Consider the following 113,215-nt stretch of genomic DNA (forward strand, 5'->3'; position numbering starts at 1 on the left):
CCATTTCGTCCGAATGCGGGTGGTACATGAAGGTGCCCGATTTCACGAGATCGAACTCGTAGACGAAGGTCTTGCCAACCGGGATATGTGGCTGCGACAGGCCGCCGACGCCGTCCATGCCCGACGGCAGGATCATGCCGTGCCAGTGGATCGTCGTATGTTCCGGCAGCTTGTTGGTGACGAAAATGCGTACCCGGTCGCCTTCGACGGCCTCGATGGTCGGGCCGGGTGACTGGCCGTTATAACCCCAGAGGCGGGCGGTCATGCCCTCCGCCATCTCGCGCTCCACCGGCTCGGCGACAAGGTGGAATTCCTTGACGCCGTTGTTCATCCGGAAGGGCAGGGTCCAGCCGTTGAGGGTGACGACCGGATTGTAATCGGGCCCGGTGGTGGGCTTGATCGGGGCTTGAGTCGCCGCCGTTTCCATCATGGCCGCTTCCGGCAGGCTGCTATTCGATGTCTTTGCCCAGGCCGCCGTAGAGACCATCGCGGCGCCGACGCCCAGAAAGTTTCTTCTATTGAACATGGTCGTTTCCTTTCTCAATGTCCGCCACCGCTGCCGCTAGCGGCGGCAACTTCGGTCTCTGTGCCTGCCGCACCTGCGCCGCCGCCGTAAATGGCAGGGGCAAGGCCGGCTTCCGCGAGCCAGAAGTCGCGTTTGGCATTGATGGCCAGCAGGTTCGAATTGACCTTTTCCCGGCTGTCGGCGAGCAGTTCGAAGGTGTTGGTGAGCATGCCGTTATAGGTGAGCAGCGACTCCTCCTCGATCTTCGTGCGCAGCGGCACCACGCTGTTGCGATAGTGCCGGGCGATGTCGTAGTTCGAGCGATAGGCCTGATAGGCCGAGCGGGCCTCCGAGCGGACATTGACCGCCTTTTCCGCCAGCAGGTTTGCCGCACGCATATAGGCGAGTTCGGATTCCCGCATTCTTGCCCGACCGGAATCGAAGATCGGAATGACGAATTCCAGTTCGGCATTGCCCGTTGTCTGTTTGTGTTTTTCGCCGTCTTCAAGTTCGCGTTCGGTCTCGAAGCCGGAACGAAGCTCGAGATCGGTCACGTATCGGGTGGCTTCGGTGAGCTTGAACGACCGGGCGGTGGATTCCAGATCGAGCTTCGCCATCTGCAAGTCCACGCGGTTTTGCAGCGTCTCGGCCTCGATCATGTCGCGTTTGGCGAGATCCTTCGGAAGCTGCGGCAGGCGATTGGGGATGCTGTATTCGATGTCCCCTCCCCACAGTCCCATCAGCCTTGTCAGTTCCTCCTTCGCAAGGCGGGCCTCAAGCCGCGCCTTGGCGATCTGGCCCGTCAGCTCGGCATAAAAGACCTGTTCGCGGGCCTGGCCTTCCTTGTTCAGCGAACCCGCCTCTCCAAGTTTTGCGGCAAGTTCCGAGGCGGCATCCGCCGCAGTCTGCGCCTGAGCCAGCTGGCCGACATTTTCCCATGCGGCGACAGCCGTGATCCAGGCGCGACGGGTATCCGCCGCCAGTTGCAACGTCTTCAGCGCGGCTGCGAGCTGCGCCTTGCGGAAGCCGGTATCGGCAATCTCGACATTCTGTCTGAGGGTGGCCAGCGCCAGAATATTGGTGACGATCACGCCCTCGATCGCCTTGTAGGCCCTGAGACCCGGCGTGCCGATCCCCGTCAGCCCGATACCGACTCTCGGATTGACCAGCATGGTCGATTGCCAGGCGGTTGCAGCCGATTCTCCCAGATCGGCATAGGCCGCCTGAAGGCCCTTGTTGTTGAGCAGCGCGACCTGAACCGCCGTCTCGACATCGATGGTTTTCGCTGACATCAGCGATTTGACGCGGGTTGCGGTTGCCTGCGCCTCGGCCCGGTTCTGTATCCAGACCGTCTGCTTTCCGGTCGCTTCGGATGTTCTGGCCGAGATGGTGGTGAAGCCAGCGTTCTTCGACGTGTAGTCGGCAGCGGTGACGCAGCCGCCGAGAATGACCGGGAAGGAAAGGACGGCCGCGAGTTTGAATGCGCTTATCGTCATGATGCGTCTCCTTTCGGAGCCTGCGCATCGTTCTGGTTACGCCAGGGCTTCGGGTCCACCGGGGCGCGGTGCGTATAACCTGCGACCGGTGTCTGATAGCGCAGAGGGGCGACGCCGAGCGACGGGTTTGCCGCGTCTTCATACGAGGCGGCCTCGTTCATCGAGGATGTGGCTGTGCAGCCGCCCAGCAAAAGGGGCGCTGCAACCACGATGTAGATAGGGTTCATGGTAATTTCCGAACAGGAGATGCAACGGCGCGACGGCGCTAAAGCCGCTCACGCACGATCATTGCCCGAGAGGCGGGCCTTGCCTGTTCAGATATTCGGTGGACGGTGAAGCAACGGGGTCTGGCCCACGGTCTTGCTGTCGTCGAAGAAAGAACGGATGGAAGTGACGACTGGTCCGCCAAGGGCGTCATGCGAAATCAGCACCGCCATGCCGAGACAAAAATCGTTGCAGCATTCCTGTTTGACAGGCTTTTTAACGCCGCTCTCGTGTTCTGCCGCATCCATGTTGTGGTGATCACCGGATGTCATGGCCGAGCCGCCATGGTCCGTCATCGAACCGTGATCCATCGTCATGGCGGACTGGGTGTGCTGCATTTCCGCAGCGTTGGGACCATGCATTGCGGCATTGACAGTGGAAACGCTGTAGCCTGCCAGTGACAATATCATCACCAGTCTAAACAACAGTGCCATCAATTTCGATGTTCGCAACATCCCACTCATGCGCTGTAGAAGAGCCGCAGTCCCGACATTTGTCAATGGATATCGCTCATAACCATCAACCGAGCCCGATAACCCGGTCCGGCGGCTCATTTTTTCATTGCGCAAAATCGAAGATGAATGAGCGGATAGGGCCGTCCCTGCCCGTCAAGGTCGGAGCGTCCCGTCGGCTCGAAGCCGAGCCGGCGATAAAAGCCGAGGGCCTGCGCGTTCTGTTCGTTGACGTCGGTGGTCAACGCTGGATGTAAGGCGAGCGCCGCCTGCACGAGGGCCGTCCCGATCCCTTTGCCATGCTGGTCCGGATCGATGAAAAGCGCTTCCATATGCCCTTCATGTAGCAACATGAAACCAAGGGGCCGATCCGACCCCTCCACAGCGAGCGTCATAGGTGCCTGCGGAAGAAATGCTGCAACTTCATCCCCGATAGCGGTTCGATCCGCCGGAAGCAGAAAATCATGGGTGGCGTCGACAGCCTTGCTCCAGATTTCAAGGATGCGGGTCGTGTCGCGGCTGGTGGAGGGGCGAAGCTTAATCATGTTTCACCCTTAGCAATTGCCGGCTTTTTGCGCCATGGGGGCGATTCCGATCTTTTCTGCGGGGTGTTTTTCTCCTCCGCTTAATCGCCCTTCAAAATCCTGCGATCTGGTCCCGCCTATTCTCTTCGATCCGACACCCGGCAATTTTCCGAAAAAAGCTCTTGCAAAAGGTGCGTTAAAAAAAATAGATAAAAAGAAGTTCTATCTATTTATTCTAACCGGAGGCTGCCAAATGGATCAGATTGTCACGAAAATAGAGTCAAATCCGGCGAAATCTCCTATAGTCGAAACGGATTCATCGCTGGAGGAAGCGAAAATTATCTATAATTTGCCGTTTAACGATCTGTTGTTTCGCGCCCAGCAGGTGCATCGTCGCCATTTCGATGCCAACGCCATCCAGATGAGCCGCCTCCTATCCATCAAGACCGGCGGCTGCCCGGAGGATTGCGGTTATTGCAGCCAATCCGCCCGTAATCCGACCGGTCTGAAGGCGTCCAAGCTGATGGAGGTTGAGCGGGTGCTGGCCGAAGCGCGCAAGGCGAAGAAAGGCGGCGCGACGCGTTATTGCATGGGAGCGGCATGGCGCAATCCCAAGGAGCGCGACATGGAGGCGGTGGTGGCCATGGTCGAAGGCGTTAAGGCGCTCGGCATGGAGACCTGCATGACGCTCGGCATGCTGACGCCGGAACAGTCCGAACGGCTGGCCGATGCCGGGCTCGATTATTATAATCATAACGTCGATACGTCGGAGCGGTTTTATTCGCAGATCATCACCACCCGCACCTTCGAGGATCGGCTGGAAACGCTCGCCAATGTTCGTGATGCCGGCATGAAAGTCTGTGCCGGCGGCATTCTCGGCATGGGAGAAACGGTCGATGACAGGATTTCGATGCTGGTAACGCTCGCCAATCTGCCGGTTCCGCCGGAAAGTGTGCCGATCAACATGCTGATCCCGATCCCCGGCTCGAAGCTCGCCAAGGCCGATCCGGTCGACCCAATCGATTTCGTCCGCACCATTGCCCTCGCGCGTATCCTGATGCCGCGCTCGCATGTGCGCCTTTCCGCCGGACGCACGGAAATGAGCGACGAGACGCAGGCACTCTGTTTTCTGGCCGGGGCGAATTCCATCTTCGTCGGCGAGACGCTGCTGACGGCGGATAATCCGGGCGAGGATCATGATACGGCGCTGTTCCGGCGGCTTGGCCTGAAGCCGATGGAGCTGCAAACGGTGGAAGCGGGAGAGACCCGGTGAATTCGTCGGCGCTCTCCCCCTATGAGGCGAAGCTTGCCGGTCTGAACCGAAAATCGCGGCTGCGGGCGCTCGTGGCCCGGCAGGGTGTCGACTTCACCTCCAACGACTATCTCGGGCTTGCCGATGCGCCCCGACTGAAGGCGGCGATTGCCGATGCGATCGAAAGAGGTGTGCCTGTCGGTGCCGGCGGTTCGCGGCTGCTGCGTGGCAATCATCCCGAACATGAGGCGCTTGAAGCGGAGGCGGCGGCATTTTTCGGGGCGGAAAAGACGATCTATTTCGGCAGCGGATTTGCAGCCAATGTCGCGCTTTTTTCTGCACTGCCGTTGCGAGACGACCTCGTCCTTCACGATGCGCTGATCCATGCCAGCGTCCATGACGGCATTGCCGCCGGCAAGGCGAAGGCGGTGGCCGTGCCACATAATCAGGTCGAGGCATTCGAACGGGAAATAAACCGCTGGCGGCAGGCGGGCGGCAAAGGTCGCCCGTGGATCGCGGTGGAGAGCCTCTATTCCATGGATGGAGACCGGGCGCCGGTTGCAGCCCTTGCCGATCTCGCCGGACGACACGGCGGCTTCCTCGTCGTTGACGAGGCGCATGCCACTGGCGTGTTTGGAGAGGGTGGGCGTGGCTTTGCTGCGGAACTGGAAGGCCGGGGCAATTTGGTGGCACTGCACACCTGTGGCAAGGCGCTCGGCCTCTGCGGCGCGCTTCTAAGCCTGCCTGCGGTTCTTGCCGACTATCTCACCAACCGCGCTCGCGGCTTCATCTATTCGACCGCGCCGTCCCCGTTGATGGCGGCAGCTGTGCGGGAGGCCTTGCAGATGATCGCCGATGAACCCTGGCGACGCACGCGGCTGGAAGAACTGATAAACTTCGCCGGCGAACAATTGCGTTCTCGCCTTGGAGTGATGCCCAGCGGCTCACAGATATTGCCTGTCATGATCGGCGACAATGCCCGTGCGCTAAGGATTGCCGCGCGTATGCGGGACGGCGGTTTCGACGTGCGCGCGATCCGCCCGCCGACGGTGCCGGAAGGCACGGCGCGCCTGCGCATATCCCTCACGCTCAATGTGGATGAAAGCCAGATCTCCGACATGATCGGGCTGCTCGCCCTCGCTATGGAGGAGGAGAAATGAATCCGCGTTTCGTCGTCTCCGGCACCGATACGGGCATTGGCAAGACGGTTTTTTCCGCAGCACTCACCCACGCTTTGCAGGCTTATTACTGGAAGCCCGTGCAATCCGGGCTGGAGGAAGAGACCGACAGCGAGGCGGTGGAGCGGCTGGGCCGCGTGCCGCGCGCGCGCATCCTGCCGGAAGCCTATCGCCTGAAAATGCCGGCATCACCGCACCTTTCGGCCCGCCTTGAAAATGTGACGATCGAGCCTGAGTTTCTGCTTCCGCCGGAAACGGACGGGCCGCTGGTGATCGAAGGGGCAGGCGGGCTGCTGGTGCCGCTGACCGACACATTGCTGTTTGCCGATATCTTCGCCCGCTGGCAGATTCCGTTGATCCTGTGCGCCAGAACTTCGCTCGGCACCATCAACCACACGCTGCTGTCGCTGGAGGCGCTGCGGCAGCGAACCATTCCGGTGCAGGGCGTGGTTTTCATAGGAGATGAGAACCAGGAAAATCAGCGCGTCATTACTGGTATTGGTGGGGTTCGTTCGCTTGGCCGGTTGCCCAACCTGCCGGAGATGACCGCCAAGGCGCTCCACCATGCATTCGCTCACCAATTCGATCTCGCTGATTTTCTGGAGGTGTCGGCATGAACCGTTCGCCCATCTGGCATCCCTTCACCCAGCACGGGCTGGAGCCGCCGATGAAACGCATCGTCTCTGCGGAGGGCGCCTTTTTGGTGGACGAGGATGGCGAGCGGCTGTTCGATGCCATTTCATCCTGGTGGGTCATCACCCACGGTCACCGTCACCCGGCAATCATGGCGGCCATTCGCGCCGCGACCGAGACCTTCGACCAGATCATCTTCGCCGAATTTTCCCACGAACCGGCCGAGACGCTGGCCAAAGGGCTGATCGAACTCGCGCCCGCCGGGCTGAGCCACGTATTTTATTCCGACAGCGGCTCGACCTCGGTGGAAGTGGCGCTGAAAATGGCGCTTGGCTATTTTCACAATCGCGGTGAAAAGCGCGACCGCATCGTGGTCATGGAGCATGGCTACCATGGCGATACGATCGGCACCATGTCTACCGGTGAACGTGGTGTGTTTAATGCCGCTTACGAACCCCTGCTTTTCGGCGTCGACCGGCTTGCTTTTCCAGAACATAGCCGCGAGCAGCAGACGCTGGACATGTTCGAGAGTTTCTGCCGTTCTGGCCGGGTCGCTGCCCTGCTGATCGAGCCGTTGATACTCGGCGCCGGCGGCATGAAGGTTTACGGCGCAGATGTTCTGGCCGGGCTGAAACAGATCGCCGAGCGCCACGATTGCCTGCTGATCGCCGATGAGGTGATGACGGGCTGGGGCCGGACGGGAACCATGTTCGCTTGTGAACAGGCGGGGATTTCGCCGGATATTCTATGCACCTCCAAGGGACTGACCGGTGGTTCGCTGCCGCTGGCGGCAACGCTGTGCAGCGGCGGCATCTTCGAAGCGCATTTTTCAACCGATCGCCGCAAGACCTTTTTCCATTCGAGTTCCTACACCGCCAATCCGATCGCCTGTGCGGCCGCCGTCGCCAATCTGCAGGTCTGGCGGGACGAACCTGTGATGCAGCGCATCGGGCATTTGCAAGACGCGCTGAATACGAACCTGGGGCGGTTTGACGGTGACAGACGTTTCGCCAACATCCGCCAATTGGGAACCATCGCGGCGCTTGATCTCGTGGTGCCCTCCGGTGGTTATCTCGCCGAGGCGGGGCCGCGCATGCGGCAACTGTTCCGTGAGCGCGGGTTCGTCATCCGCCCGCTCGGCAACGTGCTTTATCTGATGCCGCCCTATTGTGCGACGGCGCAAGATTTGGCGCGCGCCTTCGACGCTATCGATGAAGTGGCCTCGATCGTGACCGAAGCCGCTCCGGCAAAATCGCGCGCGGGCGGGATCCCAAACCATCCTCGAAAGGCCTGACAATACAATGCAGACACGTTCTTCCCGCATGGCCGGTTTCGGGCATGCAGTTCCTGCGCGATGCGTCGGCAATGCCGAGATAGAGATGCGTCTTGGGTTGGAGGCTGGCTGGATCGAACGACGGACCGGTATCCGCACACGTTATTGGGCTGAAGAAGGCGAGACCTTGAGCGGTCTGGCGGAAAGAGCCGGCCGCATGGCGCTGGAAGATGCGAAAATCAACTCCGACGATATTGCGCTGACATTGCTGGCAACCTCGACACCGGACCATCTTCTGCCGCCTTCCGGCCCGTTATTGGCTCACAGGCTGGGCCTGACGCGATCGGGCGCGATCGATCTCGCCGGGGCCTGCTCCGGTTTTCTTTATGCGCTTACCCTTGCAGACGGCTTTGTCCGCACCCAGGGCCGTGCCGTGTTGGTTGTCGCCGCAAATATTCTGAGCCGCCGTATCAATCCTGCGGAAAGGGCAAGTGCGGTTTTGTTCGCCGATGCTGCCGGTGCCGTTGTGCTCGCGCCATGTCAGAATGCGCAGCGTGGCCTGCTGTCGGCCGATCTCGTTTCCGATGGCAGCGGTTATGACCTGATCCAGATTGCGGCGGGCGGCAGTAGTCAGCCTTTTTCCGCTGATACGCCTGCCGAAGATACCCTGATGACGATGCGGGACGGACGCGAAGTTTTCTCCCGCGCCGTGGCCATGATGACGCAGACTTCGGAGCGGGTACTGCAACAGGCCGGAATTAAAGCGGCCAATATCGACCGTTTCGTGCCGCATCAGGCCAATGCCCGCATGTTCGACGCCGTCTGCGGCAATCTCGGCATCGACCGGCAAAAGACGCTGCGCACGGTGGAGACCTTCGGCAACTCGTCTGCCGCGACCATTCCGCTTTCGCTTTCCGTTGCCAATGCCGAACGGCGCTTCGCTGAGGGGGAGACGCTGCTACTGACCGCCGCGGGGGCCGGCCTGACCGGCGGCGCTGTTGTTTATCGGGAATAGGCCGGCTTGCAAGAACGGCAGGCCTCACTTCGTGAGCAGGCCTGCACTCATCAACAATTCAGTTTACCACTGACCGCTTGCGGGGTAGCCGACAATTTCCCAGCCGTTATATTCGTACCAGGAGTAGCGCTCGTGGAAAAAGCGCGTGTCATTGTGGTCGTACCGCTTTTTGTCATAGTCTCGAAACGAACCGGGAGACTGCGATTGAACCTCGATGAAAAAGACCAGCATGCCACACAGCCAAAACGACCGATTTGGCCATGGCTGCTGCTGGCGGCTCTCACGCTCCTGGCCATTTACGCCTATTCAGAAGTGACATCGATGATCGATGACACCGTCAGGCTCTGGAACGACCTCGTACAACTATTCTGGTGGATCATCCCGGACCAGCCGCCGTGATGCGCAAACGAAGCACCCGAGAGAAAGCATTGCGCGGCGGACTGGTGAGCGACGGAATGTGAAATGCCGGATATCTCGGCATTCGGTTCCGCATAACCACTTGATTTAATGTGAGAAGAGATTGGCTGGGGAACCTGGACTCGAACCAAGATTAACGGAGTCAGAGTCCGTCGTTCTACCATTGAACTATTCCCCAAAGGCCTTGAGCGCATGGCTGCGTTCGCTTTGGTGGGTCGTCATATAGATGATTTATCTTTGGGCGCAAGTCGAAAAAACAGAAAAATGCGTTTTCGCCGTTCTTTTGTCTCTGGTCGCTTTGGCTAAAGTCTGGCGCGGGTCGATCGGGGTGTGGATAGGAGCAGGCTGGTCTCGCTGCCGGTGATGCCGGGCACAAGGCGGATGCGGCGCAGAACGGCGTCGAAATCGCTGAGTGTCGCGGCGTTGAGTTCCACGATCAGGTCCCAGCGGCCGTTGGTGGTGTGGATTTCGGATATTTCCGGGAAACCGCCGAGCGTGCGGATGACCCGGTCCGTCACATGGCCTTCAATCTCGATCATCATGATGCCGCGGATCGCCGCTTCCACCGCATCGGCACGCAGGATGACGGTGTAACCGATGATGGTGCCATCGTTTTCCATTTTTTCGATATGCGACCGCACCGTCGCACGCGAGGTTTCCGTCTCGATCGCCAGATCGGAAATGCTGCGTCTGCCGTTATGCCGCAAAAGGGTCACGAGCCGTTCGTCGAGAATATCCATTGATAGCCATTCTGATAAATAGATTTGATCAAGTCGATAGCCTATTTCGATAATATTGCCAATATTTTATGTTCATTCCGCCATGTCTCTGTGATCTAGTGAGGCTATTCGGTTGGGAAAAGCGAGGGATGGAATGGATATCAGGTTGATCGGCGCGCCGCTGCAAATCGGCGCCGGGCAATTGGGGTGTGAAATGGGGCCGAGTGCGTATCGCATTGCCGGTCTCGCGCGCGCTCTGGAAGATCTGGGCCATAGGGTGGTCGATATCGGCAATGTGACGCCGGCGCCGCTCAGGGAATTCTGCCATCCCAATCCGGCGGTGCACCACTTGGCCGAGACTGTGGCCTGGACCGAGGCGCTGACGGAGGCCGCCTATCGCGAAAGTGCCGCCGCCGTGCCGATCTTTCTCGGCGGCGACCACGCGATTTCGGCCGGAACCGTCGCCGGCATGGCGCGCCGGGTGGCGGAGAGCGGCCGGCCGTTTTTCGTGCTCTGGCTCGATGCCCATACCGATTATCATACGCTGGAGACGACGCGCAGCGGCAATCTGCATGGCACGCCGGTCGCCTATTTCAGCGGCCGCGACGGATTTGCGGGTTATTTCCCGCCTTTGTCCCATGCGGTTCCTGAAGAAAATATCGGCATGATCGGTATCCGCAGCGTCGATCCGGCCGAGAGGGCCGCACTGGAAGACAGCGGCATCACCGTTCACGATATGCGCTCGATAGACGAACACGGCGTCGCGGTTCTGCTGCGCGCATTCCTGGCGCGGGTTCAGGCGGTAAACGGCCTGTTGCATGTCAGTCTCGATGTCGATTTCCTTGAACCGTCGATTGCGCCTGCGGTCGGCACTACGGTTCCGGGCGGTGCGACGTTCCGTGAGGCGCATCTGGTGATGGAAATGCTGCATGATAGCGAGCTGGTGTGCAGCCTCGATCTGGTGGAACTGAACCCGTTTCTCGACGAGCGCGGCAGGACGGCGACCCTGATGGTCGATCTCGCCGCCAGCCTGATGGGTAAGCGGGTTATGGACCGCCCAACGCGGGCCGGCTGAAAGGAATGATCCGATGACGGTAATACCGAACCTCAATATCGTACCTTTCGTCAGCGTCGATCACATGATGAAACTTGTGCTCCGGGTGGGGATCGATACGTTTCTGCGCGAGCTTGCCGACGTGGTGGAGGAGGATTTCCGCCGCTGGGAAAGCTTCGACAAGACCCCGCGCATTGCGTCGCATTCGAAGGAGGGTGTCATCGAGCTGATGCCGACCAGCGATGGGACGCTTTATGGCTTCAAATATGTCAACGGGCATCCGAAAAACATGAAGGAGGGCCGCCAGACGGTAACGGCATTCGGTGTGCTTTCCGATGTCGGCAACGGTTATCCGCTGCTTCTGACCGAGATGACGATCCTGACGGCGCTACGCACGGCGGCCACCTCGGCCGTTGCGGCAAAACATCTCGCCCGGAAAAATTCCCGCTCGATGGCCATCATCGGCAATGGCGCACAGAGCGAATTTCAGGCACGGGCCTTCAAGGCTATTCTCGGCATCGACACGGTGCGGCTTTTCGACATAGACCGATCCGCCAGCGAAAAATGCGCCCGCAATCTTGCCGGGCAGGGTTTTACCATCGAGATTTGCGACAGCGCGCAAGGGGCGGTGGAAGGTGTGGATATCGTCACCACCGTCACGGCCGACAAGCAATATGCGACGATACTGACCGACAACATGGTCGGTCCCGGCATTCACATCAACGCCGTCGGTGGCGATTGCCCCGGCAAGACGGAATTGCACCGGGACATTCTGTTGCGGTCGGATATCTTCGTCGAATATCCGCCGCAGACGCGCATCGAAGGCGAAATCCAGCAACTACCCGGGGACTACCCCGTTGTAGAGCTTTGGCAGGTTATTGTTGGTGAAAAGCAGGGGCGGGTAAACGACAGGCAGATCACGCTGTTCGACAGTGTTGGTTTCGCGACCGAGGATTTTTCGGCGTTGCGTTATGTGCGCTCGAAACTGGCCGCCACCGGGCTTTACACGGAGCTGGATCTGCTGGCCGATCCGGATGAGCCGCGCGACCTGTTCGGGATGCTGCTGCGCTGCGAGGCGGCTCTCCTCTGAGAGAGCGTTCAACGGGCTTGAAGGATGGGCCTAGTCAGCCTTTCGGCGTTCCTTCCGCGCGACCACATGTTCGCGCCAGATGGTGAAGAGGCCGGCGGCAATCACGATTGCTGCGCCCAGAACCATATTGGATGTTACGATCTCGCCATAGACGGTGACGCCGATGATGGAGACGAGCACGAGTTGGTAATAGGAAAACGGCTGTACGGAGGCCGCATCCGCCAGTTCGAACGCCTTGATCAGGCAATAATGGCCGCTCATGCCGGTAATGCACAGCGCCAGCATCCAGCCCCAATCCTGGGGAGCGAGGCTCACCCAATAAAATGGACCAACCAGCGTCAGCGCGGCCGCACCGGCGACGCCGGTATAAAAGAAGCTCGTCATCGCTGAATCGCTTTTGCTGCCGAGGCGGGTCAGGACGCTGTAAAGTGCCAGCATGAAAGCGGCGACGAAAGTGATCATCAGGGTGTTGTCGAAACCCTCACCGTCCGGCTTCAGAATGACGAGAACGCCGATGAAACCGACGAAAATGGCGCACCAGCGTCGCCAGCCCACATGTTCGCCAAGCAAGGGTACGGAAAGTGCTGCAACGATCAGCGGTGCGGAGGCGAGGATGGAATGGCTGTGCGCCAGCCCGACAACGGCGAAGGAGAAGATCGAAAAAACGATCTGTACGGCAAGAAGGACGCCACGGCCGATTTGCAGCCAGGGACGGTTGGCCATGACGGCGCCCCGGATGCCGCCCGAAGATTTTGCGGCCATCAGCAAAACGAAGACGGCGAAGGCCCAGTACCGAAGCATGGCGACGAAGACGGGCGGATAGGCGCTGCCCAGATGTTTCGATATGCCATCCTGCGCCGCAAAGATCGTGAAGGCGACAAAGGCATAAAGATAACCGGTCTTGGGTGATGGCATAAATAAACCGCTGTCCGGCTGTTGGCGACAAAAGAGGATTCGGCGCGAATAAGGTGGATAGCAACCATATGTTACAGCCGCATCTTGTCAGACAACCTTATTTTCCGAATAGCTGCCATGCAAGTGCGAAGGTCACCTCTCCCCGGTGAGGCTTGAGAGTGACGTTGATGCGGGCGAAAGGTTTCGGAAATACCTGTTTTCCTGTCCGCCATGCGTTAGCGCGGGGCGGACAGGATGTCCGGTTACGGACTGATTTCTGTAACGTCAGCCGATCGTCACCGCTGACTTCGAGGCCACGGATTTGAGCGCGGCGTCGGCCAGTTTCAATGCGATCAGCCCATCCTTGATAGAGGGCGCCGGTGCGACATTGTTTTCGATGCAATCGATGAAAGCCGCAATTTCTGCCGCATAGGCCGCCGTGTAACGCGTCATGAAGAAATCATGCAGCGGCGGGCGGGTGTAGCCTTCCGCATTGGCGATTTCGATGGAGACCGGCCGCTGGTTTTCGGCCGCTGCCGAACCGAGCGAACCGTGCACTTCGATACGCTGGTCGTAACCATAGGTCGCGCGCCGCGAATTCGAAATGATCGCCTGCCTGCCGCTTTTCGTCGTGAGAATGATGCTGGCACTGTCGAAATCGCCGAGAGTGCCGATCTCCGGATTGACGAGAACGGAACCGGTGGCGAACACGCTGTCCACTTCCTCGCCGAGCAGGAAACGCGCCATATCGAAATCATGAATAGTCATGTCGCGGAAAATACCGCCGGAAACCTTGATATATTCGGCCGGCGGCGGGCCGGGATCGCGGCTGGTGATGGTTACCATTTCCACCTTGCCGATGCGGCCGTCCTCGATTGCCTTGTGCACGGCCTGGAAATGCGGATCGAAACGTCGGTTGAAACCGAGCATCACCTTTGCGCCGGTTTCCTCGACCACCTTGGCGCAGGCTTCCGCCCGGGTCACATCCAGATCGACGGGCTTTTCGCAGAAGATGGCCTTGCCGGCACGGGCGAAACGTTCGATCAGGTCGGCATGGGTGTTGGTCGGCGTGCAGATGATGACGGCGTCGATCGTCTTGTCGGCCAGAACCTCGTCGATCGTGCTGACCTTGCACTGTGCTTCGCGGGCGATTGCTTCCGCAGCACCGGCCGCGGCGTCCACAACGGCCACCAGCTTCGCACGGCTGTCGGTGGTGATCGCCTTGGCGTGGACCTTGCCGATCCGTCCAGCGCCGAGCAGTGCCAATTTCGTAACCATCTTTCCTCCGGTTTCTCACACCCGTCTTTCACTCCCGGAAAGACAGAATATGAACGCAAACAATGTTTCGATATGGAATATATGTTCTATTTTGCTAGATCGACATCGGAGGTGTGTCAAGCGTTTTGACGATGGTCGGGACGGCCGAAATCATTCCCTCGGGAAGACCATGCAGCACGGTTGGCCGCTGCGTAGAAAAAGCGTCGGGGCAGGGTGCCAAGTCTTTGCGGGTGATCAGTCGATGGAAGGCGTCTCGGCCGAATGTTGGGGAAGTGCATAAACCTCGACCGGGGTTTCGAGGCCGCGCAGCAGCCATGGACCCAGATTTTCCAGTCTGTCCTCGTATCCGGCCATACGGACGAATTCTTCGGAAAACAGCACGCTGCGGCCGGTCTCCTTGGTCAGCGTTTCAAGCCGTGACGCAATGTTCACGGCAGGGCCGATGACGGTGAAATCGAGGCGGGTTTTTGAGCCGATATTGCCGTACATGACATCGCCGACATGGACGCCAATACCATAACCCAGAGGGTCATGGCCTTTCTGGCGATTGATTTCATTGAGGGCAACGAGGCTTTTTTGCGCGCTGGCAATGGCTTTCAGCAGGTTTTCACAGGCCTGCGGATCGCTGAGCGGGAAAATCGCCAGCAGCCCGTCGCCCATGAATTTCAGGATTTCGCCGCCGAACTCCTCGATCGGGTCGCACATGGCGTCGAAATAACCGTTCAGAAGCTCGATGACGTCATCGCGTGGCCAGAGGTCGGAAATATGGGTGAAATTGCGCAGGTCGCAGATCAGGATCGCCGCACCCACCGTTATGCCGCTGCCGCGCGTCGTTGCACCATTGAGGATTTTTTCGCCCGCATGCGGACCCACATAGGTTTCAAGCAGGGTGCGCGTCATACGGTTTTTCAGGCGTATCTCGCTGACCAGCGCCAGGGCCGGCAGCAGATTTTTCAGGGTGAGGACTTCCGCTTCTGAAAAGCCACCTGGCCGGTCGCTGGAAAAAGTGGCGACATGGCGTTTGCCGAACGTGTGTTCGATCGGCCATGCGAAATAATCCGTCAGCCCTTCGGCGCGCAGTTCCTCATAGATCGTATAACCTGGCTGGTCGATGTCGTCGCCGTTCAGCCGGTGGCGGATCTCGGTGGCGCCCTGGTGGATGTCGCTGATGGGGCTGTTCAGATATTCGGGTGTGTTCTCCGATCCATAGCCATAGGTGGCGATCTCGGCGGACGACATGCCGGCTTTCCACAATATCCGCGCGCCAAGCCATTGCGGATGGCGAATGCGGAAGGCGAGCACGCCCCGCGCGACGGAAATTCCGCTCTCCCGCAGCCTGGCGCAAAGCTCCACGAATATCTCATCGATAAAACGCTCGTCCTTCGTGCCGGTGACGAGCCAGTCGAGAATTTCCGTTTTCTCTGCCGGCCACAATTCATCCAATGCTGAAGAAACCGGTTCTTCGGTGTCGAGAGTGAGTGTCATGGCAGGATTCCGGAGGTTGTTGCTGCTCTCGCGAAAACGGGCCACATGCCGAACATGACCCGTGCGGACATCATGTGGTGCCGGAGAATGGAAATGTTAAGAGAGCGGTGCGGAAAATGTTCCGGAGGGTGTGGCGGCGTTCAGCCAGTACGCGCGCCGCCCGGATGTTGCCGTGAACATCGTCCCGGCGGCGCTGAGATTTGGCTCGGATCGTTCCGAACGATCAGATAACGGTTTCGACAGGAATATGCAGGGCGGCGGCAACGCGCCTGATGCGCGACGGATCGCTGTCCGTGCCGTCTTCCAGGGCGCGTATTTCGCTGGCCGTCAGGCCGCAGGTAATGGCGAGCTGTTCGACCGAATATCCGGCGAGATTGCGTGCCGTCAAAACCTTTCGGGCGAAAGGAGCATCTGTTTCGTGATCAGAATCGGGTTGTGAGACTGAAATTGTCATTTTTGCATCTCCCTCATGGTGGACACTTTAATGCGGGTGGCAAAAAAAGTTGCCAGAGCCGAATGCGGCCGCGTTGCCGGAGAAAAAATCGTTGCTGCAACGCAGCGGGAACATAGCTGCTTCACCCACCTACGCAATAGTTAAATTTTGTTAAGTTTCGTGATCGCGGCATTTTTCAGTCGTGAAAGGGGTCAAAAAAGTACGATTTTTCGAGGTTTTAGTGGAATATGGTAGAGCGATTTGCGCTAAAGCATGCCCCAGGCGCGGAAACGGCCACGGCCGGTGACCTCCCGCAATTCCAGCTGATTGGCAAGCCCGATCGCGCCTTGCGGCGTGGTGCCGAGTTCCTTGACGATCATCGCTGCCGAGACCACCGGCCGGGTAACCACCAGTTCCACCAGTTCGGGCAGACGCGAGGAAGAGCGCCGTCCGGCCAGTTTGCGCAGCATGCGCTCTCTGGCGTGGGTCAGCCTGTCATGTTCCTTCATGCTGGCGAGTGCCGCTTCGTAAAAACTGTCCAGAAGCGCCAGGAGGCGCTGCGTCTTGTTTCTGGCGTGTCGGCGCTCGCGTGGAACCGCGCGAAGACCGGCGCTAAGCGCCGGCAGGTGATCGGGAGCGACAGCCCCGTCGCGCAGAAAGGCGGCGGCCAGAAGCCTGCCGAGCCAGGGGCTGCGTTGCAGAACCTCAATCATGTTCCAGGCATCCAGCAGGATTGCGGTTCGCAGGATCGTCGGCAGTTCTTCCGTGCGGCCATGGACCTGCCGCCATTCTTTCAGCCTTTCCTCCTCATCCCAGTCGGGATCGTTGACCATCGGATGGCCTTCGTCCCGATATGTTATCGGCCGCAGCGTGGTGCCGGCGGTGATCGCCTCCAGGGTGGCGGAGCTTCGCGCCAGAAGCGCGTCCAGTTCGGAAAAGGCTCCATCCAGCGGGGTCTCCCTTTCTGTGTCCGCTTCCCCGTCGTGGGAATGCTCCACAGTTTCCTTGCTGAATGCCGTCTCGTCGGCCGCTATTGCCGTCCTGCCCCGCAGGCGCATAAGCCCGGGCGCCGTGAAGGCCCAGCCCGGTGCATTGGAAAAAATCAGCCGTCTCGAACGGAGAATCCGGTGCGCCGCCGTCATTTCATGGGTGGGCGCCCGCACATCCATGTGGGCGTCATGCAGGACGAGATCTTCCATATGGACGAGTTCGCCATCGACCCACATGGATGAAATCGCATCGGTAAAATCCTGCCTCCCGATGAAACCGTGCTTCATCGGCGACCGGTCTATCCGCTCGTCCAGCCGCGCCAGCGCTTCCCCCGCACGGGCGGCGGGAATGAGCAGCTTTTCGATCTGGACGTCGGATATATCGTAAATCATTGATATTTTTTAGTTCGAGCATGGGTGGGTTACAAGACGGATTGTAACGGTCCGGCGCGGAAGATCGGGAACCAGGGTGTTCATCATCATGCTGCGATGCGGTGTAAACTTGCGCATTGCAATATGACGGGTATATACCCCCTCTGAGAGCGACAAATTATCACACCTTCCGTTCGCCCTTCCATCTCCAGACGAAGATGAATTGGAGTTTACCCGTGAATATTATGGCAAATGGTCCTGCCACGGCACCGGATCAGAAAACCCGTTTGAAATCCATTATCGGCGGATCGGCGGGCAACCTCGTCGAATGGTACGACTGGTACGTCTATTCGGCGTTTACCCTTTATTTCGCACCGGTGTTTTTCCCCTCCGGAAACCAGACAGCCGAGTTGCTGAGCGCGGCGGCCGTGTTCGCCGTCGGATTTCTGATGCGGCCCATCGGGGCGTGGTTCATGGGAACCTATGCCGACCGCAAGGGCCGCAAGGCCGGCCTGACATTGTCCGTCACGCTGATGTGCCTCGGCTCGCTGATGATCGCCGTCACGCCCGGCCACGAGACGATCGGCATCGCCGCGCCGGCCATTCTGGTTTTCGCCCGCCTTTTGCAGGGCATCAGTGTCGGCGGCGAATATGGCGCCAGCGCGACCTATCTCAGCGAAATGGCTGGAAAGAGCCGCCGTGGCTTTTTCTCCAGCTTCCAGTATGTGACGCTGATTTCCGGCCAGCTTCTGGCGCTGGCGGTGTTGCTCGTTCTGCAGCGCGTCCTGTCGCCGGAACAGCTCGGTTCCTGGGGCTGGCGTATCCCCTTCTTCATCGGCGGCATTCTTGCGATTGCGGTGTTTTACATTCGCCGTGGCCTTGCCGAGACGCAGTCCTTCGAAAACGCCAAGGCAGGCGGGGCGGACAAGCCGAAATCCAGCGGATGGGCGCTGTTCAAGCACTATCCGAGGGAAGCGCTGATGGTCATGGCGCTGACTTCAGGCGGCACGCTCGCCTTTTACGCCTATACGACCTATCTGCAGAAGTTCCTCGTCAATACCTCCGGCTTCAGCAAGGAAAGTGCGACCGAAATCACCACGGCAGCACTCTTCGTCTTCATGCTGTGCCAGCCGATCGCCGGTGCGCTATCGGACAAGGTGGGTCGTAAGCCGCTGATGGTTGGCTTCGGCATTCTCGGAACGCTGTTCACCTATCTCATCTTCACCACGCTGGCGACGACGACCGACCCGATCAAGGCATTCGCTCTCGTTCTGGTCGGCCTGTTGATCGTCACGGGTTACACCTCCATCAATGCGGTGGTGAAGGCGGAAATGTTCCCCGCCCATATCCGGGCGCTCGGCGTCGCTCTGCCCTATGCGTTGGCGAACACCATTTTCGGTGGAACGGCTGAATTCGTTGCCTTGAAGTTCAAGCAGATCGGCCACGAAAACTGGTTCTTCTGGTATGTGACTATCATGATCGCGCTGTCGCTGGTGGTCTATGTGAAGATGCGCGATACGCGCGATCACAGCCATATCCACGAGGATTAAGCGGCCGCGATCTATACCGATGAAAGCCCCGTCCTCTGGCGGGGCTTTTCGTTTTCAACGCTTTCAGGCGGCGTCGATCGGAAGGACGATGCGGGCCTCGAGACCATCTTGTCTGCCGGGGGCGGGAGAGGAAAGCACAAGCTCGCCGCCAATCTGTTCCATCAGGCTTTTGACGATGGCGAGGCCAAGCCCGGTGCCATCCGCCTTGGACGGGCCTCTGACAAAACGTGTCGTCAGTTTGGGAAGTAGCGCCTTGTCGATTGCCACGCCGGAATTGACGACACGGATCGTGCCGTTCTCTTCGGCCAGTATCTGCACCGGGCTTTCCGCCGGGCTGTGGATCAGCGCGTTTTCAAGAAGATTGCGGACGATGATGCCGAAGGCATCCGTGCCCATCTTGCAGTGCAGCCCGCCTTCGCAGCGATTGGTGAAGCGGAGACGGGACGTGCCGATTGCCGTTCTGCTCATGTCGTCGATGACGAGTTCGAGAACGGGGATCAGGTCGTTTACCGTATCGGTTACCCCGATCCGTGCTTCGGCACGCGACATCTGAAGCAGTTTTTCGGCAAGATGGCCGAGATGCAGCAGGGATTTTTCGATATTTTCCACACGCGGTGCGAATTCGGGCGGAATATCGGCATGCAGCCGCTGGGCCTGCGCCAGCGCGCCGGCAATCGGCGTGCGCAATTCATGGGCGCTGTTGGCGGTAAACTCCCGCTCCGCCTCGATTGTCGATCTCAGCCGTCTGAGCAGCAGATTGACCGAGCGGGCGATGGGATGGAGTTCGGCCGGAAACGGCAGGGTTTCCAGCGGGGCGAGATTGCCGCCATCCTTCTTTCCGATTTCGTCGCGCAAGGTCTGGATCGGTTGGAGGGTTTTTCGCACCACGACGATGACGGCGAAGATGCTGGCGGGGATGAGAATGAGAACGGGGAGCAAAAGTGCCGTGCCCGCTTCTTCGATCGCCTCACGCCGGTTGGCGAAGGCGTCTGCGACCTGAAGGAAATAATTTCCGTCCGGTGTGGCGACCGTAAAGATGCGCTGTGTCGCCGTTTCGGAAAAGCCGGGATCGAGCGAGACCTCGAAAGGCTCGGTCGAACTGTCGTGCGAATGCAACACGACCTGTCCTTCCCGGTCGCGAACCTGATAGGTCAGATATTCCGCCGCATGTGCCGACTGGTTGAGTTTCTGCGAGGCGGGACCTGTGTTGTTTTCCCTGAGATCGTCTACCAGCAGCGGCAGCAGCCTTTCAGCGGTTTCCTCAACGCCGGCGTCGAAAATCTCGGCGAACTCGTCCTGCATCACCATGACGCCAAGCCCGCAGGCGATGAGCCAGGATATGGCGACAACGCTGGTCAGCGCCGTGACCAGCTTGCGGGTCATGCTTGTCGGTCTGGCCATGTCTGCCTACCTGCCATTCTGCCTATCTGATGGTGTAGCCGACGCCGCGCACGGTCTCGACGCGGTCATGGCCGATTTTCTTGCGCAGCCGGCTGATATAGACCTCGACCGTATTGCTTTCTATTTCAGCGCCGAATTCGTAAAGCGTATCGTGCAATTGCGATTTCGAGACGACGGCACCGGGATGCTCGACCAGTTTTTCAAGCACGGCCCATTCTCTGGCGCTGAGCGTCTGCGCCGTTCCGTCAACGATGATATTGCGCGCCACCTGGTTGATTTCCAGGCCCGGCAGGCGGATGACGGGAGCGGAGCGACCCTCGTAACGCCGCGAGACGGCCAGCATGCGCGCCGAAAGTTCGTTGAGATCGAATGGTTTGACCAGATAGTCGTCGGCGCCCGCATTCAGCCCGGCAATCCGGTCGGAGACCTGATCGTGCGCAGTCAGAATGATGACGGGTGTCGAGTCATCCCGGTTGCGCAGGGCTTGTAAAAGGGTGATACCCTCGCCATCCGGCAACCGCATGTCGAGCAGGATCAGGCCGTAAGCCATGGTCAGTGTCGCTGCCGTGGCGTCGTCCAGCGTCTTGAACCAGTCCACAGCGTGGCCGACCGCGGCGACATGGTCCCGCAGCGCCTCTCCCAGCACCTGATCGTCTTCAACAAGCAGAACCCGCAAGACAGCTCCTCTATCGCATCGTCCTGCGTATCGCTTTCGCGGGATAAGCGTCAAGCACTGTCTGTTCAGCTATTCTGGCGCTGGGTGCAGCCACCGAACACGTCCAGCGAGGCGTCGTAGACGGAAGTGGAGACGTTCATCATTCCAAGGATGCTGTGGAAATAATTATCGTGGGAGCGTCCGCCCTGCGCGGCGCTTTTCGTGAGGCAGGCGCGGTCCAACCCCATGGATTTGGCGAAATCGTCGTCGAACCAGACGAGGAACGGTACATGGGTCTGCTGGTCGGGCGCGAGCAGGTAGGGCGCACCATGCAGGTAGACGCCGTTTTCACCAAGCGATTCGCCATGGTCCGAGGCGTAGATCATGCCCGTTGCCAGCTTGTCCGAGCGCGCCTTCAGCTTGTCGATCACCGTAGACAGGAAATGATCGGTGTAGAGAAGCGTGTTGTCGTAGGAGTTGACGATCTCGGCATCTGTGCAATTGCCAAGTTCGGCGGTCCGGCAGTCAGGGGTGAATTTCCGGAACTCGTCGGTGTAGCGAAGATAATAGGTCGGTCCGTGGCTGCCCATCTGGTGCAGCACGATGACACTGTCTTTCTTGACATTGTCGAGCCAGGCGTCGAGCTTGTCGAAGAAGATGTCGTCGCGGCATTCTCCACCGGTGCAGAAGCGGGCGTCATTGGTGGAAGGCAGGTCGAAATAGGGAATGCGGTCGGCAACGTTCTTGCTGCCGGTATTGTTGTCCAGCCATGTCGCGCCGATACCCGCATGGACGAGAACATCCATGACGTTCTCGTTGGCGAGCGCCTTGTTGTGGCTGTACTGCGAACGCGGGAATTTCGAGAACATGCAGGGAATGGAAATCGCCGTCGCGGTGCCGCAGCTGGTCGTGCTCGGGAAATAGATCACGTCGCGCTTGGCCAGTTCAGGATTGGTGTCGCGCCCATAGCCGTTGAGGGAAAAGTTCGCAGCGCGGGCGGTTTCTCCGGCCACGATGACGGTGATGCGCGGCTTGTGGACGTCGCCCAGCGCAGCAAGAACCTTTGCATCCTTACCGATCGGGCTAACCTGTATGGCGACTTCCTTTTCGGCCTGCGTCAAATAGTGAACGGCGGATAAGATCGGCGACAATGGATTGACGCTTTTGACGATGTCCTTGTGCTGCCGGATAGCGGTGGTGAATGTCTTGGAATTCGTAAAGCTGATGATGCCGACGATGGTGAGGCAGATCAGGATGCTGATCGTGTTCCACAGCAGCTTTTCGAGGATCGGCCGATGCCTGACGCGAACGGTGATGATGACGAGCGAGGGCACCAGCCCGTAGATAACCAGATGCCACAAGAGGCCGGGGGTCATCAGATTGCCCGCTTCCGCCGGCGTCGTCTCTACGGCGTTGCGGATCATGTCGCTGTCGATGACGATGCCGTAGCGGTCGATGAACCAGGAGGCCGCTGCCGCAGCGAATATCAGGAAGATCAGAAACGGCTTGATGAGGTATTTGGCGGAAAAAATCGTGATAAAGGCACCGAAGAGCGCCACCATGGCAACATAAAGCGCGACGATGGCGACCGGATAGGCGGAAAAATAGGTATGGACCTTCGACCAGAATGTCTGGTTGGTGAAAAACAGCAGATAGATCGCCGTCAGCAGGCTGAGAGGCACGCTGCCGATTTCCGGCCGATATGTTTCGTTTCCTGTCGCTTTCGCAGTAAAAAGTGCCACTGTCGGTTCCACCAGATCCGTATGTGCCGGCGGTAGCAGGAAACGTTCCGAAACGTGTGTATTCAGGCTGCCGCGAGGCCGATCAATGGCAAATGCGTCGTTTACCTGACATCAACCTGAAAGCTTGTCATGAAAGTGTCACACTATGCCGTACCGCATGGCGGGAAGATGAACGTCAGTCCGGGACTGGCTGTATCGCCACCTATCATCCAAACGGATGGCGGCGGTTTTTTCGCTCCCGTTGCATCCCTTCTCGTCTAAAACTTGACTGACAAAGAATATATTTCTAGTTGCTCCACTTTCGGATGCTATTACGGTTATGGACCACCGGTGATATGCCGCATCAAGTAAAGCAGCAGGGGCATGAAGCGCAGGGATCGATTGATGTGCCCCGTTTGGCGGCGGCGGGAATTTCTGGGGCTGCTCGCCACTTCGATTGTTGCTGCACCGGCGCGAGCGGCGGTGACGCCGCGTATTGCCGCGATCGACTGGGCCATGCTGGAAACATCCGCGGCGCTCGGCGTCATGCCTGTTGCCGCAACCGAGCTTATCCAGTTCAGGAAAGGTGCCGTCGAGCCTGATATCCCTGAAACCGTCGCCGATCTTGGTCTGAGGGGCGCGCCGAATTTCGAGCTTCTGCAATTGACACGGCCCGACCTCATTCTCATTTCGCCTTTCTACACGCGTTACACCGGCCGGCTCGAAACAATAGCGCCGGTGTTTTCGCTGCCTTTCTACGTGCCGGGGGAGCCGCCGTTTGAAAAGGCTCTTGCCGCTGTCGCCGCTCTTGGCGAAAAGCTTGGCAGGACCGAGGAGGCGCGAAAGGTTCTGGATGCGGCGAACCATGCGCTGCAAGCCATGCGGACGCGCCTTGAAGCCTTTGCAGAAAGGCCGACCTATATCATCAACATTGGCGACGCCCGGCATTTCCGCGCTTTCGGTGAAGACAGCATGTTCGGTGATGTTCTCGGCCGGCTGGGCCTGAGCAACGCCTGGATCGACCATTCGCAATTCACCTTCGCAGCCCCGGTTCCGCTCGAAAACCTCGGCCGTTCGCCCGATGCGCGCATCGTCATCGTCTCCGATATTCCGGTGGAGGCTCGTGAAAGCCTGCGCAACAGCGCCATCTGGCGCACGCTTCCGGCCGTACGAGAAAATCGCGTGGTCACGGTCGGTAATATCAGCCCCTATGGCGGCATCACCGCAGCCATGCGTTTCGCGCGGCTTCTGACCGAGGCTCTGACAACGCGGGGGGAAGCATTGTGACGGCGCGGCCTCTCCAGTTTGTTTTCGGGCTCGTCTTTCTTCTGGCCTGCGGGCTTTCCCTGCATGCTGGGCTGATGCGACTGCCTCTCGGCGCGTGGCCGGGCCTGCCGTTCGATGCCGCGACCATGTCGATCGATCAGGTCATTTTCGCATTCAGCCTGATGCCGCGTGTGGCTGTCGCCATTCTGGCGGGCGCGATGCTGGGATTGTCGGGTGCGCTTTTCCAGCAATTGCTGCGCAATCCGATTGCCGATCCCTCCACGCTCGGCATCTCCGCCGGTGCCCAGCTGGCAATCGTCATCGCGACACTGTTCTTTCCCTCGGTACTGGATGGCAATCGCGCATTGGTCGCTCTGGCAGGCGGCGCCGCAGCGGCTGGCGTCGTGTTCCTTCTCGGCTGGCGGCGGTCCTTCGAACCGGTGACCATGGTGGTATCAGGGCTTTTGGTCGGTATCACTGCCGCCTCCGTTTCCGCCGCGCTGACGCTTGCGCAGGGCGAATATCTGATGTCGCTCATCGTCTGGAATGGCGGCTCGCTCAGCCAGCAGGACTGGTCGAACGCTTTTCTGCTTGCCACCCAACTTCTCGCGGGTCTCGTTCTGACCGGGTTGCTGATAAGACCACTCACGGTTCTCGGCCTTGGTGATTCCGGTGCGCGTTCGCTTGGCGTATCGCTGTTTTCTATCAGGCTGGCGGTTGCTGCCGTCGCGGTCATGCTCGCCGCCTTCGTTGCCGCAGCGGTCGGTCTCGTCAGCTTTATCGGCCTTGCCGCACCGGCACTTACCCGGGCACTCGGCGTGCGGCGGGCATCCTCCGTGCTGTTCGTTTCGCCGCTTATGGGAGGTCTGCTGCTCTGGTTCTGCGACGGTCTCGTGCAGCTTCTGGCGGCGACGACAGCCGAAGTTTTTCCAACGGGTGCGGTAACGGCCCTGATCGGCGGACCGCTGCTTCTGTGGCTGCTTCCGAAAATCCGACCGACCGATGTGCATCGCACCGAAGGTGTGGACCTTGCGACAAGACGCCGGCTTGCGGCCCTGCTGCCTGTGCTTGTCATCATGGCCGGACTAGTTTTTGCCGCACTCGCCATCGGCAAGGGACCGGAGGGCTGGACGGTGCTGAAAGCTGGCGACCTGCAGAGCCTTTTGCCCTTCCGTTGGCCGCGGCTGATGGCAGCTTGCGCTGCCGGCGGTCTTTTGGCGACGGCCGGTGCGCTACTACAGCGGCTCACCGGCAATCCCATGGCAAGCCCGGAAGTAATCGGCGTCAGCGGCGGCGCGGGCCTCGGTTTTGCCGCCGCCATCACGCTTTTTCCGGCCGCAGGCCTGTTCGAGCTGTTTTGCGGCGCCGGCATCGGCTCGGCGGCCGTGATGATCCTCGTTCTGTTCTTTTCGGTGCGCCGGCATCTGGCGCCGGAAAAAATATTGCTCGCGGGCATCGCCATCAGTTCGCTCTGCTCGGCGGTGCTTTCGGCGCTGCTTGCCATCGGTGACCAGCGGGCCTGGCAAATTCTTTCTTGGCTCAGCGGTTCGGGTTCAACCGCAAGGCCCGCTTCGGCGATCTTTCTTGCGGTGCTCTCCGTTGTGCTCTTGGCTGCCGCTTTGTCGGTGACGCGCTGGCTGACGATCCTGCCGCTCGGCCGGGATGTGCCGCTCTCCCTCGGCCTGCCGCTCGGCGCGGCGCGCATCGCTGTCATTGCGGTGGCCGGCATTGCCACTGGTGCCGCCTCGCTGCTGGTCGGTCCGTTGAGTTTCGTCGGGCTGATGGCGCCGCATATTGCGCTTCGCGCCGGTTTCACCACGCCGCGTGACCATCTGTACGCTTCGTTTCTGTTCGGTGCGGTGCTGATGGCGCTTTCCGATCTCGGGGCGCGAACCGTGACATTTCCCTATGAACTGCCGCTCGGACTTTTCGCGGCTCTTGCCGGTGCGCCTTATCTGATCTGGCTTGCAGGCAGGCGATAATGATTTATTTGAACGATTTACGGAGATGAGAACCATGGGTGAGGCCGCACTTGCCGTCGATTACGACGATATTCCGCTTTTTTCTCTGGACGGCGTAACGATGGAAGTGCCGGGCAGGACGTTGCTGCATCCGCTGACGGCAAGTTTTGCAACCGGCAAGACCATCGGCCTGATCGGACATAACGGTTCGGGAAAATCGACGCTGCTCAAGATTCTCGCGCGCATCCAGGAGCCGACGACGGGCAGGGTCTCGTTCGAGGGAAAGGCACTCGGGAGCTGGAGCAATCGTGAATTCGCGCGGAAGCTCGCGTATCTGCCGCAATATACGCCGGCGGCCTCCGGCATGTTGGCCAAGGAACTGGTGGCGCTTGGCCGTTACCCCTGGCACGGCGCGCTTGGCCAGTTCACCAAGGCGGATCAGGAGAAGGTGGATGAGGCGATCGAGCTGACCGATACCGTGGCCTTCCGGGACCGGCTGGTGGACACGCTTTCCGGCGGCGAGCGCCAACGCGTGTGGTTGGCCATGCTGGTTGCCCAGAACGCCGAAAGCCTGCTGCTGGACGAACCCATATCGGCGCTCGACATGGCGCACCAGCTCGAGGTGCTTTCGCTGGTGCAGAGACTGTCGCGCGAAAAGGGTCTCGGCGTCATCGTCGTACTGCACGATGTCAACATGGCGGCACGCTTCTGCGATGAGATCGTCGCACTTCATTCCGGCCACCTGATCGCAAGGGGAACACCGCAGGAGATCATGACGCCGGAAACGCTGGAGCGGATTTATGGCGTTCGCATGGATGTCATCACCCATGCCGCCACCGGCTTTCCCGTCGCCCTGCCGCTTTGATGTTGCCGTAAAACAACGCTTGGAAGTGCTCGTCTTCGACGGCAATTTCTCAAGCGTTTCCCGCCCTAACAATGTCTTAATGGCATCCTACCGCCAGTAGACATTGTTAACTGTTTTGCTTTCCTTGCATCCAATTCAGTTGTTTTGGATCGATTTTGGGGAACAAACGTTAACAGTGCGGAATTCAATATCCGGAGAGGGCAAGAAGGGCTGCTGCGGGTAGGAATGAAACAGGAGAAAATAAGATGAAAAAGGCTGTTGCCGTAACTTTTGCCGCATTGACGATGGGCCTCGGCGGTACCGTGTCCGCACTCGCTGCCGACCTTGCGAGATATGAACCGGCTCCCCAGGAGCAGGACGACCGCAACGGCGTCAAGATCGGCTATCTGAGCTGCGATATCGGCGGCGGTGTCGGTTACGTTATCGGCTCGGCCAAGGAACTGGACTGCACGTTCCAGTCCACCCTCGGCGCGCGCCGCACCGACCATTACACCGGCGCGATCCGCAAGATGGGCGTTGATCTTGGTTTCACCACGCAGGGCCGTCTGGTCTGGGCCGTTTTTGCCCCGACAGCGGGTTACCATCGCGGTTCGCTCGGCGGCCTTTATCAGGGCGCAACGGCTGAAGTGACTGTCGGTCTCGGCGTCGGCACCAACGTCCTCGTTGGTGGCACCTCCGGTTCCATCCAGCTTCAGACGGTCAGCGTGACGGGTCAGGTCGGCCTCAACCTTGCCGCCACCGGCACCTCCGTGACGCTCACGGCCATGAACTGATCGGTGAAGCGCCCGGAGCATAGCTCAGGGCATTCTGTCGCATGTCAAAAAACGCCCTCTTCGTTGTCAGACGAAGAGGGCGTTGTAGTATGCGGATCATGACGACCGCCACATTCAGAATCCTCCCGGCTTTACTGGCTTTTTTCCTCTGTCTCGCCGTCACGGCCTTTGCCGAAGGTGATTCGGCTCACGGCGAGAAGGTTTTCAGCCGGTGTTCAACCTGCCACAGCATCGATGCGCCGCGCACCCGCATGGGGCCACATCTGATGGGCGTGGTCGGCAGGCCGATGGCTGGAGTGGCCGATTACGGCCATTATTCGCAGGCGCTTAGGGATGCCGGTGCGGCTGGCCGGGTGTGGACCGAGGAGGAACTGCAAAAGTTCATCGCCAGTCCGAAGAAAGCGATCCCCGGAACCTCGATGCGCTTTTTCGGGCTGTGGAGCGAAACGGATATTACGGATCTGATCGCCTATCTGAAAACGCATCCTCTGCCGCAGTAACTCTTAAAGCGGCGCTTCCGAAACGATCTCTTCCGCCTCTTCCACCGTCATTGCCATAACCTTCGCGCCGATCTCGAAACCGAAACCGTTGCGGGCGAAGGCGGAAAATTCCTTCGACTTGCGTTTTTCATCAAGCTCGACACGGCGAAAGGGGCCGAAGGCGCGCTTGCGTGCGAAGATGACGGCCGCCACCAGATCGTTGGTTTCCTCAAGCGCGACTGCGGCCGTTTCCCGATCGATGCCCTTGATCTGAAGTTTTTGCGCCAGCCCGCGTTTCGACTTGCCGCTGCGTTGGCCGCTTCGCACGGCGATTTCCGCGTAGGCCGTGTCATCAAGGGCCTTGATGCCATAAGCGAAGGTCACGGCGAACTCGCCGAGCGCCTTTGCCTGTGCCGGGCTGATTGCCTCGAATTTTTCCCGCGCCTTGCGCGTGACTGCGTCACGCAGCTGCTTTTCCGTCATCATGCGCTGTTCCAGCCGGTAGAGAGCGGAATTGCGCGCCCAGGACAGCATCCGGCTGGTGGGTTCGCCGGCCTGCGTTTCACCATCCAGGGCCATGTCGTCGGTCAGGAAGGGGCTGGAATCATCGTTCATCCCGCTTTTATAGCGCAGCGAAGCCGTCTTGCCAGTTCCTGTCCGCCTCATGTCCTCCGGTTTTTCAGCGCCTCACGGTGTCTGCGCACCGGTTGCGGCGACGTAGACCGAATAGAGTGATCTCGTCGCGGTGATGAACAGGCGGTTCTTTTTCGGGCCGCCGAAGGTGAGGTTTGCGACCGTCTGCGGCACCTTGATCTTGCCGAGCAGCGTACCGTCAGGCGAAAAGCAGTGAACGCCGTCGCCGGCGCTGGTCCAGAGATTGCCCGCCGTATCCAGACGGAAGCCGTCCGGCAAACCATTGTCGAGATTGCAGAATTCCCGGCCGTTCGTGAGCTTCACGCCGTCCACGACGTCGAAGACGCGGATATGGCGCGGGCGGGATACATCATGGCTGTAGGAGCTGTCGGCAACATAGAGCCTGGTTTCATCAGGCGAAAAAGCAAGGCCGTTTGGCTGCAGGAAGTCATCGATGGCGATCTTGATCTCACCGGTTACAGGATCGAGCCGGTAGACGTTGCGCGTCTTCTGCTCGGGTTCCGCCTTGTACCCTTCGTAGTCGGAAAGAATGCCGTAGGTGGGGTCGGTGAACCAGACGCTGCCGTCGGATTTCACCACCACGTCATTGGGCGAGTTCAGCCGCTTGCCGTCGTAACTGTCGGCAAGAACCGTGATCGAGCCGTCGACCTCGGTGCGGGTGACGCGGCGGCCGCCATGTTCGCAGGAAACCAGCCGTCCCTGCCGGTCGCGGGTATTGCCGTTGGTGAAGTTGGAGGGCTGGCGGAACACCGAAATCCCGCCATCCGGCACCCAGCGCAGCATGCGCTCATTGGGAATATCGCTGAACAGAAGGCAGTTCAGATCGGAAAACCATACCGGGCCTTCGGCCCAGCGGCAGCCGGAATAAAGCTCTTCCAGTTCCGCATTACCGACGATCAGAAGACGGAAGCGATCATCGTGAATTTCGAAAGGGGATGTCTTGTCTGTGGTCATGAGCGTGGTCCGCTTGAGGGCTTGTCGTTCGGGGTTCAGCGCGTGGCCTTGGGGCCGCTTGCCAGAAGAATGACGGAAATGATGATGAGGCCGGTGAGGATGAGGCGGATGCCCGCGCCGAAACCATAGGTATTCAGCATCGAGACCACCAGGAACATGAAGAGCGAGGCGCCCCAGATGCCGGGCACGTTGGAATCACCGCCCGCCACCGCCGTACCGCCGATCACAACAACGGCGATGGACATCAGCAGATATTCCGACCCCATGTTGAGCGCCGCGCCGCCGGAGAAGCTGGCGAGCAGATAACCGGCGATGGCCGCCAGCACCGCGCAAAGCACATAGGTGATGAAACGTGTTCCATCCACCGGAATACCGGTCATGCGGGCAGCGAAGGTGCTCTGGCCGATGGCGGAAATCCAGCGTCCGTAAAAGGTGCGGTCAAGCAGCAACCAGGCGATGACCGAGAGCAGCAGTGCGACGAGCGCCACGTTCGGTATGCCTAGAGAGCTGGAGGTGGCGAAAGTGGCCAATGTTTCCGGCGGCTTGATGCGCAGGCCGCGGTTGGACCAGATGGCGATGGATTGCACGATGAAGCTCATGGACAGCGTCGCGATGATCGGAGGGATGCGCAGGAGCTTGATCAGCGTGTAGTTGCCGATACCGATGGCGATGCCGATCAGGATGGCGATCAGCAGTCCGGGCAGGATGAGGCCGTCGGACACATCCATGAATTTCAAGGCCAGCGTGCCGGAAAGCGTCATCGTTGCGGGAACGCAGAGGTCGATATTACCCGGTCCGAGTGTGATGACGAACATCTGGCCGATGCCGACGATTACGGAGAAGGCCGCGAAGGTCAGCGCCGCGTGCGACAGGCCGAAGGAGCTTGCGCCGCCGGTGAACATGACGGTGACGATCCAGACGGCAGCCGTTGCGGCAAAAGACCAGATCCATGGTTTTTTAGAGAAGGACGAAAGCCCGTTCATTGGTTTTTCTCCCGCTTTTCGAGACGGTTGAGCAGGAGGCGCAGGGCGAGCACGATGATGAGGATCGCGCCCTGTGCGCCGATCTGCCAGTCCGGCGAAATGCGCATGAATGACAGGAACGAGCCGGCAAGGGTCAGCGTCAGTGCGCCGATGACGGCACCGATGGGCGAAACCCGGCCGCCGACGAATTCACCGCCGCCTAAAATGACACCTGCAATCGACAGCAACGTGTAGCGAAGCGCGATATTGGCATCAGCCGATGTCGTCAGCCCGACAAGTGCGATGCCAGACAGCACGGCGAAGAAACCGGCCAGCGCGAAGGTGGCGGCGCGTATGCCGACAACTGACCAGCCGGAGCGTTCGACCGAGCGGAAGTTGCCGCCGACGCCGCGCATCAGCACACCCAAGGACGAGCGCATGACGATATAGTGGGCGACGGCTGCAATCAGGATGCTGGCGATGATGGCGATCGGCACGAGCGGAGGCTTTGCCGTCATCAGCGCCCGGATGAAGGCCGGTGCCTGGCCTCCGGGTGAGGGCAGGATGAGGACGGCAAGGCCGCCCCAGACGAAACTCATGCCAAGTGTGACGACGATGGAAGGCAGGGCGCGGATGTGGATGATCGCGCCAAGCACCGCATAAACCCCAATCGCACCGGCGAAGATCGCGATACCAAGCAATGGCGTCGTTTGCAGGAAGGTGGCGGAGACGCAGGCGCAGAAACTGACGAAGGTGCCCATCGACAGATCGAGATCATTAACGGACATGATCAGCATCTGCGCAATGGTGGCAAGCGCAATCGGCACCGCCAGATTGAACAGCAGGTTGAGGCCATTATAGCTCATGGCGCGCGGCTGCATGTAGAAAACAGCGGCGAGCAGGAAGGCGAGCGAGGCGGCAGGAATGATGAGGCGAAGGGCGCTGGCGGAGAGTTTCATGCGTGGTCTTCTCCGGAAAAGGAGGCGGCCAGCACGTTCTGCTCGGTGATTTCCTCACCCACCAGTTCCGCCTGAATGGCGCCTTCGCGGAACACATAAACCCGGTCGCACAGGCGGATTTCGTCCATCTCGGTGGAGTACCAGATGAAGGTGCGGCCGTGGGAGGCTTCGGTTCTCAAGATGTCGTAGACCTCCTGTTTGGTGCCGATATCGACGCCGCGCATCGGGTCATCCATCAGCACCGTGCTGGCCGTGGTGGCGAGCGCGCGGGCGAAAAGCACCTTCTGCTGGTTGCCGCCCGAGAGCGAAAGAATCTTGTTGCCCATATCGGGCGTGCGGATTTCGATGCGCTTTTTCCACTGTGCGCCAAGCTCGGCTTCCTTGCCCCTGTCCACCATGCCTGCGGATGAAATATCCCGCAGCGAGGCGATGGAAAGGTTCTTGAGGATGCTCCACAGCTGAAAGGTGCCGTTCAGACTGCGGTCGCCCGCCACGAAGGCGATATCCGTCTTGCGTGCGGGTAGCCAGCTGCTGTTGCGGGCAAGATAGAGATCGAGGAGGGCTTCGGTCTGGCCGTGGCCGCCGAGACCGGCAAGGCCGATGATCTCGCCGCGAAACGCTTCGAAGGGAAGGCCTTTGCCTCTGCGCGCAGGCATGGAAAGCACCTTCTCTCCCGCCTTGCGGTTTTCGCCTTTCTGCCTGTCCTGTTCCTTGACGACGCTGCCCATGGCTTCCACTAGCGTGCGCGTCGTGAACTCTCCCGCCGTCCGGTCGGCGACCACACGGCCGTCCTTCATGACGACGATGCGGGTGGATGTCGAAAGAATTTCGCCGAGAATATGGGAGATCAGCAGAACGGAGCCGCCTGTACGCACGAAACGGCTGACATAATCCATCAATTGCTCGGCAAGACCGGCATCGAGCGAGGAGGTCGGCTCATCGAGGATGACCAATCTCGGCGCGTCCGGTGTCCGACAGAAATTGATGGCGATTTCCACCATCTGCCGCTCGGCGATGGAAAGTTCGGCGATCGTCAGTTCGCAATCGATGCCGTGGCCGGGGAAAATCTCGTCCAGCGTCTGCCGGATCATGGTGAGCGCGCGGCCGCGCCAGTTCCGCCCGCTGATTGCGGCATGCATGATGCGGACGTTTTCGCTGATCGTCAGGTTCGGGCAGAGCGACAGTTCCTGAAACACGCAGCGTACGCCGCCGGCACGCGCCGCAGCGATGCCGTGGCGGTTCTGGTTGCCGCGATAGGAAATGGACCCCTCATGCGGTGTCAGTCCGCCATTGATGACGTTGACGATTGTGGATTTTCCCGCGCCATTGTGGCCCACGAGCCCGAGACACTCCCCCGCGCGGATGACGAGATCGGCCCCATCAAGCGCTTTCACCGCGCCGAAAACGACCTTCACGCCGCGCGCGGTGACGACTTCTTCCGCCTCGATGATGTCATTCATGAACAATACGCCAGTGATCTGAAAATAGGATAATATCGATGGCTATCGCGGCGCCCATTCCGGGAGCGCCGCAATATTCAGGCTCTAAGTCGCTCCGGCCTATTTGGCCGATGCGATGGCCTTCTGAGCGTCTTCCTGCGAATATTCCACATTCGCGACGCCGCCCTTCTGGGTGTTCTTGAGATTTTCCTCAAGATTGCCCTGGTCGATGCGCAGGAAGGGAACGGTCAGATCCTTCTTCACATCCTTGCCGTCGAGGATTTGCTGCGCCACCCAGAAAGCGAGCGTGGAGACGCCGGGGGCGATGGAAACCGACATGGTCTCGTAGCCGCTCGCATCCTTTTGCTGTTTCCACCATTGCAGTTCGTCTTCGCGGTTGCCCATGACGATGGTGGGTGTCGGACGCTTGGCGGCAGCGAAAGCCTGTGCGGCGCCATAGCCGTCGCCGCCCTGTGTCACCACGGCAGCGACTTCGGGAAGGCTTGGCAGAATGCCGGCGACGGCACGCTGCGCAACGTCCTGCGCCCAGTCGCCGTTGACCGAACCGACGATCTTGAACTGCGGGTTTTTGGCGACACCGGCGGCGATGCCGGCATGGATTTCGTCATCGACCGAAACGCCTGCAAGGCCACGGATTTCGAGCAGATTGCCGCCCTTCGGCATGGCCTTCGCCAGATAGTCGATCTGGCTTGCACCCATGGCCTTGAAGTCAACCGCAATGCGCCATGCACAGGGTTCCGTCACGATACCATCGAAGGACACGACAATGATACCGGCGTCACAGGCTTCCTTCACCGCGCCGTTGAGGGCGGTGGGCGAAGCGGCGTTGATGACGATGGCATCGTAACCCTGGAGAATAAGGTTCTGGATTTGCGCCGCCTGTTCGGTCGCCTGGTTTTCGGCGGTGGTGAAGGCGTCGGCGCTGGCAACCTGCTTGTCGGCGACCGCCTGCTTGGTGATCTTGTCCCAGCTCGTCAGCATTGCCTGACGCCAGGAATTGCCCGCGTAATTGTTCGAAAGCGCGATTTTTTTAGCCGACGTGTCGGCGTGAGCTGTGATCGGCAAAGCTGCGCATGCGGCAGCGACCGATGCCAGAAGCATCTTTCTAAAAGCCATTGATTTTCCTCCCTGGTGGCTTGCCCTTTTTGAGCTCGGAACCCGCTTTCCCGCAAATCTCCTCGGCGGCAGGCGGAATTCCTTTGCACTGGAGCTCCTTTCCCCAGTAGAAGCGAGAATGACCAAGAAGATTTGGCTTGTACAGGCGGATCACGGCAATCTTACTGCGGGTTTCCGCAGAAAGGATGCGGGAACCCGCAGGACGAAACGGCACCGCCGGGCGCAGAATGGCTGACACGGCGGACTGATACTTCTGGTTTGCTCCGCACAAGTCGACAAGGCAGACGCTTGGGAGGGTGTCCGCACATGCTGGATACGCCGAAAAGCGCTCTTTTCCACCACTATATGGGCATTTCGCGGCTGCTTGCGGGGCAGCTCGAATTCAACGCCATCATTCAGGCGGTGGCGACCGAGATCACCCATATCATTCCGCACGTCCACCTCGATGTCTGCATCAAGCAGCTGGATGACAAATTTCACATCGCCTATGAAAGCGGTCTGGCAAGCGCCTGGAGCAGACAGCCGCCGGCGCTTCTGACCGGCAGCCCGATCCGTTCCGTGCTCTCCGGCGAGGTTGAGTATCTCCTAAGCGGCGATGCCTGTGCCGATCCGCGCTTTCATTTCGAAGGGGCATTTTCCAGCCCCATCATCGAACTGGACCTGCATAGCCGCCTGCATGTGCCAATGAAGGTGCATGGCGACATTATCGGTGCCCTGAGTTGCTCCTCGCACCAGTCGAATGCTTACACGATGGAGGATGTCGGCAATGCCCGCGCGGTTGCGGATTTGCTGGCACCTTATTTCTACGCCATTCGCGCTGCCGAACAGGCCAAGAGGTCGGCCATTGAAGAGGCGCGCGCCAATGCCCGTGAAGAGGGCTTGCGGCTGGGCGCCCTGCAATTGACCGAGGCACTGGAGGCCGAGCGGCAGCGGATCGGCATGGATCTGCACGACCAGACGCTGGCGGATCTGACGCGGCTTGCGCGGCGTATCGAGCGCATGAGCCATGCCTCCGATATGTCGGGTGAGATGCTGGAGCCGGTAGTGCGCAGCCTGCAGCATTGCATGCAGGATCTGCGCGAGATCATCGAGGAGGCAAAACCCTCCATCCTGCAATTGTTCGGTGTCGTGCAGGCGATCGAAACCTATGTGGACCGTTCCGTGCGCGATAGCGGCTCTGCGATCGACTGGTCGGTAACAGACGAGACGGACGGATTGGTCGAAACGCTCGACAAGACGGTGGCGATATCGCTGTTCCGCATCGTACAGGAGGCCGTTAACAACGCCATTCGCCATGCCCAGCCTGAAACCATCGCCGTGACGCTTGCCGCGATCGATGGCGGCTTGCGGGTGACGGTCAGCGACGACGGCAGCGGCGGCGGGGAAAGCGGCGCTTCCGGCGGCCTCGGCATTGGTAATATGAAGACGCGGGCGCGGCTGATTTCGGCCAGATTTGATATTGGCGGCAATGGCAAAGGTGCTGGTACCCGCATCACCGTGACGTTGCCGGAAAGCGCCTTCGACCGGCGGGAGGAGTCATGACATGGATGTGCTGATCGTCGAGGACGATGCGCTGCATCGCGCCTATCTGAACGAGGCGGTGAGAGCCGCCCTGCCGGAATGCGACAACGTGCTGGAGGCGGCAAACGGCAGGACCGGCGAGAAACTCGCGCGGGAAAACCGGGCCGCGCATATCGTCATGGATTTACAGATGAATGAGCGCAACGGCATCGAGGCGGCGCGCACCATCTGGAAGGAGCGGCCGGACACCCGCATCCTGTTCTGGTCCAACTATTCCGACGAGGCCTATGTGCGTGGCGTCTCCCGCATCGTTCCTGAAGGGGCCGCCTATGGTTACGTGCTGAAATCGGCATCCGATGATCGGTTGCGGCTGGCGCTACGCAGCATCTTCATCGAGGCGCAATGCGTGATCGATCGGGAAGTGCGCGGATTGCAGGAAAAGAGCCTCGGCAAGGCGCATGGCTTTACCGATTCCGAATATGAAATCCTGATCGATGTGGCGCTCGGCCTGACTGACAAGGCGATTGCGCGCCGTCGCAACCTGTCGCTGCGCAGCGTGCAGAACCGCCTGCAAAGCCTCTATGAGAAGCTGAACGTGCACCAGACGGCCGGCGATGACGAGGCCGAAGGGCGGTATAATCTGAGAACCCGCGCCGTCACGGTGGCTTTCCTGCGTAAACTTTTGAACTACAGCGCATTGGAAAAGGCAGAGCGGGAGCTTGGCGAGTGGGCGGCAAGCCGCTGATCGTCAGGGCAGGAAGGCAAGCAGCCGTCTTTCATCCGCCCTGAGGCCGGAGACGGGCTTTGCGCCGACCTTCAAGATACGGTCGAGCTTTTTCCGCGCCTTCTCCTCCGTCGCTATGTCGAGAACGGCAGGATGGACATAGCTCTTGCGGCAGATGGCGGGCGTGTTGGAAAGCTCCGTCGCTGCTGATTGGCACATGCCTTTTATGCTGGGTTTTTCGCCGGACGCCAAGCGCTCCATCGCGTGGCAGAAGGCCGCCAGCGTTCCGCCCCAGGTGCGGAAGGTCTTGGCGGAAATGCCGTCACCGCCGATGCGGGAAAGATAGGCGTTGAGATCGCTTGAATCGACGGAATGCACCCGGTTTTCGCTATCCTGCCAGACGAACAGCTCCTTGCCGGGCAGATCGGCGATTTCTTCCAGGATTTTCTGAAGGCGAGGGTGACGCAGCTTGCGCTTCACCTTCTGCCCGCCCTTTGCGGCAAACCGCAACTCGATGGTTTCGCCGAAAGAGACATGCCGTTTGAGCAAGGTCGTCGCGCCATAGGTGCCATTGGTTTCGAGATAGGAACGGTTGCCGACGCGCAGATAGGCGGCGTCGAGCAGCAGCGTCAGGGCGGCAAGCGTCACCTCCTGCCCATGATCCTGCTTTTCGATATCGGCGATGGCGCGGCGGCGGATGGCTGGCAGCGCCTTGCCGAAGCTTTTGAGCTGGAAGAACTTGGTTTCGCCCCGCAGCGCGTGCCAGTCCGGATGATAACGATATTGCTTTCGCCCGCGCGCATCGAAGCCGGTGGCCTGCAAATGCCCCGATGGGTCGATGCAGATCCATACGTCCTTATAGGCTGGTGGTATGCCGAGCGATTTGACGCGCTTCAGTTCGAGACTATCGGACAGAAGCTCGCCATTCGGCAGCCGATAGCAGAAACCACGTCCGCGCTTTTCGCGGGCTATTCCGGGTTCCTGATCGCTAACATAGGTAAGTCCGATTTTTGCGAGAAGGCGGGCAGGCGGTTGTGGCATCGTTTTTTCCGGCAGGTTTCATGCTGCGGCAAACGAAAAACAGGCCGCCTTCGTTCCGGCGGCCCGTCTCTCCAGTCGTCCTTGTTCCTAGCCAGCCTTGGCGATCCGCAGAATTTGCGATTCCCCACCGCCGCGCTCTTCGGTCACGGCATAAAGTGCGCCATCCGGCCCGACCTTCACGTCGCGGATACGCGCCTCAAGCGGCAGCCGGCTTTCGGTCGCGACCTTGTCGCCATCGAGATGCAGGATGACGAGGCCCTGGCTCACCAGGCCGCCAACGATAAAGGCGCCCTTCCATTCGGGAATCTGGTCGCCGTCATAATAGGCCATACCGGAGGGGCCGATGACGGGGTCCCAGTAGTAGACCGGCTGTTCCATGCCTTCCTTCGCGGTGACACCTTCACCGACGGCACGGCCGCTATATTCAATGCCGTAGGTAATGACTGGCCAGCCGTAGTTCAGGCCGGCTTTCGGCAAGTTCAGCTCATCGCCGCCCTTCGGCCCGTGTTCCACGGTCCAGAGCCTTCCCTGACCATCGAGCGCCGCCGCCTGCAAGTTGCGGTGGCCGTAGCTCCAGATTTCGGGAAGGGCGTTCTGCTGGCTGGCGAAAGGATTGCCTTCGAAGGCTTTTCCTTGCGCATCAATGCGGAAGACCTTGCCGAGACCGCTGGACAAATCCTGCGCCTGCACGCGCGGCGTCGCATCCGAACGTTCGCCAACGGTGACGTAAAGCTCGTTGTTCGGCCCGAAGACCAGACGGGAACCGAAATGTTTATCGCCGTCATAGGTCGGCGTCTGGCGGAAAATCACCGAAACATTTTCAAGTTTGGCCGTCCCGCCTTCCTCGGTCAGTTTGGCCGAGGCCACCGAGGTGCCGTTGCCGCCATCGCGCGGTTCGGAAAAGGAGAAGAAGATAGTGCGTGATGTTTCGAAATCGGGCGCAAGCGCTATGTCGAGAAGACCGCCCTGGCCGGCGGATGCGACTTCCGGCACACCTGCGATCGCGGGGCCGGCCTTGCCATCGGCGACGATGTGCATGGCGCCTTCCTTGGCCGCAACGATCATGCGGTCGTCTGGCAGGAATTCCATAGACCATAGATGCGGCAGGCCCTCGGCGATGACTGTCTTTTCAATGTTTGGCTGTGTGGCGGCCTGCGGCGCGCGGGTCTGCCCCTCGGAGGCCGGTTTCTGATCCGGTGCATTGGCTCGTTTCGTCTCCGCAGTTGCGGCGGTCTGTGCCTGAGCCGCACCGGCAAGCGGTATTGCAATCAGGGCGAGTAACATCGTCGAGCTCAGAAATAGGTTGTTGCGGAACATGAGTCTCCCTTCCTTCGTCTGCATCAGCAGAAACAATTTGGGGAGGATTTCGTTTCGTTCGATAGTTTCAAGAAAACTTGATGAGGCCGTGTACGGCGGGATGCTCTTTTTCATCCACGCGAATTCACAAGGAACCGCCGGCCCACCATCACGTTTCCCCCAAATGTTACGTGGTTACACGGAGGGTACCATGCAGATCATCGACAACAAGAGCATAGACGGGAACAGAACCAAGCCGATCCTGAGCGTTGCGGAATTCTGCCACCGTTACCGATTGGACAAGGCCGAGGAGGCCCGGCTCAGAAAACTGTTCGGCGAATTCGCATCGAAGCACGAACTTCTGATGAACGCGCAGCGCAAGCCGAGCTTCCGCTGATTATTCCTCGGGATCGGAAGATTTTCCGAAGATCATGAAGACGTCGTAACGGGTGTTCTTGCCCGTTATCTGGTGGGATGGTTTGCGGATGCCGGGCATCGGGTCGGCGCGCAGCGGCCATTTCAGAACCACCCGTTTCGTCGCATTTTCAAGCGCAGCCTCCATCAGTTCGATCTGGTCCGGATCGGAGCCGACAAGCTCGCGCAGCACCCGCATCTCCTTCTTCACCAACGCCGTATTGTGGCGCGGCGGATGCATGGGGTCGACGATCACCACTTCGGGAGAAAGCTCTTTCAGCAGATGCCGTGAATCGCCCTGCAGCAGCGTCATGCGTGAGGCGGCCTCGGCATACGCTCCGCCCGCCTCCAATGCGCGGCGAATACCGTCCGCGAGATGAGCGTGCATGCCCGGCGAACGTTCGATCAGCGTCACATCGGCCCCTAAGGAGGCGAGCAGGAAGGCATCCCGCCCAAGCCCTGCCGTAGCATCCACGATTTTTGGCGTGCGGCCTTTTGTGAAGCCAGCGGCTTTCGGCAGAGCCTGTCCGCGACCTTCGCCGGAGCGGAAACGGTGACCGACCGCACCGCCCACAAAATCCACTACGAAGCTTTCGTCTTGTTCTTTCATCGCAGGCCTCAGAACGGGCAGGGCACGGTATAGGTGACGTCGCGGCCATCCGGGTGGCGAAAACCAACCTCTTCTGCATGCAACATCAGGCGCGGCGCGGCGGCAAGCGCCTCGCCTTCGGCATAAAATTCATCACCGAGGATCGGATGGCCAAGAGCCTTCATGTGCACCCGCAATTGATGGGTGCGGCCGGTAAGGGGGGTAAGTGCCAGCCGCGTTGCGGGAAGCGGCAATCTTTCCAGTACCCGCCACAGGCTTTGCGCCGGCTTGCCGTATTCGTGGTCCACCCGGTGGCGGGGCTTGTTTTCGGGATCGATCGCCAGCGGCAGATCGACCTCGCCCTCTTCACCCTCGACCTCTCCCCAGACGACGGCGACATAGGATTTGCGCGTCTGACGGTTTTCGAACTGGGCGGCGACCGCCGCATGCGCCTTGCGGTTCATCGACATCAGCACGATACCAGACGTATCCTTGTCCAGCCGGTTGATCATCAACGCTTTTGGAAAGCGTTTCTGCACCCGCGTCAAAAGGCTGTCGGAGAGTGCGGGATCGCGCCCCGGCACCGACAGAAGCCCGCTGGGCTTGTCCAGCACCAGCAGATCGTCATCCCGGTGCACGATGGTTAGCCAGGGGTCGAGCGGCGGATTATAGACGGGGTCCGAAAGCATAGATGACATTGTGCTTCCTTAGCACAAATCAGGCATGGGGCCAGATGCGTGCCCCCGCAATATTATTTAGTCGGGAATATGAAGATTGACGCGCCCGCTGGTCAGGTCGCTGATGAGCCGCGACAGGCGCTCCGCCTCTTCAGCCGGAACGGAAAGCAGCATATCCGCGCCGGTGCCGGTGAAGTCCTCCCTATCCACCCGCAGGTTTTGTGTGGCGGACAGGCGCGATTTCACCAGTGCCAGATCGGAAAACGGGCAGCTCAGCGTCGCGCTGACATAGGCGATGACGGGGGAGGTTTCGCCGAGCCGAAGGCAGGCTGCCGCTGTGCCGCCATAGGCACGGATGAGGCCGCCGCTGCCGAGCAGAATGCCGCCGAACCAGCGGATGACGAGAACCGCGACATTGTCCAGCGCCTGACCGTCGATGGCCTGAAGGATCGGTTTTCCCGCCGTGCCGGAAGGTTCGCCGTCATCGCTGAAACGATAGACCTGACCTGTGCGCCATGCCCAGCAATTGTGGTTCGCATCAAGGTCAGAATGCGCCGCAAGGAAGCTTTTCGCATCCTCCTCGCCTGTCACAGGTGCTGCAAAGGCGATGAAGCGGCTTTTCTTGATATCCTGCGAAAAGGTGACGGGGCGGTCGAGCGTGAACATGCGCGTTTCAATATCGCATATATTCGCGCGCGGAAATCGGTATAAGGCCACGATGGCGAAGATGGCGATGGAGAGGGTGTTGGACAAGGCAAGGCAGGTCGCGATTGTCGGCGGCGGGCCGGCGGGCCTGATGGCGGCGGAAATGCTATCGGCGGCAGGCCATGCCGTGACGGTGTTCGAGGCGATGCCGACTGTCGCGCGCAAATTGCTGATGGCTGGCAAATCCGGTCTCAACATCACCCATGCCGAAGATTACGGAAATTTCCTCCACCGTTTTGGCGATGCGGAGCCAAAGCTGCGTGCAGCCCTTGATGGTTTTACGCCCGGCATGCTGCGCGACTGGGCGCATGGGCTGGGGCAGGAGACCTTCGTCGGCACATCGGGCCGGGTGTTTCCGACCGTCATGAAAGCCTCGCCGCTGTTGCGGGCATGGCTTGCCCGGCTGGAGGCGCAGGGCGTTACCATCAGGACGCGGCATCGCTGGATGGGTTTTTCCGGCGGCCGACTGGTTTTCGTAGCGCCGGAGGGCGAGGTTGCCGTCGAGGCCGATGCCGTTCTCCTCGCGCTCGGCGGCGCAAGCTGGCCGCGTCTGGGTTCCGATGCCGCATGGGTGCCCGCACTTGCGGCTGAAGGTGTGGTGCTTAATCCCTTCAAACCTGCCAATTGCGGTTTCGACGTCGACTGGAGCGATGTCTTCCGGCAGCGTTTTGCGGGTAAGGCCCTGAAATCCGTCATCGCCATTTCCCCGGACGGAGCCTTTCAGGGCGAGTTCGTAATAACGAAACACGGCATAGAGGGCAGCATCGTTTACGCCCATTCCGCCGCACTGCGCGACCGGCTGGATGAGACGGGCAAGGCCTCGCTTGCCATCGATCTGGCGCCGGGACGCGCCGTGGAGCGCTTGAGCCGAGATCTGGCAAAGCTTGGCCGCAAGGAGAGTTTGGCAAACCGCATGCGCAAGGCCGCCGGCCTGTCCGCCGTAAAGGTCGGACTTCTGCGGGAAATCTTTCCCGATATATCGACTATGCCCGATGACTTTGTCGCCGCAAGAATAAAACATGCGGAGATACCGCTTTTGCGGCCAAGACCTATTGCCGAAGCGATTTCATCGGCTGGCGGCGTTGACTGGCACGGTCTTGATGGCAACTACATGCTGGAAAAACTCCCCGGCATATTTGCTGCCGGGGAAATGCTGGACTGGGAAGCGCCGACCGGCGGTTATCTGCTGACCGCCTGTTTCGCCACCGGCAAGGCCGCCGCCAAGGGCATGGCCAAATGGCTCGAAGGCCTGGCCTAACCGGCCTCAGCCAATTTCTTTTCCGCACCTGGCGTGGTCCTGACGAGGCAGCGCATGATGGCATCCGTGGTGACGGAACCGAGTGCCTTGCCGTTTTCGCCGATGATGACGGCGCTGCCGACATCCTCCCTGACGAGTGCGCGCAAGCCTTCCTCGACGGTCATGTCCGCACCGAGCTGAAGACGCGACTGGCCGGAAAACTCCGGCTGGACGATGGCGCCGAGGCGAATGACCCGGCCGCGATTGACCTCCTCCACGAAGGCTTCGATATAGCTGTCCGCCGGGCTCATGACGATTTCGGCGGCCGTACCCTGCTGGATGATCTCGCCGTCGCGCAGGATGGCGATCTTGTCTCCCAGCCGCAGGGCCTCGTCCAGATCATGCGTGATGAAGACGACGGTCTTCTTTAGCTCTTTCTGCAATTCGAGCAGCACCGTCTGCATGTCGACGCGGATGAGCGGATCGAGCGCCGAATAGGCCTCGTCCATCAGCAGGATTTCGGCATTGTTGGTCAGCGCCCGGGCAAGACCCACGCGCTGCTGCATGCCGCCGGAAAGCTGGTTCGGATAATGGCTCGAAAAACCTTCCAGCCCCACACGCTTGATCCAGACATCGGCCTTTTCTTCCCGCTCGCCCTTGTCTATGCCCTGAACCTCAAGGCCGTAGACGACATTTTGCAGCACGTTGCGGTGCGGCAGCAGGCCGAATTTCTGGAACACCATCGCTGTCTTGTGGCGGCGGAATTCCAGAAGTTCAGCTTCGTTCAGGCGGCAGACATCGGTGCCGCCATAAAGGATTTCGCCGGCCGTCGGGTCGATCAGGCGGTTGACGTGGCGGATCAGCGTCGATTTTCCCGAACCGGAAAGCCCCATGATAACGGTGATCTGCCCGCCCGGCATGGTGATGTTGATGTCGCTGAGGCCGAGCACATGGCCGTGCTTGGCGTTCAGTTCCGTCTTGGACATGCCGCCCTTTACAGCGTCGATGTAGTTTTCCGCCTTGGAGCCGAAAATCTTGTAAAGGCTGCGGATTTCGATCGATTGACTAGCCATGCGCCACTTCCCGGTGTTTTTGCAGACGAAGGCCATAGGCCTGGCTGATGCGGTCGAAGATGATGGCGATGCCGACGATTGCGAGGCCGTTGAACACGCCGAGCGTGAAATACTGGTTGGCGATAGCCTTCAGAACCGGCTGGCCGAGGCCCTGCACGCCGATCATGGAGGCGATGACGACCATGGCGAGCGCCATCATGATTGTCTGGTTGATGCCCGCCATGATGGTGGGAAGCGCAAGCGGCAGCTGTACCTTGAACAGCTTCTGGCGCTTGGAGGAGCCAAAAGCGTCGGCCGCCTCCAGAACGTCCCGATCGACCATGCGGATGCCGAGGTTGGTAAGCCGGATCATCGGCGGAATGGCGTAGATCACGACGGCGATGACGCCCGGCACACGGCCGATGCCAAGCAGCATGACAACGGGAATGAGGTAGACGAAACTCGGCATCGTCTGCATGACGTCAAGAATGGGATTGACGATACTCTGCAAGCGGTTGGACCGCGCCATGGCGATGCCGATCGGCAGGCCGACGACGATGGATAACACGGCGCAGACGAAGATCATCGACACCGTCTTCATCGTGTCTTCCCACATGCCGAACCAGCCTATGGCAAACAGAATACCGCAACAGAGTGCAACAATAGTCGCGCTACGGCTGGCAAACCAGGCGAGCACACCGACAATAACAATAACGACCGGCCAGGGTGCGCCGATCAAAAGTCTTTCCGCCCAGATGAGGAAGCTCTGAAGGGGGGTGAACAACCCCTCTATCGCGCTGCCATAGGTCCGGGTAAATGCCCGGAAGCCTTCGTCGATCACTTTTTTGAGCGCGCGAAGGGCATCATCATTCATGGCCGGAAATTTAAAAAGCCAATCCATATCCTGTTCTCCATGACGAACCGGAGGCGGGGATCGATATCCTCCGCACTCCGGGAGTAAAATCGCCAGAGCGCCGCACATCTGCTTATACGCCAGACGGGACGCCCTATCTTGTTGAACCGGCGCTTCATCACCTGCAAAAATCGCAAGGGAGGTTCAGCGTCGATCCGGCCTGGCGCCGCCATTGGCGGACGCCTTCTGCCGGGCAGATATGTCGCCCCTCCTTAGAGGGCGGCCTTGACCTTTTGCGCGACGTCAGGAGAAACCCAGCCCGACCAGAGGGCTTCGTTTTCCTTCAGGAAGTGCTTGGCGCCATCTTCGCCGGTCGCCTGATTGTCGGTCATCCAGGCAATCAGCTTGTTGACGGTTGCGTTGGTCCAGGCGCGCTTGTTCAGGTAATCCATGGCCGGGCCGGCACGGTCGGCGAAGCTTTTGCTGACCAGCGTCTGCACGTCGTCAACCTGCCATGCATTGGGTTTGGGGTCCGGACAATCGGCAACCGAGGTGCAGCGCTTCCATTCGGCCGCATCATATTCGGTGCCGAAGCCGAGCTTCACCATTTCATATTTGCCGAGCAACGAGGTGGGCGCCCAGTAATAGCCAACCCATGGCTGCTTGGCCTCGTATGCCTTGGCGATAGAGCCGTCCAGGCCGGCGGCGGAGCCGGTGTCGACGAGGGTGAAGCCGGCCTTTTCACCGCCAAATGCCTTGAAAAGTTGGGCGGTGACGACCGTGCCGCCCCAGCCCTGCGGGCCATTGAATACGGCGCCCTTTGCCTTGTCTTCAGGCGAGGGGAAAAGTTCCGGATGTTTGAAGAGGTCCGGAATGCTCTTGATGCCGGGATTTGCGTCGGCAAAATATTTTGGAATCCACCAGCCCTGAACGGCACCGTCCGACAGGATTTTGGCTGCGGCGACGACCTTGCCGCCTTCCAGCCCCTGCTTGACGATTTCCGGTTGCAGGCTGACCCAGGCTTCCGGCGCGATATCCGGCTGGCCCTTTTCGGCCATGGAGGTCAATGTCGGTACGGTATCGCCGGTGACGATTTCGGCGGAGCAGCCATAGCCTTTTTCAAGAATGAGCTTGTCGAGATTGGCCGCGACTTCGGCGGACTGCCAGTTCATGCTGGCGATGGTGACGTTTCCGCATTCGGCGGCATAGGCCGCGCCGCCTGAAAAGGCGAAGCCGGCGGAAAGAATTGTGGCACCCAAAAGTATTTTCATTTTTGTTCCCTCTGGTCGCGGTGTGGCGGAGACCCGGATGCAGACGGCACCGCCCCCGTCAGCCCCCGTATTGAGCGTTAATAATTCCTTTGTTGCCGTTCCGTTTGCGGCAGTTTCTGGCGTATTGAGGATGGCAATTATCAATCAATCGCCCGGCGCTGCCGTTGAATTTGTAAAATTTGCGACACGCGGCCGCCGGTTCAGTAGCCGCGCGTCATATCGATCGTTTCCGGCAGCACGCCCGTCTCGCGCCATGTCCTGATATTGCCGGCCACGATCTTCGCTGAACTTTCCCGGCTTGTCGGCGCGGAAATATGCGGCAGGACGGTGACTTTCGGGTGTTGCCAGAATACGGAAGCCGCAGGCAGCGGCTCCTGTTCGAAGACATCGAGAACCGCATGCGAAAGCTGGCCGGAGTGAAGCGCCGCGATCAGATCGTCGGCGACGATGACGGCTCCACGGGCGAAATTGATGAGGGCGGCGCCCTCTTTCATGGCGGCGAGACGGCCGGCGTTCAGAAGGCCGTGCGTCGCATCGGTGAGTGGCACCAGGCAGACGAGGATGTCGCTTTTCTCGAGTAATCCTTGCAGCCCGTCATCGCCCGTCAGCGTTTCCACCCCCTCGATGGCTTTGGCGGAGCGGCTCCAGCCCGCAACGTTGAAGCCCGCGTGGAGCAGGCGTTCCGCAGCGGCCGTTCCGAGTGCGCCAAGGCCGAGGAGGCCGATGGTCATCTCGCGCGGATGGCGGTAATCGAACTCGTGCCAGAGGGCTTTTTGCTGGTTCTCGCGATAGGCCGGCATGTCGCGTTGCAGATAGTAGGTCCATGCCAGCACGGCTTCCGCCATGACACGCGAAAGCTCCGGGTCTTTCAGCCTGACGATCGGCGGGGCCTTGCTCCCCAGTTCCAGCACGAGCCGTTCGACACCCGCCCACAGGCTGTGAATCCAGGTGAGACCCGGCAATGCGGCAATGTCGGCCGGATCGGGATTGGCGACGATGGCGAATTCCACCGTCCGTTTCTGTTCGCCGCTCAGTTCGGAAAAGGAGAGGATTTTCTCTTCCGGCATGGCAGCGCAAAGTGCGTCTTTCCAGACGGCCTCCGTCTGCGCATTCATCCGTGACACAAAGGCGATGGGTGATGGCATGAAATTGGTCCTGCTTGCTGGCAATTGGGCTTTTCACCATCAATGCGCAATTTTGCAGGCAATGCCATAGGCGGGACGTCGGAATTTGTGCCGCAAAAAGAACGGCCCGGTTTTCACCGGGCCGTTACACCATTCAGGCGTTTTCTTTTACTGCCGGCTTGGCGTCGCCGTAGTAGGCCGCGAACGTCTCGTGGTAGTGTTCCGAACCGCCGGGGCCGGCATAACGCTGCAATTCCGTCATATCGGTCTTGTTCAGCACGATGCCCAGCGTCTTGTTGGCGATCTGCGGCTCATTGGCCATCAGGTTCTGCACCATCTGGATCGGCGTCTTGCCCCATTCCGTCACGAAGACGAAACCGTCCACCTGTGGCGCGAAGGCTTTCGCGTCGATGACGGGAACGACGGGTGCAAGGTCGACGATGATGTAGTCGCAGGCCTCACGCGCCGATTCGATGAATTTGCGCATGCCGGAGGAAGCCAGCAGCTCGCTCGAATGCGCGAACTGGTTGCTGGTGGAAACCGGCAGGATGCCCATCTTCGTGCGCGTATCGACCTTCACCGCCTGCGTCCACGGTGTCTCGTCGAGGACGACCTCCACGAGACCTGCGGATTGCCGCGTCGTCAGCATGCGGCTGAGGCCGGGATTGCGGATGTCGGCATCCACCACGAGCGTGCGCTTGCCGGTGGAGGCGATCAGCCCGGCGAGGTTGAGTGCCACGACCGATTTGCCCTCGTTCGGCAGGCAGGAAATGACACCGATGACCCGGCACTGGCGTTCCTGGATAACGACATCAGCCGTTAGCTTCACGTTGCGAAGCGTTTCCGCAAAGCTGGAGCGCGGGCTGTCGACGGCAAGTCGCAGCATTTTCTGGAACGAGACCTGGCCGCTTTCATCGAGTGTGGTGTTCTCGCTGACGGGGGTGGCGGCGCTGGTGCCCGGTTTTGCCGGTTCCACGCCCCTTTCTCCGATAAAGGGCAGGTAACCCAGAAAGCGCATGCGCAGATTGTCGCGCACATCGTTGCCGGTGTGGAAAAAGCGATCCCGGAATTCGAGAAGCGCTGCGATGCCGCCGCCCAGCATCAGGCCGAGAATGACCGAAAGCGCCATGGTCATGGTCTTTTTCGGGCTGGACGGCGCTGTAGGCAGACCCGCTTCGGAGATGATGCGGGCCTTGGCGATCGGCAGCGACTGCTTCTGGGATGCTTCTTCGAAGCGGCCGAGATAGGACTGGTAGAGCGTGCGCAGCGCGGTTGCCCGTTGCTCCAGCTCACGCAATTGCACCATGGTGATATTGGCCTGCGAATTACGGCCCGCGACGCGGTCGATATTATCGCGGAGCGATTGCACGCGGGAATTGGAGACGTCGTATTCGTTCCTCAGGCTGCCGGTCACCTGCTGCAATTCCTGGAAGATCTGCCTTGCGATCTCTTTCTTCTCACCCTCCAGCGCGGCGGCCTGCGGATGATCGGCGCCGAATTGCTGCACGACGCCCTGCAATCGATCCGAGATTGTAATGTAGCGTTTGCGAAGGTCCTGAATAACCGAATTATCGGCATCCCGTGCGGAAACGACCGCATTGTCGACAGCCGCATCCGGTCCACGGTCAATGATGGATTTGTACTGGCCATAGCGGGCCGCAGCCGTCGCGACGTCCGCCTGCGCTGCAATCAACTGGCCGTTGAGATCGGCCAGCTGGCTTTCCGACATCAGCTCGCCGCGCGAGGAGACGATATTGTTGTCCGACCGGAATTTCTGCACCGCCAGCTCGGCTGCCTGGGCACGCTGGTTCAGGTCGGTCATGCGTTCTTGCAACCACACGGAAGCGCGCTCGCTGGCGTCGAAATTGGCGTTCAGCTGTTCGGTGAGATAGGCGTGCGCATAGGTCTTGGCGATCAGCGCGGCAAGCTGCCGGTCTGTCGAACGGGTGGAAATGGCGATAACCGAACTGCGGCCGACACGCTCCACGATCAGCGATTGCTGAAGTACGGCGGCTGCCTTTTCGCGCCGCCCGGCGCGGATTGCCGCTTCGGAAACCGGCGGATCACCCGGCAGGATGAGGTCGACGATACCGCGCACGGAGGATTTCACGAGATCGACCGGCGACATCGACGGATTGACGATGGTGTCGTTCTCGTCGAGCTTGGCCTTGTCGACCACGGTCAGCGCCATTTCCTTGGATTTAAGGATTTCCACGGCGCTGGCGATGCGGTTATCGACGATTTGGGCGGCGGGCACCGGCGATTCCTCTTCCGCGTAGCGGGAAAGGCTTTCATCCAGCAACACCTGCGTCATCGCGGTGTAAACGGGGGTCGCAAGCACCAGATAAAGGCCGGCCAGAACCACTGCGGCAATGACTGAGGCGGCAATGACATTGGCACGGCGAACCACGGCGGCCCAGAGGCGGTCGAGGTCGATGAACGTGTCGGCATCCTTGCCGGGATCCGGAAAGCCGATATTGGATTTAAAGGTCTTGTGGTGCATGGACCTACCTTGTGAAAAAAATGGTACGCGGGAAGCCGAGCCACGCTCGACTTCCCGCCCCCCGTTATTGGTGCGCCGACCGCCTCCCCGGCGGCGCGATTAAAATCAGGCCGCTTGAACGCGGCTTTCATGGTTTGCAACCAGTTCCTTCACGGAGGCAAGAACCTGCGCCTCCATGTCGGCACGCATCAATGAGAAGGCGACATTGGCGGCGATAAAGCCCTGCTTGCTGCCGCAATCGAATGTGCGTCCGCTGTATTTCTGCGCATGGAAGGCCTGCTTTTCGGCGAGCCGCTTCATACCGTCGGTCAGCTGGATTTCATTGCCCGCGCCGCGCTCCTGCTTGGCGAGGATATCGAAGATTTCCGGCTGCAGAATATAACGACCGTTCAGGTAATAATTCGAAGGCGCCTTGGATGGTTCCGGCTTCTCGACCATTTCGGTGACCGCAAAGCCATGATGAACCTTCTCACCCACGCCGACGACACCGTAGGACGACACTTCTTCCGGCAGGCATTCCTCAACACCGAGAATATTGCCGCCGACTTCATCGTAAAGCTCCATCAGCCCGGCAATGCAGCCGCGCGCGCCATAGGAAACCATGTCTGGCAAAAGCAGCGCGAAGGGCTCCTTGCCCACCAGTTCGCGCGCGCACCAGACGGCGTGGCCAAGACCGAGCGGCACCTGCTGGCGCGTGTAGCTGACGGTGCCCGCGACAGGCAGCATCTTTTCAAGCTGCAACACCTGAACCGTCTTACCGGAGCGCGTCAGCGTGTTGATAAGCTCGGGCGCGCTGTCGAAATAGTCTTCGATCGCGGTCTTGTTGCGGCTGGTCACGAAAATAATATGCTCGATGCCGGCCTGCATGGCTTCATCGACGGCATATTGCACGACCGGGCGGTCGACGATCGTCAGCATTTCCTTTGGCATCGCCTTGGTGGCGGGCAAAAACCGCGTGCCGTTGCCGGCTACGGGAATGACGGCTTTTCTGACAGTTTTGTTCAGGTCCATCGCGTTCTCCTTCATCAAGGTTTGATCTTTCCCCAGTCCGCTTACAGATTTGTCCGCTCACAGATTTTACGAAATCTGTCTTTTCACCCCGGTATCCGTTGCGGGCGCAAACATCGCGTTCCGCAACCTCCTCAGCCGTGCGGCGATGGGCATTCTTAAGTGCCCCAGCACGGCAGGATCTCTGATCGTGGTCTTCAGCGCGCCGATAATCGAGCGTCGCTTGATGTCTTCCACCAATGTCAGGAAATTATGTGCCAGCCGCAGGCTGCGGCTTCTTGCCTGCTGCGCATCCATGGCGGCTGGCAGCAGCGTGTAATGGCTCAGAAACGTCTGATCCGCCCGCATCATCGCTTCGACATGATGAATTTCGAGCACACGCGAGATCGAGCCCTCGCGAATATTATAGACGTAGCCGGGTTTCGGCTCGATGACGCATAGACCCCCGGCGGCAAGCGCGGAGGCCAGCAGGATATAATCCTCGCCGATGCGAATATCCTCCTGGAAGCGCAGGCCTTCCGAATTGAGGAAATCGCGCCGGAACATCGGTTTCATGTAGCCGAAGTTGAAGGTGGAACGGAAAAGGATGTTGGAGGAAATGAAGTCCTCAAGGGTGAGGACGGGCCTTTCCTCCAGAAACTCTTCCGGAAACATCGTCTCCATCGGCCGGCCGTCGGCATAGGCGACATCGAGATTGTCGACTGCGATCACCGCATTGGCGGCGTCTGCCCGGCACAACATGCAGGCGGAACGTTCGGGGCGGATGACATCGTCCGAATCGAGTACCGCGATAAAACGCCCGGTCGCGGCTTCGATACCGGCATTGCGCGCGCCGCCCGGCCCGAGGTTCTGTTCGAGTGCGAGGAGCCTGACACGCGGATCGGTGGCGGTAATGGTCTCGACAAGGGGGATCGTCTGGTCGGCGGAGCGGTCGTCGACGACGATCACTTCCAGCGTAACCCCCCGCTGCTCAAGCGCGCTTCGAATGGCTGCTTCGATCGTATCGGCGGCATTATAGGCGGCGATGACGAAGCTGATATCCGGACCGGGATCGGAAATGCTGCCGGGCTGAGGCGTGAGGTTCTCCATCAAGTTGCCTCCACCGTGCCGTATTGGCGGATTTCGCGCACGCCAAAGGCGCCGCTGACCGAGCCCATATGCAAGGCGCCCCGCAGCGCATAGCGGTTGCGGCGCACGGCGTTGAAACCGTTCAGCGCGGCGAAGACAGCGCAGTAGAGCGCTTTCGATCCGGCTTTCACCACCTGTATCACGCGTCTCACGCCGGGTTTCTTTTCAGCCAGCACACGGCCATGGGTCTGGCCAGAGCGGAAACGACGTTTGGCAAGCCACATGAAACGGGCGCGGCTTTCCGGCACCGGCTCGGACAGCACGGCTTTTTCCGCAAAGACGATGCGTCCGCCGGCGGCATGAAGATGCGAGAAGAAATGGGTGTCCTCGCCGCCGCTCTGGCCGAGCGCCAGCGCGAAACGCCTATCCTTCACCGATGGCGCATCCATTTTGAGAAGCGTGTTGCAGGTATACCCTGTGATGATCTCGCGGTTCACCCAGACGGGGACCGTCGAGTGAAAATCGCCGCGTTTCATCCAGCCCGGTGCGTTTTCCCGGTAAACCGCGGTCACCGGCCCGAGGACGGCTTCCGCGCCGGTTTCCTGGGCTTTTTCCAGAAGAGCGGCCAGCCAGTGCGGCGGGGCGGTCTCGTCATCGTCGATGAAGGCCAGATAGTCCGCATTGCATTCCGACAGGCAGGCATTGCGGGCAATCGAAATATTCGATTTGGGGCAATGGACATAGGCGATTTCGAAGGGCGAAGTCTCGCGCAGTCGATCCACACTCGCTTTAGCGCTCGGCTGCTCATCATTATCGGCGACGATCAGGCGAACCGTCACACCTTCAGGCACCTCCAGCTCGAAGAGTGACAGAAGTGTGGCGACCAGCGCCGGGCGTCTGTAGGTGCAGATGCCGATGTCGACGGTCTTCAAATTGTGTGGGTCGGTGACGGTGAGGTCGGTCATGAGACAGCCTTTCTTCCCCGGAATTTCAGGAGTTCCAGCCAGAAGCCGGTGGACCACGCCAGGTGCATCACCATTGCTGAAAAGGCGGCGAGCGGGCCGTATGGGTTTTTCTGTCCTATTGCCATCCACAAGCCATAACCCACACATGCGGCGATCCAGAGGCCGAGCGGAATAAGCGCTGCCCAATGCACAAGCGACAGCAGGGCGAAGATAAAGACCGGCAGAACGGCGAGCGGAATCATCTGGCGGATCTTCGGGATCGAGCGATGTTTCAGAAGGTTCTTCGCGCGGCCACGGCCATAAGCGAGATATTGCTTGAACAGCGGCATGACGCTGTCGCGCGGATAATAGGTCATGCGGGTCTTGTCGGTCATCCAGATGCGAAAACCGGATTTGCGTAGCCGGAAATCCAGTTCGGCATCCTCGTTGTGGCTGAAGCTTTCGTCATAACCGCCCACCGCGTCGAATGCGGCGATCCGCATCAACGCATGGTGGCCATGGTCGATCCAGTGTCCTTTGGCGCCTTCGCGGTGCTTGGAGCCGCCATTGCCGAGCTTGGAATTCTGGGCGATGGCTGTTGCCTTCTGGAACAGGCCGTGGCCGACCGTATCCATGGCGACCACGATGGAATCCGCGCCGGTGCGTTCGGCATCCTCGATCAGCTTTTGGCAATAATCATCAGGATAATCACCATGGGCATCGATGCGGATCAGGTAGTCGAACTCTTCGCCGAAGGTGGAAACGGCAAGGTTGATGCCGGCGCTCTGGATGCGTTTGGGATTTGCAAGAAGCGTAACGCGATCATCCGTCGCGACGAAGGCGGAAACGATGTCGCGGGTTCCATCCGAACTGCCGCCATCGGCAACGACGATGCGGAAAAGACGTCCCTCCATTGCAGCCGTGAATTTGCGCAGCAGCGCCTCAATCGTTTTTGCCTCGTTGAGGCAGGGAATGACGATCAGAGTTCTGATGCCGGATTGACCAAGACCTTCCATGATGTGCCCCCTACGCATTACACGGGTGAAAACGCAGCTTCACGGGCATGGCCGGAAGCGGATTTAGCGAGAGAGGACAATTGCTGGACCAGCTGACGGCAATCGTCGCGGTCGGTCAGCCATTGTTTTTTATCGAGCACCGACAGGGTGCCGAAGGCTTCCGTGTAGGTTTGCGGCGTCATGCTGTCGAAAAGAGCAGCCAGATCGTCGGCTCCCGCGTTTTGCAGGGCAAAACCGATATTGCGCTTTTCGATGAAGCGGGCGGTTTCCGTGCCCGCAAGTGCAATCGGCAGGGTACCATAAAGGCCGCCTTCGTAGAGCCGGTTGGGCAGTAGCCAGCTCGAATTCTGGCCTTCCTCGAAAAAGTCGATTGCCCAGGTGAATTGCACTTCATTATAGATGGCGGCCAGATCCTCGGGGTTCCTGTAGGCACCGTGGAAATGCAGATGCGGCGCGGCGGCCACGAAACCATCGAAATCCGCGAACTCGGAATAGGCCGGCCGTCCGCGCAGGATGATCTCGACCTTGCCTTCCATACGCCGTGCAAATTCGGCGAGGATCTCGAGCGACTTGCGGCAGCGAAGCGCCCCGAACCAGCCGATTTTCCAGGGTTCGCCCGGGGTAGGTGGACGCGGTTGCGGCGTGGTTGTGACGGTGGCATCGAGCGCCAGCACCTTGTTTTCCTGCAACAGCACGGGAAGGTTAAGGCCGGAGACCGGTTTGAAATAATGCTCCACGAAAGCCGGAGAACTCGTTACCAGCAGTTTGGCGTCGCGGGCGAAATAACGTTGTGCCGCATTCAGGAGTTGCCCGGCCTTGCCCCTGTTGAGAAGCAGGCGGTGGATATCGAGACATTCGTAAACCAGTGCCGGTTGCCGATTGTAGAGCGACATCGCACGTTTCGCCAGGGCAAGCATTTCCAGGTTTCTGGCAAGAATGACATCTGGGACCGGGATGCCGCTTAACGCTTTGCCAAGCGAGAGGCTGGCTTTGGCGACGGCCGCCATGCGCTGGAGAAACTGCCCATCGGCGGTTTCTCCGAGAATGATGGGCACGACGTCGTCGATTTCCGCAAGCCGGTTCTGCCCGCGCCGGAAGCCCGCCAACGTGACCCGCGCCCCACCCGCAAGCAGGGTCAGCACCCGCCGGCGAATGGCGGGGTCTGACAGGTCATGCGCGAGATAAAGAACGTGGGTCATGCATGGGTTCCGGTTGATTTCATACGTCGAAGACGCCGCAGCTCATGTTTTGGTTCAGGCAGGCCGTCAGTTGAGGGCGCAGGCAATGGATTCGGAAAACTGGCATTTGTCGCCGAGTGCTGTGAAGGCGAACCGGTCGATGGTCATCTGGGTTGCACCGGAATAGGAAAAGGCGCCCATCCAGTCCTTCAGCGTGTCGGTTCCCCACAGGCTGAAGAAAATCTTCTGGGCATTCTGCGGGATTTTCGTCTCATCCGTGACTTCGTGGACGAGCTTGCCGTTGACATAATAACGCAGGCGCTGCGGTTCCCACACGAAGGCATAATCGTTGAAGCCGGCATCGGCTCCGCCTTCCACCGGCACCAGCTTCTCATTGCCGCCCTTGGCGGAAACATACTGGTTGAGCTGTACCTTGCCCGTATTCTTGCCCAGCACCTCGAAGTCGATTTCATCGTGGGGCTTTTTGTCGGTCGGGCCGATATAGGTGAAGAAGGCGGAGTTCAGCCCGGAGCCGGTGGCGGCTTTCATGCGGACTTCATAGGTGCCGTAGCGATATCGCCCCTTGGTCTGGATTTCACCGCAGGCGAAGTTGCGATCGCCGGTTTTTCCTTCTTCAAAACCGAGCGTCAGCTGGCCGTTTTCGACCGTCGCCAGTTTTTTTGACCAGGTGCAGTTCTGGTGCGCACCGTTGTTCCAACCGTCGGAGACGTACCAGAACGACCTGTCCATTGTGTCGAAATTCTCGATGAACGATGTGCCGTTGCCTTCCTGCGCCTGACTTGGCGTCGTGAAAGATATTGCCAGCAGAGCGGCGGTTAGAAGAGTGCGTGTCTGAACGCGGGTGACAAATGTTGTCATTGGTTCACCTCTGTCGTTGCGAATAAAGTGTTTCGGATTTGGGCGTTCCAACCGTGGAGGTCCGTTTTTCCGCAAGGTCAACCCTCGCCTTGTGTTTGCCGTTCCGGCTTCCGGTCAGCACGGCATAGAGAGTCGGCAGGTATTTGCGGGTCTGTGCATTACTCACCACCAGAATGACAAAGGCGGACAGTGTGGCGATGACATAGAAGGCGGGGTAAAAATCGGGTCCACCCTTGTTCCACACCATCCACATGATGACGAGCAGCGGATAGTGGGCGCAGAATATCCAGAAGCTGAGGCTTCCAGTTTCGGAAAGCCGCTTGCCGAGCCTGCTCCGGATCAAAAGCGCCGACGATGCCCAGAAGCCGAGCGCCCCGAAAACAGCGAGCAAATTGCGCGACATGTTCAGCCAGAAGGTGAATTCCGGGCCGGTGAAATAGAGGCCCGTTGCCAGCATGGCCGCAGCGACAAAGGTCAGCGTCATGATCGGGAAGGCGTAAGGGTCGAGCGCCTTGACGTCGACGCGGTGCAACGCAAGCGCAATGCCGAGCGAAAAGCTGAAAAGGATGGATTTTTTCTGAACGATGAAGATCGTCAGATCCGGCAGGGCGGTAACGAAAAGCAGCAGGGCGAGCGTCGGCAGCGCAAAGCGGCGCATGAGAAAGGCGAGCACCGGCGACAGTAGAATACAGACGAACAGGTCGCGCAGGAAATAAAGCGGCACATTCAAGGGCAGCTCTTCAAGCGCGGTGCCATGGCTGATGATTTCGCGTGGGGTGGCGTTCCACAGATCCGGGAAATAACCCACGCCGACATCGAACAGCTGGATCAGCAAAACCATGGCAAACAGGGCGCCATTCCAGATAAGGAAGGGCAGCAGCACCGTCTTCGACTTCGACCGTATCGTCGCCGAATAGTCAAATTCGCTCATTCCGCGACGAAACAGCAAATATCCGGAAATGGCACTGAGACAGGGTACGCCGATACGGAACAGCGCATCTCCCAGAAAAATACGCAGCCAGTCGAAGAAGCCGTAAAGACCGAGAAAAGGGCTGGTTTCGGCATCGTGCGGCACATGGACGAACACGATTCCAGATATCAGCAATATACGCATCAAATTGATACGGGAGGATAGGTTCTGATCGACAGTCACATCAGTCACCCCTAATTGGGCGGCGTCCACCCACGCCGCGTTGCAACCAGAGCGAACTTAAGCCCGCACTCATAATTCTGGTTTCGACTTTAGGGTAAAATGTGGCGACGCGGGAAAAACACAAGCTTAGAATTTGCGGGTGATTGTCTGGCTTTCTTGATTTCCCTGCGGATTATTTTAGTCAAGTAGCTGAAATTATTGATATTACTATATATTTCCGCAACCATTAAAAATGGCGGAAGCCTGCGTTATTATCGTTGGCCGGGATGCTGCACCGCAAAAAAATGATTTATGCGCTTTGCCACACCGGCCTTGCCCGTGGCGGACAAGGCCGGTTAGCGGCCGAAATGAGGCATCTCGGGTCAAGATATGATAATCTCAGGTTGTAGTTTCGCGCATTCGCCGCGATTTCACCATTCCAAGGATTTTTCCGAGCAGTGCGCGCTCGGTCAGTAGGATCAGCACCGCATAGATGGTGCCCCCGACTGCTGCCCCGATGAGAACCTGTAGGGTTGCACTGGGAATACGTTCCGCAAGGATATGAAGCAGATAACGTACCGAAACGGCCATGGCCAGCGCCGCTATCATCGGCCTGCTGCTGATATAGAGGCCGCGGAAAAAGGGTGTGTCGCTCGCCTTGAATACGGCCCAGGAATAGGCCACCAGCGTCACTGCATTGACAATGCAGAGCCATATCATCGCGTCGATCAGGCTGCCATAAACGGCGGCACCCCAGACCGCGACCGTGGTGACGATGGCGCGGATCGTCGCCGACCAGAACAGCACGCGTCCGTAACCCGCACCCTTGAGATAGGGAATGAATGTGCTGCATGGCGTGAGAATGGCCTTTGACAGGGCCAGGAGACCGAGGACCGGCCAGGCATAGGCCCAGTTCTGTCCGAAGATCACCAGCATGGCCGGTTCGGCCACGGCCCAGAGGCCGAACATCATCGGCGCAAGCAGCACGGTCAACACCTGCGTGCTGAACATCAGGGCGTCCCGCCGGCGCTGCGGATCGTCCATCATGCGGCTGAAGGCGGGAAACAGCACGCCCATGACGGCGGAAAGCACGACCTGATTGGGAATGCTGGCAAAACGGTTGGAGGCGGAATAGGCGCCCGCATCGGCAAGGCCGAGATGCCGGGCGATTACCACCATCGGCGACTGGAAGGTGACGAAATTGGCGATTTCCGATCCCATCAGGCCGGAACTGAAACCGAGAAGCGGCACCAGACGGCGCGGTTTCATGACGAAACGCGGGCAATAGCGGGAAACGGCGTAAAGCCCGACAAGTCTGATGAGTGCTGCGGCGAAAAGCTGGATGATGAGGGCCCATACGCCGAAGCCGAGAAGGGCCATAGCCACAGCGACAACCGCCGCGATGCTTTCGGACGCCATGCTCCACAATGCGTCCTGGCTGAAGTTCATGCGCCGGGCAAGCAGCGAATAGGCGACATCGCCCGCAAGTTGTAGCGGAATGAGAAACGCCATGATGCGCAGCAGATAAGCGCTTTCCACCGCACCCAGAAGTCCGCCGAAAAACTCCGCGAAGGTGTAGAGAACGGCGGCCATGGTGCAGGAAATGGCCAGATTTGCCCAGAAAACGGTATGGATCGTGTCCATATCCTCTTCTTTTTCGACGATCAGCGCCGAGGTCAGCCCTGCACCGGCGATCATGGTCAGGAACTGTACAACCGTAAGGCCGACTGCAACCACACCGAATTCTTCCGGTGAAAGCAGTCGCGCGAGAATTGGGACCGTGACAAATTTAAGCCCGAATGTCCCTGTCTTAGACAGGACGCTCCAGCCGACATTCGTTGTGATGGTCTTTACATTTGGAGCTGGGGGCATACAAGCATCCTGTTTCTGGAGTCCGGCGGGGAGGAACGCCGGTGGGGAGTTGCCGATACCATCGGGGCCGCTTTTAGGATCGGGCCCGACACTTCTTGATCAACGCAAGGGGCGAAACAATGGCAAGATTTACTGTCGTCATTCCCTATTATCAAAAGCAGCACGGAATTCTTGGACGTGCGCTCGCATCGGTTTTTGCGCAGACTTACCAGGATTTCGATCTTGTCATCGTCGATGACGAATCGCCATATCCGATAGACAATGAGCTTGCAGAACTTTCGCAAGCGCAGAAAGACCGGATTATCGTCATTAAGCAGGCCAATGGCGGGCCGGGCGGCGCACGCAATACCGGCCTCGACCATGTTCCTGACGGCAGCGACTATGTGGCGTTTCTCGATTCGGACGATATCTGGACGCCCGATCATCTCCAGAACGCGACCTTTGCGCTCACGACATTTGGTGGTGAGTGCTACTGGGCATCCATGCAGGCAAGTGACGAATTTTATTACCATTTCGCCATTTCCGAACTGGAAAAGAACGAGGGTGCCGCACGGCTTTCGGAGCGGCCTCTGGTGATTGAACTGCCGGATCTGGCAAGTGTGATGCTGCGCAACTGGAGCTTCCTGCATCTCTCCTGCATGGTGATCGGCCGTCCCCTGTTTGAAAAGATACGCTTCGATCCGGCGCTCCGGCTTGCGGCGGAAGATGTGCTGTTTTTTTGCGATTCCATCCTCGCATCGAAGCGCACGCTTCTGTGTGACGATGCGGGCGCCATGCGCGGCATGGGCGTCAATATCTTCCACAGCATCGACAATACCTCGCCTGAATTCCTGCGCCAGCAGTTCAATACCTGGGTGGCGCTCGATACGCTGGAGGGGCGTTTTTCGCGGCGGCCGGCCGATGTGGCATCGATCGCTTCCTATAAAAACACGGCGCGGAAACAGGCGCTCTGGAGCCAGGCGGGCAATCTGAAACGACGCAAGGTGCCCGAATTCGGACTGCTGCTGAAGTGGGCGATGCGCGATCCGGCACTCCTGCGTGCCGCTTTTGAGCTCGGCGCAGGCAAAATCGTGCGGACAAGATGAGCGAATTCTCGCCCGCAAGAATTTATATGTTTTTTACCCAGGAGTGACCTCATGAAACCTTACCACTGGGAATCGCATCACGGCAATTTCGGTGACGATCTCAATCTGTGGCTGTGGGATTTTCTGCTCCCCGGTCTGCGGGACGTGCATGACGACGTAATGCTTGTGGGTGTCGGCACGGTTCTCAACGATACCCTGTTGCCCACAAAGCAGCAAAAGCTGGTGATCGGCAGCGGCTATGGCTACGGCGCGGTGCCGGACACCAGCACCGAGTTTTGGGACATACGCTGCGTACGCGGCGAAAAAACCGCAGCCAAGTTGGGGCTTGCGCCGGAAAAAGGCATTGTCGATCCCGCCGTCATGGTAACCGAGATGCCCGAGTTCAAAGGGCTGCCGAAACTTCATAAGAAGACCTTCGTCCCCCACTGGGAATCGGCGGAATTCGGCATGTGGGAAACGGTCTGCGAACCGGCCGGGCTGACCTATCTCGACCCGCGCGGCGAGGCAAAATCCGTCATCCGCGCCATCGCCCAATCGGAATTCATCGTGGCCGAATCCATGCATGGCGCCATTCTCGCCGATGCGTTTCGCGTGCCATGGGTGGCGGTGAGCACATCCCCCTCGATCAACAGCTTCAAATGGAGCGATTGGGCAGGCACGGTCGGCGTGGAATATCAGCCGCGTTACGTGCCTGTTTCGACCCGCGCCGAGGCGGCGAAAAAAGGGTCGCGTTTCTGGGGCATGAATTTCCCGCCGCCGCCAGCCCCCGTCATTGAAGAGACCGTTTCCGTCCCGGCACATGAGGGGGATGTGCTGGTGCGGCCGCAGGAAACGCAATCCCTATCGCTGCGCAAACTGGCCAAACAGGTGCTGGCCGCACCTTCCACGCTGGCGCTCTGGCAGGCGAGCCGTGCCGAGCCGCGTCTTAGCCCGGACGGCAGGCTGGAGGAACGCAAGGAGCGTTTTTCCGCCGTTCTGGAAACGATCAAACGCGATTATCTCTAGGGGTGAAATGTAGAGTGCGGTGGGAAATTTTCTGCCGCCCTTGCTTAAGGATAATATCCTCTGACTTCTCTGCCGGCATGCTCGGGCCTGCCCCGAGGATGACGGCGGAGTGCTGGGCGAGGTTGTCTCCCTCAAACCCCGCGCCTCTTCCCTCACGAAACCGGTGTGCCGTCCAGCAGATAACGGACGTCTCGCACCGGCTGCACCGGTTTGCGAAAACGCGCGGTCTTGTCGGTCCAGATGCCGCGTGTGATGGCGGGCAGGGCAGGCAGGCGCGCAAGAGCGTGGGTCAGCGCGCCGCCCATGCCATTCTGCTTTTTCACATCGAGAAAATGGCGAAGCTCGAACTTGGCGCGGACATGTTTTTCGTGCTCGCGCAGGATCGCCGTCTCGCCAGCGGAAAGCTTGCAGCCGGCAAGAATGGCCTTGTCCGCCTCGTATAAACGGCGAAGATCCTCAGTGCTGTGACGCCCGCTCAGCGAATTGCCACGAACGATCGCCCCGTAACCGCAATGGCGGATAACCTTATAGCGGGCACCAGCGGCAAGAGCGCGCGCATAAAGCTCGTAGTCTTCGCCGAGACGCAGGCGCTCGTCGTAACGCAGCGCATGTTTGTCCAGAAAGGCGCGGCGGATCACCGGTTTCAGAAAGCCGGTTTCCCCGCGCTCCACGCCTGGCCTGGAAATATTGCCTTCCACGAATTCCGTCAGCGATAGAAACCGCGCCTGCGGTTCGAAGCGGGCCGGCTGCATGGACGATGCGCCCGGAACCGATTGCTGGATGAAGGCGATATTGTCGGCCACCAGATCCCAGTCATCATCGGCGAGCATGGCGGCGAAACGACCCCTGAAGAAGAAGTCGTCCGCATCGAGAATACTGATGAGCGGTGCGGATGAAATCGAGATCGCATGGTTGCGGGCAGCCGAGGGGCCGCGATTGACCTCGAATCGCACGACCCTCAAGCGGCCCGTGCCATCGTCGGCCGCATGTGCCACATCACTGGTCGCATCGGTGGAGCCATCGTCGATCACCACGACTTCGGCGACCTCCGGTTCCACAAGGGCGGAGCGGATGGCGATATCTATTGTTTCAGATGCGTTTTTCGCAGCGATGATGACGCAAATGGGTTGTGAACCGCTGACCATGTGTTGTCCTTCTGCTTTGACGAACTGTCAGGATTTGGCCAGCAGAAAGTGTCAGGGGTGTGGATGCAAGCGATTTTTTGCGCCGCAATAAAAGAATGTGCGCGGGCAGTCACATATCGGTCAGTTTCGCGCCATGCGGCGGGGCGCTGTTTGCGGTTTCCGCCGCCAAGGTTTCGGCGGTACGATCACGCAGGAAGGTTTCTCGCATCCGGCGTTTTTCCCGGGCGACCAGAACCAGAATCGCAATAAAATAACCGGTTTGCAGAATGACGGCGCAGATGAGCGTCTGGATGAACGCCGTATAGAACGACCCTTGAATGAAATATGTAGCAACCGCAAAGATAAGCAACGCACCGATCATGCTGAAAAAGACACGAGGTGCATACATGGTGCTCTCCTCCCGAGAACGACTTCTCCGTTTTTGGCTGCGCTGCGGCATTTTTTTTCTTTGCAAGAAATATACGATGAGACTGGTGTTGTTTCAACACACATATACTTCTTCTATCTCCCGTGACGTGAAATTTCGGTAATCTTGAATGGTAAATTCCTTGGTAATTGTCGTTTTGCCGGGACCCGGCCAGTCTTCACCGCAGATTTTGGCGTCTGACAGGGCCAAAAAGCCCGTTGGTCCAAGGCCTTGCCAGCCTTCTCTGTCGCTCTGCAGACTTCGTTAACCATCCAGCCTTTAAAAAGTGGGTATTGATTCCTCGAAGAGCAAGGTGCCCGCGTGACGACGAATTCGGAAGTAATCGCCTTTCCGGCAAAGAACCGTATTGCCAATGTAAAACGGTGCGCAACCATGCTCGACCGGCTGCATGGTGTGGAGGCGAATGATTTCTGGCGCAGGGAGTGCCGTGAACTGGCTGCCTATCTGACGGGCCTCGGCTATGAGGACGCCGCTATGCGGCGCGAGGTCATGGAGTTTCAAAATGCGGTGCAGGCGGAATTGTGGACGGGTGATGCCGCTCCCGAGGCGCGCCGCGACAGCCATTGAGGTATCAGCGTTTCCCATAAAAAAGCCGGCAGGTGTCACACCGCCGGCTTTTTTTGTTCGTGCCTGTTTGATCAGGAGGCGCTGGCGCCGCGTGTACGGGCAACACCGTCAAGTGCCGGCTTGTATTTCGGGTCGAGCCGCGCCGCATGTGAATAGGATTTGGCGGCCTTGGCCATCTCGCCGCGCCGCTCATAGACCAGCGCCTGGTTGGCCCAGGATTCCGCGATATTGCCATCAAGCGAAATAGCGTGGTTGAAATCGGCGAAGGCGTTTTCGTCGTCGTTCAGCGCGACATAGGAAAGGCCACGACCGTTATAGGGTTCGGGCGATGTCGAGGACAGCGAGATGGCCTTGGAGAAGTCCTCGATGGCCTGGGCATGCTGGTTGCGCAGCTGGTAGATCAGGCCGCGATTGTGCCATGCGCGTCCATCGGTGGTTTCGAGTTCGATGGCGCGGGAGAAATCGTTGAAAGCCTCGTTTACGCGTCCGGACTGGCGGTAAAGATTGCCGCGGCCGATCAGCGCCACATCATAGCTCGCATTGATCTGCAGGGCGGCGTTGTAATCCTGCAAGGCCTGCTGCTGCTGGCCGGAATTGCGGTAGACGAGCGCGCGGTTGGCATAGGCCTGATAGAAGCGCGGGTTCAGTTGCAGCGCCTTGTTGAAATCCTCGATGGCGCGGCGCGAATCGCCGGCACGGCCATAGGCAGAACCACGGACATTATAGCCCTCCGGATCCTGCGGATTGGCGTTGATAACCGAGGTGAGCGAGGCGATATTTTCCTGCGAGCCCTGTGCGCGGTCAATCCGGAAGACATCGTCGGTCTGGTTGGACGTCGCGCAGCCGGAAAGGCCGGCAAGGACGGTGCAGACGACGAGAGAAACACGAAATCTTTTGTTGTTCTTCAGGGCGACCCGGCGCGTGGAGGCATCGGAGTTTTTCACAACACAGGCATCAACAGCGGTCATTCGGCGTGGGTTCCCTCGCAGGCCGGTCTCACAATCGTTCCCAAGAACATTCTCCGGCCACAAACACAAAGAGCGGCGGCGAATTGATCGCCCCCGCCCAACAACCATTCAAAAACGTCTAAAAGACGGCCTATTAACGGCCTGCACGCGGAGCTGCAACCAGACCTTCGCGCTGTGCACGCTTGCGTGCCAGCTTGCGAACGCGGCGAACAGCTTCAGCCTTTTCGCGGGCGCGCTTCTGGGAGGGCTTCTCGTAATAATCGCGCATTTTCATTTCGCGGAAAATGCCTTCGCGCTGCATCTTTTTCTTGAGAGCGCGAAGCGCCTGATCAACGTTATTGTCGCGGACTAGTACCTGCACGTGAATCCCGTTCCTTTTAACCGGTTATCTTGCTGCGCGAATAAAGGCATTCGCGGGCAAACACAAAATCGTTCGCTGGACCGCTTTGGCCGTGCGATTGGTGACGTGCATTATCAGATCATTCACGGCAAGTCCAGCCGGTAACCCCGCAAACAACCGCTAAAATGCGGAGGGTCCGCCAATCTTCCCGTCATGTCGAAACAAAACCATCGCCGCGTCGCAAAATGGATATTGCCTCCGATGCCGATTTGCCATGTGTATAACATGTGCCGGAGCTATGCTTTCGGCTTCTGGCCGGTTCTTGAGGAGCAGATTGCGAATGCGCAAATATTCCGTTTTTGCCGTGGCGCGCGAGGCGTTGCGGGGTCATAAAGGGTGGGATGCGCAATGGGCGTCGCCCGAGCCGCGTAAGGAATATGACGTCATCATCATCGGCGGCGGCGGCCACGGTCTCGGTGCCGCCTATTATCTGGCCAAGGAACACGGCATCACCAATATCGCGGTGCTGGAAAAGGGCTGGCTCGGCGGCGGCAATACCGGCCGCAACACCACCATCATCCGCTCCAATTATCTCTATGAAGAGAGCATGGACATCTATGAGCATTCCCTGAAATTATGGGAGGGCCTCAGCCAGGATCTCAATTACAACGTCATGTATTCGGCGCGCGGCGTGATGATGCTGTCGCACAATATTCACGACCAGCAGTCCTTCAAGCGACATATCAACGCCAACCGTCTTTACGGCATCGACAATGAGTGGCTGACGCCGGAACAGGCCAAGGCCTATTGCCCGCCGCTAGAAATTTCCGGTAATGCGCGCTATCCGATCAACGGTGCTGCCCTTCAGCGGCGCGGCGGCACGGCGCGCCACGATGCGGTTGCCTGGGGATATGCGCGGGCGGCCTCCGATCGCGGCGTGCACATCATCCAGAATTGCGAGGTTACGGCCATTCGCCGCGGATCGGACGGGGCGGTGACAGGCGTCGAGACCAATCGCGGTTTCATCGGCGCAAAGAAGATCGGCGTTTCCGCCGCCGGTCACTCCTCCGTTCTCATGAAGATGGCGGATGTGCGTGTGCCCCTGCATTCCAACCCGTTGCAGGCGCTGGTTTCGGAACCGCTGAAGCCGATCTTCCCTTGCGTCGTCATGTCCAACACGGTGCATGCCTATATATCGCAGTCCGACAAGGGTGAGCTCGTGATCGGCGCGGGCACCGACCAGTATAATTCCTATTCCCAGACCGGCGGTCTGCAGATCATCACCCACACGCTCGACGCCATCTGCGAACTGTTCCCGATCTTCCGCCGCGTCAAGATGATGCGCCAATGGGGTGGGATCACCGACAACACTCCCGATCGTTCCGCCATTCAGAGCGTGACGCCGGTGCCGAACCTCTTTGTCAATTGCGGTTGGGGCACGGGCGGCTTCAAGGCGACGCCGGGCTCTGCCAACCTGTTTGCGCATCTCATCGCGCGCGGCGAACCGCACCGCCTGGCGGCCGGGCTGACGCTCGACCGTTTCCGCACCGGACGCCTCATCGACGAGGCCGCCGCCGCTGCCGTGGCGCACTGATGCTGGCGGCGGTTCTGCTTTCGGCAAAGATAGGTGTTGCGGCGGCGGTCGTGCCGGCGGGCAATCTCATTCCCGAGGTGGGGGATTTTCGCAGCCAGAAAATCCAGAGAATGCAGGGTGAACGCGACTGGCCGTTCGTGGCAGAAAAAGGCCTGCTTCTCTGCGCGCCAAGCCTGGCGGACAAGCTGGTCTATTTCGTCGGCGAGAAGGAAAATGGCGGACAAGACGAACCCTTCGCGATCGACACCGACATGATGGCGGTTGCCATCATCAATATGGGTCGAGCCTCGGCGCTGAAACCATTCGATAATTTCGAGCAGCTCTTAAAGCGGCTTTCCCCCTTCGTTGCGATGGGAAAGCGGCTATGTGACCAACCCGCCGGAAGCGTCCTTCCGGAAAGTTCTCTTTGAAAGTGGAGCGACGATGCTTCTGATCCATTGCCCTTATTGCCGGGAAGACCGTTCCGAACTCGAATTTCGCTGGGCGGGCGAAGCCCATATCGCCCGGCCGCAAAACATCGCCGATATTTCCGATGAGGCCTTCGCCGAATATTTCTTTATTCGCGACAATGACAAGGGGCTCGTCTTCGAGCGCTGGCGTCACATTCACGGTTGTGGCCGGTTCTTCAACGCCGCCCGCGATTCGGTCAGCGACAAATTCCTGATGACCTACAAGGCAGGCGAACCGAAACCGGATGCCGAGGCGGTCCTTTCCGCGCAAAAGGGAGCTGCGCAATGAGCGGTGATTATCGTATCAAGGGCGCTGGCCGCCTGACACCCGCCAGAACGGCGCGCTTCACCTTCGACGGCAAGATCTATCAGGCGCTGGAAGGCGACACCGTTGCATCGGCGCTTCTGGCAAATGGCGTGCATCTGATCGGCCGTTCGTTCAAATATCACCGGCCGCGCGGTTTTCTGTCCGCCGGCCCGGAGGAGCCGAATGCGCTGATCGACGTCTCGCGCGACAGCATGCGCAAGCAGCCCAACGTACGCGCCACGGTGCAGGATGTGTTCGATGGCGCCATCATCGCTTCGCAGAACCGCTTTCCGTCGTTGTCTTTTGATATCAGCGCGATCAACGACTTCCTTTCGCCAATGTTTGCGGCTGGTTTTTACTACAAGACCTTCATGTGGCCGAAGGCCGCATGGCACAAGATTTATGAACCGATCATCCGTCGCGCCGCCGGTCTCGGCAAGGCGCCGACCGAGCCGGATGCGGATCATTACTCCGGCCGTTACGCCCATTGCGACGTGCTGGTGGCCGGCGGCGGTGTAGCGGGACTTACAGCGGCGCTTGCCGCTGCAAAAACTGGCGCCAGTGTCATTCTGGTTGATGAGAATGCCGAAATCGGCGGCGCGCTGCGTTTCGATACTGGAACGGTCATCGACGGCCTTCCCGGATATGACTGGGCGCAGAAGGTTCTCACTGAACTGAAATCGCTGCCCAATGTGCGTGTTTTGATCCGCACGACGGCTTTCGGTTATTACAACCATAATTTCGTGGCGCTGGCCGAACGCGTAACCGATCACCTCGCCACGCCCGCCAAACACCAGCCGCGTGAAAGACTGTGGCAGGTTCGCGCCAGGAAGGTCGTTCTGGCGGCAGGCGCGATCGAGCGTCATATGGTCTTTGCCAATAACGACCGCCCCGGCATCATGCTGGCCTCCGCCGCCCGCATCTATCTCAATCATTACGGCGTGGCCGTCGGCAATAATGTCGGTGTCTATACCGCTCATGATTCCGCCTATGAGACGGCATTCGATCTGAAAAAGGCCGGCGTCAAGATTGCCGCCATCGTCGATTGCCGCGAGAACCCCGATCGACGGTTGCTGGACGAGGCGCGGGCGCTGGGCATCGAGGTGCTGGCGGGCCACAGCGTTTACGATACGTCAGGGCGGCTTCGCGTTTCTTCCATGAGCGTTGGCCGCAATGGCGGTTCGAACAAGCGCAAGATCGCTATCGACGCGCTCGTCGTTTCGGCGGGCTGGACGCCTTCGGTACATCTCTTTTCGCAATCGCGCGGTAAGCTGAAGTATGATGCGGATAACCAGCGTTTCCTGCCGGATATCCACGTGCAGAACTGCGTGTCAGTCGGGGCCTGCAACGGCACGGACGATCTGGCCGCGCTGATTGCCGAGGCGGCTTCCGCAGGCGGTGGTGCCGTGGAATTCTCCGGCGAGAATGCGCGCGCCTGGACCGGCGGCATGATCGGTGCTGCCGAAGGGGCGGGCGAGGGCACCGGGGTCAAGGCCTTCATCGATTTCCAGCATGATGTCTGCGCCAAGGATATTCGCCTTGCCGTGCGCGAAGGCATGCATTCGGTGGAGCATATCAAGCGCTTCACCACCAATGGCATGGCGTCCGATCAGGGCAAGATGTCCAATATGCACGGGCTCGCCATTGCCTCGGAAGCGCTTGGGCGGGACCTGCCGAAGGTCGGCCTCACCACCTTCCGCCAACCCTATACGCCGGTAACTTTCGGCACGCTCATCAACCATTCGCGCGGCGCGCTGTTCGACCCCACCCGCAAGACGCCGATGCACGATGAAGAGGCGGCAGCAGGCGCCCTCTTCGAGGATGTAGGCAACTGGAAACGCGCATGGTTCTTTCCGCGTGGCGGCGAGGATATGCACGAGGCGCTCAACCGCGAATGCAAGACGGTGCGCGAAAGTGTTGGCGTTTTCGATGCCTCGACACTCGGCAAGATCGAGGTCGTTGGCCCGGATGCGGCGAAGTTCCTGAACCTCATCTACACCAATGCCTGGGACACACTGAAACCCGGCCGCTGCCGCTACGGCATCATGACCCGCGAGGACGGCTTCGTTTACGACGACGGCGTTGTCGGGCGTCTTTCCGAGGACCGTTTTCATGTGACGACGACAACGGGCGGCGCACCGCGCGTTCTCCAGCATATGGAGGACTATCTCCAGACCGAATTCCCCGAGCTGAATGTCTGGCTGACATCGGTAACCGAGCAATGGGCGGTGATTGCCGTGCAGGGGCCGAAGGCGCGTGAGGTGATCGCGCCTTTCGTCGAGGGTATCGATATTTCGCCGGAGGCCTTCCCGCATATGGCGGTGGCCGAAGGCACCTTCTGCGGTGTGCCCACGCGGCTTTTCCGCGTGTCCTTCACCGGTGAGCTTGGCTTCGAAATCAACGTTCCGGCCGATTACGGCGCTGCCGTCTGGACCGCGATCCGCGAAAGGGCCGAAGCCGTGGGCGGTTGCCTCTATGGCACCGAGACCATGCACATATTGCGTGCGGAAAAGGGTTACATCATCGTCGGGCAGGACACGGACGGTACAGTGACGCCTGATGATGCCGGGCTTGCCTGGGCCGTTTCCAAAAAGAAGACGGATTTCGTCGGTATTCGCGGCCTCAAGCGTCCGGATCTGATGCGCTCCGGCCGCAAGCAGCTTGTCGGCCTGAAGACGAAGGATCGCCTGACCGTTCCGGAAGAAGGCGGCCAGATCGTCGTCGATCCGAACCAGCCGAAACCCATGATCATGCTCGGTCATGTCACCTCCGCCTACTGGTCGGAAAATCTCGGCCATTCCATCGCGTTTGCGCTGGTGGCGGATGGCAGGGCGCGCATGGGCGAAACGCTCTATATCCCTCTTGCCGATAAAACTATTGCCGTCGAAGTGACCGATATGGTCTTCCTCGACAAGGAAGGAGCCCGTCTCAATGGCTGACAAGCTTCACGCAAAACGCAAATCCGTGCTTGAGGATTTCCACGGCGGCTCGCGCTTCGTCTCGCTGAAGTCCGCCGCTTCGGCGTCGCGACTGTCGCTGCGGGCAAGGGAAAGTGCCCTGCCTGCCTTGTCGGAGGCGCTTGGTTTCACCCTGCCGACCAGCCCGAAAAGCTCCGTCACATCGGGTCTGCGTTCTGCCCTCTGGATCGGCCCGGACGAATGGCTGGTCATCGATCAGGGCGAAAGCGACCTGATGGCGGCACTCGCCGGCGTTTCCGGTCTGTTTTCGGCAACCGACATCTCCCACCGCAACACGGCCGTCATCGTCTCCGGTCCCGGCGCGGAAGCAGCACTTAATGCCGGTTGTCCGCAGGAGCTATCGCTCGAAAAATTCCCGGTCGGTGCATGCTCGCGCACGGTTTTCGGCAAGGCGGAAGTCGTGCTACTGCGCGTGGCTGACGATACGTTCCGGGTGGAGTGCTGGCGCTCCTTTGCCGAATATGTCGGCGGCCTGTTGCAGGAAGCGGCGCAGGACGTGGCGGTTTAGAGTATCCGTTTTGATTAAGCGGATACTCTAGTTTTTCCATCCCCGCCATTCCACCCATCGGCCATGGAAATCGGCGCGGCCGATTTCCTGCTTCTCGCCGGTCGGCCAGATTTGCAGGGTGATCGCGGCGTTGCCCGGCGTTGTGTCCGCCTCCATTTGCAGGCGGGCAAGCGGGGCATCGGGCGTGGCGTGGGCTCCGGCCTCGGCAATCAATGCCTCGCCCGCCTGTTTCAGCGCATCGGGCAGATATTGCCAGGCGATGGAGTGGTAGACGACATGGGCAGCGCCCGGATGTTGCGTGGCAAGGCGGCGTTTCAGCCAGTCGATTGCGTCGGCCTTTTCGACATGCAAGCCGTTTTCCACCGCAATCCTGAGGGCGGCGGCCGTGCGTTGCAGCCTGTCGGTCTGATCGGCCCAGACATAGGACATCAGCCGCAACCGGTCCTCGGCTGACAACGGATCGAGCGGGTTGAGATCGCAGCCGGCGCGCTCGACGACCTCGACCCGCGTGTCGGGCGGGGCGTTTCCGCGCCATTCCGGCGACATGGACACCTCGGATTGTTCGCCCCATGCGAGATCGCCGAGACGATACTGGTAACGGTCAAATTGTAGATTCAACCCGGCGCTGGCGCCGACCTCTGAAAGGACCAGCGGTTTGTCGAAAAGCTCCGCAATGGAAAGAAAGCCCGGCAGCAGCACGGCGGAACGGCGGACCTCGTTGGTCTGTGGCGGCGATTTCAGCCTTTCGAGGATGAAGCTCGAATGGAAACGCAAAGCACTTGCGCAAGCCTGCCAAAGCGCATCCTCGTTTTCAGGAGCAATATCGACAAGCGGCGCGATCTTATCCTCAATGACAAGCGCGTGCAGGGCGCCGGCCAGCCGCAGGGGCACGGAATCGCCTGAGGGACCAACATCGCCGGGCCAGGACAAAATCATCCTGCCCACTTCCGTCTCGCGGTCCAGCCGCGCCGCCACCGAGCGGCAAAGCCGTGCGGTAAAGGGCGAACCGAGGCTGTCGCAGGCTCTTGCCTGAGCGAGAAACGCATTCCTTACGGCTTCGTCATGCATGCGGTCTTTTCCTTGCCAGGTCTTAGGCCTCTTCCGGTCTATCTTCCGGATTGAACTGCGTGATGGTGGTCCAGCGGGCGGTGAGCGCCGGTTTTTTCTCGTTTTCGATCTCCACCGTCACATCATAGGTCGTCACCAGCATGGCGGCGCCGCGAAAACGCGCCTCGGCCAAAGTGAAACGGCCACGCACCCGTGCTCCGCTTTTGACCGGGGTCACGAAGCGGACGGCGTCAAAGCCGTAATTGATGCCCATGGTCGTTTCGCGAATGCGGGGCAGGGCATCGTAATTCAGCGCCGACAGCAGCGAGAGCGTCAGGAACCCGTGCGCTATGGTGCCACCGAAGGGGCTTTCCGCCTTGGCCCGCTCCGGGTCGCTATGGATAAACTGTTCGTCCAGCGTTGCTTTTCCGAAGGCGTTTATCATCGCCTGGTCGACGGTGATCCAGTCGGAAACGCCCATTTCCGTGCCGACGAGATTTTTCATCTCCGCCAGTCCAATGTCCTTTGCCATGTTACCTCGTTTGGGTTGTCTCGCGGAACTTATAAAGCTGCCGGGGCCAGGCGATCAACCGCGCAGATAAAACACCACCGAGCGGGCCGGTAGGAAGGCGGGGTTGCCGAAATCCGTGCCGATTGCGTGCCAGTCATCGCCGGGCAAAGTAAAGGGCACGATTTCCCGGCTGCGGTTGATGAGGACGGCAAGTTCGGCATCGTTCCCGGTCTCATGGTCCGGAGTGGAGAGCACCATGGCGAATGCTGGTCCGTCCGGTCTTTCCCATTCTTCCACCGTCATTGGTTTGCCGCCAGGGGCAAGCCATGTCACGTCGCCATTGCCGGAGAAAAAGCCGGTTTGCGAAAAGACGCCGAACCGTTTGCGAAGCGCTGCGAGAAACGCCGTGTGATCGATGAGTTCGGGGACAAGCGATGACCAGTCGACCCAGGTGATATCGTTGTCCTGGCAATAGGCATTGTTGTTGCCGTGCTGGCTGCGGCCACCCTCATCGCCGGCGGTCAACATCAATGCGCCGCGGCTGACGAAAAGCGTGGAAAGCAGCGCTTTCACATCCGCAAGGCGGGCAGTAAGAATGGCCGGATCGTCGCTCAGACCCTCGAATCCATTGTTCCAGGAATGGTTTTCATTATGGCCGTCGCGATTGTTCTCGCCGTTTTTTTCATTGTGCTTGTGTTCGTGGCTGACGAGATCGAACAGTGTGAAACCATCATGGGCAGCAAGGAAATTGACGCTTCGGCTTTTCGAACGTCCATGGCGGGAAAAGATCGGCGACGACCCGGAAAGCGCATTGGCCAGCGCGCCGGTCGTTCCCGCGTCGCCGCGCCAGAACCGGCGCATGTCATCACGGGTTCGGTCGTTCCATTCGAGAAAGCTCTCGGGAAAATTGCCGAGCTGATAGCCGCCGGGGCCAATATCCCATGGCTCGGCAATCAGCACGCGATCGTAAAGTACGGGATCGGAATGCATGGCGGCAAGCGTTTCGCTCGCCATGTCGAAACCGTTGGCGGTTCTTCCAAGCACTGGCGCGAGATCGAAACGGAAGCCATCGATACCGGCGTTCAAAACAAAATGCTTGAGCGAATCGACGATGAGCTGGCGCACATAGGGGTGATCGCAGGCAACAGTGTTACCGGTGCCGGTGTCATTGATAAGCACACCCGGTTGTCCCTGCGGGTGGCGGAAGGCGGTGAGATTATCCAGCCCGCGCAACGACAGGATGGAGCCGGCGCTGTCGCTTTCGCCCGTATGATTGAAGACCAGATCGAGAATGACGCCGATGCCTTCCGCATGCAGCGCCGCAACCGTATCGCGCAACTCCCGCACGCCGCCGGGGCAGAGGCGCGGATCGAGCGCCATGAAGCCGACGGGGTTGTAACCCCATGCATTGGAGAGGCCGAGCGGCGGCAGGTGGCGTTCGTCGATCCAGGCGGTGATCGGCATCAGTTCCACCGCATCGACGCCGATTTTTTTCAAATGCGCGACAATGGTGGGATGGGCCAGCGCCGCCACGGTGCCTCTCAGCTTCTCCGGTACCGCAGGATGCAGTTTGGTGAAGGATTTGACCGAAAGTTCGTAAATCAGCCCACCTTCGGCAAAACGTGGCGGCTGGTGCCCGACCGGCTCGTATTGCGACAGGACCGCTTTTGGCATGATCGCACCCGTCTCCTTGCCAAAGGCATACAGTGCCGGATCATGCCGGAACGGCCGGTCTATCTCGGTGGCGTAAGGGTCGAGCAGGAGTTTCGAAGGGTCGAACCACAGGCCGTGTTCGGGGGCATAGATGCCGTCGGCGCGATAGCCGTATCGCGTGCCGGGGCCGGCTTCGGCCACCGTTACACGGTGAATATCGTCCTCACCGCGCGTCATCGGCAAACGGGCCGTCTCTTTTTCGCCCGTTGCGTCGAAAAGGCAAAGGTCGATCCGGGAGGCATGCCGGGAATAGACCGTGAAGTCCGTTCCGTTTTCCGTCCGGGTCGCGCCTTTGGGGAAAACGGATGGTTTCTGCATGATCTGTGTCTCCGGGTGTCGTTTCTCGGATGAGGTGGCCTTTCGGTCACCCCGGAATTCTCAGAGGTGCTGAAACCTCTCTTCCGTCATCCCCGTGGCAAGCCCGAGGATGACGTTGAGCGTGGCGGCAAACTTAGGTAATGACGCTCGGTTCGTTGCGGCCGGTATGGGCCTTGATGCCGGCAATCGTATCGGCAACGGAAATCAGGTCGGCGAGCGCTTCCTGCGTTTCGATGCCGTGACGGGCGGCATCCGGCTCGTAGCGCTCCACATAGAGCCTGAGCGTCGCCCCCGCCGTGCCGGTGCCGGAAAGGCGCAGCACGATGCGCGAGCCACCTTCGAACAGGATGCGGATACCCTGATTCTTGCTGACGGACTGGTCGACCGGGTCGAGATAGGCGAAATCGTCAGCGCTCGCGACCTTGAGATTGCCGTAGCTGGTGCCGGGAAGTGTCGCGAGTTTTTCGCGCAGGGTGGCCACCAGCGTGTTGGCGGCGTCCGAATCCACTTCCTCATAATCGTGGCGGGAATAATAGTTGCGGCCATATTCGGCCCAGTGCCTGGTGACGATGTCCTTCACGCTTTCCTTGCGGGCCGCGACAATGTTCAGCCAGAAAAGCACGGCCCAAAGGCCATCCTTTTCACGCACATGGTTGGAGCCGGTGCCGAAGCTTTCCTCACCGCAGATGGTGACCTTGCCGGCATCCATGAGGTTGCCGAAGAATTTCCAGCCGGTTGGCGTCTCGTACATGCCAAGCCCGAGCTTTTCGGCAACGCGGTCGGCGGCCGCACTTGTCGGCATGGAGCGAGCGATGCCGGAAATGCCGGCGGCATAACCGGGTGCCAGTTTGGCATTGGCGGCGATGATCGCCAGGCTGTCGGACGGGGTGACGAACATGCCCTTGCCGACGACCATGTTGCGGTCGCCGTCGCCATCCGACGCCGCACCGAAATCGGGACCTTCCGGGCTCATGACGTCGTCATAAAGCTCCTTGGCGTGCACAAGGTTCGGGTCGGGATGGTGGCCGCCGAAATCGGGCAGCGGCGTTGCGTTGCGGACCGAGCCTTTCGGTGCGCCGAGGCGCTTTTCGATGATTTCCACGGCATAGGGGCCGGTGACGGCGCTCATGGAATCGACCACGACCTTGAAGCCGCCGGCGATCAAGGCACGGATGGCGGCAAAATCGAACAGCTCTTCCATCAGGGCGGCGTAGTCGGCGACCGGGTCGATCACATCGACCGTCAGCCCATCCACTTTGAAGCTGCCCACCTGGTCGAGATCGATATCGGCGGCGTCCGAAATTTTGTAGCTGTCGATGACCTTCGAGCGGGCATAGATCGCGTCGGTGATCTTTTCGGGTGCTGGACCACCATTGCCGATATTGTATTTGATGCCGAAATCTTCGGTCGGGCCGCCGGGATTGTGGCTGGCGGAAAGCACGATGCCGCCGAAGGCTTTGTATTTGCGGATGACGTTGGAGGCGGCGGGGGTGGAGAGAATGCCGCCCTGGCCGACGAGCACCTTGCCGAAACCGGCAGCGGCGGCCATCTTGATCGCCTTCTGGATGACTTCGCGGTTGTAATAACGGCCGTCGCCGCCGATCACCAGCGTCTGGCCCTCGAAACCTTCAAGTGCGTCGAAGATCGACTGGATGAAGTTCTCGGCATAATTTTCCTGGGCGAAGACTGGCACCTTCTTGCGCAGGCCGGATGTGCCCGGCTTCTGGTCCTGGAAGGGCGTCGTCTTGATGGTCTTGATCATTGTTTCAATGGCCTTTCGAAATAAGCTGGCTGTAGAGCGCGGAATAGAGACCAGCGCTTTTTTCCCAGGAAACATCGGATTTCATCCCGAGTTTCTGCATTTGTGTCCACAGTTTCGGGTCGTTGTAATAACGGACGGTCCGGCGGATCGCCTGTTTCAGACCGTCCAGCGTGTCGGGTGAAAATTGCACGCCGGTCGCCGATTTGCTGGCGATGGCGGCATGGTTGGCGTCGATCACGGTGTCGTTGAGGCCACCCGTGCGGGCAACGACCGGAATGCAGCCGTAACGCAGCGCGTAAAGCTGGGTCAGGCCGCATGGCTCGAAGCGGGAGGGAATGATGATCGCGTCGCAACCCGCCTGCATGAGATGCGACAGCGGCTCGTTGTAACCGACAGCGACGCCGACGCGGCCGTGATGGCGGGATGCCGCCGCCAGGAGCGCGCCTTCCAGCGCCACATCGCCTGCTCCGAGCACCACGAGGCGGCCGCCGAGGGAAACGATCTCGTCCACGGCTTCGGCCATGAGGTCGATGCCCTTTTGCCAGGTCAGGCGGGAAATGACGCAGAAAAGCGGGCTGTCATCCTGGTCGATGCGGAAATGTTCGGCGACCGCCTTCTTGTTCAGCGCGCGGTTCTTCAGGTTGGCGGCGGAATAATTGTCGTGGATCAGATGGTCGGTGGCCGGGTTCCAGACATCGGCGTCGATGCCGTTGACGATACCGTGCAGCACTTCGGTACGGCTGCCGATCACCCCTTCCAGTCCCATGCCGAATTCCGGGGTGAGGATTTCCTCCGCATAGGAGGGGCTGACGGTGCTGAGCGCGGTTGCCGTCTGCAAGCCGCCCTTGAGGAAGCTCACATCGTTATAATATTCGATGCCGTCCATGCCGAAGGCGTGGGCAGGCAATTCGAGCCTGCTGAAGATGTTGGCGCCGAACTGCCCCTGAAAGGCGATGTTGTGGATGGTCAGAAGGCTCGGGATTTCCGGCGTTTCGGCATAACGCATGTAGACGGGCGTCATCGCGGCCTGCCAGTCATGCGCATGCACCATATCCGGCCGCCAGCCGGGGAGAGCACCGGCACCGATGCGCGCTGCGGCCAGCGACAGCGCCGCAAAGCGCTTCCAGTTATCAGGATAATCCTTGCCGGTCTGGCCGAGATAGGGACCGCCGGAACGTTCATAATAGGCCGGTGCGTCGAGGATCAGAAGGTCTAGTCCCTCGTGCCGGACTTCCAGCAGCTCGGCTTTTTCGCCAAGCAGGTCGGCGAACTCGAAACATTTGACGGGGTCCGTCACGGCGGCTTTCACCGCCGGATATCCGGGTATCAATGTGCGCGTCCTGACGCCATAGGCTTCGAGCGCTATGGGGAGCGCGCCGGCAACGTCGGCGAGCCCTCCGGTCTTGATCAGGGGATAGACTTCGGATGAAACCGAAAGGACATTCATGGGCTCTACAGGTCCAGCTTGTCGATCATCGATTGGGTGATAAGGCAAATGCCGTTTTCCGTGCGGCGGAAACGTTTGGCATCCAGTTCGGGGTCTTCTCCTACAATCAGTCCTTCCGGAATGACCACTCCATGGTCGATGACGACGTTGCTGAGCTGGGCGTGACGCCCGATCTTCACACTCGGCAGCACTACGGCATTCTCAAGGCGCGAGTATGAATTGGCCCTGACGCCGGTGAACAGAAGGCTGCGGTTGAGGGCGGCGCCGGAAATGATGCAATCGCCTGACACGACCGACGACACGGCCGAACCGCGACGGTCCTCATCGTCATGCACGAATTTTGCCGGCGGGGTGATTTCCGCATAGGTCCAGATCGGCCAGGACTTGTCGTAGATGTCGAGGTCCGGCACCACATCCGTCAGGTCGATATTGGCCTGCCAATAGGCGTCGATGGTACCGACGTCGCGCCAGTAGGGTCCGTGTTCGAAATCCGAGCGTACGCAGGAATCCGCAAAGCGGTGGGCGACGGCTTTGCCGTGCTGGACGATATAGGGAATGATGTCCTTGCCGAAATCGCGGCTGGAGGTCGGGTCGGCGGCATCTCGGCGCAGTGCTTCCATCAGGAATTTCGTGTGGAAGACGTAGATGCCCATCGAGGCGAGCGCGAAACCCTCGTTACCGGGAATGCCGGGCGGATCGGCCGGCTTTTCGATGAAGTCGATGATCTCGTCTTTTTCATTCACATGCATCACGCCGAAGCCGGAGGCTTCCATGCGCGGCACTTCAAGGCAGCCGATCGTTACATCCGCACCGGAATCCACATGCTGTTGCAGCATGTATTCGTAGTCCATCTTGTAAATGTGGTCACCGGCCAGAATGACCATATATTCGGGCGCATAGGGCTCGATGATGTCGATGTTCTGGTAAACGGCGTCGGCGGTGCCTTCGTACCATTGCGTTTCGGACACGCGCTGCGAGGCCGGCAGAATGTCGAAGCTTTCGTTACGCTCGGGACGGAAAAAGTCCCAGCCGCGTTGCAAGTGGCGGATGAGGGAGTGCGCCTTGTATTGCGTGGCGACGCCGATGCGGCGAATGCCGGAATTCAGCGCATTCGAAAGTGCAAAATCGATGATGCGCGCCTTGCCGCCAAAATAAACGGCGGGTTTTGCCCGGCGGTCCGTCAATTCCTTCAGGCGGCTTCCTCTTCCACCTGCGAGGACATAGGCCATTGCATCACGCGCCAGGGGCTGAACTCTTTTTTCCGACATGGTGTCCTCCCGTTCTGTCTGTCAGTTTTCCGGTTCGAGCATGATCGTTGCCAAGGGCGGCAGGACGAGCATCGCCCCGATTTTCCCGCCGGCATTGACCGCCTGAACACGTCCGCCATTTCCCTTGCCGCTGCCGCCGTAAATTTCGGCGTCGGTGTTGAGAATCTCCCGCCACCGCCCCGCAACGGGAAGCGGCACATAATAGTTTTCCCGGTAGACCGGGGTCAGATTGCAGATGACCGCCACCGGCTTTTCGCCGGGCGCCGAGCGCAGCCAGGCGAAGACGGAATTCTCGTGATCGTCGACCACCAGCCATTGAAAGCCTTCGGGTTCACAGTCACGGGCGTGCAATGCGGCTTTCGAACGGTAGGTGAGGTTGAGATCGCGCACGAGGCGGCGCATGCCCTCATGCATCGGATATTGGCGAAGGTTCCAGTCGAGCGATCCCTTTTCGCTCCATTCGCTCCACTGGGCGAACTCCTGCCCCATGAACAGCAGCTTCTTGCCGGGATAACCCCACATGAAGCCGTAATAGGACCGGAGATTGGCGAATTTCTGCCAGTCGTCGCCGGACATTTTGGCGATCAGCGATCCCTTGCCGTGCACCACCTCGTCATGGGAAAGCGGCAGCACGAAATTTTCGGTGAAGGCATAAAGAAGCCCGAAGGTCAGTTCCTGATGGTGGAACTTGCGATGCACCGGCTCACGCGAGAAGTAACTCAGCGTGTCGTGCATGAAGCCCATGTTCCATTTGAAGCCGAAACCGAGACCGCCCTCATGGACCGGATGGGACACTTTCGGCCAGGAGGTGGATTCTTCTGCGATGGTCATGACGCCCGGATGGGTGCCGTAAACGAGCGAATTCATCTTCTGCAGGAAGCGGACGGATTCAAGGTTCTCGCGCCCGCCATATTCGTTGGGGATCCACTCGCCTTCCTTGCGGGAATAATCGAGATAGAGCATCGAGGCGACCGCATCGACGCGCAATCCGTCGAGATGGAATTTCTCGGCCCAATAAAGCGCGTTGTTGACGAGGTAGGACAATACCTCGAGGCGACCGAAATTGTAGATCGCCGTATTCCAGTCGGGATGAAAGCCCTGACGCGGATCTTCATGTTCGTAAAGCGCTGTCCCGTCGAACCAGCGCAGGCCATGTTCGTCGGTCGGAAAATGCGCGGGAACCCAGTCGAGGATCACCCCGATGCCGACCTTGTGTGCGCCATTGACGAAACGCGCAAAGCCTTCCGGATCGCCGAAACGAGCGGTCGGAGCGTAAAGGCCGGTCGTCTGGTAGCCCCAGGAAGGATCATAGGGATGTTCGGTAATCGGCAGAAACTCGATATGGGTGAAGCCCATATCTGTGCAGTAGGGAATGAGCTGGGCGGCCAGTTCATCCCAGCTTAAGAACGTGCCGTCCGCGCGGCGTTGCCAGGAGCCGGCATGGACCTCGTAAATGCTGATCGGCTGGCGGCGCTGGTCCACCTGCGCCCAATGTTCCCGGTGGGCCTGATCTTCCCATTTCTGCGCCAGTTCCGGCGTGGTAACCGAAGCGTTCTTCGGCCGCAATTCGCCACGCCGCGCATAGGGGTCGGCCTTCAGCGGCAGAAGCTCGCCGTTGGCGCCGAGGATTTCGAACTTATAGGCGCAGCCGGCATAGACATCAGGTGCGAAGATTTCCCAGATACCCGTATCCTTGCGGAAGCGCATCACATGCCGGCGGCCGTCCCAATTGTTGAAATCGCCGACGACGGAGACGCGCTTCGCATTGGGTGCCCAGACGGCGAAGTGGAAACCTTCGACGCCCTCAAGCTTGAGCGGGTGAGCGCCCATCTTGTCGAACAGCCTCAGATGCGATCCCTCACGGACGAAATAATCGTCCATGGGACCGAGAACCGGACCGAAACTGTAAGGATCGGTCACCGCCCATTCGGCATCGTCACGGCATGCCCGGTAACGCACCGGCTGGCGCGAGGCCAAACCGACAGGGCCTTCGAAAAAGCCCTCCGGATCGAGCCGTTTCAACTCGCCGATGAAATTTCCGTCGAGTGTGAGGACGGACACTTCTTCGGCCCCGGGGATGAAACAGCGCGCGGAAAACCCTTCCGGCGTTTCGTGAACGCCGAGAAGGGCAAAGGGGTTGGAATGCAAACCGCTCTTGATCGCCTCGATTTCAGCCTTCGTGACAGCACCAGTCTTTTTCTCTTCGGCCGAATTGAGCGGTTTTTTCATCAGGCTCTCCAGATATCGGTGGCATATTGCCGGATCGTCCTGTCGGACGAGAACCAGCCCATGCGCGCCGTGTTACGGACTGTTTTCGCATACCAGCTTTCCGGATCGCTCCAGATCGCGTCCACCTTGCGCTGTGCATTGGCATAGGCGTCGAAGTCTGCGGCGACCATGAACCAGTCGCTGTTGTAAATACCGTCGATCAGGCCGGAAAAGCGCGAGCGATCGTCCGGCGAAAACACGCCGGAAGCGATGGACGACAGCGCCTGCGACAGTTCTGCGGACTGTTCGATGATCGCACGGGGATTGTGACCATCGGCCCGCGCCCTTGACACCTCTTCCGCCGTCATGCCGAAGATGACGATATTGTCCTCACCGACATGTTCGAGCATTTCAACATTCGCACCATCCAGCGTGCCGATGGTGAGCGCGCCGTTCAGGGCGAACTTCATGTTGCCGGTGCCCGAGGCTTCCATGCCCGCCGTGGAGATCTGTTCGGAAAGATCGGCGGCGGGAACCATGATTTCCGCAAGCGAAACGTTGTAGTTCGGAATAAACACCACTTTCAGAAGCCCGCGCACGGCCGGATCGTTGTTGATGACCCGGGCAATATCATTGGCAAGCTTTATGATCAGCTTCGCGTTGTGATAACTCGGCGCCGCCTTGCCTGCGAAGAACTTAACGCGCGGTACCCATTCCAGTTCCGGGTGGGAGCGGATCTGGTCGTACAGCGCCACCGTTTCGATAAGGTTCAGAAGCTGGCGCTTGTATTCGTGGATGCGCTTGATCTGGATGTCGAACATGGCAGATGGGTCGATGCGGATGCCCATGCGTTGCGCCACCGTATTGGCGAGGCGCACCTTGTTCAGACGCTTCACTTCGGCGAATTTCTCGCGGAAACCGGCATCTTCGGCGAAGCGGTCGAGCGGGGTGAGTTTTTCCGCGTCATCGAGGAAATCGTCACCGATCGCTTCCCGGATCAATCCCGTCAGGCCGGGATTGCACTGCATCAGCCAGCGGCGGGGCGTGATGCCGTTGGTCTTGTTGTTGATGCGTTCGGGATAGAGGCTGTGCAGGTCGGCGAAGACCGTTTCCTTCATCAGTTCGGTGTGAAGCGCCGACACACCGTTGATGGAATGCGAGCCGATGAAGGCAAGGTTGCCCATGCGCACGCGGCGCTCGCCGTTTTCGTCGATCAGCGAGATGGAGCGGATCTGCTGATCCGGCATCTTCTTTTCCTTGCGGGCGTAGACAAGCGTATTGGCGTTGATCGCGTAGACGATCTGCATGTGCCTCGGCAAAAGACGCTCGAGCAGCGGCACCGGCCAGCTTTCCAGCGCTTCGGGCAGAAGCGTGTGGTTGGTGTAGGAGAAGGTGCCTTGCGTAATCGTCCAGGCTTCGTCGAATTCCAGGCCATGGACATCACACAGCAGGCGCATCATTTCGCAGATTGAAATGGCCGGGTGCGTGTCGTTGAGCTGGATCGAAACCTTGTCGGGCAGCGAGGTGAAATCCGGATATTGCTGCAGGTGGCGGCGCAGAATGTCCTGCAGGGAGGCGGAGGAGAAGAAGAATTCCTGCCGCAGGCGCAGTTCCTGGCCGGCCGACGTCGCATCGGCGGGGTAGAGTACACGCGTGAGGCTTTCCGCCTTGTTGCTTTCTTTCAGCGCACCGATGTGGTCGCCGGCATTGAAGGCTGCCAGCAGAATAGGGTCGATCGGCTGGGCCGACCACAGGCGCAATGTGTTGACCCGGGTGCCGCGCCAGCCGACGACCGGCGTGTCGTAGGCCATGGCGATCACGCGTTCGGCCGGTTTCCAGACGAAACGCTGCGGCTCTTCATATCCGCCGATGGTTTCGACCGATCCACCGAAGCCGATTTCATAGGAGCTTTCGCGGCGTTCGAACTCCCACGGATTGCCGTGTGCAAGCCAGGTTTCCGGCAGTTCCACCTGCCATCCGTCCGCCATCTGCTGGCGGAAGAGGCCGTGTACATAACGAATGCCATAGCCATAGGCGGGAATGTCGACCGTCGCCATGGATTCCATGAAACAGGCGGCGAGACGGCCGAGGCCGCCATTGCCGAGTGCCGCATCCGGCTCCAGCCCGGCGATGACATCAAGATCGACGCCGAGGGAGGAAAGCGCATCCTTGATCTCCTGCATCAAGCCGATATTGGAGATCGCGTCGCGCATCAGGCGGCCAATCAGGAATTCCAGCGACAGGTAATAAACGCGCTTGGAGTTGTTGGCATACGCCTTGCGGGTCGAGGCCATCCACTTGTCGATGATACGGTCGCGGACGACGAGAATGGTGGCGGTCAGCCAGTCGTGCGGCTTGGCGACCTTGACGTCCTTGCCGATGCGGTAGGTGAGGCGCTCGATGATTTCCGCCGCCATGATTTCCGGGTTGGAACTGCGCGGGGCGGGGCGGGGAAGATCGGCGGCGTTTAGATTATTGATCATTGGTCGGTCAGCACCTTGGTGGGAGGAGAGGGTCTGATGAGGTCGATCCGGTTTGCCTTTGCTGATGCCAGTTTATGCATCGATACGGAGGCGTGGCAACAGCATTTTTGGTGGAAAATTGAATAGCTTAGCGTAATGAAAAATAAGACTTTTTCCTCAGCACCCCAAGGGTTGCCGAAGGCATTGCGCGCCCTGCGTGCGCCGTTCTTGAACGGGGTTGCGTGATACTTGCGATGCTGGACATCGTTCATGAAAGGGAGAGGGGCTGCAACACTTCTGAATGGTTCACCGGTCCTGAAATCTGTTTCGGTCTATCGGCTCACACACTAGCCTTCGCGGCGAAGAAAATTCAATGAAAATAAACGAGGTGGCGCCAAACGCTGCACGAGCCAGTGGCGGCTACGGTGTGGAACCGGCCCTCGATCATAATGAAATACCCGTTATGCCGGAAAAAAAGGTTCCGTCGTCATTTCGCCGGCGCGTATCGTCACACGGGTATTCGGCAGAACGGCGCACCAGGGCGCGCAATCGAAGGAAAAGGGTTCCGAACTGAGCGCGATGCCCTCATCGAGTCCGCGCCAGTAAAGCGTCGGTGGCTTGTCATCGCTTGACCAGCGGAAGGCGTGCAGGCAATCGCCATCCATCAACACGGCGCTGAATCTCAGGGCCAAAGATACGCCCGCCGAGATCATCTTTTCCTGGCAGAGGCGCAACGCGGTGGAAATGGCACGGACCGGGTCTGCATCGAGGCCGTGGCCGGCGGCGATCAGGAAGATGGCTTCGCTGTCGCCGGTGCCGCGCCGGGATGCATAGATATCGTCGGGAATGAGGGAATCAATATCGCGCCTGATCTGCTCGTAACCGCCGATCTGGCCGTTATGCATGAACAGATATTGCCCGCGTGCGAACGGATGGCAATTGGCGCGGGATACTTCGCCTGATGTGGCGGAGCGGACATGGGCCATGAACATGCCCGAGCGAAGCTGATGGCAAAGCGCGGCCAGATTGGCGTCGGACCAGGCGGGTCTGGTATCGCGAAAAACGCCGGGCGTTCCCCGCTCGCCATACCATCCAAGGCCGCAACCGTCGCCATTGACGACGGTTTTCGCTTCCCTCGCGGCCATGGACTGGCTGACCAGCGATGCTTCCGGCTCGATCAGAAGACTGTCGAGCCAGACAGGTTTACCGGAATAGGCAAAGAGGCGGCACATTCATGCGGCTCTGTTCAGGGCCTTGCTTCCGAGCGCGAAGCCGACAGCGGCCTTCGCATGAATGGCGGTCGAATCGTAGCCCGGCAAAGGCAGGGCGTCGGGATCGATCAGCAGGGAAATTTCGGTGCAGCCGAGAATGACGGAATCGACGCCGAGCGCACGGGCTTTCTCGATGACCGACAGATAGCGCTCGCGCGAGCACGACTTGATCTCGCCCTGGCACAGCTCCCCGAAGATGATATCGTGGATGGCGGCCCTGTCGTCCGCATCCGGCACAACCACATCGACGCCATGGCGGCGCATGCGATCGGTGTAGAAGCCGTGTTCCATCGTGTAACGGGTGGCGAGCAGAAGCGGCTTGCGGCGTCCGTCCGCCTTCAATGTGGCGGCGGTTTCATCGATGATGTCGATCAGGGCGACGCCCGACATTTTTTCAACGGTTTCTGCAACGAGATGCATGGTGTTGGTGCAGATCAGCACGCAATCCGCACCGGCCGTGGCAAGGCGTGCGCCGGCAGCACCCAGAAGCGCGCCAGCCTCATCCCAGCGGTCGGCCTTCTGAAGGGCGACAACTTCAGAAAAATCGAGCGAATGCATGACGATGTCTGCCGAAACCAGCCCGCCGCGGCTATCGCGCACGGCCTCGTTGATCATCCGGTAATAGGTTGCAGTGGATTCCCAGCTCATGCCGCCGATAAGGCCGATCCGTTTCATCACAGTTCCCTTTTTCAAATTTGATTGAAAACAAGAATGCCATTGCCGCGATGAAAACGGCGCGCGTTTTTCGGGGCGTTTGGAGATAGTTTTGCAAACTATCCGCGTTATCTATGAAAAATACGCAAATTTCTTGCGTCATTGTCGTAACAGGTGCATTCTTGACGGATGATTGATGACCGAGACCGCCGAATCCTTGCGATTCTCCAGGAAAATGCAGAAACGCCGCTCGCCGATATCGCGGATGAAGTGTCGCTATCGCTTTCCGCCTGTTCGCGCCGCATCACGCGGCTACGTTCGGAAGGATATGTAACGGGCACGATGGCGCTGCTCGACCGGCGGAAAATCAACCTGCCGACCACGGTTTTCCTGCTTGTGAGAACCGGCCTGCATGCCGAGGATTGGCTGGACCGGTTCCATGCCGCCGTCAGCACCATACCGGAGATCGTCGAGGTTCACCGGCTGACCGGGAATTTCGATTATATTCTGAAACTGGTGCTGCCGAATGTCGAATATTACGACACGATCTACAAACAGATCCTGAGGCGGGTCGAGCTTTACGACATGTCCGCCTATATCTCGATGGAGACGGTGAAGCTGTCGTCTTCCTTGCCGACGACACATATCTGACAGGGTCCGTTTGGCTTTTCAGCGCGCCGCTTCGAAACGGAAACCGAAGCGGAAACTCCGCGTCTCACTCGGCTGGAGGGTGAGCGCAGCGGCAAGCCCGGGCTGATTGAAGGCGTTGGTGGGCGTTTCAACGGGTTCGAGCGCGATGGATTTTCGTCTGTCGCGGGCAAGCGTATCGCCGGTAAAGACATGCATGTGGCCACGCTCCTGCCAAACCGTCAGGCTCGATCCGTCCTGCCGGTTCTCCATCCGCGTCTCGTAAAGCCCGTTTTCAGATGCGATCAAATCGGTGAAGCAAACATCGAGCACATGGCTGGCGAGCGGTGCGGCGGAAAGAAACGTCGCGTCATCGCGTTTGAGAATGCCTGCCTGCCCGTTGGGCAGCGGTATCAAATCTGCGTCCGTCTCGATTGCCGTTCGCGACGGGAGCGTCAGATGGAGATCGTCGATGGACACCAGGCCAGGCAGCCGGAAATAAGGGTGCCAGCCGGCAGCAAAGGGCAGCGGCCGATCATCGCCATTGATGCCGCGTATGTCGATGGTGACCGCGTGGCCGGAGAACTGGTATTCCACCTCGATCGCAAGATGGTAGGGATAACCCTTGAAGTCGCTGGGCGATATCTCCGTCCGGAAGACGAGGACATGCGCTTCGTTTTCCTCGAAAGACCGGTCCAGGATAAAGGGCAGGGCGCGGGCAAATCCGTGGAAGACGAGGTCTTCATGGGCAAGCACCGGCTCGATGCGATGCATTTCCACGCCGAAGCGGAACTGGCCATCCGGGATGCGATTGGTGAAGGGCGCGAGAATGCCGTTTCTTACACCGTTTTGTGACTGCAATTCCGCGGGCGTCGAATATCCGTCGACAAGATTTTCGCCTTCATTGCCATCTGCAAGCAGTGGTCGCCAGTTGAGAAGGGTCGCCCCCTCGTAAGCGATCTCGGCGCTGAAATCCTTGCCATGAATGGTGAGACCGGCAATTCCCGCGCCTGTCGTGGAGGTGGTCATCGGGAAATGGTCCTTTGCATGCGTATGTCTGCGGTGATCTGGTCGGCCGCTCCGCCGATTCGCCAGATCATCCTCGCTGCGGGAACATTTCGCAATGGCCAGCGTGGCGGAAATCAGTCCGGAAAGGTCCGCTTCGCGCCGCTGAAAAATTCCATCAGCGCGGCCTGATCCTCACCGCCCAGTCCCGCCGCCGTCAGCATGCGGTGCACCTCGGCGCAAACCGCTGTCAACGGCATGGCGGTATTGGTGCGTCGGGCCAGATCCTGCGCGCCGTTCAGGTCTTTGACCATGTTATCGATGCGGCCGGTGCGGCGGTAATCCTTCGCCACATACCTTGGCATATATTCCTGAAGGATGGCGCTGTCGGCCCTGCCACCCTTCAGCGCCTGCGGGATTTTGGCGGCATCGACGCCCGCATCCAGCGCAAGCTGCGTCGCTTCCGCCACGGCAAGGAAGTTCAGCCCGCAGAGAACCTGGTTGATGAGCTTCGTCGTCTGGCCAGCACCGCTAGGCCCCATATGGGTATAGTTGCTGGCGACATGCCGCAGCACGCGATAGGCATCGGCCACATCCGTTTCCGTGCCGCCGGCCATCAGTGTCAATTGCCCGACAAGCGCCTTGGGCGCACCGCCGGAAAGCGGGCTGTCCACCCAGCGCAGCCCCTTTTCGGCAGCGTCGGCCGCCAGTTCCTTCGTCGCCTCCGGATCGATGGAGGACATGTCGATGATCAGCGTGCCGGGCCTTGCGCCCGCCGCCACGCCATCCTTGCCAAAGACGGCCAGCCGGACGATTTTCGGTGAATTGAGGCTGAGGATCACCACATCGGCGACCGAAGCCGCTGCCGCTGCGGTGCTTGCGCTCTGAGCGCCGAGGCTGGTGAGAACCGCCACCTTTTCCGGGTCCAGGTCGAAAACCGTCAATTCATTGGCGGTCTCGATCAGCCGCGTGCCGATCGCTCCGCCCATGGCGCCTGCGCCGATCAACGCGATTTTGTTCTTCTCGGTCATGGTGCTCACGGTCTCCTCCCAAAGCGTCGTGGTTGCGGCGTCTTCAAAGCGAGGCGGTGATGCCGCCGTCGACGTAGAGAATATGTCCGTTCACGAAAGACGAGGCATCGGACGACAGGAAAATGCAGGCGCCGACGAGCTCTTCGACCTTGCCCCAGCGGCCGGCCGGTGTGCGTTTCTCAAGCCATGCCGAGAAGGTCTCGTCAGCCACCAGAGCTGCGTTGAGCGGCGTGTCGAAATAACCCGGCGCAATGGCGTTGCACTGCAGGCCGTATTTGGCCCAGTCCGTCGCCATGCCTTTCGTCAGATTGCCGACAGCGCCCTTAGTGGCGGTGTAGGGCGCGATGCCGGGACGGGCGAGCGCTGTCTGCACGCTGGCAATGTTGATGATCTTGCCGCGTCCACGGCCGATCATGTGGCGCGCGACGGCTTGGCCTGCGTGAAACACCGAGGCAATGTTGGTCTGCAACAGGCGCTCGAAGGCGTCAGCCGGAAAATCCTCCAGCGGCGTGCGGTGTTGCATGCCGGCATTGTTGACCAGAATATCGATAGGGCCGACTTCCGCCTCGAAACCGTCGATGGCCTTGCGCACCGCTTCATGATCGGTGGCGTCGAAGGCGAGCGTTTTGGCGCCCTTGATGCCGGCGGCGGCTGCCTTCAGCTTCGCTTCGTCGCGGCCATTCAGCACCACTTCGGCCCCGGCCCCCACCAGCCCTTGCGCCAGCGCGAAGCCGATGCCCTGGGAAGAACCCGTGATCAGGGCGCGGCGGCCGGAAAGATCGAACAAATTAAGGCCCACTGTTTCCTCCAGTCTCTCGACAATGCTTTTATGTCAGTATATGTTATCGATAACATTCATCCCTTTCAGACGTGAATGTCAAGGCTTAAACACCCGGTTTCGGTACGGACCGGGCGCGTGAGGAGGCTGCAAGGCGCGCAAATGCGCGGCCGGCGGTACTGATTGGGATGCGGATTGTCTTGTCGCGCCGGACAGGCGTGATGTCGAACGGAGATATTTATGAGAGCGATTGTCGCCCATGGGGCAAAGGATGTGCGCATCGAGGAGCGGCCCGAGGAAGCGCCGGGGGCGGGAGAGGTGCGCCTTCGTCTGGTCCGGGGTGGAATTTGCGGCAGCGATCTTCACTATTACAATCACGGCGGCTTCGGCGCGGTGCGGCTTCGCGAACCCATGGTGCTGGGGCATGAGGTCTCCGCCATTGTCGAGGAACTCGGCGAAGGCGTCGAGGGTCTGAAGGTCGGCGGTCTGGTCGCGGTTTCGCCGTCCTGCCCGTGCAGAACCTGCCGCTTTTGCCAGGAAGGCCTGCACAATCAGTGCCTCAACATGCGCTTTTATGGCAGCGCCATGCCGTTCCCGCATATTCAAGGCGCTTTCCGCGAGGTTCTCGTGGCGGATGCCTTGCAATGCGTTCCGGCCGACGGCCTGACCGCCGGCGAGGCGGCAATGGCGGAACCGTTGGCGGTAACGTTGCATGCCACCCGCCGCGCCGGGGATTTGCTGGGAAAATGCGTTCTCGTCACCGGTTGCGGCCCCATCGGCATTCTCTCCATTCTTGCTGCGCGCCGTGCCGGTGCCGCTGAAATTGTCGCGACCGACCTTTCCGATTTCACACTCGCCAAGGCGCGAGAGGCGGGCGCGGATCGCGTCATCAACAGCAAGAATGAACCCGATGCGCTTGCCGCTTATGGCGCGAACAAGGGGACCTTCGACGTTCTCTACGAATGCTCGGGTGCCGCCGTTGCACTTGTGGGTGGAATTGCGGCGCTCAGGCCACGCGGTATCATCGTTCAACTCGGGCTTGGCGGCGACATGAGCCTGCCGATGATGGCGATCACCGCCAAGGAGCTGGATCTGCGCGGCTCTTTCCGTTTTCATGAGGAATTCGCGACCGGCGTCGAATTGATGCGCAAGGGGCTGATCGACGTTAAGCCGTTCATCACCCAGACTGTCGATCTCGACGACGCCATCTCGGCCTTCGAATTCGCCTCCGACCGCAGCCGCGCCATGAAAGTGCAGATCGCTTTTTCGTAAGCGTTATTTCCGAATGCGAGAGTGCGGATGTTTTGATCGGTGGCGGATTATTCCGTCGCCGATTTTTTATGCGCGACTTTTCCGCTCATGACAATTCGTCGGCGATGTTATCGATATCATGATCCGTTTCAGAGAGTGCTGGACGGATCCGACCTCAGGTCACTAGACGGCATCTCAACCGATTGCACATTTTGACGCAGGTCAAAAAGGTGATTTGTCGTCAGACGTTTTTTGCTTTATCGAAATTTCAGAAATTACTGAAAATACAGGAAGCACAGAAATGCCGGCTAATCTTTCCCCGCTCGTTCAGTCCTTCGTGCTACATTTCGGCGAGATGGGCAGCCGCTGGGGCATCAACCGCACGGTCGGTCAGGTCTATGCATTGCTTTACATATCGCCGCAGCCGCTCTGCGCGGACGACATCGTCGAGGCGCTCGGCATTTCCCGTTCGAATGTGTCGATGAGCCTGAAGGAACTTCAGGCGTGGAACCTTGCAATTCTCAAGCATTTCCCCGGCGACCGACGCGATTTTTTCACGACACCGGAGGATGTCTGGCAAATTCTCCGCACCCTTGCCGAGGAGCGCAAGAAGCGCGAGATCGACCCGACACTCAGCGTGCTTCGCGAAATCCTTATGGAGACGCCGGAGAACGAAGAGGAGCGGCATGCGCAAAAGCGCATCGATGAGATGAAAACGCTGATCGAGCAGCTCACCGGCTGGTATGACGATGTGAAGAGGCTGGAAACGGAGAGGCTGGCGTCACTGCTGGCGCTCGGCTCGAAAGTCACGAAGCTGCTGGAGGCCAAGGACAGGATCGTCTCTCTCGGCAGACCCCGTGGCACGAAGGGCAAGTGAGGAGATTGGCCGTGAGCATGTCCCCACACATTCGTCACTCGGCCGATGGCGCAGACTGTCCCGCGCCTGAAACGGTTCCGCCCAGCGCGGCGCGGCAGCATTTCTTCGGGAACGCCTCCGGTGAAAAGGGGGTTGGAAAAGCGGAAATGACAAAGGCACCGGCGGTGGGAAGATCGGTTGCGCTACTGCATGTGCTGCCGGCTCTGCTCTGGCTGCCGCAGGCGGGTTTGCTGGCCTTTTCGGTCGGAAAAATCGCTGACGGGGAACCGGTGATAGCGATCCTGCCGGCGGCTGTCGCTGTCCTCATTCTCGGCCTCGTCAAGGCATGGCTGGAAAGGATCGCGGCGAGACTGTCGTTTCGTGCTGCACGCGTCGCCCTTTCGCGGCGGCGGCTGGAAGCGCTTCATGCCGTGGCGAAGGTGTCGCCGCTCGATCTGTCGCGTACGGCATCCGGCGAAGCGGCAAGCGTTATCGCCGAGGCAGCGGAAGCGCTGGTACCCTATCTTTCAAGGTTCCAGCCGGCGCGGATGAAGGCCACCATCGTTCCCTTGGTTTTCGTACTGGCGATCCTGCCGTTCACCTGGGTCGCGGCGCTGGTGCTGCTGCTCTCCATGCCGACCATTCCGCTTTTCATGGCGCTGATCGGCTGGCAGGCGAAGGCCGCGAGCGAAAAGCAGCTGGCCGAGACCGGCAACATGAATGCTTTCCTGCTCGATCGCCTGCGCGGGCTGGAAACGATCCGCGCACTGGAGGCCGTCGATCTGACAGCCGGACGCCTGCGCACCGATGTTGAAAACCTGAAGAAGCGGACCATGGCGGTGCTGCGGATCGCCTTCCTGTCCTCGGCGGTGCTGGAGCTTTTCGCAGCACTCGGGGTTGCCATGACAGCGGTTTATATTGGTTTCCATCTGCTCGGTTTTCTCAATTTCGGTGCTTGGGGCGAGAAATTGACGCTGGCCGAAGGACTGTTCGTCCTGCTTCTGGCGCCCGCCTTTTTCGAGCCTCTGCGGGAACTCTCGGCAGTCTGGCACGACCGTGCATCCGGCGAGGCAGCACTTGGCGCGCTTGGCACATTGACGCGGTGTGGCACGGCCATCGTGGGCGAGGGTAAGGATGTCGTCTCCGCCCCATTCCCGGTGCCGGGTCTGGTGGAGCTGGATAATCTCTCCTTCGCCTATCCGAATGCTCCGCCCGTCATTCGAAATCTAAATCTTACGGTCCAGCCGGGCGAGACAGTTGCTATTCTTGGGTCTTCCGGTTGTGGTAAGTCCACTGTACTCTCCTTGATCGCTGGGTTGGTCGAGGCTGGCAGCGGCGAAATAAGGATCGGCGGCGTAAAGCTCGATCATGCGAGTGCCGATGGACTGCGCAAGACAATCGGCTGGGTCAGCCAGAAGCCGTTCTTTTTTGCCGGTTCGCTGAAGGCGAATATTCGCTTTGGCCGTGTCAGCGTCAGCGAGGGCATGGTCGAGGAGACGCTGAGCCACACCGGGCTGGACACATTATCGGAAGCACGCCGGCATCTGCCGATCGGAGACGGCGGTTATGGCATTTCGGGCGGGGAGGCGGTGCGCCTCGCCATTGCGCGTGCTTTCGCCGATCCCGCAACGCAGCTTGTTCTGGTCGATGAACCAACGGCGCATCTCGACCGCGAGACGGCTGCGCTCGTCACGGAAAACCTGCTGAAACTCGCAAAGGGCAGGACATTGATCGTCGCAACCCATGATCCTGTGCTCGCGGCACGCATGGACAGGGTCGTGGATATGACGACGATCCATTCGAGGGGGCAGTCATGATCGCGCGTTTGGCCGCATTGAAACCTGTCATTGCCCTGTTCTGGACGGCGCGTCGCGGCATGCTGCTTGCCGGAGCGGCGCTGGCGGCAACGACGGTGCTGGCGGGCATCGGTCTTCTCGGGGTTTCCAGCTGGTTCATTACTGCGACGGCGATTGCCGGTCTTCTGCCCGTAACGGCGTTTGCGTTTGATGTTTTTGCGCCATCTGCAGCGATCCGTCTTTTGGCGCTGTCGCGCACCGCCGCCCGTTATGGCGAACGCATGAGCACCCACGAGGCGACGCTTTCTGTGTTGGCGGCGCTTCGGGAAAAGCTGTTTCGGGGTTTCGCGGTCACCCAGGCGGCGAAACATCTGGAAGCGAGGCCCGCCCGCCTGCTGAACCGGCTGACTGCGGATATCGACGCGCTGGACTCGCTCTATCTTCGCGTGCTGGTTCCCGTAGCCGTCGCGGTCCTCGCCGCGATTGCGACAGGCATCGGGCTTGCCTTCCTCGATCCACTTGCAGGCGTTCTGGCTGCGACCTTTCTTATAGCGGCGGGGCTCGGCATTCTGGTACGATCGGCGTTGCGGGCGGAAAAATTTTCGCGCCGCCGGGCAATCGGGCTTGAAGCGCTTCGCGCCCGCACGGCGGATCTCGTCAACGGGCAGGTGGAATTGCTGACGACCTCCCGTCTCTCCGCGCAGGTTGCGGAGGTGGAGCGTGCCGACGATTATCTGCTTGCCTGTGACGATCGCTTGAACCGCATCGAAACGAATGCCGGCTTTTCCTTCGGTATCTCTGCGGCAGTCCTTTTGAGTGTGACCCTTCTCGGCATGGCATGGCTCGCGGAACAGGGAGCGATCGACGCGCCAGCCGCAGCCCTCGGTCTGTTCGTCTGTTTCGCCGCGCTGGAACCTTTCACGGCGCTCCGCCGTGGTGCAATGGAACTCGGACGCACGCTTTTTTCGGCAAGGCGCATCGCGCCGCGTCTTTCTGCCGAGGCTGCGGACCGCCATCCGCTCTTGCCTGCTTCGGGCATGGCGGCTGAGCTTCATGGCGTGCGGCTGGAGCGGGACGGCAACGAAAATCCGGTCCTGACAAATATCGACCTTGCAATTGCCGCCGGAGAAACGGTCGCGATCGTCGGGCCGAGCGGCGCGGGCAAGACCAGCCTCATCCAGCTTCTGGCGGGCGAATTGCAGCCGGTGGCGGGCACGGTCAGCGCTTTGCCCTCATGCCTCATGACGCAGCGAAGCCAGCTTTTCCGAGATAGCATCGCCGACAATCTGCGGCTGGCGAAACCGGCAGCGATCGAGCGCGAATTGTGGGATGCCTTACATGCCGCAGGCCTTGGCGAACACGTCAAAACCCTGGCCGCCGGACTAAACACTAAGCTTGGCGAGGCCGGGCAGGGTCTCTCCGGCGGTCAGTCGCGGCGGCTCGCCCTTGCCCGTTTCCTGCTGCGTGACAAACCGCTCTGGCTTCTCGACGAGGTGACGGAAGGGCTGGATGGCAACACCGCCCGTGACGTGCTGGGCCGGCTGTTTTCCAGGGCGGAAGGCAAGACTGTCGTGATGATCACCCATAATCGCCGTGAGGCTGAATTTGCTGATCGGATCATCGTGCTGAAAGACGGGCGCCAACTTGATCAGTGTCAAAGCGGCACCCCGGAATACGACGTAATGCTGCAAACATTGCGTCCGGACTGAGTGATTTTTTCAGGGCCGGCGCCGTTTCGTAACAGAAGGCCGGCCTTTCCTGAAAGGTGGGGTAAAAACATGGAACTCGACATCGTGGCGCTGTCGCGCCTGCAATTCGCGGTTACCGCTTTATATCACTTTCTATTCGTTCCCCTGACGATCGGACTGTCGGTGGTGATCGCCATCATGGAAACGGTCTACGTCATGACCGGCCGCGCGATCTGGCGGCAGATGACGAAATTCTGGGGCACGCTATTCGGCATCAACTTCGTGCTGGGCGTTTCCACCGGCATCGTCATGGAATTCCAGTTCGGCATGAACTGGAGTTACTACAGCCATTATGTCGGCGATATTTTCGGCGCGCCGCTGGCGATCGAAGGAATGATGGCCTTCTTCCTGGAAGCTACCTTTGTCGGTCTGTTTTTTTTCGGCTGGGACAAGCTGTCTAAGCTCGGCCACCTGGTCGCGACATGGTGTGTGGCGCTCGGCTCGAATTTCTCGGCGCTGTGGATATTGATCGCCAATGGCTGGATGCAGAACCCGACGGGATCGGCCTTCAACCCCCAGACCATGCGTATGGAAGTGACGGATTTCTTCGCGGTTCTGATGAACCCGGTGGCGCAGGCGAAGTTCGTTCACACGGTTTCTGCGGGTTATGTCACCGCTTCCATCTTCGTGCTTGGCGTTTCCGCCTGGTATGTGCTGAAAGGCCGCCATGTCGATCTCGCCAAGCGGTCGATGACGGTCGCCGCCTCGTTCGGTCTGGCGTCGGCGCTGTCGGTCGTCGTGCTCGGCGATGAAAGCGGGTATCTTTCGACCGAACACCAGAAGATGAAGCTCGCCTCGATCGAGGCCATGTGGGAAACGGAACCGGCGCCGGCACCTTTTACGGCCATTGGTTTTCCGGACCAGGAATCGCGCGAGACGCATTTTGCGGTAAAGATCCCGTGGGTGATGGGCCTTATTGGTACGCGCTCGCTCGACACGGAAATCCCCGGCATCAACGATCTCGTGGAACTGGCAAAAACCCGAATCCGCGACGGCATCAAGGCCTATGATGCGCTGATGCAGATACGGGCCAACGGCAAGGGCGCACAATTGCCCGAAGAGGTGAGCGGCACCTTTGCCGAACTCGGCCACGAGCTTGGTTATGCCCTGCTGCTGAAACGTTATGTCGACGATCCGCGCCAGGCAACTGAAGAGCAGATCGCCAAGGCGGCTGCCGACACCATTCCCCATGTGCCGACGCTGTTCTGGGCGTTCCGCATCATGGTCGGTCTCGGCCTGTTCTTTATCGTGCTGACGGCGACCTTCTTTTATCTCTCGGCCCGCCGCCGGCTGGATCACTATCCGCTGTTGCTGAAGGTGGCCGTCTTCGCCATTCCGCTGCCGTGGATTGCTGCGGAGATGGGCTGGGTGGTTGCGGAATTCGGTCGCCAGCCGTGGATCATCGAGGGCGTGCTGCCGACGGCGGCGGCCGTTTCCAGCCTCAGTGCTTCGACGGTTCTGATTACGCTTCTGTGTTTCATCGCCATTTACACGGTGCTGTTCATCGTCGAGATGGGGCTGATGCTGAAGGCGATCCGCAAGGGGCCAGATCCGGACCAAGAGCCGGAAGCGCCGCTCGTTCCTGAAAAACTCGTCGCTGCGGAGTAAACGATCATGATATTGCATCAACTCATCGACTACGAAATCCTCCGTGTCATCTGGTGGCTGCTGCTCGGCGTGGTGCTGATCGGGTTTGCCATCACCGGCGGTTTCGATCTTGGCACAGGCGCGCTGCTGCCTTTCGTTGCGAAGACCGATATCGAGCGGCGTGTCGTCATCAACTCCATCGGCCCGGTCTGGGAAGGCAATCAGGTCTGGCTCATCCTTGGCGGCGGTGCGATCTTCGCCGCCTGGCCGCCGCTTTATGCGGTGTCGTTTTCAGGTTTTTATCTGGCGATGTTCGCCACCCTGTTTGCGCTCATTCTTCGGCCAGTCGGTTTCAAATATCGCTCGAAGCGCGAAAGCACGGCATGGCGCAGCGCCTGGGATTGGGCGTTGTTCATCGGCGGGTTCGTTCCTGCACTGATCTTCGGTGTGGCGATCGGCAATGTCCTGCAGGGCGTTCCCTTCTACTTTAATGACGACCTCAGGATTTTCTACGACGGTACGACGCTGTTCGAGCTTCTGAACCCCTATGGCCTTCTCTGCGGTCTTGTTTCTGTGGCCATGCTGGTGATGCACGGCGCGGCCTGGCTGGTGCTGAAGACCGAAGGCCCGGTTGCTGCCCGCGCCCGCAGTTTCGGCAGCGTTGCCGCACTCGCCACCACCGTTCTTTTCGCACTTGGCGGCGTCCTGCTGTGGCTCGGTATCGATGGGTATCGCTTCACCTCGGAAGTGGTAACCGACGGCCCGTCCAACCCGCTGTCAAAGACGGTCGAGGTCGCAAGCGGCGCCTGGTTTTCCAATTATGCGGCCCATCCGTGGATGATGCTGGCGCCGGCGCTCGGTCTTGCCTTTCCGCTTGTCGCCTTCCTGTTGTTAAGGCTTGGCCGGGAGGTGCTGGCGCTGCTTTCCAGCTCGCTCGCCATTTTCGGCATCATCTCCACCGTCGGGCTTACGATGTTCCCTTTCATCTTGCCGTCTTCGGTCGATCCGAAGTCGAGCCTGACGGTCTGGGATGCATCGTCTAGCCACTTGACGCTGTTCATCATGCTGGTCGTCGCCCTCATCTTCATCCCGATCATCGTCGCCTATACGTCATGGGTCTATCATGTGCTGTGGGGCAAGGTGGATGAAAAGGCGATCCGCGACGACAACGGCCATGCCTATTAATATCGAACAAACAGAAGGAGATCGAACATGTGGTATTTCGCCTGGCTGCTCGGCCTGCCTCTCGCCGCCATCTTCGCCGTCATGAACGCCATGTGGTATGAATTGATGGAAGAAAACGCCAAAAAGGCCGAGGTAAAGCCGGAAAAATGACGCCTCGGGGCACAGGGCAAAAAAGGGCGGCATCCGGTCCGGACGCCGCCCTTTTGGTCAATGCCGTGCTTGTGACGCGCGGCTTCAGTGGATCGCGATGCCGCGCTTGTCCGCTTCTTCCTTGATGATGTCTTCGACCAGCGCTCTCTTGAGATTTGGATTTCCCAGAAGATAGTCGTCGGCAATCTCAAAAATCGACTTCGGGTTGTCTGTCCCGTGAAGGGTGTCGAGGTCCAGGCCGATCTGCTCTCGCAAGCTTGAATAGTCGTCCATCGCGTCTCTCCCGGTCACAGGGTCAGTCCAGAAGATCGGCCGGAACCTTGCCGCCGTTTTCGGACAGCTTCTTGATGACGGCCTTGTGCAGCCAGATGTTCATCGTCGCCGAATCCGAGGTGTCGCCGGTATAGCCGAGTTCGCCCGCCAGTTCCTTTCTGGCGCTGAGGCTGCTGTCCAGATCGAGCGCCTTCAGAAGGTCGACGATCGAATGTTTCCAGTCGAGCTTCTGGCCGTTCTTTTTGACCGCCGCATCCAGAATGGAGGCGACGTCGACGCTGCCCGTCGATGCCGGAGCTGTGGATGCCGGAGACGAAGCTGTCGGGGCAGGTGCGGCCGGGCTTGCGGTGGTTGTCGGTGCCCCGGTTGGAGCCGGCGTCGAAGTCGGTGTTGCTGCCTCGGCCCTGCCGAAAATCGCACCCTTGATCTTGTCGAAAAAGCTCATTTTGTCCTCCCTTTATCGGCGAAATGCGCGCCCAATGGCGATGAGAATGCAAGCGCCGATGAAACCGGCGATGAGATATCCAATCCAGCCTCCGAGCGAGATGCCCACAAGTCCAAGCAGGAAATTGGCGACGATGGCGCCGATGATGCCAAGGATTATGTTCATGAAAACACCCATGTTGCTTTTCATGAACTGTTCGGCGAGCCAACCGGCCACACCGCCTATGATGATTGCTGCAATCCAACCGATTTGTGCGTCTTCCATAACAGCCCTTTCCTTTTTGAAAGAGGTCCGCAGGCATATGGACAGGCTTTTGCGCGCACTGATCCCCCCGCCTTTTTGACCCCAGGCGATCATTAACGGCCGAGCGACGATTTTGTTCCGCGCACCGGTGCTTTCTTCAGCCTTTGCTCTGGAAGTCCAGACCGATGTCGAGAACCGGTGCGCTGTGGGTCAGCCAGCCGACGGAAATGAGATCGATGCCGGTTGCGGCAATAGTGGCGGCGGTTTCAGGGTTGATGCGGCCGGAGGCTTCGGTAATGGCGCGCCCGGCAACGATTTCCACCGCCTCGCGCAGGCGTTCCGGCGTCATATTGTCGAGGAGAACCGCATCGACGCCTTCGTCCATTGCCTCGCGCAATTGCGTAAGCGTGTCGACTTCCACCTCGATCTTGACCAGATGTCCGACACCCGCCTTGGCGCTGCGAATGGCCTGGCGCACGCTGCCGGCTACGGCGATGTGATTGTCCTTGATGAGAACGGCATCATAGAGGGCGAAACGGTGGTTCATGCCGCCGCCGGCGCGCACCGCATATTTTTCCAGTGCCCTGAGGCCCGGCGTCGTTTTGCGGGTGCAGGCGATCGAGGCTTTGGTGCCGGAGATGGCGGCAACGATGCTTGCGGTGACGGAAGCGATACCCGACAGGTGACCGAGAAAATTAAGCGCGGTGCGTTCCCCGGTCAAAAGGCCGCGTGAGGGACCTTCGATCGTCGCGATGATGTCGTCGGGAGCCACAGTCGCGCCATCCTCAATATGCCGCTTCATCGCGATTGTCGGGTCCACCAGTTGAAAAGCAAGTTCCGCGGCATCGAGACCGGCAATGACGCCCGGTTCGCGTGCGGCCATGACGACGACCGAGCGATGATCGGCAGGAATGACGGCGGCGGATGTTATGTCACCCGCCAGCCCCAGATCTTCCAGAAGGGCGTTGCGGACGAGCGGTTCCACGATGAGGCGTGGCAGGGGGGAGAGGATCATGTCAGGCGCTCCGCGCAAGGCTGGAAGAGGAAAGACTGGGAGAGGAAAGATCATGGGCAATGGCGATGACATCGGACAGGCGCAGCCTGCGCCTTGCGGCGACCGTCTCTTTTTCCTGGAAATCATCGCGGAAGTGCGCTCCGCGTGATTCCGTGCGCAAGACTGCGAAGACGGCGATTGCGAGCCCGACGATGGCGGGATCGGATGCTGGAGCATTCTGTTCGGCCAACGGCAGAAGTTTGTGGATCGCGTCGGCCAGCCCGGCTTCATGTCTGACGATGCCGAGATGGCGGGAGACGATGGGCCGGACGATGGCGGGATCTGCGGCCGGAAGAGCAGGTGTTGCGAATGACGTGACAGCTGTCACCGGTTTTGATGTCGGTTGGGCGGCAATATCTACCGCTGCGCGCATGCCCATGGCCGCCGCCTCCAGCAGGGAGTTGCTGGCGAGTCGGTTGGCCCCGTGAAGGCCCGTGCAGGCGGTTTCGCCCGCAACCCAGAGGCCGGGTACAGAACTGCGGCCATTGCCATCAGTGGCGACGCCGCCCATGTGGTAATGCACGGCGGGGCGGACGGGAACGAGTTCGCGGGCGGGGTCTATCCCGGCCTCGCGGCAGAGCAGGTCGATTGATGGGAAACGCGCTGAAAAACCGGTGCCCAGCGCCTGGCGGGCATCGAGAAAGACCTTGCCGCCACGCAGGATTTCCCGGTCGATGGCGCGGGCGACAATATCGCGGGAGGCTAGTTCCGCACCCGGAACGGCCGCCATGAAACGTTCGCCGTTTTCATTGAGAAGAAGTGCACCTTCGCCCCGTACTGCCTCGCTGACCAGCGCCAGCGGTCGCCGGGGAGAGGAAAGCGCCGTCGGGTGGAACTGGACGAATTCCATGTCAGTGAGGATGGCACCGGCGCGCGCGGCGAGCATGATGCCCTGCCCGTAATTGCCGGAGGGATTGGTGGTGGCCTCGTAAAGCCCGCCTAGACCGCCAGTGGCAAGAATGACGTTGGTGGCCGGCAGAGCGAAGCTGCCTCCTTGTCCGGCGCAGATGAGGCCTGTCACCACGCCGTCATCAGTCAACAGCCGGCGCACTTCCGTGCCCTCCAGAACCGCGATGGACGGTGTGTTGAGGACGGCGGCAGCGAGAGCCTTGACGATGGCCGCACCCGAGCCGTCGCCTTCGGCATGCAGGATGCGCCGGCGGCTATGGGCGGCTTCCAGCCCGAACAGGAGCTTGCCTTGCGCGTCGCGGTCGAAACGTACTCCGGCCCGCTCCAGCGCTTCGATAAGGGCGGGGGCGGCGGAGATGATATCCGCAGCGATATCCGCGTCGCAGAGGCCATCGCCTGCGGCAAGCGTATCGGCAAGATGAAGCGCTGCGCTGTCGTCAGCCCCGAGGCTCGCCGCAATGCCGCCCTGCGCCCAGGCGCTGGACGTCTCGCCGCCAAGCGTGCTGCGCGTCAAAAGCAGCACGGGTTGCGGCGCAAGCGTCAGCGCCGCCATCAGGCCGGCAATGCCGCTGCCGACGATGACCGTTCTGCCGGCATATTGCGACAGGCCTTCGCTCATACCGCCAGCATCCTTTCCACGGCGCGGCGGGCGGCGACCGCGATAGTCGGATCGATCGTCACCTCATGGCGATTTTCCTCAAGCGCCGTGCGGATATTGCCAAGCGTGATGCGCTTCATATGCGGGCAAAGATTGCAGGGGCGGATGAACTCGACATCGGGGTGGTGCACGGCGACATTGTCGCTCATCGAGCATTCCGTCAAAAGCACCACGCGGGCAGGGCGTTCCCGGCTCACATAATCCGACATGACGGCGGTGGAGCCGGAAAAATCCGCAGCCTCGACGACATCGGGCGGACATTCGGGATGCGCGAGAACGGTGATGCCGGGATGGCTCTCTCTCAATTCACGGATGTCTTCTGCGGTGAAAAGCTCGTGCACTTCGCAATGGCCACGCCATGCGATCAGCTCGACATTGGTTTCCCGCGCCACGTTTTTCGCCAGATATTCGTCGGGCAGCATCAGCACACGCGGCACGCCGAGCGATTCCACCACCTGGCGGGCATTGCCGGAGGTGCAGCATATGTCGGAAGCGGCCTTCACTGCGGCAGACGTGTTCACGTAGGTGACAACCGGAACGCCGGGATAGGCCTTGCGCAAAAGCGCGATGTCTTCGGGCGTGATGGAATCGGCGAGCGAACAGCCTGCGGCCATATCCGGAATGAGCACGGTTTTTCCCGGATTGAGCAGCTTTGCCGTCTCGGCCATGAAATGCACGCCGGCGAGAACGATGATGTCCGCCTCCACTTCCATCGCCTTGCGCGCAAGGGCGAGGCTGTCTCCGACGATATCGGCGACGCCGTGGAAGATTTCCGGTGTCTGGTAATTATGGGCGAGGATGACGGCGTTGCGCTTGCGCTTCAGATCGAGGATCGCATCCACATCGTCCTGAAAGCCCATCCATTCGGCCTTGGGAATGACGCGGCTGACGCGGTCGTAAAGGCTTGCGGCAGAAATCTGTTCGTTCACGGCACTCTCCCGTTTATGCTCCACTTGAGCATATCTAGGTCAAAGAGATATTCTCATTGTGAGTATATGTCAATTGCGGGAGAGCGGCAGTTTTGTTCCGGAAAGGGCGCGTTCATCGACAACGGTCTGGCGGAAGCGGAAAAGCTTTGCCGGGCGTCCGCCGGTTTCGGTCGCCATGTCGCCGGTCTCTTCCACCAGTTGCTGCTGTTCGATCAGCCGGCGGAAATTCTGTTTGTGCAGCGTCAGCCCGGCAAGCGCCTCGACCGCGCGCTGCAATTGCAGCAGGGTGAAGGCATCGGCCATCAGTTCGAAAACCACCGGACGGTACTTGATCTTGGCCCTCAGGCGGGCGATGCCGGTAGCGAGAATGCGGCGGTGATCGGCAAACATCGGCCTGCCGAAATTGATCCGGGGCTCGCTCTGGGCCTCCTCCACTAGCCCCGCCTCATACAGCAATTCATAGCGTTGCAGGGTCAGTTCCTCGTTCCAGCCGCCGCCATCGAGGCCGAAGGTGAAATCGGCTCGCAAATGGCGCTGGCTTTTGCAGGCGGGATCGGAATCTGCCCATGCACGCAGATTGTCGATAATGGTGTCCAGAACCGCCGGGCGGCCCTGCCGATGGTCCTCCCAGGGGAAATATTCGTACCAGCCATGCCAGAGGGGGCGGCCGTTGCCGGGCGGCTCCTGCTCGCGAACCAGCCCGAGATAGCCGATGGAGATGGTTCTGCCGCCAAGAATGTCATTGTTGCGGTCGCGATCGGCGAAGGTGTAAAGCTGTTCGAGGTAACCGACGGGGTGATGCGTCTGCTCGTGGATCCACTCCCGCAACCCGCTCTGAAGCGTTCTGTGGCCGAATTCGAACGGCCCCGAAGGAAGCGCGGCGCCGGCTCGAACGGTCATGACGCGTGGTTCGTCCCTGGTGATGGCGGTGACGACGGCGATGAGTTCGGCATGGGCAAGCCCGATGGTCACGGCGACTCCTCTGGTTTTTGGCTGCAAGACCAACCTTCTTTGGCACAGGAAGGCCGGTTCGCCAACAAGGACGGGTTGGAAAGGGTCGCTGATGCGCGCGCGCCGGAAAACAGGGTTTCATCAGACAAAAGGATGAATTCTTGTAGTTAGGCGTCCGTCATCCGTTATGTTACAGACCCGCCATAAGCATTTCATAACGCAGAAGGCCAATGCTAGAGGACATATCTCTCGAAGAGTCGCTTGTGGGTTACTACACCTGGAACATCGGGCAAAACCTGATTTATCTGGATGCCGTGGCTTCTCAATTGCGTGACGTTTCCATCGAGGAGGCCGCTTGCGGCATTCCAGTGGAGAATTTCATAGCGCAGATCGAAAGCGGTTCCCGGGCGGGCGTGGCCAAGGCGGTTTACAACTCGCTGACGAATGGCGTGTTTTATGATCAGGAATACCGCATTCGGCTCAAATCCGGCGATTTCCGCTGGCTGCGGACAACGGGTAGAGTGATTCTGGACTCTGACCGGATTCCGATCATGGCAATGGGCACGGTGCGTGATATCACTGCCCGCAAGGTCTTATTGATGTAATATTTTTTCCGTTCGGCCTCTTTTTAAAAACGCCGATCTATTTTTGTCGATTATTTTTTGATGTTGCTGTGACATGGTTCGGCAGGTTTTAATTTTGCTGTTGCAGATCGTGCTGGTCATTGGGCTCGGCATAGCCGCCATCCGTATCGCTTCGCTCGTCAACGGCGATGCGACAGGTGCGACGGCTGGACTTGCCGCAAACACGGAGATGCTGTGGACGACCTCGCCGGTTCGGGTCGACCCTCGCCACCAGAATTTCGAGCGTATTCCGACCCCGCCCGATCCATACCCCCTGAAAATATACGCGGATCAGCGTCTGCGCGTTGTCTCCAATAACCGCTTCACCTTCAAAGGGCAGGAATTCCGCCTTACCGGCGTGGAGGATATCGATCGCAACCGGGTCTGTGCCGGCCCTGACGGCCGCCGTTATGCCTGCGGCCTGAATGCCTACAAGGCGCTGGAAAACCGGTTGCGCGGCAAATATCTCGAATGCCATGTGGTGGAAGAGGGCGGCGGCGTCCTTTCCGTGGAGTGCTGGATCAACGGACAGGACCTGCGGGCGCTATTGCAATAGGCAACGCGACGAGCAGCCGATAAGGCGCACGAAACGGGCCATTTGAATAATAGGTGTTTTCAGTTCGTAGAGATTTGGTGGAGCTAAGCGGGATCGAACCGCTGACCTCTTGCATGCCATGCAAGCGCTCTCCCAGCTGAGCTATAGCCCCATAAGGGTTCCGGCATTTCGTCCGGTTCCGGGAACCGAAGCGGCTGTTGTTCCGTTCGGTGGCGGCTTACTACTTCGGCTAACCGAAGAGTGCAAGCACAAAAAACAGCCCGGCTTCATTTTTTTGTCGCCGGGCCGGTTTATCCAATAAGATCAAGCTTCTTCGTCGTCGCCCGGTACGCCGATGATGCCGGACATGTCGTCGTCGTCATCTTCGTCGTCGGTTTCGAGGAAGGTGTCGTCATCGTCACCGATTTCCACGTCATCTTCGTCGTCGCCAAGATCGGGGATCTCGTCGCCGCTGGTGTCGCCGTCGGCATCTTCCAGCGATACGAGTTCGACTTCCGTGTTTTCGGCGTCGACTTCCGCCACTTCCTCTTCTTCAGCCTGCTCGAGCTTTGCCTGAGCCGTGCTTTCCTCGAAGAAGGACAGCGGCCAGGATTTGCCGCTATAGGGAGAAACGACCGGATCGCGGTTCAGATCGTAGAACTTCTTGCCGGTATCGGGGTCTGTGCGCTTGGTACCAAGGTCCGCTTTTGCCACTGTCTAAGCCTCAAATTGTCGGATGAGTTTCGGTGTGTACGCCGTAAAACCGGCATAGACGGTAAAATTTCTAGCCGGTCCCCTTAATCGTTGCGGTCTTTCGTGTCAAAGACAAACTTCGGATGTCGCCCTCTGTGATGCGCCTTGTATACCAAGTCGCTCATAAAGATTGGAGGTCACGGCACTCTACTGTATTAATGACGGACGCACAGGCAGAAAGCTTCATGACCTTCACGATTGCCATAGATGGGCCGGCCGCAGCGGGCAAAGGGACCCTGTCACGCAGGATTGCGGAGACCTATGGTTTCCATCATCTCGATACCGGGCTGACCTATAGAGCCACAGCCAAGGCCCTTCTAGACGCGGGCCTGCGGCTCGATGACGAAACGATCGCGGAAAAGGTGGCGCTGGAACTCGACCTTGCCGGTCTCGACCGCGCGGTCCTTTCAAGGCACGATATCGGCGAGGCCGCGTCGAGGATAGCGGTGATGACACCGGTGAGACGCGCGCTGGTCACAGCGCAGCAGCGTTTTGCCACAAAGGAGCCTGGCACGGTTCTGGACGGCCGTGACATCGGAACGGTGGTTTGCCCGGATGCGCCGGTGAAACTTTACGTCACCGCTTCGCCGGAGGTGCGGGCGCGACGTCGTTATGATGAAATCCTCGCCAATGGCGGCAATGCCGATTACGACGCCATTTTCACTGAAGTGAGGAAACGCGACGAGCGCGATATGGGCCGCGCCGACAGCCCGTTGAAACCAGCTGAAGACGCGCACTTGCTAGATACGTCGGAAATGAGTATAGAGGCGGCGTTTCAGGCCGCGCGGACGATCATCGACGCCGCTCTGAAGAAATAGGTTTTTCGCGGAACCGCTTGAATTTGGTCCGCGTTTAGTCAGGAATTGCCTGAAGACATGTCCTTGCGCCGGAAAGCCTTTTTAAAAAGGCGGGCATGGGTTCGGGTATCAACAACGCTAGCCCACCGGCGCTCTTGTATTCGCTCTCTTGCGGATACAATCAGGAGATTTCATGTCAGTATCTACACCCACGCGCGAAGATTTCGCAGCGCTTCTCGAAGAATCCTTTGCCTCGAACGATCTTGCCGAAGGCTATGTTGCCAAGGGTATCGTGACGGCAATCGAGAAGGACGTTGCCATCGTCGACGTCGGCCTCAAGGTTGAAGGCCGCGTACCGTTGAAGGAATTCGGCGCGAAGTCCAAGGACGGCACGCTGAAGGTCGGCGACGAAGTCGAAGTTTACGTCGAGCGCATCGAAAACGCCCTCGGCGAAGCCGTTCTGTCGCGCGAGAAGGCTCGCCGCGAAGAAAGCTGGGTCAAGCTCGAAGCCAAGTTCGAAGCCGGCGAGCGCGTCGAAGGCGTTATCTTCAACCAGGTCAAGGGTGGTTTCACCGTCGATCTGGACGGCGCTGTTGCCTTCCTTCCGCGTTCGCAGGTCGACATCCGTCCGATCCGCGACGTTACCCCGCTGATGCACAACCCGCAGCCCTTCGAAATCCTCAAGATGGACAAGCGTCGCGGCAACATCGTTGTTTCGCGCCGCACGGTTCTCGAAGAGTCCCGCGCCGAGCAGCGTTCTGAAATCGTTCAGAACCTCGAAGAAGGCCAGGTTGTTGACGGCGTCGTCAAGAACATCACCGATTACGGTGCGTTCGTTGATCTCGGCGGTATCGACGGCCTGCTGCACGTTACCGACATGGCATGGCGCCGCGTCAACCATCCTTCGGAAATCCTCAACATTGGCCAGCAGGTCAAGGTTCAGATCATCCGCATCAACCAGGAAACCCATCGTATCTCGCTCGGCATGAAGCAGCTCGAGTCCGATCCGTGGGATGGCATCTCCGCCAAGTACCCGGTTGGCAAGAAGATCTCCGGTACCGTCACGAACATCACCGACTACGGTGCATTCGTTGAGCTGGAGCCGGGCATCGAAGGCCTGATCCACATTTCCGAAATGTCCTGGACCAAGAAGAACGTACATCCCGGCAAGATCCTGTCCACGAGCCAGGAAGTCGACGTTGTCGTTCTCGAAGTCGATCCGTCCAAGCGCCGCATCTCGCTCGGCCTCAAGCAGACGCTGGAAAACCCGTGGCAGGCATTTGCCTACAGCCATCCGGCCGGCACTGAAGTCGAAGGCGAAGTCAAGAACAAGACCGAATTCGGCCTGTTCATCGGCCTCGAAGGCGATGTCGACGGCATGGTTCACCTGTCGGATCTCGACTGGAACCGTCCGGGCGAACAGGTCATCGAAGAGTTCAACAAGGGTGACGTGGTCAAGGCCGTCGTTCTCGATGTTGACGTCGAGAAGGAACGCATCTCGCTCGGCATCAAGCAGCTCGGCAAGGATGCTGTCGGTGAAGCCGCAACGTCCGGCGACCTGCGCAAGAATGCTGTCGTTTCGTGCGAAGTCATCGCCGTTAACGATGGTGGCGTGGAAGTGAAGCTCGTCAACCACGAGGACATCACCTCCTTCATCCGTCGCAACGACCTCGCACGCGATCGTGACGATCAGCGTCCGGAGCGTTTCGCAGTTGGCCAGGTTTTCGACGCCCGCGTCGTCAACTTCTCGAAGAAGGACCGCAAGGTCATGCTTTCGATCAAGGCTCTGGAAATCGCTGAAGAGAAGGAAGCCGTCGCACAGTTCGGTTCGTCCGACTCTGGCGCTTCGCTCGGCGACATCCTCGGTGCTGCTCTGAAGAATCGCACTGAATAATCGCTAACGATCGTTTGAAATGAAGAACCCGCCGGAATTTCCGGCGGGTTTTTTATTGGGCGCGGTGTCGTATCGCGGGGAATGCGCAGTGCAAATTCAGGGCATGCCGCTCATTCTGAGATAATAGTTTTCAGCGCTGTCGTCGGAAGCCGCTTCCCGTGGGCTTTCCTGCTCGCGGGTCTCGTCATTGGCAGCCACCCGTTCTTCGGCTTCATCCTGATCGCCGGGATTTTCACCCTCCGGCTGGCCTTCTGCCTCCTCTTCGGAAAACGGGCCGCTTCCGCGATGCGGGCTTTCCGATTCGTGGTCCTCTTCCGCCGGCGGATAGGCGACAAGCGGCAGCGGCGTGCCGTCTTTTGCCAGGGCTGCTGCGATCAGCGATTGCGAAGCCGCTTGTTCCAACATTGCCAATCGGGCCTCCGGGTCGAGAGTGGCACGGGGGATGGGCTGGGGTTCGGGTCGGTTGGCAATGGTTTCGGTTTCCTCGCCGGACGGTCGGGTGGTGGGCATTGTCGAAGCGGTTTGTTCGGCAGGCTGTTCTTCCAGCTGTTGCGGTGCGGCACCCGTTGATGTGGCGGCAGTCTGCGCAGCGGTCATGACTTTGGCGGGAAGTTTGCCCGCCACGGCGGCAAGCAGCAGGTTTTCCATCTCCTTCATGTCGCCTGCGGGCTGGCCGGATAGCGGGGCCAGAAGCATACGGGCTTCCTTCTGCTCGGACTTTACCATCTCCCGAACCGCGCGGGCAGGGCGCATTTCGCCGTTCTCGACCCGTGGCGCATTTGCCGGGCGGGCCTCCGCTGGCGCTTCATTTACCGTGCCGCCCGTTTGCGACGGAAGCGGCCGTGCCGTGCTTTCGGCTTTCCCATCCGGTCTTGCCGCATCGGGCGGAGAATCAGGCGTGTCGGCAGGCGGGGCGGGAAGATTGACCCTCGGGTCTTGCACCGCTACCTGCACCGCCATCATGACTTTTATCGCGGCGGCGCTCTGGGCAATCGGGCCGATGAGCAGAGGCAAGAGCCGGCCGGGCGCGGCGATGTTTGCCGGTTGTGCCGTTGCGCTCGTTGCGGAGTTCTGGCGGCTCTCAGCGCTCTGGCTCGGGGCGTTCTGCTGTCCCTGTCGTGGTGGCTGTATCGGGGGCGGGTTGGCGGAATTATTCTGCTGGTAGGAAGACACCACCGCCTTTGCCGCAAGATCCGTTCCCTTGTAGCGGGAAAGCTCGATCAACAGCGCCAGACGGGCGGCATCGGGTCCGGTGGGCTGTTTCAGGATTTCGGCCAGCATCGAAAGGCTCAACCCTTGCAGGACTTTGCTGACCTGCTGTTCCAGCGCCAGGCGCTGCGGCGCGGGCAGGGCGCGCAGCGCATCCGTCAGGCGCACGACATAGGTTTGGATGGCTTCGCCATCGCGTCGGGGCAGGTTCATCAGCTTGCCGAGCGCCTCGGCCAGAACGGCAGTGCTGCGGGAAAGCTGAAATTCGCTGGTCAGGGAAGCGATCGCCGCTCTGGTGAAAAGATTGCTGCCGTTGACGGCACCAATATTGCTCACCTGCGGCTGCATGGCCTCTTTGGGCTGCCCGCGCTGCGTCTGCGCGGCTGCGGCTCCATAGGCGGCATCGGTTGCCGTAATTTTCGGTACAGGCGGTAACATGGTGCGCTCCGTTCCTATCGATTACCGCCGCTGGCTGCGAAAGGGCCAATCCCTGGCTCTCTGATCCGCATATGGCCCGCATGTTGAAAGATTGCCGCGCCGGTGATGTACAGGTGTCATCTCGCCCGCTCATGCGGGAGCGCCGTGTGCGCCGCTGGCAGCGATGCCAGTTCTTCGCGATGCACACAGAATCATCAACCCTAAGTTTGGGACGTAGATATTAAGAATTCGCTAACCATAAAAACCGCGTGGGGCGGGGCAGTCAGGGGGAAACGCTGATGAACATGCGGTAAAGCCCGTTATCGTCGGAATTGACCGATGAAATGTGGTCCGGCTCGCTGCCCGCCATCTCAAAGGCTTCCGGCGGCATCGCGTCGAGCCAGCTTGCCTTGGGAAAACCTCTCTCGGGGCGGTTTTCCACGGGATCGATGAGGTTATCTTCCTCGCTCGCCGCGATGAAGGCGGCGTCATCCGGCACCAGCGGTGGGACGGCCATGGAGAGCAGCGCTTGCGCCGCATTCGGTTCGGCATCGTGACCGGCGCTGCCGGATATGCCTGATATATCGGACATGTTTGAACTCACATCATGTTTCGCTCAAGTGACTATCGGCAGCGGCGAGATCATGCCGCCTTTTTCTTCAGCAGTGCATAAAGGCCATTATCGTCGATCGAGATCGGCAGAATGGCATCGCGGGCGGTGTCGACAACCGCCAGCGCGTCGAGCAGTTTTTCGGCGTCGCCTTTCGCATCGGCTTCCGTCGTGGTGGCGGCGTCTGTCTTGACGGGTTCATTGTCGTTTTCAGCCGGGGCCGCTTCGGGCGCGGGCGCTGCCGCAAGCACGGAGATCAGGGCGATTTCCGACGAAATGTCGACCGGGCCCTGTCCTTCGGCGCCTTGCGCTTTTTCATCGGCGGAAGCGTCTATGTGCTCCTTCACGACATCCTGAAGTTTTTGCACATCCTCCAGCTTGCCCTGCGCTTCACGGGTCTGGATATCCTCTTCCCGCTCGGCCTCTACTTCGGCATCGTTGATTTCGCCCATGCGGTTTTCACCGCGCTCGGCCTGCAATTCTTCCTTGGTTTTCGGGTCGGCGACATCTTCCAGACGCTGGATGACCTTCATCGTCTCCCGCGTCATGAACCGGGTGCCCTGCGTCTGTTCGTTCAGCGCATCCTTCACGGCGCGCGCTGCGTCGCCGTATGGATTGGCGATTGCGGCGATCATCTGCTGCGCCGAAATACCGAGTTCCTTCAAACCCGTGGATTCTTCGAGATCGCTGACGCTCTTCGGCAAAGTGGCGCGCACTGCCATGATAGCATCCGACAATTTCTCGCCGAAATCCTCCTCCGATCCCGTCAGGTCGGCGCTTTTGGCAATGCGTGCGGCGAGTGCCGCCATGGGATCGGTCTTAGTGGTGACGCCGCCATTCAGGACTTCTAAGACCTGCGCTTCCGAAACGCCGAAGGATTTCAGGGAAATCGTCGTGGCTTTTCCGGCTGCATCGGTTTTTTCAAAACCGCCGGTCAGGGTCAGCGCATCCTGAAGCCTCTGCGCGAAAGAGATGTTCGATTCGTCCTTTTCCTGCGTAATGCCAAGCGCTGAGGAAAAACGGGAAACAAGCGAGGCAAAGGCGTCGGCGTCCGGCTTCATGGCGCCGAATAGATAGGCGCTTATCTTTTCATTGGCGGCGCGATGGCTTTGGTCAGGCTGCGGTTGTGTCTTGACCGCTTCGTCCTTCTTGGTGCCGTTCGCCTTTTCCTGCTCTTCGCGCTGGCGTTCCTCCATGCTCTCGACCATCGAGCGCATGAGGTCGCTGACTGCAATGCCTGCTGTCTGCTGCAACGGAGTAATCATATGGAAATTCCCGGCCACCCTGCGTTGCGGCCGAGAATAGGCAGTTCTGGTAAATCAGTGCTTAAACAAAGCGTAAAAACACTCAGCTATGGGCGAAAATATCCGTTTCTTCCCAGCCGAGAAGATCGAGCTTCGCACGGGTCGGCAGAAACGCAAAACAGGCATCGGCGTGGTCGAGGCGACCATCGCGCACGAGGCGGTGGTTCAGCTTGTCACGCAGCGCATGTAAATGGAGCACGTCGGAGGCGGCATATTCGAGCTGCGCGGGGGACAGGGTTTCTGCGGCCCAGTCCGAGGATTGCTGCGCCTTGGAAATATCGACTTCCAGCATTTCCTTCAGATTGTCCTTCAATCCGTGCCGGTCGGTATAGGTGCGGGTGAGGCGCGAGGCGATCTTGGTGCAGAAAACCGGAGTGGTTGTCACGCCGAAGGTGTGGAACAGAACGGCGATATCGAAACGGCCATAGTGAAAAATCTTCTGCCGGGCGGGGTCGGCAAGCATGCGTACAAGGTTTGGAGCCTCTTTCTGGCCAGCGGCGATGCGGATGACATCCGCCGTGCCGTCGCCGGGGGAAAGCTGGACAACGCAGAGGCGGTCGCGGCGCGGTACCAGCCCCAGCGTTTCCGTATCGATTGCGATGGCGCCGGTATAGCGTGCGGCATCTTCGGCGGAAATATCGCCTTCGTGGTAACGGATAGGTGCTGCCATGTCTTGCTCCAGGAATTTCCAGTTCGTTGCTCCGCCTATAACGGAAAGAGAGACTGGACGATACCGTTTTATAGTCTCTCCAACGCTGCTTCGCGCTTGCCCTTGGCACTTGCCTTTGTGAAAGTCCCCGGGTTAGGTTCAGGAAAATCCTGCTCCTCCAAATCGTATGAAATTCCCGATGACAAAGAAAATCTATCTCGCCGGGCCGGAAGTTTTCCTCCCGAACGCCCGTGAAATGCTCGATCTGAAGGCCTCGCTTGCGCGGGCGGCCGGCTTTACGCCGCTTTCTCCGGGGGATCTGGAGATTCCGCCGGCGGACACCAGGATCGGCCACGGTTGCAATATCAATGCCATAGATGAGCGGATGATGCTGGAGGCGGATGCGGTCATCGCCAACCTCACGCCATTTCGCGGCATCGCTGCGGATACGGGAACGAGCTACGAGTTGGGGTTCATGTGCGCGCTGGGCAAACCGGTTTTCGCCTACACCAACGTCGCGGCCAATCACTTCACCCGCATCAAGGCGCAATATGGCGGGGTTGCCGCAATCGATGAAACAGGCCGGTATCGCGGATCGGACGGGTTGTCGATCGAGAATTTCGACATGGTCGACAATCTGATGCTGCATGGCGGGATTTTGCGGCGCGGTGGTGTCGTCATCGTTGGCAACGCCACGGAAGACGCCCTTTATACGGATCTCGAGGCCTACAAGCGCTGTCTGGCGGCGGCTGCTGAAAGATTATTGACAAAGACTGATCCTGACCGAACGAATTTACTGGAGACACCATCATGAGCGGTACCATCCTCATCACCGGCGCCACGTCCGGTTTCGGACAGGCCACGGCGCGGCGCTTCATCAAGGAAGGCTGGAAGGTCATCGGCACCGGTCGGCGGGCGGAACGGCTGGAGGCGCTGGCGCAGGAACTCGGCTCCTCCTTCCATGGCGTCGCCTTCGATATTACCGACGAGGATGCCGCCCAAAAGGCGCTGGCAGCTTTGCCGGAAGGTTTTCGGGAGATCGATATTCTCGTCAACAATGCCGGGCTCGCGCTCGGCACGGCACCGGCGCCGCAGGTGCCGCTGAAAGACTGGCAGACCATGGTGAACACCAATATCACCGGCCTTTTGAATATCACCCACCATCTTTTGCCGACGCTGATCGACCGGAAGGGTATTGTCATCAATCTCTCGTCGGTCGCTGCGCACTGGCCCTATGCCGGCGGCAACGTCTATGCTGGAACGAAAGCCTTCCTGCGGCAATTCTCCCTCGGTCTGCGTTCCGACCTGCATGGCAAGGGCGTGCGCGTCACCTCGATCGAACCCGGCATGTGCGAAACGGAATTTACGCTCGTGCGCACAGGCGGCAATCAGGATGCCTCCAACAATCTCTATAAGGGCGTCAATCCGATCACGGCCGACGATATCGCCAATACGATCTACTGGGTCGCGTCACAGCCGAAACACATCAACATCAACAGCCTCGAGCTCATGCCGGTCAACCAGTCCTTTGCCGGTTTTCAGGTACATCGGGAAAGCTGATTTCTTAACGGTTTTTGCTGGAGTGCTAAAAAACAGAGCAGGAATTTTGGAGCTATGCAGAAATGCAATGCTGCATTGCGAGACTGGCTCTGTTAAAAATCGCGGATGCCGGTATATTCAAATCATCGAAGCGACGCACTCCTCCTCCCAGTGTCGCTCGATGTCGATCGGTGGTACTCCTCCTCCCAATCGCCGATCAAGTTTGAAGCCTGCCGCACCTCCTCCCGCGGCAGGCTTTTTCCTTTTCTGGGCTTTCTTTTTTCGGATACACCTCGCGATCAGGCTCCTGCGCGCCATCTGCGCCCGGATGATCGATATCCGCTTTCCCCTTAAGTTTCCGGGGGATTTTGGATTCCCCCGTCAAGGCGACGATTATCGAAATCGGACATGTGCCGATCACGATTTCGTTATGTCTAGATGAATATGCACAGTTTTGTGGCGGTGCATGGTGTTGGCCCATTGCTTAGGCCCCGGCCTGTGTTTAAGCATTGGCAAAAGAACGCTTGGGAGTTGCCGACACGTTTGTGTCTGTGCGCCTGAAAGCGGCGGGGAGAGAATGGCAGACTTTCAAGAGGCGCTGAAGCGGTTTCAGCCGATCGCGGTTTCATCGATCGCTGAAGACGAGTTCGGGTTGCGGTTGCGCGGCCTGCAAGCGCAACTAATACAGCAAAATATCAAGGCGGTCTGGCTCGATGCATCATCGTCGCTGACCTATTATACCGGCCTTTCGCTTGGTGTTTCGGAGCGTATTCATGGCGCTCTGGTGCCGGCAGAAGGCAAACCGGTCTATGTCAGCCCGGCATTTGAAGAACCGAAGCTACGGACGATGATCCGTATCGAGGGCGACGTTGCCGTCTGGGAAGAGGATGAAAGTCCTTTCGACCTGATGGCAAAACGCATCGAAGCGCTCGGCTGCCCCGGCCACCTTGTCGCGATCGATCCCGCCACTCCTTTCGTTTTCGCGTCGGCCCTGATGCAACGTCTGGAAGGCCGCATCATTTCCGCCCAACCTTTGATCGTCGCGCAAAGACAGGTCAAATCCGCGGCCGAAATCGCCATCATCCAGGCGGCGATGGATGCGAGCTACGGCGTGCAGAAGGCCGTGTTCGAGGGGTTGCGCCCCGGCATTTCCACCACGGAAGTTGCCGACT

The 113,215-nt window shown here is 59.6% G+C and carries 109 protein-coding genes and 2 tRNA genes (2 of these 111 running past the window's edge); 41 read left to right on the forward strand and 70 right to left on the reverse strand.

Going from position 1 to position 113,215, the window contains the following annotated elements:
• The 5 genes from RS75_RS00745 to RS75_RS00765 form a co-directional block, all read right to left on the reverse strand.
• On the reverse strand, positions 1–526 hold the 5' portion of the coding sequence (locus RS75_RS00745; RefSeq protein ID WP_045016404.1) for a multicopper oxidase family protein. The gene continues 824 nt to the left of window position 1, outside the view; only the first 526 of its 1,350 coding nucleotides appear in the window; its start codon is at positions 524–526; its stop codon lies off the left edge, out of view.
• A 14-nt stretch (positions 527–540) separates the two neighbouring features.
• Positions 541–2,001 (reverse strand): TolC family protein, encoded by a 1,461-nt coding sequence (locus RS75_RS00750; RefSeq protein ID WP_045016406.1) that lies wholly within the window; start codon positions 1,999–2,001, stop codon positions 541–543.
• Positions 1,998–2,228 (reverse strand): hypothetical protein, encoded by a 231-nt coding sequence (locus tag RS75_RS00755; RefSeq protein WP_045016408.1) that lies wholly within the window; start codon positions 2,226–2,228, stop codon positions 1,998–2,000. Before RS75_RS00755 ends, RS75_RS00750 begins: the two co-directional genes overlap by 4 nt.
• An 87-nt stretch (positions 2,229–2,315) precedes the next feature.
• Positions 2,316–2,729 (reverse strand): hypothetical protein, encoded by a 414-nt coding sequence (locus RS75_RS00760; protein ID WP_200893608.1) that lies wholly within the window; start codon positions 2,727–2,729, stop codon positions 2,316–2,318.
• Positions 2,730–2,815: 86 nt separating this feature from the next.
• Positions 2,816–3,262: an acetyltransferase gene (locus RS75_RS00765; protein ID WP_045016412.1), complete on the reverse strand. Its 447-nt coding sequence runs from the start codon at positions 3,260–3,262 to the stop codon at positions 2,816–2,818.
• A gap of 232 nt (positions 3,263–3,494) precedes the next feature.
• On the opposite strand from RS75_RS00765, the gene bioB reads away from it, so the two are divergent.
• The 6 genes from bioB to RS75_RS00795 all read left to right on the forward strand — a co-directional run bounded on the left by bioB (position 3,495) and on the right by RS75_RS00795 (position 8,991).
• A complete protein-coding gene (bioB, locus tag RS75_RS00770; protein ID WP_045016414.1) occupies positions 3,495–4,514 on the forward strand; it encodes a biotin synthase BioB in 1,020 nt (339 codons plus the stop codon).
• A complete protein-coding gene (locus RS75_RS00775) occupies positions 4,511–5,653 on the forward strand; it encodes an 8-amino-7-oxononanoate synthase (RefSeq protein WP_045016416.1) in 1,143 nt (380 codons plus the stop codon). Before bioB ends, RS75_RS00775 begins: the two co-directional genes overlap by 4 nt.
• A complete protein-coding gene (gene bioD, locus RS75_RS00780; protein ID WP_045016418.1) occupies positions 5,650–6,288 on the forward strand; it encodes a dethiobiotin synthase in 639 nt (212 codons plus the stop codon). The genes RS75_RS00775 and bioD overlap by 4 nt, the downstream gene beginning before the upstream one ends.
• Positions 6,285–7,598, forward strand: coding sequence for an adenosylmethionine--8-amino-7-oxononanoate transaminase (locus tag RS75_RS00785; RefSeq protein WP_045016421.1), 1,314 nt, complete (start codon positions 6,285–6,287; stop codon positions 7,596–7,598). Before bioD ends, RS75_RS00785 begins: the two co-directional genes overlap by 4 nt.
• A 7-nt stretch (positions 7,599–7,605) precedes the next feature.
• Positions 7,606–8,592: a beta-ketoacyl-ACP synthase III gene (locus RS75_RS00790; RefSeq protein WP_045016423.1), complete on the forward strand. Its 987-nt coding sequence runs from the start codon at positions 7,606–7,608 to the stop codon at positions 8,590–8,592.
• Positions 8,593–8,796: 204 nt separating this feature from the next.
• Positions 8,797–8,991 carry a hypothetical protein gene (locus tag RS75_RS00795; protein ID WP_045016424.1) on the forward strand — a complete coding sequence of 65 codons (195 nt, stop codon included), beginning with the start codon at positions 8,797–8,799 and terminating at the stop codon, positions 8,989–8,991.
• A 122-nt stretch (positions 8,992–9,113) separates the two neighbouring features.
• On the opposite strand, the gene RS75_RS00800 is transcribed toward RS75_RS00795, so the two are convergent.
• Together RS75_RS00800 and RS75_RS00805 are read right to left on the reverse strand one after the other, a co-directional pair.
• Positions 9,114–9,187, reverse strand: a tRNA-Gln gene (locus RS75_RS00800).
• Between the two features lie 124 nt (positions 9,188–9,311).
• Complete coding sequence (locus RS75_RS00805; protein WP_045016426.1) at positions 9,312–9,749, reverse strand: Lrp/AsnC family transcriptional regulator; 438 nt, start codon at positions 9,747–9,749, stop codon at positions 9,312–9,314.
• A 133-nt stretch (positions 9,750–9,882) separates the two neighbouring features.
• Between RS75_RS00805 and rocF the strand changes: the two genes are divergently transcribed.
• Positions 9,883–10,803 (forward strand): arginase, encoded by a 921-nt coding sequence (gene rocF, locus RS75_RS00810; protein ID WP_045016427.1) that lies wholly within the window; start codon positions 9,883–9,885, stop codon positions 10,801–10,803.
• A gap of 13 nt (positions 10,804–10,816) precedes the next feature.
• The gene (locus RS75_RS00815; protein WP_045016430.1) at positions 10,817–11,872 is read left to right on the forward strand and encodes an ornithine cyclodeaminase; all 1,056 of its coding nucleotides are present in this window, start codon (positions 10,817–10,819) and stop codon (positions 11,870–11,872) included.
• Positions 11,873–11,902: 30 nt separating this feature from the next.
• On the opposite strand, the gene RS75_RS00820 is transcribed toward RS75_RS00815, so the two are convergent.
• The 5 genes from RS75_RS00820 to RS75_RS00840 all read right to left on the reverse strand — a co-directional run bounded on the left by RS75_RS00820 (position 11,903) and on the right by RS75_RS00840 (position 17,344).
• Positions 11,903–12,787 (reverse strand): DMT family transporter, encoded by an 885-nt coding sequence (locus RS75_RS00820; protein ID WP_045016432.1) that lies wholly within the window; start codon positions 12,785–12,787, stop codon positions 11,903–11,905.
• 264 nt (positions 12,788–13,051) lie between these two features.
• Complete coding sequence (gene iolG / locus RS75_RS00825; protein WP_045016434.1) at positions 13,052–14,044, reverse strand: inositol 2-dehydrogenase; 993 nt, start codon at positions 14,042–14,044, stop codon at positions 13,052–13,054.
• A 234-nt stretch (positions 14,045–14,278) separates the two neighbouring features.
• Positions 14,279–15,529 carry an adenylate/guanylate cyclase domain-containing protein gene (locus RS75_RS00830; RefSeq protein ID WP_045016435.1) on the reverse strand — a complete coding sequence of 417 codons (1,251 nt, stop codon included), beginning with the start codon at positions 15,527–15,529 and terminating at the stop codon, positions 14,279–14,281.
• 223 nt (positions 15,530–15,752) lie between these two features.
• A complete protein-coding gene (locus RS75_RS00835) occupies positions 15,753–15,983 on the reverse strand; it encodes a helix-turn-helix domain-containing protein (RefSeq protein ID WP_045016438.1) in 231 nt (76 codons plus the stop codon).
• A 245-nt stretch (positions 15,984–16,228) separates the two neighbouring features.
• Positions 16,229–17,344 carry an RHE_PE00001 family protein gene (locus RS75_RS00840; protein ID WP_045016440.1) on the reverse strand — a complete coding sequence of 372 codons (1,116 nt, stop codon included), beginning with the start codon at positions 17,342–17,344 and terminating at the stop codon, positions 16,229–16,231.
• A 224-nt stretch (positions 17,345–17,568) separates the two neighbouring features.
• Between RS75_RS00840 and RS75_RS00845 the strand changes: the two genes are divergently transcribed.
• Positions 17,569–18,873 carry an MFS transporter gene (locus RS75_RS00845; RefSeq protein ID WP_045016441.1) on the forward strand — a complete coding sequence of 435 codons (1,305 nt, stop codon included), beginning with the start codon at positions 17,569–17,571 and terminating at the stop codon, positions 18,871–18,873.
• 63 nt (positions 18,874–18,936) lie between these two features.
• On the opposite strand, the gene RS75_RS00850 is transcribed toward RS75_RS00845, so the two are convergent.
• The 3 genes from RS75_RS00850 to RS75_RS00860 all read right to left on the reverse strand — a co-directional run bounded on the left by RS75_RS00850 (position 18,937) and on the right by RS75_RS00860 (position 22,683).
• Positions 18,937–20,274 carry a sensor histidine kinase gene (locus RS75_RS00850; protein ID WP_045016442.1) on the reverse strand — a complete coding sequence of 446 codons (1,338 nt, stop codon included), beginning with the start codon at positions 20,272–20,274 and terminating at the stop codon, positions 18,937–18,939.
• Positions 20,275–20,296: 22 nt separating this feature from the next.
• Positions 20,297–20,950, reverse strand: a complete 654-nt coding sequence (locus tag RS75_RS00855; protein WP_045016443.1) for a response regulator transcription factor — start codon at positions 20,948–20,950, stop codon at positions 20,297–20,299.
• Between the two features lie 65 nt (positions 20,951–21,015).
• Positions 21,016–22,683 (reverse strand): phosphoethanolamine transferase, encoded by a 1,668-nt coding sequence (locus RS75_RS00860; protein ID WP_045016444.1) that lies wholly within the window; start codon positions 22,681–22,683, stop codon positions 21,016–21,018.
• A gap of 351 nt (positions 22,684–23,034) precedes the next feature.
• Here RS75_RS00860 and RS75_RS00865 point away from each other — a divergent pair, with 351 nt between their 5' ends.
• From RS75_RS00865 to RS75_RS00885, 5 genes are all read left to right on the forward strand, one after another.
• Positions 23,035–23,937, forward strand: coding sequence for an iron-siderophore ABC transporter substrate-binding protein (locus RS75_RS00865; RefSeq protein ID WP_045016445.1), 903 nt, complete (start codon positions 23,035–23,037; stop codon positions 23,935–23,937).
• Positions 23,934–25,898 (forward strand): Fe(3+)-hydroxamate ABC transporter permease FhuB, encoded by a 1,965-nt coding sequence (gene fhuB, locus RS75_RS00870; protein WP_045016446.1) that lies wholly within the window; start codon positions 23,934–23,936, stop codon positions 25,896–25,898. Before RS75_RS00865 ends, fhuB begins: the two co-directional genes overlap by 4 nt.
• Positions 25,899–25,932: 34 nt before the next feature.
• Positions 25,933–26,742 (forward strand): ATP-binding cassette domain-containing protein, encoded by an 810-nt coding sequence (locus tag RS75_RS00875; RefSeq protein ID WP_045016447.1) that lies wholly within the window; start codon positions 25,933–25,935, stop codon positions 26,740–26,742.
• A 245-nt stretch (positions 26,743–26,987) separates the two neighbouring features.
• Positions 26,988–27,515, forward strand: coding sequence for a DUF992 domain-containing protein (locus RS75_RS00880; RefSeq protein ID WP_045016450.1), 528 nt, complete (start codon positions 26,988–26,990; stop codon positions 27,513–27,515).
• 98 nt (positions 27,516–27,613) lie between these two features.
• Entirely contained in the window at positions 27,614–28,015 is a 402-nt protein-coding gene (locus tag RS75_RS00885; protein WP_407691479.1) for a c-type cytochrome, read from the forward strand.
• A 3-nt stretch (positions 28,016–28,018) separates the two neighbouring features.
• Here RS75_RS00885 and recX read toward each other — a convergent pair whose 3' ends face one another.
• The 7 genes from recX to RS75_RS25320 form a co-directional block, all read right to left on the reverse strand.
• Positions 28,019–28,609 carry a recombination regulator RecX gene (gene recX / locus RS75_RS00890; protein WP_045016682.1) on the reverse strand — a complete coding sequence of 197 codons (591 nt, stop codon included), beginning with the start codon at positions 28,607–28,609 and terminating at the stop codon, positions 28,019–28,021.
• A 72-nt stretch (positions 28,610–28,681) separates the two neighbouring features.
• On the reverse strand, positions 28,682–29,602 hold the full coding sequence (locus tag RS75_RS00895; protein WP_045016453.1) for an SMP-30/gluconolactonase/LRE family protein: 921 nt from the start codon (positions 29,600–29,602) through the stop codon (positions 28,682–28,684).
• Positions 29,603–29,637: 35 nt separating this feature from the next.
• Positions 29,638–30,585, reverse strand: coding sequence for an ABC transporter permease (locus RS75_RS00900; protein WP_045016456.1), 948 nt, complete (start codon positions 30,583–30,585; stop codon positions 29,638–29,640).
• Positions 30,582–31,523 (reverse strand): ABC transporter permease, encoded by a 942-nt coding sequence (locus RS75_RS00905; protein WP_045016458.1) that lies wholly within the window; start codon positions 31,521–31,523, stop codon positions 30,582–30,584. Before RS75_RS00905 ends, RS75_RS00900 begins: the two co-directional genes overlap by 4 nt.
• Positions 31,520–32,983 carry an ATP-binding cassette domain-containing protein gene (locus tag RS75_RS00910; RefSeq protein ID WP_045016459.1) on the reverse strand — a complete coding sequence of 488 codons (1,464 nt, stop codon included), beginning with the start codon at positions 32,981–32,983 and terminating at the stop codon, positions 31,520–31,522. The genes RS75_RS00905 and RS75_RS00910 overlap by 4 nt, the downstream gene beginning before the upstream one ends.
• Positions 32,984–33,082: 99 nt before the next feature.
• Positions 33,083–34,099, reverse strand: coding sequence for an ABC transporter substrate-binding protein (locus tag RS75_RS00915; protein ID WP_045016461.1), 1,017 nt, complete (start codon positions 34,097–34,099; stop codon positions 33,083–33,085).
• Complete coding sequence (locus RS75_RS25320) at positions 34,089–34,337, reverse strand: hypothetical protein (RefSeq protein ID WP_162484785.1); 249 nt, start codon at positions 34,335–34,337, stop codon at positions 34,089–34,091. Before RS75_RS25320 ends, RS75_RS00915 begins: the two co-directional genes overlap by 11 nt.
• 68 nt (positions 34,338–34,405) lie before the next feature.
• On the opposite strand from RS75_RS25320, the gene RS75_RS00920 reads away from it, so the two are divergent.
• Positions 34,406–35,641, forward strand: coding sequence for a GAF domain-containing sensor histidine kinase (locus RS75_RS00920; protein ID WP_045016463.1), 1,236 nt, complete (start codon positions 34,406–34,408; stop codon positions 35,639–35,641).
• Position 35,642: 1 nt separating this feature from the next.
• Positions 35,643–36,365, forward strand: coding sequence for a response regulator transcription factor (locus RS75_RS00925; RefSeq protein ID WP_045016465.1), 723 nt, complete (start codon positions 35,643–35,645; stop codon positions 36,363–36,365).
• A gap of 3 nt (positions 36,366–36,368) precedes the next feature.
• On the opposite strand, the gene RS75_RS00930 is transcribed toward RS75_RS00925, so the two are convergent.
• Together RS75_RS00930 and RS75_RS00935 are read right to left on the reverse strand one after the other, a co-directional pair.
• Positions 36,369–37,385 carry a DNA topoisomerase IB gene (locus tag RS75_RS00930; RefSeq protein WP_045016467.1) on the reverse strand — a complete coding sequence of 339 codons (1,017 nt, stop codon included), beginning with the start codon at positions 37,383–37,385 and terminating at the stop codon, positions 36,369–36,371.
• Between the two features lie 87 nt (positions 37,386–37,472).
• Positions 37,473–38,702: a PQQ-dependent sugar dehydrogenase gene (locus tag RS75_RS00935; protein WP_045016684.1), complete on the reverse strand. Its 1,230-nt coding sequence runs from the start codon at positions 38,700–38,702 to the stop codon at positions 37,473–37,475.
• 190 nt (positions 38,703–38,892) lie between these two features.
• On the opposite strand from RS75_RS00935, the gene RS75_RS00940 reads away from it, so the two are divergent.
• Entirely contained in the window at positions 38,893–39,078 is a 186-nt protein-coding gene (locus RS75_RS00940) for a hypothetical protein (protein WP_045016469.1), read from the forward strand.
• Here RS75_RS00940 and RS75_RS00945 read toward each other — a convergent pair whose 3' ends face one another.
• From RS75_RS00945 to RS75_RS00955, 3 genes are read right to left on the reverse strand one after another with little or no spacing between them, the layout of a single operon-like run.
• The gene (locus tag RS75_RS00945) at positions 39,079–39,705 is read right to left on the reverse strand and encodes a class I SAM-dependent methyltransferase (RefSeq protein ID WP_045016471.1); all 627 of its coding nucleotides are present in this window, start codon (positions 39,703–39,705) and stop codon (positions 39,079–39,081) included.
• 8 nt (positions 39,706–39,713) lie between these two features.
• Complete coding sequence (locus RS75_RS00950; RefSeq protein ID WP_045016473.1) at positions 39,714–40,382, reverse strand: pseudouridine synthase; 669 nt, start codon at positions 40,380–40,382, stop codon at positions 39,714–39,716.
• A gap of 57 nt (positions 40,383–40,439) precedes the next feature.
• Complete coding sequence (locus RS75_RS00955) at positions 40,440–41,027, reverse strand: IMPACT family protein (RefSeq protein WP_045016475.1); 588 nt, start codon at positions 41,025–41,027, stop codon at positions 40,440–40,442.
• 67 nt (positions 41,028–41,094) lie between these two features.
• Here RS75_RS00955 and RS75_RS00960 point away from each other — a divergent pair, with 67 nt between their 5' ends.
• Positions 41,095–42,324 carry a TIGR03862 family flavoprotein gene (locus RS75_RS00960; RefSeq protein ID WP_084686332.1) on the forward strand — a complete coding sequence of 410 codons (1,230 nt, stop codon included), beginning with the start codon at positions 41,095–41,097 and terminating at the stop codon, positions 42,322–42,324.
• Here RS75_RS00960 and RS75_RS00965 read toward each other — a convergent pair.
• From RS75_RS00965 to RS75_RS01025, 13 genes are all read right to left on the reverse strand, one after another.
• The gene (locus tag RS75_RS00965; protein WP_045016478.1) at positions 42,321–43,376 is read right to left on the reverse strand and encodes a quaternary amine ABC transporter ATP-binding protein; all 1,056 of its coding nucleotides are present in this window, start codon (positions 43,374–43,376) and stop codon (positions 42,321–42,323) included. The two genes, RS75_RS00960 and RS75_RS00965, sit on opposite strands and share 4 nt — an antisense overlap.
• Positions 43,369–44,256 carry an ABC transporter permease gene (locus RS75_RS00970; RefSeq protein ID WP_045016480.1) on the reverse strand — a complete coding sequence of 296 codons (888 nt, stop codon included), beginning with the start codon at positions 44,254–44,256 and terminating at the stop codon, positions 43,369–43,371. Before RS75_RS00970 ends, RS75_RS00965 begins: the two co-directional genes overlap by 8 nt.
• A 224-nt stretch (positions 44,257–44,480) precedes the next feature.
• Positions 44,481–45,479, reverse strand: coding sequence for an ABC transporter substrate-binding protein (locus tag RS75_RS00975; protein WP_045016482.1), 999 nt, complete (start codon positions 45,477–45,479; stop codon positions 44,481–44,483).
• Positions 45,480–45,679: 200 nt separating this feature from the next.
• Complete coding sequence (locus RS75_RS00980; protein WP_045016484.1) at positions 45,680–46,624, reverse strand: 2-hydroxyacid dehydrogenase; 945 nt, start codon at positions 46,622–46,624, stop codon at positions 45,680–45,682.
• A gap of 133 nt (positions 46,625–46,757) precedes the next feature.
• A complete protein-coding gene (locus RS75_RS00985; RefSeq protein WP_045016487.1) occupies positions 46,758–49,106 on the reverse strand; it encodes a polysaccharide biosynthesis tyrosine autokinase in 2,349 nt (782 codons plus the stop codon).
• 105 nt (positions 49,107–49,211) lie between these two features.
• Positions 49,212–50,117 (reverse strand): UTP--glucose-1-phosphate uridylyltransferase, encoded by a 906-nt coding sequence (locus RS75_RS00990; protein WP_045016688.1) that lies wholly within the window; start codon positions 50,115–50,117, stop codon positions 49,212–49,214.
• 66 nt (positions 50,118–50,183) lie between these two features.
• Entirely contained in the window at positions 50,184–51,203 is a 1,020-nt protein-coding gene (locus RS75_RS00995) for a glycosyltransferase family 2 protein (protein ID WP_045016489.1), read from the reverse strand.
• Positions 51,203–52,147: a glycosyltransferase gene (locus RS75_RS01000; protein WP_045016491.1), complete on the reverse strand. Its 945-nt coding sequence runs from the start codon at positions 52,145–52,147 to the stop codon at positions 51,203–51,205. Before RS75_RS01000 ends, RS75_RS00995 begins: the two co-directional genes overlap by 1 nt.
• The gene (locus RS75_RS01005) at positions 52,144–53,142 is read right to left on the reverse strand and encodes a glycosyltransferase family 2 protein (RefSeq protein WP_045016493.1); all 999 of its coding nucleotides are present in this window, start codon (positions 53,140–53,142) and stop codon (positions 52,144–52,146) included. Before RS75_RS01005 ends, RS75_RS01000 begins: the two co-directional genes overlap by 4 nt.
• Positions 53,143–53,159: 17 nt before the next feature.
• A complete protein-coding gene (locus RS75_RS01010) occupies positions 53,160–54,341 on the reverse strand; it encodes a glycosyltransferase family protein (protein WP_045016496.1) in 1,182 nt (393 codons plus the stop codon).
• Positions 54,342–54,407: 66 nt separating this feature from the next.
• Positions 54,408–55,199: an endo-1,3-1,4-beta-glycanase ExoK gene (gene exoK, locus RS75_RS01015; RefSeq protein ID WP_045016498.1), complete on the reverse strand. Its 792-nt coding sequence runs from the start codon at positions 55,197–55,199 to the stop codon at positions 54,408–54,410.
• A 4-nt stretch (positions 55,200–55,203) separates the two neighbouring features.
• Complete coding sequence (locus RS75_RS01020) at positions 55,204–56,313, reverse strand: acyltransferase family protein (protein ID WP_045016501.1); 1,110 nt, start codon at positions 56,311–56,313, stop codon at positions 55,204–55,206.
• A 417-nt stretch (positions 56,314–56,730) separates the two neighbouring features.
• Positions 56,731–58,203, reverse strand: coding sequence for a lipopolysaccharide biosynthesis protein (locus RS75_RS01025; protein ID WP_045016502.1), 1,473 nt, complete (start codon positions 58,201–58,203; stop codon positions 56,731–56,733).
• 119 nt (positions 58,204–58,322) lie between these two features.
• Here RS75_RS01025 and RS75_RS01030 point away from each other — a divergent pair, with 119 nt between their 5' ends.
• A complete protein-coding gene (locus RS75_RS01030) occupies positions 58,323–59,288 on the forward strand; it encodes a glycosyltransferase family 2 protein (RefSeq protein ID WP_045016504.1) in 966 nt (321 codons plus the stop codon).
• Between the two features lie 51 nt (positions 59,289–59,339).
• Positions 59,340–60,293: a polysaccharide pyruvyl transferase family protein gene (locus RS75_RS01035; RefSeq protein ID WP_045016507.1), complete on the forward strand. Its 954-nt coding sequence runs from the start codon at positions 59,340–59,342 to the stop codon at positions 60,291–60,293.
• A 152-nt stretch (positions 60,294–60,445) separates the two neighbouring features.
• Here the strand turns inward: RS75_RS01035 and RS75_RS01040 are convergent, their stop codons facing one another.
• Together RS75_RS01040 and RS75_RS01045 are read right to left on the reverse strand one after the other, a co-directional pair.
• Positions 60,446–61,438: a glycosyltransferase family 2 protein gene (locus tag RS75_RS01040; protein ID WP_045016509.1), complete on the reverse strand. Its 993-nt coding sequence runs from the start codon at positions 61,436–61,438 to the stop codon at positions 60,446–60,448.
• A gap of 109 nt (positions 61,439–61,547) precedes the next feature.
• Positions 61,548–61,826 (reverse strand): exopolysaccharide production repressor protein, encoded by a 279-nt coding sequence (locus tag RS75_RS01045; RefSeq protein ID WP_045016510.1) that lies wholly within the window; start codon positions 61,824–61,826, stop codon positions 61,548–61,550.
• 339 nt (positions 61,827–62,165) lie between these two features.
• Between RS75_RS01045 and RS75_RS01050 the strand changes: the two genes are divergently transcribed.
• Positions 62,166–62,432 carry a DUF6074 family protein gene (locus RS75_RS01050; RefSeq protein ID WP_045015683.1) on the forward strand — a complete coding sequence of 89 codons (267 nt, stop codon included), beginning with the start codon at positions 62,166–62,168 and terminating at the stop codon, positions 62,430–62,432.
• A 71-nt stretch (positions 62,433–62,503) separates the two neighbouring features.
• On the opposite strand, the gene RS75_RS01055 is transcribed toward RS75_RS01050, so the two are convergent.
• Both RS75_RS01055 and rpsU read right to left on the reverse strand, forming a co-directional pair.
• The gene (locus RS75_RS01055) at positions 62,504–63,400 is read right to left on the reverse strand and encodes a tetratricopeptide repeat protein (RefSeq protein ID WP_045016513.1); all 897 of its coding nucleotides are present in this window, start codon (positions 63,398–63,400) and stop codon (positions 62,504–62,506) included.
• Between the two features lie 133 nt (positions 63,401–63,533).
• Positions 63,534–63,761 (reverse strand): 30S ribosomal protein S21, encoded by a 228-nt coding sequence (gene rpsU / locus RS75_RS01060; protein WP_003498359.1) that lies wholly within the window; start codon positions 63,759–63,761, stop codon positions 63,534–63,536.
• A gap of 319 nt (positions 63,762–64,080) precedes the next feature.
• Between rpsU and RS75_RS01065 the strand changes: the two genes are divergently transcribed.
• From RS75_RS01065 to RS75_RS01085, 5 genes are read left to right on the forward strand one after another with little or no spacing between them, the layout of a single operon-like run.
• Positions 64,081–65,334, forward strand: a complete 1,254-nt coding sequence (locus tag RS75_RS01065) for a sarcosine oxidase subunit beta family protein (protein ID WP_045016518.1) — start codon at positions 64,081–64,083, stop codon at positions 65,332–65,334.
• Positions 65,334–65,744, forward strand: coding sequence for a hypothetical protein (locus tag RS75_RS01070; RefSeq protein ID WP_045016520.1), 411 nt, complete (start codon positions 65,334–65,336; stop codon positions 65,742–65,744). Before RS75_RS01065 ends, RS75_RS01070 begins: the two co-directional genes overlap by 1 nt.
• A gap of 13 nt (positions 65,745–65,757) precedes the next feature.
• Entirely contained in the window at positions 65,758–66,072 is a 315-nt protein-coding gene (locus tag RS75_RS01075; protein ID WP_045016522.1) for a sarcosine oxidase subunit delta, read from the forward strand.
• Positions 66,069–69,029 carry a sarcosine oxidase subunit alpha gene (locus RS75_RS01080; RefSeq protein WP_045016523.1) on the forward strand — a complete coding sequence of 987 codons (2,961 nt, stop codon included), beginning with the start codon at positions 66,069–66,071 and terminating at the stop codon, positions 69,027–69,029. The genes RS75_RS01075 and RS75_RS01080 overlap by 4 nt, the downstream gene beginning before the upstream one ends.
• Positions 69,022–69,576, forward strand: a complete 555-nt coding sequence (locus tag RS75_RS01085) for a sarcosine oxidase subunit gamma (protein WP_045016525.1) — start codon at positions 69,022–69,024, stop codon at positions 69,574–69,576. The genes RS75_RS01080 and RS75_RS01085 overlap by 8 nt, the downstream gene beginning before the upstream one ends.
• Positions 69,577–69,603: 27 nt before the next feature.
• Here RS75_RS01085 and RS75_RS01090 read toward each other — a convergent pair whose 3' ends face one another.
• From RS75_RS01090 to RS75_RS01140, 10 genes are all read right to left on the reverse strand, one after another.
• The gene (locus RS75_RS01090) at positions 69,604–70,644 is read right to left on the reverse strand and encodes a DUF2332 domain-containing protein (RefSeq protein ID WP_045016527.1); all 1,041 of its coding nucleotides are present in this window, start codon (positions 70,642–70,644) and stop codon (positions 69,604–69,606) included.
• A 22-nt stretch (positions 70,645–70,666) separates the two neighbouring features.
• A complete protein-coding gene (locus RS75_RS01095) occupies positions 70,667–71,155 on the reverse strand; it encodes a MaoC family dehydratase (protein ID WP_045016529.1) in 489 nt (162 codons plus the stop codon).
• Positions 71,156–71,209: 54 nt separating this feature from the next.
• Complete coding sequence (glgX, locus tag RS75_RS01100; protein ID WP_045016531.1) at positions 71,210–73,165, reverse strand: glycogen debranching protein GlgX; 1,956 nt, start codon at positions 73,163–73,165, stop codon at positions 71,210–71,212.
• Positions 73,166–73,298: 133 nt separating this feature from the next.
• Positions 73,299–74,927, reverse strand: a complete 1,629-nt coding sequence (locus RS75_RS01105) for an alpha-D-glucose phosphate-specific phosphoglucomutase (RefSeq protein ID WP_045016533.1) — start codon at positions 74,925–74,927, stop codon at positions 73,299–73,301.
• 4 nt (positions 74,928–74,931) lie between these two features.
• Entirely contained in the window at positions 74,932–76,374 is a 1,443-nt protein-coding gene (gene glgA, locus RS75_RS01110) for a glycogen synthase GlgA (RefSeq protein ID WP_045016534.1), read from the reverse strand.
• Between the two features lie 5 nt (positions 76,375–76,379).
• A complete protein-coding gene (glgC, locus tag RS75_RS01115) occupies positions 76,380–77,642 on the reverse strand; it encodes a glucose-1-phosphate adenylyltransferase (RefSeq protein WP_045016537.1) in 1,263 nt (420 codons plus the stop codon).
• A 21-nt stretch (positions 77,643–77,663) separates the two neighbouring features.
• The gene (glgB, locus tag RS75_RS01120; RefSeq protein ID WP_045016539.1) at positions 77,664–79,871 is read right to left on the reverse strand and encodes a 1,4-alpha-glucan branching protein GlgB; all 2,208 of its coding nucleotides are present in this window, start codon (positions 79,869–79,871) and stop codon (positions 77,664–77,666) included.
• Positions 79,871–82,333: a glycogen/starch/alpha-glucan phosphorylase gene (locus tag RS75_RS01125; RefSeq protein WP_084686320.1), complete on the reverse strand. Its 2,463-nt coding sequence runs from the start codon at positions 82,331–82,333 to the stop codon at positions 79,871–79,873. The genes glgB and RS75_RS01125 overlap by 1 nt, the downstream gene beginning before the upstream one ends.
• A gap of 440 nt (positions 82,334–82,773) precedes the next feature.
• Positions 82,774–83,544, reverse strand: coding sequence for a class II glutamine amidotransferase (locus RS75_RS01135; RefSeq protein ID WP_045016542.1), 771 nt, complete (start codon positions 83,542–83,544; stop codon positions 82,774–82,776).
• Entirely contained in the window at positions 83,545–84,258 is a 714-nt protein-coding gene (locus RS75_RS01140; protein ID WP_045016544.1) for an aspartate/glutamate racemase family protein, read from the reverse strand.
• 168 nt (positions 84,259–84,426) lie between these two features.
• On the opposite strand from RS75_RS01140, the gene RS75_RS01145 reads away from it, so the two are divergent.
• Positions 84,427–84,888 carry an Lrp/AsnC family transcriptional regulator gene (locus RS75_RS01145; protein WP_045016546.1) on the forward strand — a complete coding sequence of 154 codons (462 nt, stop codon included), beginning with the start codon at positions 84,427–84,429 and terminating at the stop codon, positions 84,886–84,888.
• A gap of 18 nt (positions 84,889–84,906) precedes the next feature.
• Here RS75_RS01145 and RS75_RS01150 read toward each other — a convergent pair whose 3' ends face one another.
• The 3 genes from RS75_RS01150 to RS75_RS01160 all read right to left on the reverse strand — a co-directional run bounded on the left by RS75_RS01150 (position 84,907) and on the right by RS75_RS01160 (position 87,699).
• Positions 84,907–85,893 (reverse strand): aldose 1-epimerase, encoded by a 987-nt coding sequence (locus RS75_RS01150; protein WP_045016547.1) that lies wholly within the window; start codon positions 85,891–85,893, stop codon positions 84,907–84,909.
• A 113-nt stretch (positions 85,894–86,006) separates the two neighbouring features.
• Positions 86,007–86,900, reverse strand: a complete 894-nt coding sequence (locus RS75_RS01155) for an NAD(P)-dependent oxidoreductase (protein ID WP_045016548.1) — start codon at positions 86,898–86,900, stop codon at positions 86,007–86,009.
• A 43-nt stretch (positions 86,901–86,943) separates the two neighbouring features.
• Complete coding sequence (locus RS75_RS01160) at positions 86,944–87,699, reverse strand: SDR family oxidoreductase (protein ID WP_045016549.1); 756 nt, start codon at positions 87,697–87,699, stop codon at positions 86,944–86,946.
• A gap of 219 nt (positions 87,700–87,918) precedes the next feature.
• On the opposite strand from RS75_RS01160, the gene RS75_RS01165 reads away from it, so the two are divergent.
• The 7 genes from RS75_RS01165 to cydX all read left to right on the forward strand — a co-directional run bounded on the left by RS75_RS01165 (position 87,919) and on the right by cydX (position 96,251).
• Positions 87,919–88,950 carry an L-idonate 5-dehydrogenase gene (locus RS75_RS01165; RefSeq protein WP_045016550.1) on the forward strand — a complete coding sequence of 344 codons (1,032 nt, stop codon included), beginning with the start codon at positions 87,919–87,921 and terminating at the stop codon, positions 88,948–88,950.
• Between the two features lie 280 nt (positions 88,951–89,230).
• Positions 89,231–89,806 carry a GbsR/MarR family transcriptional regulator gene (locus tag RS75_RS01170; protein WP_045016551.1) on the forward strand — a complete coding sequence of 192 codons (576 nt, stop codon included), beginning with the start codon at positions 89,231–89,233 and terminating at the stop codon, positions 89,804–89,806.
• Positions 89,807–89,823: 17 nt separating this feature from the next.
• A complete protein-coding gene (cydD, locus tag RS75_RS01175; RefSeq protein ID WP_045016552.1) occupies positions 89,824–91,602 on the forward strand; it encodes a thiol reductant ABC exporter subunit CydD in 1,779 nt (592 codons plus the stop codon).
• Positions 91,599–93,290 carry an amino acid ABC transporter ATP-binding/permease protein gene (locus tag RS75_RS01180; protein WP_045016553.1) on the forward strand — a complete coding sequence of 564 codons (1,692 nt, stop codon included), beginning with the start codon at positions 91,599–91,601 and terminating at the stop codon, positions 93,288–93,290. Before cydD ends, RS75_RS01180 begins: the two co-directional genes overlap by 4 nt.
• 69 nt (positions 93,291–93,359) lie before the next feature.
• Complete coding sequence (locus RS75_RS01185; protein ID WP_045016554.1) at positions 93,360–94,937, forward strand: cytochrome ubiquinol oxidase subunit I; 1,578 nt, start codon at positions 93,360–93,362, stop codon at positions 94,935–94,937.
• Positions 94,938–94,943: 6 nt separating this feature from the next.
• On the forward strand, positions 94,944–96,101 hold the full coding sequence (gene cydB, locus RS75_RS01190) for a cytochrome d ubiquinol oxidase subunit II (protein ID WP_045016555.1): 1,158 nt from the start codon (positions 94,944–94,946) through the stop codon (positions 96,099–96,101).
• A gap of 27 nt (positions 96,102–96,128) precedes the next feature.
• Positions 96,129–96,251, forward strand: a complete 123-nt coding sequence (gene cydX / locus RS75_RS01195) for a cytochrome bd-I oxidase subunit CydX (protein WP_045016556.1) — start codon at positions 96,129–96,131, stop codon at positions 96,249–96,251.
• Between the two features lie 84 nt (positions 96,252–96,335).
• Here cydX and RS75_RS01200 read toward each other — a convergent pair whose 3' ends face one another.
• The 7 genes from RS75_RS01200 to RS75_RS01230 form a co-directional block, all read right to left on the reverse strand.
• Complete coding sequence (locus RS75_RS01200) at positions 96,336–96,524, reverse strand: hypothetical protein (protein ID WP_045016557.1); 189 nt, start codon at positions 96,522–96,524, stop codon at positions 96,336–96,338.
• Between the two features lie 22 nt (positions 96,525–96,546).
• Positions 96,547–96,969 carry a DUF3597 domain-containing protein gene (locus tag RS75_RS01205; RefSeq protein ID WP_045016558.1) on the reverse strand — a complete coding sequence of 141 codons (423 nt, stop codon included), beginning with the start codon at positions 96,967–96,969 and terminating at the stop codon, positions 96,547–96,549.
• A 12-nt stretch (positions 96,970–96,981) separates the two neighbouring features.
• A complete protein-coding gene (locus RS75_RS01210) occupies positions 96,982–97,233 on the reverse strand; it encodes a GlsB/YeaQ/YmgE family stress response membrane protein (protein WP_045016691.1) in 252 nt (83 codons plus the stop codon).
• 136 nt (positions 97,234–97,369) lie between these two features.
• Complete coding sequence (gene nadC, locus RS75_RS01215) at positions 97,370–98,227, reverse strand: carboxylating nicotinate-nucleotide diphosphorylase (protein ID WP_045016559.1); 858 nt, start codon at positions 98,225–98,227, stop codon at positions 97,370–97,372.
• Position 98,228: 1 nt separating this feature from the next.
• Positions 98,229–99,794, reverse strand: coding sequence for an L-aspartate oxidase (locus tag RS75_RS01220; protein ID WP_045016560.1), 1,566 nt, complete (start codon positions 99,792–99,794; stop codon positions 98,229–98,231).
• Positions 99,791–100,762, reverse strand: coding sequence for a quinolinate synthase NadA (gene nadA, locus RS75_RS01225; RefSeq protein WP_045016561.1), 972 nt, complete (start codon positions 100,760–100,762; stop codon positions 99,791–99,793). Before nadA ends, RS75_RS01220 begins: the two co-directional genes overlap by 4 nt.
• 69 nt (positions 100,763–100,831) lie before the next feature.
• Positions 100,832–101,734: an NUDIX hydrolase gene (locus RS75_RS01230; RefSeq protein ID WP_045016562.1), complete on the reverse strand. Its 903-nt coding sequence runs from the start codon at positions 101,732–101,734 to the stop codon at positions 100,832–100,834.
• 209 nt (positions 101,735–101,943) lie between these two features.
• Here RS75_RS01230 and RS75_RS01235 point away from each other — a divergent pair, with 209 nt between their 5' ends.
• Positions 101,944–102,318: a PAS domain-containing protein gene (locus RS75_RS01235; protein ID WP_045016563.1), complete on the forward strand. Its 375-nt coding sequence runs from the start codon at positions 101,944–101,946 to the stop codon at positions 102,316–102,318.
• 73 nt (positions 102,319–102,391) lie between these two features.
• A complete protein-coding gene (locus RS75_RS01240) occupies positions 102,392–102,892 on the forward strand; it encodes a hypothetical protein (RefSeq protein WP_045016564.1) in 501 nt (166 codons plus the stop codon).
• Positions 102,893–102,967: 75 nt separating this feature from the next.
• Here the strand turns inward: RS75_RS01240 and RS75_RS01245 are convergent.
• Together RS75_RS01245 and RS75_RS01250 are read right to left on the reverse strand one after the other, a co-directional pair.
• Positions 102,968–103,043, reverse strand: a tRNA-Ala gene (locus tag RS75_RS01245).
• 152 nt (positions 103,044–103,195) lie between these two features.
• Complete coding sequence (locus RS75_RS01250) at positions 103,196–103,585, reverse strand: TIGR02300 family protein (protein ID WP_045016565.1); 390 nt, start codon at positions 103,583–103,585, stop codon at positions 103,196–103,198.
• 197 nt (positions 103,586–103,782) lie between these two features.
• Between RS75_RS01250 and cmk the strand changes: the two genes are divergently transcribed.
• Positions 103,783–104,442 (forward strand): (d)CMP kinase, encoded by a 660-nt coding sequence (cmk, locus tag RS75_RS01255; RefSeq protein ID WP_045016566.1) that lies wholly within the window; start codon positions 103,783–103,785, stop codon positions 104,440–104,442.
• 172 nt (positions 104,443–104,614) lie between these two features.
• Entirely contained in the window at positions 104,615–106,315 is a 1,701-nt protein-coding gene (gene rpsA / locus RS75_RS01260) for a 30S ribosomal protein S1 (protein WP_045016567.1), read from the forward strand.
• 96 nt (positions 106,316–106,411) lie between these two features.
• Here the strand turns inward: rpsA and RS75_RS01265 are convergent, their stop codons facing one another.
• The 4 genes from RS75_RS01265 to RS75_RS01280 form a co-directional block, all read right to left on the reverse strand.
• A complete protein-coding gene (locus tag RS75_RS01265) occupies positions 106,412–107,962 on the reverse strand; it encodes a hypothetical protein (RefSeq protein ID WP_045016568.1) in 1,551 nt (516 codons plus the stop codon).
• A 262-nt stretch (positions 107,963–108,224) separates the two neighbouring features.
• Positions 108,225–108,533: a hypothetical protein gene (locus RS75_RS01270; protein WP_045016569.1), complete on the reverse strand. Its 309-nt coding sequence runs from the start codon at positions 108,531–108,533 to the stop codon at positions 108,225–108,227.
• Between the two features lie 50 nt (positions 108,534–108,583).
• Entirely contained in the window at positions 108,584–109,816 is a 1,233-nt protein-coding gene (locus RS75_RS01275; RefSeq protein WP_045016570.1) for a hypothetical protein, read from the reverse strand.
• 82 nt (positions 109,817–109,898) lie between these two features.
• Positions 109,899–110,525, reverse strand: coding sequence for a ribonuclease D (locus RS75_RS01280; RefSeq protein WP_045016571.1), 627 nt, complete (start codon positions 110,523–110,525; stop codon positions 109,899–109,901).
• Positions 110,526–110,703: 178 nt separating this feature from the next.
• Here RS75_RS01280 and RS75_RS01285 point away from each other — a divergent pair, with 178 nt between their 5' ends.
• The 3 genes from RS75_RS01285 to RS75_RS01300 all read left to right on the forward strand — a co-directional run.
• Positions 110,704–111,318, forward strand: coding sequence for a nucleoside 2-deoxyribosyltransferase (locus tag RS75_RS01285; RefSeq protein WP_045016693.1), 615 nt, complete (start codon positions 110,704–110,706; stop codon positions 111,316–111,318).
• Positions 111,315–112,064 (forward strand): SDR family oxidoreductase, encoded by a 750-nt coding sequence (locus RS75_RS01290; protein WP_045016572.1) that lies wholly within the window; start codon positions 111,315–111,317, stop codon positions 112,062–112,064. Before RS75_RS01285 ends, RS75_RS01290 begins: the two co-directional genes overlap by 4 nt.
• 556 nt (positions 112,065–112,620) lie before the next feature.
• Positions 112,621–113,215: the 5' portion of a M24 family metallopeptidase gene (locus RS75_RS01300; RefSeq protein ID WP_045016574.1), read on the forward strand. 593 nt of this gene lie beyond the right edge of the window; only the first 595 of its 1,188 coding nucleotides appear in the window; its start codon is at positions 112,621–112,623; its stop codon lies off the right edge, out of view.

The sequence above is a fragment of the Rhizobium nepotum 39/7 genome (assembly GCF_000949865.1).
Classification (GTDB): Bacteria; Pseudomonadota; Alphaproteobacteria; order Rhizobiales; family Rhizobiaceae; genus Agrobacterium; species Agrobacterium nepotum.

Excerpts from the sequence above, each read along its gene's own strand:
- RS75_RS00750 (WP_045016406.1), bottom strand. The coding sequence starts at position 2,001 with ATGACGATAAGCGCATTCAAACTCGCGGCCGTCCTTTCCTTCCCGGTC.
- RS75_RS00755 (WP_045016408.1), bottom strand. The coding sequence starts at position 2,228 with ATGAACCCTATCTACATCGTGGTTGCAGCGCCCCTTTTGCTGGGCGGC.
- RS75_RS00760 (WP_200893608.1), bottom strand. The coding sequence starts at position 2,729 with ATGAGTGGGATGTTGCGAACATCGAAATTGATGGCACTGTTGTTTAGA.
- RS75_RS00765 (WP_045016412.1), bottom strand. The coding sequence starts at position 3,262 with ATGATTAAGCTTCGCCCCTCCACCAGCCGCGACACGACCCGCATCCTT.
- bioB (WP_045016414.1), top strand. The coding sequence starts at position 3,495 with ATGGATCAGATTGTCACGAAAATAGAGTCAAATCCGGCGAAATCTCCT.
- bioD (WP_045016418.1), top strand. The coding sequence starts at position 5,650 with ATGAATCCGCGTTTCGTCGTCTCCGGCACCGATACGGGCATTGGCAAG.
- RS75_RS00785 (WP_045016421.1), top strand. The coding sequence starts at position 6,285 with ATGAACCGTTCGCCCATCTGGCATCCCTTCACCCAGCACGGGCTGGAG.
- RS75_RS00790 (WP_045016423.1), top strand. The coding sequence starts at position 7,606 with ATGCAGACACGTTCTTCCCGCATGGCCGGTTTCGGGCATGCAGTTCCT.
- RS75_RS00805 (WP_045016426.1), bottom strand. The coding sequence starts at position 9,749 with ATGGATATTCTCGACGAACGGCTCGTGACCCTTTTGCGGCATAACGGC.
- rocF (WP_045016427.1), top strand. The coding sequence starts at position 9,883 with ATGGATATCAGGTTGATCGGCGCGCCGCTGCAAATCGGCGCCGGGCAA.
- RS75_RS00815 (WP_045016430.1), top strand. The coding sequence starts at position 10,817 with ATGACGGTAATACCGAACCTCAATATCGTACCTTTCGTCAGCGTCGAT.
- RS75_RS00820 (WP_045016432.1), bottom strand. The coding sequence starts at position 12,787 with ATGCCATCACCCAAGACCGGTTATCTTTATGCCTTTGTCGCCTTCACG.
- iolG (WP_045016434.1), bottom strand. The coding sequence starts at position 14,044 with ATGGTTACGAAATTGGCACTGCTCGGCGCTGGACGGATCGGCAAGGTC.
- RS75_RS00830 (WP_045016435.1), bottom strand. The coding sequence starts at position 15,529 with ATGACACTCACTCTCGACACCGAAGAACCGGTTTCTTCAGCATTGGAT.
- RS75_RS00835 (WP_045016438.1), bottom strand. The coding sequence starts at position 15,983 with ATGACAATTTCAGTCTCACAACCCGATTCTGATCACGAAACAGATGCT.
- RS75_RS00840 (WP_045016440.1), bottom strand. The coding sequence starts at position 17,344 with ATGATTTACGATATATCCGACGTCCAGATCGAAAAGCTGCTCATTCCC.
- RS75_RS00845 (WP_045016441.1), top strand. The coding sequence starts at position 17,569 with ATGGCAAATGGTCCTGCCACGGCACCGGATCAGAAAACCCGTTTGAAA.
- RS75_RS00850 (WP_045016442.1), bottom strand. The coding sequence starts at position 20,274 with ATGGCCAGACCGACAAGCATGACCCGCAAGCTGGTCACGGCGCTGACC.
- RS75_RS00865 (WP_045016445.1), top strand. The coding sequence starts at position 23,035 with ATGAAGCGCAGGGATCGATTGATGTGCCCCGTTTGGCGGCGGCGGGAA.
- RS75_RS00875 (WP_045016447.1), top strand. The coding sequence starts at position 25,933 with ATGGGTGAGGCCGCACTTGCCGTCGATTACGACGATATTCCGCTTTTT.
- RS75_RS00880 (WP_045016450.1), top strand. The coding sequence starts at position 26,988 with ATGAAAAAGGCTGTTGCCGTAACTTTTGCCGCATTGACGATGGGCCTC.
- RS75_RS00885 (WP_407691479.1), top strand. The coding sequence starts at position 27,614 with ATGACGACCGCCACATTCAGAATCCTCCCGGCTTTACTGGCTTTTTTC.
- recX (WP_045016682.1), bottom strand. The coding sequence starts at position 28,609 with ATGAACGATGATTCCAGCCCCTTCCTGACCGACGACATGGCCCTGGAT.
- RS75_RS00895 (WP_045016453.1), bottom strand. The coding sequence starts at position 29,602 with ATGACCACAGACAAGACATCCCCTTTCGAAATTCACGATGATCGCTTC.
- RS75_RS00900 (WP_045016456.1), bottom strand. The coding sequence starts at position 30,585 with ATGAACGGGCTTTCGTCCTTCTCTAAAAAACCATGGATCTGGTCTTTT.
- RS75_RS00905 (WP_045016458.1), bottom strand. The coding sequence starts at position 31,523 with ATGAAACTCTCCGCCAGCGCCCTTCGCCTCATCATTCCTGCCGCCTCG.
- RS75_RS00910 (WP_045016459.1), bottom strand. The coding sequence starts at position 32,983 with ATGAATGACATCATCGAGGCGGAAGAAGTCGTCACCGCGCGCGGCGTG.
- RS75_RS00915 (WP_045016461.1), bottom strand. The coding sequence starts at position 34,099 with ATGGCTTTTAGAAAGATGCTTCTGGCATCGGTCGCTGCCGCATGCGCA.
- RS75_RS00920 (WP_045016463.1), top strand. The coding sequence starts at position 34,406 with ATGCTGGATACGCCGAAAAGCGCTCTTTTCCACCACTATATGGGCATT.
- RS75_RS00925 (WP_045016465.1), top strand. The coding sequence starts at position 35,643 with ATGGATGTGCTGATCGTCGAGGACGATGCGCTGCATCGCGCCTATCTG.
- RS75_RS00930 (WP_045016467.1), bottom strand. The coding sequence starts at position 37,385 with ATGCCACAACCGCCTGCCCGCCTTCTCGCAAAAATCGGACTTACCTAT.
- RS75_RS00935 (WP_045016684.1), bottom strand. The coding sequence starts at position 38,702 with ATGTTCCGCAACAACCTATTTCTGAGCTCGACGATGTTACTCGCCCTG.
- RS75_RS00940 (WP_045016469.1), top strand. The coding sequence starts at position 38,893 with ATGCAGATCATCGACAACAAGAGCATAGACGGGAACAGAACCAAGCCG.
- RS75_RS00945 (WP_045016471.1), bottom strand. The coding sequence starts at position 39,705 with ATGAAAGAACAAGACGAAAGCTTCGTAGTGGATTTTGTGGGCGGTGCG.
- RS75_RS00950 (WP_045016473.1), bottom strand. The coding sequence starts at position 40,382 with ATGTCATCTATGCTTTCGGACCCCGTCTATAATCCGCCGCTCGACCCC.
- RS75_RS00955 (WP_045016475.1), bottom strand. The coding sequence starts at position 41,027 with ATGTTCACGCTCGACCGCCCCGTCACCTTTTCGCAGGATATCAAGAAA.
- RS75_RS00960 (WP_084686332.1), top strand. The coding sequence starts at position 41,095 with ATGGAGAGGGTGTTGGACAAGGCAAGGCAGGTCGCGATTGTCGGCGGC.
- RS75_RS00965 (WP_045016478.1), bottom strand. The coding sequence starts at position 43,376 with ATGGCTAGTCAATCGATCGAAATCCGCAGCCTTTACAAGATTTTCGGC.
- RS75_RS00970 (WP_045016480.1), bottom strand. The coding sequence starts at position 44,256 with ATGGATTGGCTTTTTAAATTTCCGGCCATGAATGATGATGCCCTTCGC.
- RS75_RS00975 (WP_045016482.1), bottom strand. The coding sequence starts at position 45,479 with ATGAAAATACTTTTGGGTGCCACAATTCTTTCCGCCGGCTTCGCCTTT.
- RS75_RS00980 (WP_045016484.1), bottom strand. The coding sequence starts at position 46,624 with ATGCCATCACCCATCGCCTTTGTGTCACGGATGAATGCGCAGACGGAG.
- RS75_RS00985 (WP_045016487.1), bottom strand. The coding sequence starts at position 49,106 with ATGCACCACAAGACCTTTAAATCCAATATCGGCTTTCCGGATCCCGGC.
- RS75_RS00990 (WP_045016688.1), bottom strand. The coding sequence starts at position 50,117 with ATGGACCTGAACAAAACTGTCAGAAAAGCCGTCATTCCCGTAGCCGGC.
- RS75_RS00995 (WP_045016489.1), bottom strand. The coding sequence starts at position 51,203 with ATGGAGAACCTCACGCCTCAGCCCGGCAGCATTTCCGATCCCGGTCCG.
- RS75_RS01000 (WP_045016491.1), bottom strand. The coding sequence starts at position 52,147 with ATGACCGACCTCACCGTCACCGACCCACACAATTTGAAGACCGTCGAC.
- RS75_RS01005 (WP_045016493.1), bottom strand. The coding sequence starts at position 53,142 with ATGGAAGGTCTTGGTCAATCCGGCATCAGAACTCTGATCGTCATTCCC.
- RS75_RS01010 (WP_045016496.1), bottom strand. The coding sequence starts at position 54,341 with ATGACCCACGTTCTTTATCTCGCGCATGACCTGTCAGACCCCGCCATT.
- exoK (WP_045016498.1), bottom strand. The coding sequence starts at position 55,199 with ATGACAACATTTGTCACCCGCGTTCAGACACGCACTCTTCTAACCGCC.
- RS75_RS01020 (WP_045016501.1), bottom strand. The coding sequence starts at position 56,313 with ATGCGTATATTGCTGATATCTGGAATCGTGTTCGTCCATGTGCCGCAC.
- RS75_RS01025 (WP_045016502.1), bottom strand. The coding sequence starts at position 58,203 with ATGCCCCCAGCTCCAAATGTAAAGACCATCACAACGAATGTCGGCTGG.
- RS75_RS01030 (WP_045016504.1), top strand. The coding sequence starts at position 58,323 with ATGGCAAGATTTACTGTCGTCATTCCCTATTATCAAAAGCAGCACGGA.
- RS75_RS01035 (WP_045016507.1), top strand. The coding sequence starts at position 59,340 with ATGAAACCTTACCACTGGGAATCGCATCACGGCAATTTCGGTGACGAT.
- RS75_RS01040 (WP_045016509.1), bottom strand. The coding sequence starts at position 61,438 with ATGGTCAGCGGTTCACAACCCATTTGCGTCATCATCGCTGCGAAAAAC.
- RS75_RS01045 (WP_045016510.1), bottom strand. The coding sequence starts at position 61,826 with ATGTATGCACCTCGTGTCTTTTTCAGCATGATCGGTGCGTTGCTTATC.
- RS75_RS01055 (WP_045016513.1), bottom strand. The coding sequence starts at position 63,400 with ATGACCGCTGTTGATGCCTGTGTTGTGAAAAACTCCGATGCCTCCACG.
- RS75_RS01065 (WP_045016518.1), top strand. The coding sequence starts at position 64,081 with ATGCGCAAATATTCCGTTTTTGCCGTGGCGCGCGAGGCGTTGCGGGGT.
- RS75_RS01070 (WP_045016520.1), top strand. The coding sequence starts at position 65,334 with ATGCTGGCGGCGGTTCTGCTTTCGGCAAAGATAGGTGTTGCGGCGGCG.
- RS75_RS01075 (WP_045016522.1), top strand. The coding sequence starts at position 65,758 with ATGCTTCTGATCCATTGCCCTTATTGCCGGGAAGACCGTTCCGAACTC.
- RS75_RS01080 (WP_045016523.1), top strand. The coding sequence starts at position 66,069 with ATGAGCGGTGATTATCGTATCAAGGGCGCTGGCCGCCTGACACCCGCC.
- RS75_RS01085 (WP_045016525.1), top strand. The coding sequence starts at position 69,022 with ATGGCTGACAAGCTTCACGCAAAACGCAAATCCGTGCTTGAGGATTTC.
- RS75_RS01090 (WP_045016527.1), bottom strand. The coding sequence starts at position 70,644 with ATGCATGACGAAGCCGTAAGGAATGCGTTTCTCGCTCAGGCAAGAGCC.
- RS75_RS01095 (WP_045016529.1), bottom strand. The coding sequence starts at position 71,155 with ATGGCAAAGGACATTGGACTGGCGGAGATGAAAAATCTCGTCGGCACG.
- glgX (WP_045016531.1), bottom strand. The coding sequence starts at position 73,165 with ATGCAGAAACCATCCGTTTTCCCCAAAGGCGCGACCCGGACGGAAAAC.
- RS75_RS01105 (WP_045016533.1), bottom strand. The coding sequence starts at position 74,927 with ATGATCAAGACCATCAAGACGACGCCCTTCCAGGACCAGAAGCCGGGC.
- glgA (WP_045016534.1), bottom strand. The coding sequence starts at position 76,374 with ATGAATGTCCTTTCGGTTTCATCCGAAGTCTATCCCCTGATCAAGACC.
- glgC (WP_045016537.1), bottom strand. The coding sequence starts at position 77,642 with ATGTCGGAAAAAAGAGTTCAGCCCCTGGCGCGTGATGCAATGGCCTAT.
- glgB (WP_045016539.1), bottom strand. The coding sequence starts at position 79,871 with ATGAAAAAACCGCTCAATTCGGCCGAAGAGAAAAAGACTGGTGCTGTC.
- RS75_RS01125 (WP_084686320.1), bottom strand. The coding sequence starts at position 82,333 with ATGATCAATAATCTAAACGCCGCCGATCTTCCCCGCCCCGCCCCGCGC.
- RS75_RS01135 (WP_045016542.1), bottom strand. The coding sequence starts at position 83,544 with ATGTGCCGCCTCTTTGCCTATTCCGGTAAACCTGTCTGGCTCGACAGT.
- RS75_RS01140 (WP_045016544.1), bottom strand. The coding sequence starts at position 84,258 with ATGAAACGGATCGGCCTTATCGGCGGCATGAGCTGGGAATCCACTGCA.
- RS75_RS01145 (WP_045016546.1), top strand. The coding sequence starts at position 84,427 with ATGATTGATGACCGAGACCGCCGAATCCTTGCGATTCTCCAGGAAAAT.
- RS75_RS01150 (WP_045016547.1), bottom strand. The coding sequence starts at position 85,893 with ATGACCACCTCCACGACAGGCGCGGGAATTGCCGGTCTCACCATTCAT.
- RS75_RS01155 (WP_045016548.1), bottom strand. The coding sequence starts at position 86,900 with ATGACCGAGAAGAACAAAATCGCGTTGATCGGCGCAGGCGCCATGGGC.
- RS75_RS01165 (WP_045016550.1), top strand. The coding sequence starts at position 87,919 with ATGAGAGCGATTGTCGCCCATGGGGCAAAGGATGTGCGCATCGAGGAG.
- RS75_RS01170 (WP_045016551.1), top strand. The coding sequence starts at position 89,231 with ATGCCGGCTAATCTTTCCCCGCTCGTTCAGTCCTTCGTGCTACATTTC.
- cydD (WP_045016552.1), top strand. The coding sequence starts at position 89,824 with ATGTCCCCACACATTCGTCACTCGGCCGATGGCGCAGACTGTCCCGCG.
- RS75_RS01180 (WP_045016553.1), top strand. The coding sequence starts at position 91,599 with ATGATCGCGCGTTTGGCCGCATTGAAACCTGTCATTGCCCTGTTCTGG.
- RS75_RS01185 (WP_045016554.1), top strand. The coding sequence starts at position 93,360 with ATGGAACTCGACATCGTGGCGCTGTCGCGCCTGCAATTCGCGGTTACC.
- cydB (WP_045016555.1), top strand. The coding sequence starts at position 94,944 with ATGATATTGCATCAACTCATCGACTACGAAATCCTCCGTGTCATCTGG.
- cydX (WP_045016556.1), top strand. The coding sequence starts at position 96,129 with ATGTGGTATTTCGCCTGGCTGCTCGGCCTGCCTCTCGCCGCCATCTTC.
- RS75_RS01200 (WP_045016557.1), bottom strand. The coding sequence starts at position 96,524 with ATGGACGACTATTCAAGCTTGCGAGAGCAGATCGGCCTGGACCTCGAC.
- RS75_RS01205 (WP_045016558.1), bottom strand. The coding sequence starts at position 96,969 with ATGAGCTTTTTCGACAAGATCAAGGGTGCGATTTTCGGCAGGGCCGAG.
- RS75_RS01210 (WP_045016691.1), bottom strand. The coding sequence starts at position 97,233 with ATGGAAGACGCACAAATCGGTTGGATTGCAGCAATCATCATAGGCGGT.
- nadC (WP_045016559.1), bottom strand. The coding sequence starts at position 98,227 with ATGATCCTCTCCCCCCTGCCACGCCTCATCGTGGAACCGCTCGTCCGC.
- RS75_RS01220 (WP_045016560.1), bottom strand. The coding sequence starts at position 99,794 with ATGAGCGAAGGCCTGTCGCAATATGCCGGCAGAACGGTCATCGTCGGC.
- RS75_RS01235 (WP_045016563.1), top strand. The coding sequence starts at position 101,944 with ATGCTAGAGGACATATCTCTCGAAGAGTCGCTTGTGGGTTACTACACC.
- RS75_RS01240 (WP_045016564.1), top strand. The coding sequence starts at position 102,392 with ATGGTTCGGCAGGTTTTAATTTTGCTGTTGCAGATCGTGCTGGTCATT.
- cmk (WP_045016566.1), top strand. The coding sequence starts at position 103,783 with ATGACGGACGCACAGGCAGAAAGCTTCATGACCTTCACGATTGCCATA.
- rpsA (WP_045016567.1), top strand. The coding sequence starts at position 104,615 with ATGTCAGTATCTACACCCACGCGCGAAGATTTCGCAGCGCTTCTCGAA.
- RS75_RS01265 (WP_045016568.1), bottom strand. The coding sequence starts at position 107,962 with ATGTTACCGCCTGTACCGAAAATTACGGCAACCGATGCCGCCTATGGA.
- RS75_RS01270 (WP_045016569.1), bottom strand. The coding sequence starts at position 108,533 with ATGTCCGATATATCAGGCATATCCGGCAGCGCCGGTCACGATGCCGAA.
- RS75_RS01275 (WP_045016570.1), bottom strand. The coding sequence starts at position 109,816 with ATGATTACTCCGTTGCAGCAGACAGCAGGCATTGCAGTCAGCGACCTC.
- RS75_RS01280 (WP_045016571.1), bottom strand. The coding sequence starts at position 110,525 with ATGGCAGCACCTATCCGTTACCACGAAGGCGATATTTCCGCCGAAGAT.
- RS75_RS01285 (WP_045016693.1), top strand. The coding sequence starts at position 110,704 with ATGACAAAGAAAATCTATCTCGCCGGGCCGGAAGTTTTCCTCCCGAAC.
- RS75_RS01290 (WP_045016572.1), top strand. The coding sequence starts at position 111,315 with ATGAGCGGTACCATCCTCATCACCGGCGCCACGTCCGGTTTCGGACAG.